At 61.1% G+C, this 115343-nt stretch carries 92 protein-coding genes and 3 pseudogenes (2 of these 95 cut by a window edge); 46 read left to right on the top strand and 49 right to left on the bottom strand.

Annotation, left to right across the window (positions count from 1 at the left end; all coding sequences use genetic code 11):
• From P9292_RS05730 to tssB, 17 genes are all read right to left on the bottom strand, one after another.
• Positions 1-1657, bottom strand: partial view of a glycosyl transferase family protein gene (locus P9292_RS05730; protein WP_244829944.1) — the 5' portion only. The gene continues 524 nt to the left of window position 1, outside the view; only the first 1657 of its 2181 coding nucleotides appear in the window; it begins with the start codon at positions 1655-1657; the stop codon falls past the left edge of the window.
• On the bottom strand, positions 1654-3879 hold the full coding sequence (locus P9292_RS05725; RefSeq protein ID WP_309958301.1) for a cellulose biosynthesis cyclic di-GMP-binding regulatory protein BcsB: 2226 nt from the start codon (positions 3877-3879) through the stop codon (positions 1654-1656). Before P9292_RS05725 ends, P9292_RS05730 begins: the two co-directional genes overlap by 4 nt.
• Before the next feature lie 192 nt (positions 3880-4071).
• Positions 4072-5271 (bottom strand): non-hydrolyzing UDP-N-acetylglucosamine 2-epimerase, encoded by a 1200-nt coding sequence (wecB, locus tag P9292_RS05720; RefSeq protein WP_244829942.1) that lies wholly within the window; start codon positions 5269-5271, stop codon positions 4072-4074.
• 466 nt (positions 5272-5737) lie between these two features.
• Positions 5738-6268, bottom strand: coding sequence for a type VI secretion system lipoprotein TssJ (gene tssJ, locus P9292_RS05715; RefSeq protein ID WP_250494245.1), 531 nt, complete (start codon positions 6266-6268; stop codon positions 5738-5740).
• A gap of 24 nt (positions 6269-6292) precedes the next feature.
• The gene (gene tssG, locus P9292_RS05710) at positions 6293-7435 is read right to left on the bottom strand and encodes a type VI secretion system baseplate subunit TssG (RefSeq protein ID WP_309958300.1); all 1143 of its coding nucleotides are present in this window, start codon (positions 7433-7435) and stop codon (positions 6293-6295) included.
• A complete protein-coding gene (gene tssF, locus P9292_RS05705) occupies positions 7399-9246 on the bottom strand; it encodes a type VI secretion system baseplate subunit TssF (protein ID WP_250468755.1) in 1848 nt (615 codons plus the stop codon). Before tssF ends, tssG begins: the two co-directional genes overlap by 37 nt.
• 8 nt (positions 9247-9254) lie before the next feature.
• The gene (tssA, locus tag P9292_RS05700) at positions 9255-10835 is read right to left on the bottom strand and encodes a type VI secretion system protein TssA (protein ID WP_250528007.1); all 1581 of its coding nucleotides are present in this window, start codon (positions 10833-10835) and stop codon (positions 9255-9257) included.
• Positions 10835-13171 (bottom strand): ImcF-related family protein, encoded by a 2337-nt coding sequence (locus tag P9292_RS05695; RefSeq protein ID WP_409015126.1) that lies wholly within the window; start codon positions 13169-13171, stop codon positions 10835-10837. Before P9292_RS05695 ends, tssA begins: the two co-directional genes overlap by 1 nt.
• Positions 13172-14351: 1180 nt before the next feature.
• Entirely contained in the window at positions 14352-15587 is a 1236-nt protein-coding gene (locus P9292_RS05690; RefSeq protein WP_309958298.1) for a hypothetical protein, read from the bottom strand.
• Between the two features lie 3 nt (positions 15588-15590).
• Positions 15591-15848 carry a PAAR domain-containing protein gene (locus tag P9292_RS05685; RefSeq protein ID WP_309958297.1) on the bottom strand — a complete coding sequence of 86 codons (258 nt, stop codon included), beginning with the start codon at positions 15846-15848 and terminating at the stop codon, positions 15591-15593.
• A gap of 319 nt (positions 15849-16167) precedes the next feature.
• Complete coding sequence (locus tag P9292_RS05680) at positions 16168-17130, bottom strand: hypothetical protein (RefSeq protein WP_309958296.1); 963 nt, start codon at positions 17128-17130, stop codon at positions 16168-16170.
• 219 nt (positions 17131-17349) lie between these two features.
• Positions 17350-17661 (bottom strand): hypothetical protein, encoded by a 312-nt coding sequence (locus tag P9292_RS05675; RefSeq protein WP_309958295.1) that lies wholly within the window; start codon positions 17659-17661, stop codon positions 17350-17352.
• A gap of 355 nt (positions 17662-18016) precedes the next feature.
• The gene (locus tag P9292_RS05670; RefSeq protein WP_309958294.1) at positions 18017-18682 is read right to left on the bottom strand and encodes a hypothetical protein; all 666 of its coding nucleotides are present in this window, start codon (positions 18680-18682) and stop codon (positions 18017-18019) included.
• Between the two features lie 241 nt (positions 18683-18923).
• A complete protein-coding gene (locus P9292_RS05665; RefSeq protein ID WP_309958293.1) occupies positions 18924-21602 on the bottom strand; it encodes a chitinase in 2679 nt (892 codons plus the stop codon).
• Positions 21603-21733: 131 nt separating this feature from the next.
• Entirely contained in the window at positions 21734-24076 is a 2343-nt protein-coding gene (locus tag P9292_RS05660) for a type VI secretion system tip protein VgrG (RefSeq protein ID WP_309958292.1), read from the bottom strand.
• Between the two features lie 109 nt (positions 24077-24185).
• Complete coding sequence (tssC, locus tag P9292_RS05655) at positions 24186-25739, bottom strand: type VI secretion system contractile sheath large subunit (protein WP_309958291.1); 1554 nt, start codon at positions 25737-25739, stop codon at positions 24186-24188.
• A gap of 46 nt (positions 25740-25785) precedes the next feature.
• The gene (gene tssB / locus P9292_RS05650) at positions 25786-26298 is read right to left on the bottom strand and encodes a type VI secretion system contractile sheath small subunit (protein ID WP_244829930.1); all 513 of its coding nucleotides are present in this window, start codon (positions 26296-26298) and stop codon (positions 25786-25788) included.
• Positions 26299-26826: 528 nt separating this feature from the next.
• Between tssB and tssK the strand changes: the two genes are divergently transcribed.
• The 6 genes from tssK to tssE all read left to right on the top strand — a co-directional run bounded on the left by tssK (position 26827) and on the right by tssE (position 34393).
• Positions 26827-28179, top strand: coding sequence for a type VI secretion system baseplate subunit TssK (gene tssK / locus P9292_RS05645; protein ID WP_250468806.1), 1353 nt, complete (start codon positions 26827-26829; stop codon positions 28177-28179).
• On the top strand, positions 28176-28904 hold the full coding sequence (locus P9292_RS05640; protein WP_309958290.1) for a DotU/TssL family secretion system protein: 729 nt from the start codon (positions 28176-28178) through the stop codon (positions 28902-28904). Before tssK ends, P9292_RS05640 begins: the two co-directional genes overlap by 4 nt.
• Before the next feature lie 5 nt (positions 28905-28909).
• Positions 28910-30583, top strand: a complete 1674-nt coding sequence (locus P9292_RS05635; protein WP_309958741.1) for an OmpA family protein — start codon at positions 28910-28912, stop codon at positions 30581-30583.
• Positions 30584-30676: 93 nt separating this feature from the next.
• On the top strand, positions 30677-31162 hold the full coding sequence (locus P9292_RS05630; RefSeq protein ID WP_244829927.1) for an Hcp family type VI secretion system effector: 486 nt from the start codon (positions 30677-30679) through the stop codon (positions 31160-31162).
• 119 nt (positions 31163-31281) lie between these two features.
• A complete protein-coding gene (tssH, locus tag P9292_RS05625; RefSeq protein WP_309958289.1) occupies positions 31282-33957 on the top strand; it encodes a type VI secretion system ATPase TssH in 2676 nt (891 codons plus the stop codon).
• Positions 33958-33967: 10 nt separating this feature from the next.
• Entirely contained in the window at positions 33968-34393 is a 426-nt protein-coding gene (gene tssE, locus P9292_RS05620) for a type VI secretion system baseplate subunit TssE (protein WP_309958740.1), read from the top strand.
• A 56-nt stretch (positions 34394-34449) separates the two neighbouring features.
• Here tssE and P9292_RS05615 read toward each other — a convergent pair whose 3' ends face one another.
• Positions 34450-35508: an NAD(P)-dependent alcohol dehydrogenase gene (locus tag P9292_RS05615; protein WP_244829925.1), complete on the bottom strand. Its 1059-nt coding sequence runs from the start codon at positions 35506-35508 to the stop codon at positions 34450-34452.
• A gap of 413 nt (positions 35509-35921) precedes the next feature.
• On the opposite strand from P9292_RS05615, the gene P9292_RS05610 reads away from it, so the two are divergent.
• On the top strand, positions 35922-36200 hold the full coding sequence (locus P9292_RS05610) for a hypothetical protein (RefSeq protein ID WP_244829924.1): 279 nt from the start codon (positions 35922-35924) through the stop codon (positions 36198-36200).
• Between the two features lie 17 nt (positions 36201-36217).
• Here P9292_RS05610 and P9292_RS05605 read toward each other — a convergent pair whose 3' ends face one another.
• Complete coding sequence (locus P9292_RS05605) at positions 36218-36538, bottom strand: HNH endonuclease (protein ID WP_244829923.1); 321 nt, start codon at positions 36536-36538, stop codon at positions 36218-36220.
• A 140-nt stretch (positions 36539-36678) separates the two neighbouring features.
• On the opposite strand from P9292_RS05605, the gene P9292_RS05600 reads away from it, so the two are divergent.
• The gene (locus tag P9292_RS05600; RefSeq protein WP_244829922.1) at positions 36679-36981 is read left to right on the top strand and encodes a hypothetical protein; all 303 of its coding nucleotides are present in this window, start codon (positions 36679-36681) and stop codon (positions 36979-36981) included.
• 30 nt (positions 36982-37011) lie between these two features.
• Here P9292_RS05600 and P9292_RS05595 read toward each other — a convergent pair whose 3' ends face one another.
• From P9292_RS05595 to P9292_RS05585, 3 genes are all read right to left on the bottom strand, one after another.
• Positions 37012-37443, bottom strand: coding sequence for a hypothetical protein (locus tag P9292_RS05595; RefSeq protein WP_244829921.1), 432 nt, complete (start codon positions 37441-37443; stop codon positions 37012-37014).
• Between the two features lie 117 nt (positions 37444-37560).
• Complete coding sequence (locus P9292_RS05590) at positions 37561-37773, bottom strand: DUF3079 domain-containing protein (RefSeq protein ID WP_309958288.1); 213 nt, start codon at positions 37771-37773, stop codon at positions 37561-37563.
• 116 nt (positions 37774-37889) lie between these two features.
• Positions 37890-39095 carry a nitronate monooxygenase family protein gene (locus tag P9292_RS05585; RefSeq protein ID WP_309958287.1) on the bottom strand — a complete coding sequence of 402 codons (1206 nt, stop codon included), beginning with the start codon at positions 39093-39095 and terminating at the stop codon, positions 37890-37892.
• Between the two features lie 556 nt (positions 39096-39651).
• Here P9292_RS05585 and cyoA point away from each other — a divergent pair.
• The 8 genes from cyoA (at position 39652) to P9292_RS05545 (ending at position 47245) form a co-directional block, all read left to right on the top strand.
• Complete coding sequence (gene cyoA / locus P9292_RS05580; RefSeq protein ID WP_244829918.1) at positions 39652-40536, top strand: ubiquinol oxidase subunit II; 885 nt, start codon at positions 39652-39654, stop codon at positions 40534-40536.
• A gap of 3 nt (positions 40537-40539) precedes the next feature.
• The gene (gene cyoB / locus P9292_RS05575) at positions 40540-42555 is read left to right on the top strand and encodes a cytochrome o ubiquinol oxidase subunit I (RefSeq protein WP_250510822.1); all 2016 of its coding nucleotides are present in this window, start codon (positions 40540-40542) and stop codon (positions 42553-42555) included.
• The gene (gene cyoC / locus P9292_RS05570; protein WP_244829916.1) at positions 42556-43164 is read left to right on the top strand and encodes a cytochrome o ubiquinol oxidase subunit III; all 609 of its coding nucleotides are present in this window, start codon (positions 42556-42558) and stop codon (positions 43162-43164) included.
• A complete protein-coding gene (gene cyoD / locus P9292_RS05565) occupies positions 43164-43496 on the top strand; it encodes a cytochrome o ubiquinol oxidase subunit IV (RefSeq protein ID WP_250510824.1) in 333 nt (110 codons plus the stop codon). The genes cyoC and cyoD overlap by 1 nt, the downstream gene beginning before the upstream one ends.
• 189 nt (positions 43497-43685) lie before the next feature.
• Positions 43686-44213, top strand: a complete 528-nt coding sequence (locus P9292_RS05560; protein WP_244829914.1) for a 2,4'-dihydroxyacetophenone dioxygenase family protein — start codon at positions 43686-43688, stop codon at positions 44211-44213.
• 109 nt (positions 44214-44322) lie between these two features.
• Positions 44323-45624, top strand: coding sequence for an MFS transporter (locus tag P9292_RS05555; RefSeq protein WP_250528023.1), 1302 nt, complete (start codon positions 44323-44325; stop codon positions 45622-45624).
• 15 nt (positions 45625-45639) lie between these two features.
• Positions 45640-46368 carry an SDR family NAD(P)-dependent oxidoreductase gene (locus P9292_RS05550; protein ID WP_250510826.1) on the top strand — a complete coding sequence of 243 codons (729 nt, stop codon included), beginning with the start codon at positions 45640-45642 and terminating at the stop codon, positions 46366-46368.
• Between the two features lie 67 nt (positions 46369-46435).
• Entirely contained in the window at positions 46436-47245 is an 810-nt protein-coding gene (locus P9292_RS05545) for an IclR family transcriptional regulator (protein WP_244829911.1), read from the top strand.
• An 11-nt stretch (positions 47246-47256) separates the two neighbouring features.
• On the opposite strand, the gene P9292_RS05540 is transcribed toward P9292_RS05545, so the two are convergent.
• Together P9292_RS05540 and P9292_RS05535 are read right to left on the bottom strand one after the other, a co-directional pair.
• The gene (locus P9292_RS05540) at positions 47257-52344 is read right to left on the bottom strand and encodes an autotransporter outer membrane beta-barrel domain-containing protein (RefSeq protein WP_309958286.1); all 5088 of its coding nucleotides are present in this window, start codon (positions 52342-52344) and stop codon (positions 47257-47259) included.
• A gap of 357 nt (positions 52345-52701) precedes the next feature.
• Positions 52702-54039: an AarF/UbiB family protein gene (locus P9292_RS05535; RefSeq protein ID WP_250494359.1), complete on the bottom strand. Its 1338-nt coding sequence runs from the start codon at positions 54037-54039 to the stop codon at positions 52702-52704.
• Between the two features lie 493 nt (positions 54040-54532).
• Between P9292_RS05535 and P9292_RS05530 the strand changes: the two genes are divergently transcribed.
• From P9292_RS05530 to P9292_RS05520, 3 genes are all read left to right on the top strand, one after another.
• Positions 54533-54925, top strand: coding sequence for a hypothetical protein (locus P9292_RS05530; RefSeq protein WP_250494360.1), 393 nt, complete (start codon positions 54533-54535; stop codon positions 54923-54925).
• A 543-nt stretch (positions 54926-55468) separates the two neighbouring features.
• Positions 55469-55777, top strand: a complete 309-nt coding sequence (locus tag P9292_RS05525; protein ID WP_309958285.1) for a hypothetical protein — start codon at positions 55469-55471, stop codon at positions 55775-55777.
• 281 nt (positions 55778-56058) lie between these two features.
• The gene (locus P9292_RS05520) at positions 56059-56469 is read left to right on the top strand and encodes a hypothetical protein (RefSeq protein WP_244829906.1); all 411 of its coding nucleotides are present in this window, start codon (positions 56059-56061) and stop codon (positions 56467-56469) included.
• A gap of 6 nt (positions 56470-56475) precedes the next feature.
• Here the strand turns inward: P9292_RS05520 and P9292_RS05515 are convergent, their stop codons facing one another.
• Positions 56476-56913, bottom strand: a complete 438-nt coding sequence (locus P9292_RS05515; protein WP_244829905.1) for a response regulator — start codon at positions 56911-56913, stop codon at positions 56476-56478.
• Positions 56914-57140: 227 nt separating this feature from the next.
• Between P9292_RS05515 and P9292_RS05510 the strand changes: the two genes are divergently transcribed.
• Positions 57141-57383 carry a hypothetical protein gene (locus P9292_RS05510; protein WP_250510831.1) on the top strand — a complete coding sequence of 81 codons (243 nt, stop codon included), beginning with the start codon at positions 57141-57143 and terminating at the stop codon, positions 57381-57383.
• Between the two features lie 10 nt (positions 57384-57393).
• On the opposite strand, the gene P9292_RS05505 is transcribed toward P9292_RS05510, so the two are convergent.
• From P9292_RS05505 to P9292_RS05495, 3 genes are read right to left on the bottom strand one after another with little or no spacing between them, the layout of a single operon-like run.
• Complete coding sequence (locus P9292_RS05505) at positions 57394-58950, bottom strand: efflux transporter outer membrane subunit (protein ID WP_409015125.1); 1557 nt, start codon at positions 58948-58950, stop codon at positions 57394-57396.
• Position 58951: 1 nt separating this feature from the next.
• Positions 58952-60535 carry a DHA2 family efflux MFS transporter permease subunit gene (locus tag P9292_RS05500; RefSeq protein WP_244829902.1) on the bottom strand — a complete coding sequence of 528 codons (1584 nt, stop codon included), beginning with the start codon at positions 60533-60535 and terminating at the stop codon, positions 58952-58954.
• Positions 60536-60545: 10 nt separating this feature from the next.
• Positions 60546-61715 carry an HlyD family secretion protein gene (locus P9292_RS05495; RefSeq protein ID WP_309958283.1) on the bottom strand — a complete coding sequence of 390 codons (1170 nt, stop codon included), beginning with the start codon at positions 61713-61715 and terminating at the stop codon, positions 60546-60548.
• Positions 61716-62055: 340 nt separating this feature from the next.
• Between P9292_RS05495 and P9292_RS05490 the strand changes: the two genes are divergently transcribed.
• Complete coding sequence (locus P9292_RS05490; protein WP_309958282.1) at positions 62056-62589, top strand: universal stress protein; 534 nt, start codon at positions 62056-62058, stop codon at positions 62587-62589.
• Here P9292_RS05490 and P9292_RS05485 read toward each other — a convergent pair.
• Positions 62556-63302: an IclR family transcriptional regulator gene (locus tag P9292_RS05485; RefSeq protein WP_309848231.1), complete on the bottom strand. Its 747-nt coding sequence runs from the start codon at positions 63300-63302 to the stop codon at positions 62556-62558. The two genes, P9292_RS05490 and P9292_RS05485, sit on opposite strands and share 34 nt — an antisense overlap.
• A gap of 147 nt (positions 63303-63449) precedes the next feature.
• On the opposite strand from P9292_RS05485, the gene P9292_RS05480 reads away from it, so the two are divergent.
• Positions 63450-64637: a fumarylacetoacetate hydrolase family protein gene (locus tag P9292_RS05480; RefSeq protein WP_309958281.1), complete on the top strand. Its 1188-nt coding sequence runs from the start codon at positions 63450-63452 to the stop codon at positions 64635-64637.
• Between the two features lie 79 nt (positions 64638-64716).
• On the opposite strand, the gene P9292_RS05475 is transcribed toward P9292_RS05480, so the two are convergent.
• Together P9292_RS05475 and P9292_RS05470 are read right to left on the bottom strand one after the other, a co-directional pair.
• Positions 64717-65700: a substrate-binding domain-containing protein gene (locus tag P9292_RS05475; RefSeq protein WP_309958280.1), complete on the bottom strand. Its 984-nt coding sequence runs from the start codon at positions 65698-65700 to the stop codon at positions 64717-64719.
• A gap of 309 nt (positions 65701-66009) precedes the next feature.
• A complete protein-coding gene (locus P9292_RS05470) occupies positions 66010-66516 on the bottom strand; it encodes a GAF domain-containing protein (protein ID WP_250510838.1) in 507 nt (168 codons plus the stop codon).
• 329 nt (positions 66517-66845) lie between these two features.
• Between P9292_RS05470 and P9292_RS05465 the strand changes: the two genes are divergently transcribed.
• The 4 genes from P9292_RS05465 (at position 66846) to P9292_RS05450 (ending at position 71703) form a co-directional block, all read left to right on the top strand.
• Complete coding sequence (locus P9292_RS05465) at positions 66846-68087, top strand: ROK family transcriptional regulator (protein ID WP_250494370.1); 1242 nt, start codon at positions 66846-66848, stop codon at positions 68085-68087.
• Positions 68077-69636 carry a sugar ABC transporter ATP-binding protein gene (locus P9292_RS05460; protein WP_244829894.1) on the top strand — a complete coding sequence of 520 codons (1560 nt, stop codon included), beginning with the start codon at positions 68077-68079 and terminating at the stop codon, positions 69634-69636. The genes P9292_RS05465 and P9292_RS05460 overlap by 11 nt, the downstream gene beginning before the upstream one ends.
• Positions 69637-69655: 19 nt before the next feature.
• Positions 69656-70672: an ABC transporter permease subunit gene (locus tag P9292_RS05455; RefSeq protein WP_244829893.1), complete on the top strand. Its 1017-nt coding sequence runs from the start codon at positions 69656-69658 to the stop codon at positions 70670-70672.
• 80 nt (positions 70673-70752) lie between these two features.
• Positions 70753-71703 carry an ABC transporter substrate-binding protein gene (locus P9292_RS05450; protein ID WP_244829892.1) on the top strand — a complete coding sequence of 317 codons (951 nt, stop codon included), beginning with the start codon at positions 70753-70755 and terminating at the stop codon, positions 71701-71703.
• 75 nt (positions 71704-71778) lie between these two features.
• On the opposite strand, the gene P9292_RS05445 is transcribed toward P9292_RS05450, so the two are convergent.
• Positions 71779-72696 (bottom strand): hypothetical protein, encoded by a 918-nt coding sequence (locus tag P9292_RS05445; RefSeq protein WP_309958279.1) that lies wholly within the window; start codon positions 72694-72696, stop codon positions 71779-71781.
• Between the two features lie 136 nt (positions 72697-72832).
• On the opposite strand from P9292_RS05445, the gene P9292_RS05440 reads away from it, so the two are divergent.
• Genes P9292_RS05440 through P9292_RS05430 form a run of 3 tightly spaced genes read left to right on the top strand, consistent with a single transcriptional unit; the run spans position 72833 to position 74288 of the window.
• On the top strand, positions 72833-73318 hold the full coding sequence (locus P9292_RS05440; RefSeq protein ID WP_250468894.1) for a molybdopterin-dependent oxidoreductase: 486 nt from the start codon (positions 72833-72835) through the stop codon (positions 73316-73318).
• Positions 73315-73863, top strand: coding sequence for a nitrogen fixation protein NifQ (locus P9292_RS05435; protein ID WP_309958278.1), 549 nt, complete (start codon positions 73315-73317; stop codon positions 73861-73863). Before P9292_RS05440 ends, P9292_RS05435 begins: the two co-directional genes overlap by 4 nt.
• Positions 73864-73898: 35 nt before the next feature.
• Positions 73899-74288, top strand: coding sequence for a winged helix-turn-helix domain-containing protein (locus P9292_RS05430; RefSeq protein ID WP_244829888.1), 390 nt, complete (start codon positions 73899-73901; stop codon positions 74286-74288).
• Here P9292_RS05430 and P9292_RS05425 read toward each other — a convergent pair.
• Positions 74285-75622, bottom strand: a complete 1338-nt coding sequence (locus P9292_RS05425; RefSeq protein WP_309958277.1) for a DUF2325 domain-containing protein — start codon at positions 75620-75622, stop codon at positions 74285-74287. The genes P9292_RS05430 and P9292_RS05425 overlap by 4 nt on opposite strands.
• A gap of 248 nt (positions 75623-75870) precedes the next feature.
• On the opposite strand from P9292_RS05425, the pseudogene P9292_RS05420 reads away from it, so the two are divergent.
• Positions 75871-76089 (top strand): annotated as a pseudogene (locus P9292_RS05420) (biotin/lipoyl-containing protein); the annotation flags it as partial.
• Positions 76090-76272: 183 nt separating this feature from the next.
• On the top strand, positions 76273-77682 hold the full coding sequence (gene lpdA, locus P9292_RS05415) for a dihydrolipoyl dehydrogenase (RefSeq protein ID WP_309958739.1): 1410 nt from the start codon (positions 76273-76275) through the stop codon (positions 77680-77682).
• A gap of 6 nt (positions 77683-77688) precedes the next feature.
• Here the strand turns inward: lpdA and P9292_RS05410 are convergent, their stop codons facing one another.
• The 3 genes and pseudogenes from P9292_RS05410 to P9292_RS05400 all read right to left on the bottom strand — a co-directional run.
• Positions 77689-78219 carry a response regulator gene (locus tag P9292_RS05410; protein WP_309958738.1) on the bottom strand — a complete coding sequence of 177 codons (531 nt, stop codon included), beginning with the start codon at positions 78217-78219 and terminating at the stop codon, positions 77689-77691.
• A gap of 3 nt (positions 78220-78222) precedes the next feature.
• Positions 78223-78822, bottom strand: a pseudogene (locus tag P9292_RS05405) (response regulator); the annotation flags it as partial.
• 277 nt (positions 78823-79099) lie between these two features.
• Positions 79100-81172 (bottom strand): annotated as a pseudogene (locus P9292_RS05400) (CHASE3 domain-containing protein); the annotation flags it as partial.
• Positions 81173-81588: 416 nt separating this feature from the next.
• Here P9292_RS05400 and P9292_RS05395 point away from each other — a divergent pair.
• Positions 81589-81888 carry a DUF4148 domain-containing protein gene (locus P9292_RS05395; RefSeq protein ID WP_244829885.1) on the top strand — a complete coding sequence of 100 codons (300 nt, stop codon included), beginning with the start codon at positions 81589-81591 and terminating at the stop codon, positions 81886-81888.
• 37 nt (positions 81889-81925) lie between these two features.
• On the opposite strand, the gene P9292_RS05390 is transcribed toward P9292_RS05395, so the two are convergent.
• The 6 genes from P9292_RS05390 to P9292_RS05365 all read right to left on the bottom strand — a co-directional run bounded on the left by P9292_RS05390 (position 81926) and on the right by P9292_RS05365 (position 91952).
• Positions 81926-82252, bottom strand: a complete 327-nt coding sequence (locus tag P9292_RS05390; RefSeq protein WP_309848240.1) for a hypothetical protein — start codon at positions 82250-82252, stop codon at positions 81926-81928.
• 93 nt (positions 82253-82345) lie between these two features.
• A complete protein-coding gene (locus tag P9292_RS05385; RefSeq protein ID WP_309848241.1) occupies positions 82346-82564 on the bottom strand; it encodes a hypothetical protein in 219 nt (72 codons plus the stop codon).
• 79 nt (positions 82565-82643) lie between these two features.
• Positions 82644-83387: an acetoacetyl-CoA reductase gene (phbB, locus tag P9292_RS05380; RefSeq protein WP_244829882.1), complete on the bottom strand. Its 744-nt coding sequence runs from the start codon at positions 83385-83387 to the stop codon at positions 82644-82646.
• An 844-nt stretch (positions 83388-84231) separates the two neighbouring features.
• Positions 84232-86547: a cytochrome P450/oxidoreductase gene (locus P9292_RS05375; RefSeq protein WP_309958276.1), complete on the bottom strand. Its 2316-nt coding sequence runs from the start codon at positions 86545-86547 to the stop codon at positions 84232-84234.
• 80 nt (positions 86548-86627) lie between these two features.
• Positions 86628-90335 (bottom strand): autotransporter outer membrane beta-barrel domain-containing protein, encoded by a 3708-nt coding sequence (locus tag P9292_RS05370; RefSeq protein WP_309958275.1) that lies wholly within the window; start codon positions 90333-90335, stop codon positions 86628-86630.
• A 273-nt stretch (positions 90336-90608) separates the two neighbouring features.
• On the bottom strand, positions 90609-91952 hold the full coding sequence (locus tag P9292_RS05365; RefSeq protein ID WP_244829879.1) for an Nramp family divalent metal transporter: 1344 nt from the start codon (positions 91950-91952) through the stop codon (positions 90609-90611).
• Positions 91953-92163: 211 nt separating this feature from the next.
• On the opposite strand from P9292_RS05365, the gene P9292_RS05360 reads away from it, so the two are divergent.
• From P9292_RS05360 to rpoD, 5 genes are all read left to right on the top strand, one after another.
• On the top strand, positions 92164-94140 hold the full coding sequence (locus P9292_RS05360; protein WP_309958274.1) for a phage integrase family protein: 1977 nt from the start codon (positions 92164-92166) through the stop codon (positions 94138-94140).
• 155 nt (positions 94141-94295) lie between these two features.
• The gene (locus P9292_RS05355) at positions 94296-95474 is read left to right on the top strand and encodes an AAA family ATPase (RefSeq protein WP_309848244.1); all 1179 of its coding nucleotides are present in this window, start codon (positions 94296-94298) and stop codon (positions 95472-95474) included.
• On the top strand, positions 95475-96446 hold the full coding sequence (locus P9292_RS05350) for a ParB/RepB/Spo0J family partition protein (protein ID WP_309846605.1): 972 nt from the start codon (positions 95475-95477) through the stop codon (positions 96444-96446). It begins immediately after the preceding gene.
• A gap of 316 nt (positions 96447-96762) precedes the next feature.
• Complete coding sequence (locus P9292_RS05345; RefSeq protein WP_309958273.1) at positions 96763-98109, top strand: replication protein O; 1347 nt, start codon at positions 96763-96765, stop codon at positions 98107-98109.
• Positions 98110-98338: 229 nt separating this feature from the next.
• Entirely contained in the window at positions 98339-100342 is a 2004-nt protein-coding gene (gene rpoD / locus P9292_RS05340; RefSeq protein ID WP_250510867.1) for an RNA polymerase sigma factor RpoD, read from the top strand.
• Positions 100343-100416: 74 nt separating this feature from the next.
• Here the strand turns inward: rpoD and P9292_RS05335 are convergent, their stop codons facing one another.
• The 3 genes from P9292_RS05335 to P9292_RS05325 all read right to left on the bottom strand — a co-directional run bounded on the left by P9292_RS05335 (position 100417) and on the right by P9292_RS05325 (position 103031).
• On the bottom strand, positions 100417-100770 hold the full coding sequence (locus P9292_RS05335) for a hypothetical protein (RefSeq protein ID WP_250468939.1): 354 nt from the start codon (positions 100768-100770) through the stop codon (positions 100417-100419).
• 289 nt (positions 100771-101059) lie between these two features.
• Complete coding sequence (locus P9292_RS05330) at positions 101060-101704, bottom strand: glutathione S-transferase N-terminal domain-containing protein (RefSeq protein ID WP_309958737.1); 645 nt, start codon at positions 101702-101704, stop codon at positions 101060-101062.
• Positions 101705-101759: 55 nt separating this feature from the next.
• Positions 101760-103031: an IS256 family transposase gene (locus tag P9292_RS05325; protein WP_409015145.1), complete on the bottom strand. Its 1272-nt coding sequence runs from the start codon at positions 103029-103031 to the stop codon at positions 101760-101762.
• A gap of 509 nt (positions 103032-103540) precedes the next feature.
• Here P9292_RS05325 and P9292_RS05320 point away from each other — a divergent pair.
• Together P9292_RS05320 and P9292_RS05315 are read left to right on the top strand one after the other, a co-directional pair.
• Entirely contained in the window at positions 103541-104038 is a 498-nt protein-coding gene (locus P9292_RS05320) for a hypothetical protein (RefSeq protein WP_250468942.1), read from the top strand.
• A gap of 122 nt (positions 104039-104160) precedes the next feature.
• Entirely contained in the window at positions 104161-104928 is a 768-nt protein-coding gene (locus tag P9292_RS05315; protein ID WP_309958271.1) for an SDR family oxidoreductase, read from the top strand.
• A gap of 18 nt (positions 104929-104946) precedes the next feature.
• On the opposite strand, the gene P9292_RS05310 is transcribed toward P9292_RS05315, so the two are convergent.
• A complete protein-coding gene (locus tag P9292_RS05310; RefSeq protein ID WP_244829870.1) occupies positions 104947-105177 on the bottom strand; it encodes a hypothetical protein in 231 nt (76 codons plus the stop codon).
• A 198-nt stretch (positions 105178-105375) separates the two neighbouring features.
• On the opposite strand from P9292_RS05310, the gene P9292_RS05305 reads away from it, so the two are divergent.
• The 7 genes from P9292_RS05305 (at position 105376) to P9292_RS05275 (ending at position 113598) form a co-directional block, all read left to right on the top strand.
• On the top strand, positions 105376-107379 hold the full coding sequence (locus P9292_RS05305; RefSeq protein WP_309958270.1) for a sigma-54-dependent Fis family transcriptional regulator: 2004 nt from the start codon (positions 105376-105378) through the stop codon (positions 107377-107379).
• Between the two features lie 226 nt (positions 107380-107605).
• Positions 107606-108670 (top strand): NAD(+)/NADH kinase, encoded by a 1065-nt coding sequence (locus tag P9292_RS05300; RefSeq protein ID WP_309958269.1) that lies wholly within the window; start codon positions 107606-107608, stop codon positions 108668-108670.
• A 20-nt stretch (positions 108671-108690) separates the two neighbouring features.
• Positions 108691-109695, top strand: a complete 1005-nt coding sequence (locus P9292_RS05295; protein WP_244829867.1) for a thiamine pyrophosphate-dependent dehydrogenase E1 component subunit alpha — start codon at positions 108691-108693, stop codon at positions 109693-109695.
• Positions 109696-109730: 35 nt separating this feature from the next.
• On the top strand, positions 109731-110747 hold the full coding sequence (locus tag P9292_RS05290) for an alpha-ketoacid dehydrogenase subunit beta (RefSeq protein ID WP_244829866.1): 1017 nt from the start codon (positions 109731-109733) through the stop codon (positions 110745-110747).
• The gene (locus P9292_RS05285; RefSeq protein ID WP_250528050.1) at positions 110747-111874 is read left to right on the top strand and encodes an acetoin dehydrogenase dihydrolipoyllysine-residue acetyltransferase subunit; all 1128 of its coding nucleotides are present in this window, start codon (positions 110747-110749) and stop codon (positions 111872-111874) included. Before P9292_RS05290 ends, P9292_RS05285 begins: the two co-directional genes overlap by 1 nt.
• Before the next feature lie 114 nt (positions 111875-111988).
• On the top strand, positions 111989-112738 hold the full coding sequence (locus P9292_RS05280; RefSeq protein ID WP_309958268.1) for a lipoyl protein ligase domain-containing protein: 750 nt from the start codon (positions 111989-111991) through the stop codon (positions 112736-112738).
• 29 nt (positions 112739-112767) lie between these two features.
• A complete protein-coding gene (locus P9292_RS05275; RefSeq protein WP_244829863.1) occupies positions 112768-113598 on the top strand; it encodes a hypothetical protein in 831 nt (276 codons plus the stop codon).
• Positions 113599-113658: 60 nt separating this feature from the next.
• On the opposite strand, the gene P9292_RS05270 is transcribed toward P9292_RS05275, so the two are convergent.
• The 3 genes from P9292_RS05270 to P9292_RS05260 form a co-directional block, all read right to left on the bottom strand.
• Positions 113659-114183, bottom strand: a complete 525-nt coding sequence (locus P9292_RS05270; RefSeq protein ID WP_244829862.1) for a YMGG-like glycine zipper-containing protein — start codon at positions 114181-114183, stop codon at positions 113659-113661.
• Positions 114184-114199: 16 nt separating this feature from the next.
• Positions 114200-114550, bottom strand: a complete 351-nt coding sequence (locus P9292_RS05265; RefSeq protein ID WP_244829861.1) for a hypothetical protein — start codon at positions 114548-114550, stop codon at positions 114200-114202.
• Positions 114551-114722: 172 nt separating this feature from the next.
• On the bottom strand, positions 114723-115343 hold the 3' portion of the coding sequence (locus P9292_RS05260; RefSeq protein WP_309958267.1) for a DeoR/GlpR family DNA-binding transcription regulator. 135 nt of this gene lie beyond the right edge of the window; only the last 621 of its 756 coding nucleotides appear in the window; the start codon falls outside the window, past its right edge — the gene reads right to left on this strand; the stop codon is at positions 114723-114725.

Below are 115343 nucleotides of genomic sequence, written 5' to 3'. Positions count from 1 at the left end.
AGTCCGCCTGAAACGCGATCGCTTCCGCGAGCGTCTCCTCGTCGAGCCAGCCGCGCGTGACGAGCACGCGTCCAAGCGGCGCTTCGCGCGCATGGTCCGTCTGCTTCGCCTGTTCGAGCCGTTCGGGGTCGATCGCCTGCCACGACACCAGCAAGTCGCCGAGGTCCTGGCGCGTGCTGCGCAAGCCATCCACGCTCGGGAAATCGTGCATCGTCTTGTCCCACGCGAGCCGCCTTCCCGTCACCACATGCACGATAAAAAGGCGCCACGCGCGCGACACCGCCATGAAGTTGACCACGTTGCCGATCACCATGCGCGGCACCGCCAGAATGCCGTGCTCCCAGCCGTAAAGCCGCGTCGTGAAGATGATGCGCTGCGTGACGCGCAGCAAGAGCGCGACGAAGTTCGCGGCGAGCAGCGCCTGCAGCCAGCCGGAATCGATGAACGGTGACGGAAAGAAATCATTCGTGAAGCCGAAGTACGAAGCGCTCGCGAACAGCATGAACTGCACGGCAAGCAGATAGGCCAGCATGCCGACGAACGCCGTCACCACGCCCTTGCGGTCGCGCAGCAAGAGATAGCGGTTGGCGAGCGTGCCGCTCCAGCCTGTCAGCGCCCAACCTTGCAAGCCGATGCCGAGCGTCCAGCGCGCCCGCTGCCGGTACGCGGTGCGAAACGTGTCGGGGAAAAATTCGCGCACGCATAGCGGCATGGTGGTCGTGATCTCGCGTTCGGGACCCAGGCCGAACCACACCTTGCGGCGCGACGTGAACTGCACCGGAAACAGCGGAAAGATGGACTGCATGCCCATCTTGAGAATGCGCGCGCCGATATCGTAGTCTTCGGTGAGGCTCTCGGTATTGAACGGCTGACTCTCGGTCTGCCGAACGAGCGCGAGCATCGCGCGGCGCGAGAAGCACGTGCCCACGCCGGCGGAGGGCACCGCACCCGCGAGACTTTCGCGCACGACCAGATCCTTTGCGTGCCATTCCGCGAACTCGTCCATGTACGTGCCCGCGACCAGTTCGAACCAGTTGCGTTCGAGCGATGCCACCGGCAACTGAATCATGTCTTTACGCGGCAGCAGATAGTTGAAGAACTTGAGTTCGATGGGATGCAGCACGTCTTCGCTATCGTGCATGACGATCCCCGCGAACTCCACGCCCGCCTCGAACTCATAGCGCAGAATCGCCTGCACGAGCCAGTTGAGACAGTCGGCCTTGCAGGTCGGCCCGTCGTGCGGCACTTCCACGCGATGCAAATGCTTGTAGCGATGCCGCATGCGCTCCACTTCGCGGATCGTCGCCGGATCGTTCTGATAGGTGCCGACGAAAATCGTATAGCTGCGGTAATCGAGCACGCGCACGAGGTCTTCGATCATCGGCGCGATGACATCGTGCTCCTGCCAGGCGGGCACCATGATGGCGATCGGCTGCTCGTCGCGCGCGTAAAGCTGCTCGACGGTGAGCGGCGCGTAACGGCGTTCCACCGTCACGCGCCGCCAGAACTTGCGGGTCCAGAACCAGATATCGATGAAGAGATCATCGAGACTCGACAGCAGGATGATCGTCGCCACCACCGCCGCGACGTATTCAAGTGTCTGGTAGTACTCGGCGACGAGTATCTGGCCGTACCACCTGATCGTTTCCAGGATCACGCGCCGTTGTCCTTCTTCTGCCGGCGCAGATGCCTGCGGCGCGCCTGACCCGCCAGCGCGATCAGCACCAGCAACAACACCACGAGCACGGCCGGAATGCCCCAGCGCGCCCAGTGCCGCGTGATCCAGTCGGAGCTGCCCGCCGGTTCATCGACGAGTTCGTCGGGATTCACGGTATCGAACTGCTTGAGGACGCCGCTGCCGTCCACCACGGCAATGTCGCCGCGCGAGAGTTGCAGCTTGTCGCTGAGGACGGGCATGGCGCCCGCCGAGCGATACACCACGCCGCTTTGTCCGTTTGAGCTCGCCACGCTCACCACCGCGACACGCGAAAGGCCCGACATGTCGAGCAGCATGTCGCCCGAAGCGGACTTCAGCGAAAGCCTGTCGGCCGAATAAACGGCGGGATTGTGCTCGTCGGCAAGCGGGACATCGGCGGCGAGGAACGCGCCATCCGGATGCACGGTCGCGCCCGACTCGCTCACGGCGAACTTCGCCTGCACGGGAGCGACGCCCGCCGCGCCTGTCAGATAAGCGAGACGCGGCACGCTGTTCAACGCATCGTCGAGCCAGGCGTGCGGCACGTAAACCGTCGCCGCCGATGCAAAGCGCGCCGCCATGCCCGCGAAGGTGTTGTCGAGCGTGGAGTTGCCGAGTTGCAGATGGCTCGTCGGCAACACGGCGACCGGATAGGCCTGGCGCGCCTGACAGCCCGCATCCGGTTGACGGCGAAAGCTCACGCGCAATTCGTTGGTGCGTGCAAGCGCATAGCGCGGAATCGGCACGATGATGCGTTGACGCACGCCATCCACGTTCAGGAGCCGCGCGCCGATCATCACGTCGTTGAAATACACCGTGGCGGTCGCGCCGCCGTTGGAGAGTGTCGGCGATGCCGCGAGGTCGAGCACCACGTTCTGCGGCAGACGGCCGTTGCCCGAAGCCGCGGCGAGGTCGAAGCGCGCGGACCACGACGCGTTGGTCTGCACGTCGATGCTGCGCGGATCGCCGCCGAGCTCCGAAAGCGCGATGTTGTCGCCGCGCACGCGCTGGTCGGCATCGATCGAATGCACGATCAGCCGGTTCGATACATCGATGGGCCGCCAGCTTGCCGCCAGCGCGCCGATGCCGCGCGTGTCGCCGACTACGATCACCGCGCGTCCGCCGACATGCGCAATGCGCACCTCGCCCGGCGCGAGCGGCGCTGTCAGCGTGTTCATCGTGCGGGCGCGCCATTCGTCGAAGGCGGGCACGGCATCGGCGGAAGCGGTGGCGACTTGCGCGCGCAACGCATCGAGCGCGTCGACGATGCGCTTTCTCATGCCGTCATCCGCCACGATCACGTCCGGACCGAACGCCGCGCGCGCTCCGAGCGCGACGAGCGCGCCGAGTTCGGCGTCATCGCTTATTGCATGCTTGCCGCCCGAGGCCAGCGCGCTGAACGCGGGAATCGCGCGCAAAGCCGCGGGCACGTCGATGCCGGTCAGGTCGGCCGTATCGCCCACGGCTGGCAGCGCCTGCACGAGCGGGCGCTTGCCGTCGCGTTGCAGGAGCGCATCGGTGCGCCAGGCCGTGTCGTAGGCGTCGCTGGCGAGTTTTGGCGACGACACCGCGAGCACCGGCGCGTAAGGCAGCGCGCTCCACGCCGTGCGCAGATCGCGAATATCGGCGGGATCGAAGCTGAAGGTCAGACGCGTTTCCGGACGCACGCGCAGCACGTTGCCGATCGCGGTCTGGTCCGTGCACACGTTCTGGTTGATTACCGAGGCGAAGCCGAGCCCGAGCCGCACGAAACCGGCCGAACGCGGCGCGCCGTCCACGCCGATGTTCACCGCGACGTTTCCCGCGTCCTGCGTGAAGGCGCGCGAGAGCACGGGCGAGCCGTCGAGCGAGAGCAGCATCGTCACGCGTCCGCCGTCGCCGCGTACGTAACCGCCGTCGAGTTGCAGCGTGGCGTCGCTGAGCGGGACATCGGCGGGAACGGGGAGATAGAACTCCTGGCGCGTGTCGGGTGCGCTCAGCGTGACGTCTTGCAAGAGCCCTAGCTCGCGCAGTGTCACCGTGCGCGATTCGCGGCCGTTGAGCCCGAGATGCGCGAACGTGCTTGCAAGATCGCCGGCGGCGGCGAGCGCCGCGCACGGAAGCGCCATGAAAAAGGCCGCCCATGCGGCGGTCAAAGCGAGTGCGACGCGCAATCGGCGCGGTTTGATGATGTCGTTGATCAAGGCGAATGGCTCGAATTTTGGCGCATTCTCACGCACAGCCGCTCAGTCGCCCGAAGAGGCTCGAGAGCGCGAACGCGCGAGATTGCGATGGTCTTTTTGGTGCAACGCCCAAGCTGGCAGTTATTTCGTTCGATATCCGCATCGTTCGCTTCGCGGCCTTGCGGCGCTTCGCGCGATGCGCGCACTGCCGCACTACGCAACCGCCGCGCGCATCAGACGATGCTGCTCCTCGGACACGCGCAAGTCGGGGCGAAACTCCTCGAAAGGACGGTCCAGCAACGCCGAGACGATGCGCGACGAGGCATGGCCGTCGCCATAAGGGTTCACGCTGCGGGCGAAGGCGGCGCGGGCGCTTTCATCGTCGAGAAGCAGCGACACAGCGCAAACGATTGCATGGCGATCCGTGCCGACGAGCCGCGCGGTGCCGGCCTGCACGGCTTCGGGGCGCTCGGTGACATCGCGCATCACGAGCACCGGCTTGCCGAGCGCGGGCGCTTCTTCCTGCACGCCGCCCGAGTCAGTCAATACGATGGACGCGCGCTGCAGGAGACGCACGAAGCCCATGTAGTTCTGCGGCTGGATAAGGAACACGTTCGGCGAGGCGCCGAGCGCGCTGATCACTGTGGCCTGCACGTTCGGATTCAGATGCACCGGATAGACGATCTGAACATCGTCACGCCGGGCGATCTCGCCGAGCGCCGCGCAGATGTCGCGCAGACCCTGGCCGAAGCTTTCGCGCCGATGACCGGTCACGAGCACGAGTTGCTTCGAATCGTCGAGATACGGGAAGCGAGCATCGAGCGAGGCTCGCAGCGTGGCGTTCGAGTCGATGCGCTTCGTCACTGACAGAAGCGCGTCGATTACCGTGTTGCCCGTGATGATCGAGCGGCCTTGCAGCGTCTCGCGCGCGATGTTCTGTTCCGAGCGCTGCGTCGGCACGAACATGAGGTCGCTCATGACATCGACCACGCGGCGGTTCATTTCTTCCGGCCAAGGCCGCGTCATGTCGCCGGTACGCAAGCCTGCTTCGACGTGCGCCACCGGCACGCGCCGATGAAACGCCGCGAGCGCGCCTGCCGTTGCCGTGGTGGTGTCGCCGTGCACGAGAATGCGGCACGGTTTTTCTTCTTCGATGACGTTATCGATCGCGCCGATCAGCCGCGCGGCCAGCCCGTTCAAACTCTGGTTCTCGGACATGACCGCGAGGTCGTATTGCGGAGCGATATCGAAGAGATCCAGCGCCTGTTGCAGCATCGAGCGATGCTGACCGGTTACACACACGATGGACCGAACGCCCGGCTCTGCTTCCAGCGCCTTGACGAGCGGCGCCATCTTGATGGCTTCGGGGCGCGTCCCAAAAATGGACAGTATCGTTGTTCGCTTCGTTGTCATTGGTCCCGACGGCTACACAATCTTTAACAATTTCGATTGTATTCAGACGTTTAGAAACCTTCTGCCAACTAAAGTGTAAAAAAGTCTAACCAGAGCTTTCTGCCCTTGCGTGGCCATGTTTTGTCAAGGCATGGACGGTGGTTTTTACCGGAACGGTTAGTTTTTTCCCACACTTCGAAGCGCGCAGCCGCCTCATGCGCACGGCCGTTTTATACGATCAATCGAAGTCGATATCCAGTAGTACCGAACTCATGGATTTCCCATGAGCGTCGAGAGCGAGGGACGTCGGGCCCTTGCCTGGGAGCGAATGCCATTGCCGCGACACAGCCGTCTTCTATCATTCGCTGCGCAGCCCGCCATGCAGACTCCCGTGTGCATGGATAGCGGGCGGACGTTGCCCGTAGTGAGGAACGCGGTTCGCGAGCGAAATGTCCGTCGAACTGAATCAGTGCCCCGGTGCGCAAGTCTATTTCTTGCCGCTTGCCTTAGTATCGGTGAGCTCCGTTACTTGCCGATCGGATAGCTCGAGTTTGAGCGGAGCATCGGCGGACAGCTTCTTCGCCTCGACGACCTGCTTCCAGCTTCCGTTCGCAGGCGGATCGCGATAGAAAGCGGCGATCGCTATGTATGCCGTTTCCTTTTCCAATGGCTGTGAAAGACTCACCGATGCAGCTGGGTTGACCACCACGCCTAGGCTTGCCTGGAGATCCTGCGCGAGCATGGTTTTGTCGTCACGAATGAGATCGCCATAGGCCGCGCTGTCGAATAGCTTGCGGTCCTTCAGTTGATAAATGCGTACCGCCACTGAAGTCGAACGACCCGCCGCGTCCTGATTCAGCCCGGCGCGCGCGGTCAGATCCACGTCGAGCACTTTCACCCGCTTGTGGAAGACTGCGTTATAAGCGTCGACCGAGGTATCGGAAACGGTTTGCCAAGCGCCGCATCCGGAAAGCAGCAGCGTCGCGGCGACGCTTGCTGCGCTAAATCGTTTCAACATGATTGCCCTCTGCTTGATTCGAAGTCACGCCGCGTGCGGGCTGACATATGGCTTGAGATAAGGATTGATGCCGGGAGCAGGAAGCGCCTCGCACACACCGAGCGATATCTCGATGTCGCGTTCCGCCTCGGAGGGCAGCACCACGGTCCAGCCGAGCCGCGGGGCGCGCGCCCCCAGCAGGACGCCAACCGCCGGTGTCGGAACGAAACGCGAGGACATCTGCACGCGCAAATGCACATCGGCCTTGACGCCGATATAGAGACGCACCAGTGCCATCAGATCGCGATGCAGCCACCCACCGGGCAGGAGATCGTTGGCCTGCTCGGCGTCGCGCGGACGCATCGTCACACGCACCGCACGGCTTCGATAGGTAATCCGCTTGCCGAGCACATACCCTCCGCCGAGGCCACGTCGCTTGCTGCCGGCGCTTGCGGCACCCACGTCTTTCGCGCTTAGCGGCGAACCCTGTTCCGTGCGCTTCGCAACCGGCCAGAACTCATCGACCCTGACCTCCACGCCGGGCGCACCAAGCGCAATGACGCCAGCCAGACCCTCCGGCGTGCGAGTACGTTGGACCATCAGACTTAGCAAGGCGAGCATGCGCGAATCTGGCAAACCGGCGCGCGCGGGCTTGTTGCCCCAGCCGAAACCAGCAAGACACAAAAGCTTTTGCGAGTGCTGGTCCGTACCGCCGTGGCAAAAACTTTCCGGATAGCGATACTTCTTCCACGTCCGATAAAGCAGCGTCGCCAGCCGATGATTGAATTGGTCGAGAAACGCTTCGACTGCTTCGTGCCCCTCCTCGCGCTGGACGATATCGTCGAGATAATGCGTCGGCATCGTCGCATCGACGCCGTACAGACCCATGAACGTAGTGCGCACGGTAGGCGCAAGCAGGGCATCGCCCTCGTCCGCGAATTCGACACTCGCCATTTCGCCTGCGGGAAAGCCCATGCGCGGGCGCGGCCTGAAGCGCACGGGTTCGTGTTCGGGCGTGTCACGCTCGCCGAAACCCGGCCTGTTCGGCTCGCTCGCCTCAAAAAGACGGCACAGTTGCATGAAGCTCATTCGTGGCGCGCGCGCGAGCAACGCGGCGACGAACGGTTCGACCCCCGATAGATCGCGCGCCGTCATAGCGGAGCACGCCGCGTCTTGCTGCGCGGCCATTCGATGCGAGCCTGCGACGGCAGACTCACGATGGCGAGCTTCGTGAAGAGATTGATTTCGGCATACAGTTCGAAGAAGCGATGCAGCAGTTCGGCGAACAGCATCACGTCGCCTTCGCCCGAGAACGCCTGCGAGTCGAGCGTCACTTCGATCAGCACGCCGCGCTCCACAGCGCCGCCGGAAATCTCCTCCAGCAGTTGCTCCGAGACGTGCAGAATGCCGGCGAGCCGCCGCCGATTGAGTTCGTCGTTGGTCCAGTCATAAAGTGCGAGCGCGCCGCGCAAGACCTCGGCGTTGAGCATCGATAGAAAATTTGGCGCGAGATGTGACAACACGCGCCACTGAAACCGGTCGCCGGTGGGCGGATAAAGCGGCAGCGTCGGCGCGACGAGATTACGCACGCCGCCCACGTTTGGCGTGCTGAGCGCGAGCTCGTCGATGCGCGCTTCGCGCAAACCCTTACGCGGCAACATTCCGTTGGTGCCGGTCACGCGTAGCGATATGCTTTCCTCTGGCAGCGTCTGCATCGAATCCCATGCATGTCCGCCAAGAATCACCCACGTCTCGTGTAGACCGTCCATACCCGGCCGCACGCGTGTATGGAAGTATCGTTCGGGCGACTCGTGCCGCAACATGCCTCCGCGATGTCGAAACGTCGCGAAGGGAACATATTCGAAGCGCTCGGCGGTTTCGTGATCGAAAGATTCGGCGGCATCGACCGAATAGGTTTCGACGTGCCCGCCCTGATGCCCCGCCGGCACCACGCGATACTCCGTCTCGTGATGATTGATTACCACCGGCTCGGCGTCGAGGCTGAACAGGTTGATGACCGGCGTGCAGAAGAGGCGCAAATTGTCTTTGTTAAAACGCTGATCCGACGGATATGCATGCTTCAACACAATTTCGAACTCGAAGCGCGTCGCGCCCACCGGAAGCATGTCGATGTCGAGCCCGCAAAGATCGACGAACAGAAACTTCTCGCGGAACGTGAAATATTCGAGCAGCAGCTGATAGCCCGAAAATGCAGCATCCGACTTAGGCCACAACCGTTCTTCAGGAGAGAACCCTGCTGGTTCGATGCTCACGCCTTTGCACGGCAGGGCCTCGCCGTTACGAACCTCGGGGATGCGCCATTCGATGACGTCGACCTGACGGGTCAGCGCAAGGTGCATGGCAAACGCCGTCGGCTGATCCGCGCTCAGGTGTAGTCGCAGGCGCGAGAGATCGGTTTCCGTGCGGCGCGCCGAGTTATCCAGTTCAAAGGCTATCCGAATGACCGAACGGCCGTCGTGCCGCACCGCGGGGCCTGCCTGCAAGAGGCGCAACGGTTGCATGGCGACGGGCTGCGTCGTGCGGTAGAGGCATTGCACCGTCCGAGGCGCAGCGGTTGTGCCTGAATCCGTCGGCACAGAAATCGGCGCGGAGCGCACCGCGACGCCTGCCGGCACGTATGCGGTTTTCTGCATCCGCTCGCCTTGCGGCAAGAGTTCCACGACGGACAGCGATGGGATCATCCGCAAGTAGTGCGGCCAGAGCAGGCTTACGATGCCTTCTGTCAGCTCCGGCAGTTCGTCGTCGAGTTTCTGCCGAAGCCGGCCCGTGAGAAACGCAAAACCTTCATAAAGACGTTCGACGTAGGGGTCGCGATCACCCACGCGATCGAGATTGAGCATGCGCGCGCGATCAGGATGCGCCCGTGCGAACTCGCGCCCAGACTCGCGCAGATAACGCATTTCTGCTTCGTAGTAGCGCAGGACCGGATCGCCGCGCGAGAGGTCCTGATTGGGGTCTTGTGTCGATTCGTCGTTCATCTATGTTTTCATGACAGCGTGAGCGCACGCGCCGGGTCCAGCACGATCAGTTCACTACGCAGTTCGCCGATACGGTTGGTCAGCGTTGTCTTGTCGGCGTCCTTGCGGACGCTCATCGTCTTCAATGCACGCATCAATTGCTGCTTGACCTCAAAAGCGAGCGCCGGCTCCCAGCGTGCGAGAGGCAAGGTGCGCGTGGCGGCATCGAGTTCCGCGAGAAGTGAGAGTGCGGTATCCGCGCGGCCGGCCTGCTCGGCCAGACGCGCCATCATCAGGCGCTGCAGATAGCGATGCTTGTCTGTCTTCATGCCCGGCAGCGCATCGAGCCAGATAAATGCAGCTTCAATACCATCGCGCGCGGACAAATCACGCGCCTGTGCTTCGATCTCGGGCCAGTCTCCGGCCGCACCTTCCGCGGCATTTGCCGACACCGGCAACGCCGCGATACTCTCGCCTGCGTCAAGATCGCGCACGACGGCGTGACGCGCGATCCACTCGAGCGTGACATCATCGGCGAAAGGTGTACCGTCAGTGAAGGCAAGCCGCTCGATGCCGGGAAGACGTTCGAGAAAGAGCGCGAAATCCGCGCGCAGCAAATCGCGCCATGCATCATAAGGCGTGCCTACGTTATCGAGCGCAACGTGCTGAAAATGTTGCAGATCGAACCAGAGGTGATTGACCCCTTCCATGAACGCCGCTTCGACGCGTTCCAGCAACTCGTTCCACTGCTTTTGCAGCACGAGGCGCTTGAACTGCTGACGCAATTCGCCGCGTGGCGCGGCGAGGCGGGTTCGAGCGCCGGCATCCGCGGGCGGGACTTCGTGAAGCGTATCCCAACGGATACTGCGCACGAGTCGCGCAGAAGGCAGATAGCCGTTTTCCTGATCGCGCAACCATGCTGCCATGGTGCGAGCCTGATCGAGCAGTTCGCGCTGCGATGCGATCGGGGCGCTACCGGCAAGCGCCGGAGCCGATGGAATCGGCGCGGTCGTGCTCGGCTCGGCGCTTTGTATGCCGTCGTCCTTGCGTTGGAAGCGAGAGGCAAGCATCTGCAAGTTGGGCCGCGCCGCTTCCGGCCATGTGAGTGTCTTTCCGACGATCGCATCGAGCGCGGCGACCGCGCGTTCCACATCACCAGGATCGAAAGCGTCCCGGCTGTCGAGCAAGTCCAGCGTGCGTGTCGTAGCGAGCATTTCGAGCGCGCCCTTCCTGGCTTCGGGACGCAAAGGCAAGATGGCATCGCCGAAGCGGTCGATCATGGCAGCAGCGAGTTCGAGACCATCGACGAAGCCTTCAGGTCCGTCCTGACGCAATCGCGCAAAAGCGTAATGGCCCGCGACACGCAGATCCTTGCCGACTTCTTTCGTGATTTGCTCGCACGAGCGGACAATCAACGAATCGTCGATGCCCGAAAGTTTCCCTGCTTCATCCTTCAAGCTGAAAAAGGCGTCTTCGTAACCGGGATCTCGACCGACGCCTGCATCTCCGGGAAGCGGCGCGAGCCAAGCCTCCCAAGTGTCGAGGCGAGCGCGAGCAAATTGGGCAGCATCGCGCGAAGGGAAAAGCGTTTTAAAAAGACCAGCAAACATCAATGCATCTCTGTGGTTGCGCCTTGCGGCAAGGGAATGCCCAACTGATTCGCCGCAGTGAACGCTCCGGGAGGCAGCGGCGGAGGGTTCGAGGCCGCCGATGTCGCCTTCGTCTTCGCGGGGTTATTAACCAGGAAGACGCGCTCCGGCAAGGCGAAATGTCGTAACACAAGCACATCGAGCGGACCCGCGCCGCCTTCCGCGCGCATCTGCACCGAAAGCGGTAGCGCCTGACTTTGATCGGGTGTCCAGGAAAGCAAGTAGCGCGCGCTGTCCTGTTGCGTAACCTTCGCACGCTCGAGCAGGCGTATCACGCCGAAACGGCCTTGGGCATCGAGGGCCGAGCGCAGGCCGCCTTGCGCCGTTTCCCATTCCAGATGCGTGACGTTCTCCAGCGACTGGCCCGGCCATTCGAAGGGCATCCATTCTTCTTGCTGATTGAAGTACTTGAACGTGCGGCCCGCAAGCACGAACGTCATCTCGGTGACGCCGGGAGTTGGCACACCACGGAGATCGAAGCGGACGTGTGCATCGCCGGATGGAAACATCACGGTCGAGACGCGCGTGAGCTTGTTGAGCGCGATAAGGAACGCGGGATCGAGCGTAAGCGCGCCCTGATTCGCGCCCTGCGCCGCGACCCAGTGATCGCCCTGCCGTTCGATGATGCCTGCAAGTTGCGTCGCGACGAACTGCGCAATCACGCCATTGTCGAGCCGCAGGAAGCGCGCAAGATCGGGCAACGATGCATCGTTGTCGGAATCCGCGAACGGATAGCGGGATGCGAAGTTGCGATTCCAGTCCGCGAGAATGGCCGTGCGCCAGATGTCATTCAGACTTGCGGACGCGGGGCGCACGACAACCTGCCACGTCTGGTCGAAGGGAGCTTCAAAGAGTTTGCCGAAACCGGCCCAGCGCTCGCCGAGGCTCGCGGACACACGGCTTGCGTAGTCGCGGCTGTCAGCAATATCCGAAGTCTTTCCTTGCAGCATCGCTTGCGCCGCGGCGCGCGACATGGCGTCCGGGTCGGGACTGGACATCATCTGCTGCGTTCTCAGGCGCATGGCGGTGACGCGTTCGAGATAGCGCGGCAGACTGAGGTCGCCGACAGGTTGCGGCACGCCTTTCCCATTCGCGGATGCAGCGGCCCCAAGATCGCTTCCGGTCAGGCGCAGGACGGGGCCGAATGCTTCGGCGAGCGGGGTGTTTCTAGCTTGAGCGCGCTTCGATGGGTCTTTCTCGTCGGCGCCCACGAGTTGCTGCGCCTTCGTGATCAGACTGTCCGACAACGTTTGCGTCGATGCGCCGGCGCTGGCCTGATAGACGATTGCGTCCATCAACGCGACGAGCGGCGAGCGTTGCGGGTCGCCGAGCAGTGTCAGTTGATCGACCGTGCCGGAAAGCGACGATGCATCCTGCCAGCGAATACCGTTGAGAAATTGCGCCCAGGCGCGGAAGTAGTCGTCGAAGTAGCGTTGGCGAAGTTCGGCCTTCAGCGCCGACGGCGATGTATTGTCGGCTTTCGCGTCTGAGAGCACCCAATCGCCTGCGACGGTGTGATGTTCGCTCGCCTCGTCGATCGCTTTGGGAATGCGTTCTTCCCAAGCGGCGCGCGTGAAAACGCCCGGGACCGTGGCGCTCGTGCCGAAGAGGCCGCGACTAGGATGATCCCCGAGGATGCCGGCCAATGTCAGCGGCGGATATTTGGGCTTGGTTTCATCGATGATCTGCTGGTAGATCGCATCCGTCGAATTCTGGATTCCGCGCACGCCGATGATCGTCTGACGCGCCGACGCTATCAGTGCCGCGTCGGGCGTCAAGGCCGGCGACGCCCCGTGCTTTAAGTGGCTTGCATAGAATGCAATTGCGTGCTGGCGCAGGTCCTCCCACGCGCCTTGCGTGAGCGTCGCATTTTGCTGGCGCGCGGGTTCGTTGGTGGCGAGTAGCTGCGTCGTAAGGAAGGTTGCGTCGGCGTGCTCGGGGTTGGCGAGCATGAGATATGTTCTGAGCGTGTCATAGGCTGCCTGAACTTGTGCGTTGCCGCCACTGGCGATTTCGGCATCCGATAGCGAGGCAAGTTGGCTCAGGCGGTTTTCGAGTTTGGCTTTGATGGGAACGATCAGGACGCGTGAGGCGGCGTTGAGGTAAGCCGGCCAGAGGCGCTGGTATAGGGCGGCGTCGTGGTTCAGACCGAAGCGGGTGTAAAGCGGCGCGCCTTCCTTGCTGCGGATTTCGAGCGTGTCGAGTTGTTTGTCGAGCGCGTTTAACGCCTGCAGTCGTTGCGCGGGATCTTTCGCGGATGACAGACTTTCCAGCGTGCCTGCATCAGTTCGGACCATTGAGCGATTGACGAAGCCTGAAAGCAACGTGCCAGCGACAAATATGCCCAGGACAACGATGACGCCATATGCCGCCGCGCTCGATAACGACACGCCCACACGGCGGCCATGGATAGCGCGACTGTGCGTTAAGACGGATTTCCAAAGAGCGTCATAAGACGGCAATGCAAAAGCTTGTTCGCTCACTTCGCGATCTGCGTCCTCGACCTGTTCAACACAAATCGGGGCAAACAGCAAACCGTGTACATCACTGCGCCAGAATCCCGACGTTCCAACCGTTTCGAGGAGGACACGTAACGCGGCACGAAACCGCTCTATGTGTTGCGACATCTCCGCCGCAGCCCGATCGAGCGGGTCGCGAGCAAGGCGTGCAACCCCGTTGCCTGCAAGACTGCCGGCGAGATTCGTTAGAGTGGTTTCAAGTTCTGCCGAGTTCGAGCGACGATCCGACCACGTCACGCCAATCGATGCGTCGTAAGCGGAAATATTCCCGGTACACCTGACGGCATCGACAAGATAGACAGGCGCCGACCAGCACAACGTTCGAGCCTGAAGCACGAGGCGCTGCGCCATGCCCTCTGCATCGAAGGGCGTCCTTGCCGGGCCGAGCACTTCGGTGCAAGCAACCACTGCGTCCACAGGGCGGTGACGACGTAACCGCCGAAGTTTTTTTAACCATTCCACGTCGGGTTGACCGTCGTCATGGCATCCATGGAGCAACACGGCGCCTTGAATCATTTGCCAACCGCTGATGGAAAGTCCTGGCGCGATGCGATCCACGACCGAGCGCTCGCCGGCTACGAGTATCCACCGAGCCCGGTGTCTCCACCTCAACCCGAAGCGATGAACGAGCGCGGTCTTTAATGCCTTCGCGCGGCCGGCCGAGTCTTGCGAGCGTAAGTTGTCAGCCGTGCCACCGGGTGGACTACCTTTTTCCGCGTCGTACCGCATGAACCATCGTGTGGCCCTTAGCGATGCAATCAAGAGCAAGATTGCCTCGAAGAACTTGCTCAGCAAAGTCAATATCAAGAGCACACAAAACAACGAAAGTTCAACGATGAGCAGCTTGTCTCCTGACAAACCAATGCTTGGGCCCTTTACCGCCAAGCCAACCGCCAATGCCAGATAGACGATGAAAATAGCGATAGCAATTAAGAGCGCCAGCGGTCTTTCTCTTTGTTTAGTCACGTTCTTTCCTGCAAATCAGAGCGGTCATTTCGTCCTCTTCCCGTGCCAAGATCAATTGAGGGCTGGGGCTCGCGCTTGCGCTAGCGGCAGCGAGCGCAAGCGCGAGCCAACCGCTGGCAGCCGAGCAGTCGCCGATCGACGACTCGATCGAGATCAATTGGGTTTGCTCATCGAGCTTCGCTGACCGACGAACAAGGCCCACATCATCTTCTTGCAAGCCAGCAATCCAGACAGTGCTCAATTCCTGCACACTTGCCCCGGACCAACGGCTTGCAAGGCCAATCGCGTCCGCGATCTTATCGACGCCTGACTTGACCGGCCGGTGCAGGTGCACTGCCGGCTGACCGCCAGCCTCAGGCTTGGAGACATAGCCAAGCAACACGGCAACCCCTACTTCGGCGACTCCCCCGCCAAGCGCGTTGCTTATGGCATTGCGAAGTTCGATTGCAATGACGAGATGAAAGGTATTTTCGTCTTTCTGATCCAGCCACGCGTCGGTGGTGAAGAGCGCAAAAACGTCTTCGCAACTGATCCGGAGATCGAACTTTCCAAGCTTTTTCAGCAACGCGCAAATTCGATCAATCACAGGCTGCGTCTTGAGATTGGAGTGCAAGCAGAGATGTACGTGAAGCGTGCTTTTTCCCGGTAGAGCTGACAACGGCAACTCTAGATCGCTGAGCATTTGGTCGATCAGCCATTCGCACACAGCCAGATGACGAGTGTGCTCCCCCAGTTCGTTGCTCGGATAAAAAGGCTCGCCGGGCACGTCTATCCAGCGCGCCAAGACTTCTCTATCTCTCTCGGCAGCGCTCAGACGCAACTCTGAACGAACTTTTCCATCGACGATGCTCTGGAGACTGTTTTCCTTCTTGTCCGAAGAGTAGTGCCAGGAATAGCCATAAACGGTCAATGGCTTACTGGCGGCAGCGTGACATGCTGCTTCTGCATCTTCGCTGACTCGATTATTGGCAAGCGCTGATGCTCGCGCCGCGGAACTGTATGCCAAAGTTGAAAAGAGCGAGAAGGCCCAAATCAGAACGGGGTATCCGACGGCGCAGAGCCAGAACCAGGCCGTATCTGTCTTATGGCTCTCTCGCCAAAGAGAAATCACCATGGTTGCGCCAATGCACAGTGCAAGCACCAACAACGAACCCCAAAGGACGAGCGACGCTCTAGGTGCAAGCGGAACCGCCGCTTTCGGTGGAATTCTTTCGAAATCGATTGGCATCGTCTACTCGACGGAAGCACCGAGCGGGGATGCAATCAAGTACGCGCCACATTCCGTGTGGTCTCCATCACGGGAGAGTGAGGCGATGCCATCTTTTATCCGCTTGCTTCCTTCGACGATCCGGTTGTCGCCATGGATTGGGCAAGAGACAAAGTCTCCGATGCGGGCAGCACGTCGACCTTTGACTTTAATGCGGTTGGAGCCGCTGAGGATCTTGCCGCCGTGGCTGGTTACATCGCCTTCGTATGCTAGGTTTTTCATGATGGTTTTGTTTTGCTTCGCGCCAACGGAAATCGGTTTAACTCTGGAAGCCTGGGTTTTGGGTTGCCTAAGCGCTTGCCTGCTGGGACCACGTCACTCTTGGTTTTGCAGATAAGCAATCACCGGGTTCGGTTATCACTCATTGCGGTCCAGCTTCGCCTTGCAGGCGAATAGAATTCGCCGTTCGGGTTGGTTTTGATCTTCCAATTAGCTGTCCTTTCGCAATTTGGAGAATTGGAATTCCGCTACGAGCTCCAAAAATTAAGAGAAAAAGATATACGCGAATTTACCATCCTTAAGAACACTTCCCTCCAAATTCTCACTCGTCGAGAGTCGACTTAATTATCCATTTTTTAATTTTTTTGCCCTTCGCCTGCGTGTATTCTGTCTTAACCCATCCGTCTTTGCTAACCCCGAGCACTTTTACCCTATCGCCCGGAACTAGGTACGCGGTTGTCCTTGCTAATGCGTCAGGAGAATCATACAGCCAAGATTTGATCCGGACCCTGGTATCAAGAGCTAACTTACTTTCTCTTTCATTCGATACTTTAGCAAGCTTACTCTCAATGTACCTTGCATCAGACGCTGCACCCTCGCGTCTGAGTGCCGCGGCTATCTGCGTGTAAGTGTGTCGATTCTCATTACTGGGGGAGTCACACGAAATTAAATTCTCGATACCCAACGCATCGACCACGCGACCGCGCAATGTTCCTGATTTTGCGGATTTTCGAAAATCGTTCCATAGTTGATTAGCAAGATCTTCCTGCCCCTGCAACATCTCGCCCGAACGGTCGCGCCCCTGCTCAATCCAAGCATCTTTTTGCTGCGACCAGGCTCCCGAGCAGATAGCTCCAGTTTCGAAGCTAATCATGCACCCTGTAGACGTGTCTACGACGGGGCAATATTGATTTCCTACTATACGCGGCTCCTTGCCCGCACTTTCGAGCATTCCCTGTCTAACTAGTGGGAGCACCAAATAACGCCCGCTAAAAGATGAGCTTCGACCGCTTACGCCATTGAAGACAACGCCGCCATTGATGCTTAATGATTCCTCTGGAAGGAACCGCAGCCAGTCGCCTGTTCTCAGTTTGAGCCGAGCGCGCGCCCACCCTGATCCAAAACGTAGCTCATTAGTACCAGATAGATGATCGCTAAATTGCAACACTTGACCACCTGGCAATTGTGCGGTGACGTCTGCGTTATCCTTTGCAAAACTCCGTGTCACAAATAATGCGCATGAAACGAACAATAAGGCCAAAAAAGAGTGAGTAATTAATTTCATCGGAACAGCGCTCCACCTAATGATGCATAACGAGTACTGTTGTCATTCATTCGCGTTCGTCCGGCGTAAGCCGCAGTCAATGCTGCCTCGTGTGCCGAATGCTGCGCCCCACTTCGCGAGATCCTTCGCAACGATGGATTAGCATGAAGGAAGTCAGTGAGAGCTTTTCCGAAATCCCCGGCAACATTGCCAGGCCGGTTCGCAGGTCGCTTCTCAACTTCACGGATTTCGATTTTTTGCGCTCTCTATTTTAGGAATGACGATCACATATCCTATCGGTTCTGTCAAATTATCGCACTGACATGCACGCAAACAAAAGATGAAATCTATGGCGCGTCGTGCCGTCTTCAAATAACCGATTACCGATTTACAAGGATCCGTGAATGGCTTACATCTTCTACCGCGTTTAATAACTTCGCCGGCCAACATGCCACCATCTTGTAGTTCTAAAATTGCAAAAAAACTGCGTGGTAGGTTTATCTGCCCTAGCTGATATGCCGCCATAGCACTGTTTTTTGCAGTATTATCCAAAGTCTTCCGTTAGTCGATGCCATCAATCGGCGCCACCGTCCCGATGCCTCTGAAAACTCGCGAACTTAAGTTTGGAACAGGCGCGTACAATTCGCCGTTCGGGTTGTTCTTGATCTTGCAATTAGCGGCCCTTTTTTGTAGTTCGGAGGACCGGGGTCGCGCTACGAGTTCAAAAAAAGACATACGCGGAATTACCATCCTCAAAACACTTCCTTTCAGGCTCTCATTCGATATATCGGCGCAGTCGGTACGATTCCCGTCTTGAGTTATAGCGCACTACTGGCCGCGCAGCGCCGTTCAGTGCTGACGGTCCTAGGTTACTTTACGATGAGCGACGCTATCGGAAGCACAAAAACTACTTGCCTATTAAACTTCGGTTCGCGGCCTGTCGATCCTTGACACGAGAGGGAATTTTCTTAAGTAAGCCGAGTGATTTCATTTTAGCTTCGTAGGCGACGTATAGGGGTATGGCGCTATCGTTGAATCCATTGCTCCAATAGGCGTCAGCCAAATTAAGCTTGGCGACATATCGTTCCGGGAACTTATTCACTATGGGTTCTAGCAACACGATCGCGTCGTAAGATCGATTATACTTTGAGAGAAAAAAAGCAATATCATTAATATCTTCAGCAGTTGTTGCGTCGATATACGGCACTAGCTCTGCAACGCTGTAAGCCGGCAACGATTTGATGAAATCTTCCGTTGCCGCTCCATCTTTTTTAATGCGCTGAAAATGACGGAGCTGCCCAATTACTGCTTCCTTAGATTGGGCAGGCGGCATGTACTGATGAGCCTTGAGATCGCCTGGCTCAGAGCAGCCTTCGACACGCACAACGTCTTCTTTCGGAGCTACCTCGCCAGAGTTCAAATAAGGTTTCTCCCCTGTTACCTCGCGTCGTAAGCACCAATTTTTAAACGAGTTATCCCATTCGTACACATTTGTGTAAATTTGCCCTCCTTGGCTTGCGCAACTACCATCGATGACTATTTGACGAGTGTTGGGAATTCTATAAAGCGACATTGAACTGCATTCGTCGAATTTCTCTATCCTGTATGAGTATAGTCGATCGCTAGTTGCGCGATATTGGATTTGCAACGCTTCGTGGTCGAGCCGGTAAGTTAATGTGCTCGCGCGGTTCGAATTTTCGAAATTCTCACGGAGCACATAATCGCGAGCAAGTACTGACGTGCTTAATGTCAGCCAGGCTATACATATGATTAGTCGATGGGTTAAGCGTTTATGCTTCATTTTCGAGTCAGAATCAATGATTCGGTTGTAGTGAGTTTATGCGTGTTTCAGCTACATCGCGCACGCAAATGTTTTTGCCGATCCCGTACCAGCCCTGGTCACGAAATTTTCCATGCTTGTCTAATGGCTTGCCAGCCCGGTTATCGAGTTCTAGATAGCGTGAATATCCCTTTATTGCCTCATTGGCGTCTTTTTTTGCGATTCCCGGTTTGTTTTTGGCCGGGTCATGCCAGAGACCCCAAGCAAAAGAGGCTCGCTTTTCGTTGTAAGCCTTACTTTCTTCAAAGAGATACTTTCCGTCTCGATTTAACTTCGCGCAGTTTTGAAGACCCAGGACTTCGATCGCACGATTTAGGAAATTAAGACGGTCGTCGTAGCCAATAAAGGCCCCGTTAATTGATCTTGTTACCCAGATGAAGTCATCATTATCACCTGTCTCAGCTAACGCTGCGTGAATAGAATAATACCAAGCGGCGGAGAGCATCGCATGAGGAGCGGTTTCTAACTTCGCCATTGCCGCAGCGCTTGAAGTAAAGTCTTCATGCACGTAATTGCCATACAGGTCATAGTTTTCTTTGTGCGTTAGCTGAATGAGACCCCGACCCCGCCACGGATCGTAGATTTTTCTCTCCGTTCCCAGCTCTTTGGTATATCTAAACTGCCCACTTTCGGTCAGCATTTGTGCAATGAAGTGCGCGCGGGTTATACACGTGTCGAGGCTGAAATCAGCGAATGCTTTATTCAGAGCAGGCAAATACTCCTGCAGTTTCGCTGCACCGGCTTGCGGCGCTATTCGCCCTAATGCTTCGATATGCAGCTCCGCGCCCTTACAAGCGCATGCGCCTTCAAAAAAATTCGCCACCAACCCAATCGGATTGATATGAAACACATCTGACCCAGGAAAGCCTGGGACTTTTGCCTTCACCTCATCCCACCAAACGAGCTTCTCAATTCGCTTCTGTTCTTCGTCATACTGCGGTGTCCGTCCCGCGACCCTTTCGATCTCCGCATAGAGCTGCTTCCACTTATCCGGATTCGCCCACTCACTCTCGTGCTTCACAATTAACCGCGAGGCCCGCTGCATCAACCACGGATAGTGCCCCGACTCCCCCGCATAAGACACGCACATATCGTCCGCAGCGCCACTCCCATCTCCCTGTGGAAACAACACACGGTAGATGGTCCTCATCATTGGACTCAGCTTAGTCAGGGATTTCGCGTCTGGCACGTTCGCATGACCGGCATAATCCACCCAAGCTTGCGTAGTCGCAAACATTGAGTGCGCGGGGTCGTGCGCATCGTCGATGCAAGAAAAGTCCACCCACGTCTGAGCAAATTCACGCGTCACCCTACCGCCCGCGAACGCCTCCTCCCGCACCCATCCTTCTATGGCTTGCCCCCGTGGATCCGCACTTCCGACACGCCACCAATTCACCTTGCGTCCGGTGCGATCAGCGTTCTGTTCCACATGCTGCTTATTTCTGTCACGTGCGAGTTCCCCGAGCGACCAACGCTGCACAACTCCGGTCATGGGCGCGCTCGCACCTTCGCGCTCGGCATCGTGGAATAGCTTAGTTTGGGTGTCGATACGCAAGATCGTCGGTTCTACAGACAAGCCCAGCGGAGTCCAGTCGTCCTTATGCGCGCCATGCGCTCCGATCCACGTTCGGGACTGGTCGATAAACGTCTGCACGCTGTCGTCGCAAAACGCCTCGATGTGTGCCATGCGCGTGGCCGACGAACCTGCGTTTAGCGAGTCGTAACGTCCCAGATGGCCAATCAAGTCACCAGCCTTGATGGGAGTACCTTGAGCACTCGAGTCGCCCGCGCTATCCAAGGTCGACGCAGTAACCACGACGCGATCGAAGGTGTCGTCGGGCATGAACGCTTGTACCAGCGGACCGCCGTTTTCGTTGCCAAGAAAAATCCATCCGCCCACGGCTGTTGACGGCGGAACCCCACCCGCTTGCGGTGCATACAACTGCGCGCCATGTACGTCGGTGATCTTTCCCCAGCCGTGCTGTTGTTCTCCGATACTGACGCATGCGCCCTGCGGGAGTATGGCCATAGCATGACCTCCTCGTTGGCCTCCTCGCGGCGTCGCGCGTACTGTCAAACCCTGCTGACCCGGGTCAGCAGCCGACCCAGTTCTACTGACCTCAGGTTTATCCCGAGCGTGCTCGGTCACCTTGAATTGCGTGGACCAGTACAACGGTTTGCTTTTCCCCACATCCCGTTCGTAGTCGTCGTAAGCCTGAAGGTGCATGTACACGCTATAGAACGTGAAAATCTTTCCCTTTGGGAACTCCATCGTATGCCGCACCAAGGCAAACCCGGTGCTGTATAAGGCCTGAGAGGCCGGCTGATTGCTGGAAGCCGGAACCTGGCTGACCGGATAAGCGCGATTGACGCGGTAGGCGATGACATGGCCATCCGCGATGCATCGAACCCCTTGGTTGAGATCCAGCTGCGTACCCGCCCCCGTATCCGTGATGTGTATCCCGCCATGCCACATTCCGCTCTTGCTTACGAGATAGCTCCCTGACGGTTCCTTATTGGCGAGCATTTGATAGACCTCGTGCTCATCAGTGAACTTTGCCGCCGCGTCTGCAGGGCGTTGTCCCTTCTTCAAAAAAGGGAACCCAAACGATATTTGTTTGACCTTGGTATCAGGCGGCGCGGAGCGTGGCACGCTCGGCGCTCTTGCAGCAGGAGCGTTCGCCGGAGCGCTTGAGGCGGCGCGAGGTGCAGAAGCAGGTGCGGACGCAGGCGCAGGCGCAGAGGCCGGTTGTGCCGCTCTTGATGAATTTGCCATATCGATGCTTACTCAGAAAAGCCGAAAGAGATCGGGTTCTTAACGTCTTGCACAGGCGTGCCAGACCACGCCGGAAAAGTGAAGCTTCCCCCGTCAGCGTCGCCAACGAGAAGATTCCCTTTCAACTCGATCTCGCCAGAAGGACTGCCCAATGTGATCTTTCCACCAGACAGCTTGATATAAGCACCGGAGCCATCACCAATGGTCACGCCTCTCTTTCCGGTGATAGTCACATCTGCATCCGACGAACTGATTAACATTCCTTTCAACGCGAGCAATTCCATCGCGTCACCCTGTGCCTGAATCTGCACCTTGCCGCTCGCAGCGAAGAAGCGAATGCCAAGTTTTGCCGCAAAAAGCGAGATCGCCTCTCCAGCCGATGCTGTGATCCGCTTCAGCGCGCCAAAGTCGATCCCTTCGCCCGATGTCACAAACATTTGTTTGCGCGATGCGACCTGCAATTGCTGTCCGCTCGCAATGCCAAGCCCGTCCGGCGCGGTCGCAACGAGCACTGGTTTCCCTAGCTTCGTCAGCTTCTCTTCGACGAGCGTGCGCTGCTGATCGACTTCGGCGAGCCACGCCTTAGCCGCTGCGGCCGAATCGTTGAGCGAGCGCAAGAGAGTCTTCGCTTGGTCCAGAGTAGTGTCAGCATCCTGCATGGCTAGCTGCTGACCCGTCGCATTGGGCTGAGCCTCTGCGGACAACAAGACGCCCTTCCCGCCTCTTATGGCCACATGCTCATCCGTGCGCACCTCCGCACCTTTACCTCGCTCCTTGCGATCCTGATCGACCATATGCCCCAGATTCAGCTCGGAAGTCTGAAGCGGCGTGGTCAAGTGGATATGTTCGATACCCTCGCGATCCTCCATGCGCATTTCATTGTTCGCTGCCGTGCGAATCAAGTTGCGCGTGTGATTGAGGTTATTGACTAAGTCAGGATGCAGGCTGTCGTGCATCGCGCCAATGATGACCGGCCGATTCGGATCGCCAGCAGTGAAATCCAGCGCTATTTCTGTCCCGTCGATCAACGGAAAGTGATGACCGTAATCTCCACCGCTATATGGCTTGGCCATGCGCACCGGCCTGCTCGCTCCGCCTGGACTCCATGCATCCAAGTCGAACGGCATCTTGACGACGTACTCGCCCTTCTCTGTCAGATACGCATATTTATATTTTCCCGGGGAATCGACTCGGGCTGGAAGAATGCCCTCGATCTTCGGTCTCTTGACGGAGTCGACACTCGTTCGCCAAACTCGATCCGACGGAATCGCCGTGAATGCATTCCAGTACGACGCACCGCGACCACCGCCACAACGCACCGACGTAATAAACAAACCGTGTTGCGCATCTTGGGGATTTACGTCGAGCCGCATTACCTCGCCTACTTCGAGAGAAAACGGATTTCCCCTCCCTCGATAGCTGACCTGCGTGGCAAGATGCGCCTCGTGTCGCAGTTTCGCAATCTGCTGCCCCTCATCCAGCGTCTCGTAATGCTCGCCCCAACGACTGTCCACCGCGTTCGTCGTCTCGTCACCGCGCGCGGCGTTCTCTTGAATCAGCAGATTCACATCCGCCTGACGATGGTTGTAATCGTTAAGCTGCACCGCTTCCGGAACTCGCTGCGTGATGAGCCTGAGCGTGCGGATGGATTCGGAACCCGCGCTCTCCAGCCCCGCATGCGTCCGGTATGGAACGACGCGCTGCTTGCGCGCATAGGCGTCCAGATCGTCGCCGAAGATGATGACCGACCTATCCCGTTTTTGTTCAAAACGAAACCACATTCCGGCTTCCGCACAGAGGCGCTGAATGAACGCAAAAGTTGTCTCGTAATACTGCGTGATGTATTCGTGACGCTTGTACGTACTGCGTAGCCTGAAAAAATCGAAGTCGACACCCAGACGGTAGCCATAATGGCGAAGGGTATCCGTTATGACTTCCACGACGGACTGCTTCTGAAAGAGCCGACTCTTAAGCCCGCGAGCAAGGTCCGAAATCTTCGGTTCAAGTACGACGCGATAGCGCGTTTCATCCGCCGATGTGCCAAGCTGTTCAAAGCGCGTGATAATGCCGTGCGTCGTATAGGCCGGCGCCATGGTGCTGAATTCCTTCGCACGGTCGCCGAACATTCGCTGAAGGCGCGCCATATCCGGATCGATCGGTTCGATCGAGAATCGGGCAGGTCGCCCCACGACTTGATTCATCCGTATTTCGGCCGAAGGACTCGTGAATTCAATCTGGCAGCGGTATAGCTCGCTGATAGCGCTTTGAGCGCTAAATTTAAGGACGGAAATCGGCGCAGGGTGCGGCGCTATCGTCAACACGTACGCCTGAGACGGCAAGACCATCGACATTCTTAAACCTCTACGGAACGAACGCCACGTCGTTAAACGACGCCGAGGCAATTAAAATCAAAACCGCCTCGGCAATTCACGCTAAAAACTACCGCGTAAGCACGTCAAATCAACTCTTCGCCTTAGGCATCTGCGAAACCAGCGACAACCCAATATCCATGCCCTCCACCTGGAAGTGCGGCACGATAAAGAGCTTGATGCGGAAGAAGCCGGGATTGTCTTCGATATCCTCGACCATCACCTTCGCCTCGCGCAACGGATGCGACGCTTGCAACTCGTCGCCGGGGTCCTTCATTTCGGTGACGAGACTCTTGATCCAGTTGTTCAGCTCGAGCTCAAGAAGACGACGATCCTTGGTCGTACCGATGTTTTCGCGCTGAATCAGCTTCAGATAATGCGCAATCCGCGAGAGCAGGAAGATGTATGGCAGACGCGAGTTAATGCGACTATTCGCGGTGGCTTCCTTTGTTTCGTACAGCGCCGGCTTCTGTGCCGAGTTAGCCGAGAAGAAGCACGCAGAGTCGTGGTTCTTATAGAACGACAAGGGAATGAACCCGAGGTTGGCAAATTCGAATTCGCGCGTTTCGGGAATCAGCACTTCGGTCGGAATCTTCGGCTGCACACCGGTGCCAAGGTCATACAGATGAACCGGCAGATCTTCCACCTTTCCGCCAGCTTGCGGACCACGAATCTGCACACACCAACCGTTGTTCACGAAGCTACGCGTCATGTTCGCCGCAAACGCAAACGACGCATTCACCCACAGATAACGGTCATGATCAGGACCCTTGACCTGCTCTTCATAGTTGAATGCGCGGACGGGCGTGGTGTCCTTGCCGTACGGCAAACGGCCAAGCACGCGCGGCATGACCAGACCCACATAGCGCGAGTCATCGGTGTCGCGGAAGCTCTTCCATTTCACGTATTCAGCGCGATCAAAGAAGTTTCCGATGTCCTGGATAGCCGCGACTTCTTCCATCGACTTCTTGCCGAAGAACTGCGCGCCAACCGAGCCGATGAAAGGCATATGAGCCGCTGCCGCGACCTTCGAGATATTGCGCAGAAGCGCAACGTCCACCGGCGAGTTGGCGAATTCGAAGTCGCTGACCATCGCGCTGATAGGCTGGCCACCCGGCGTGTCGTATTCTTCGATGTACGTCAGTCGATACAGGCCGCTCTGGATCAGCTCCGGCGCGTCCTCGAAGTCGCGGCTAAGCGCGTCCTTCGACACGTCCAGCACCTCGATACGGGCATTCTTCCGAAAGTCCGTTCGGCTCACGAGCATCTTCAGACCGCGCCAGCGGCCTTCGAGCGCCTGGAACTCGGGGTTGTGCATCACTGCGTCGAGCTGCTTGCTGATCTGACGGTCGAGCTGACCGATGAAGAAATCTAGCAGCGACTTGTCCAGGCGATCCACCGGCTTGCTACTTTGCGCCACGAGTTCGAGGAACGCGCCCATGCCGCGTGCGAGACGTTCGTCGGCAGACGCTTCCGACAATGTGTCGTTGTCACGAAACGCTTCCAGCGGCCGAGCCTGCGCAACCGGCGTAAGATTGATCTTGTCGCAAAGCGATGCATAGACGCTCTCGCCTTGCGCATCACGAGGTGCGTCAAGCACGACGGTCTCTGCCGCGGCGCTCTGGCGTGCGGGATTCTTGCTCATTTTCTTGTCCTGTCTACGGTGCTTTTCGAGAGGTGTCGAGGGCGCGTTAAGCGTTGCCTTCGGGCTGCGTGGCAGCCGTGGCGATTTGCGATAGCTCGCCGCGCAGCTTGTCCGACATTTCCTTGTTCTTCAGAATCTTTTCGAACTCGCGGCGGAAGGTGCTGTTGTCCAACAAATTCGACTTCAGATCGCGCAGCAGATTGCGCACGGCCAGAAGTGCCTGAAGTTCCGGAATCTGACGCGCCACCTGTTCCGGCTCGAAGTCCTTCATCGAACGGAACGACAGGTTCACCGGCAACTCAGAGCCGTCGTTCGCGAGCGTATTGTCCGCACCGAACTTGAGGTCTGGCGCGTAATCAGCAAGCACCGCGTCGAAGTTGTTCTTGTCGATGTTGACTTTCTTTCGTTCGGCGAGCGGCGCTTGCTCTCGTCCCGCGCTGAAATCGCCTGCAACGAGTAGCTTCAGCGGCAACTCAATTTTCTTTTGCGCGCCGCCGGTATGCAGGTCGAGGGTAATCGAAACCCGGCTCTTCGGGATTTCGCGCTGGAAGCTGTCCATAAATAGTCCTTATTGATTAGCCATAAGCGCCACTCGATCTGCGAACACGCAGGAACCTCTCGAAGAAGATTCGTTGCGACAACGAGCCGCACTACTTGAAGGCGCGACTCTCGAGCACGCTCATGGATCTGTTCACTTGATTGTGATTTTCATTGGGGCACTATTAGAACAGGTTCCACATCAACTGCCAATGATCGTACGGCGTGACTAATAGTTAGGCAACGAAGGTTTATGCAAGGCCTTAATCTTTGTCCCTTCAAAGACTTAGTACTACTCGTGTAAATCGACGGAAGCTGAGATTCGTCGGTCCCTCAACTCAAATGCAACACCATTTGACAATTTCCACGTCGCGCACTGGACGCGCTTCATATCTCGAAATAAATGTTTCGCGTCTCCGGCGAAACGGTACACAGAATGTCCTCGTTAGCAGATATGATTCTTCGCTTCGTTTTAGTTATCAGCTATACGAACTAAGTGGTGAGAGATAGAATTCTCAACTGATGGCAACAATAGCTAGAGAAGAAAGACATGCGGATCGAAAAACCGCTTTGGCATGAAGGCCTGATCCTCACGCAACAGCATTTTCAGCAACAGGACCGTTGGAACGAGTTCGCCTTGAGGCAAGTCGCGACGGCCGCGCTGGCTCAACCATGGGGCACCCTGGCCGTCGAGGTAGATGAAGACGCGCTCGCGTCCGGGCGATTCAAACTGACTCGACTCAAGTTGCGTTTTCCGGATGGCACTCCCATCGACACGACGCTTGCTCAGGCGCTGCCTCCGGCGCGCGATCTGCTCGAAGGCGTCGGTGCTAATCGGCAAAGCGTTACTGTGCTAGCCGCGCTCGCGCTTCCCGATGCAAACGGCAGCAACTGCCGCATGGATGAGACAGCGTTGACTCGTCCGCGCCGCTCCTATCGTGAGTTCGTGAAAGTCGTCGATCTCAATGGCTCGGATGAAGCGGAGATCGCGGCCGAACGCCATGCCCTTAGGCTGCTGTTCGACTTCGAACCACACGCCGACGACACGGTATGCGCCATCGCACGCCTGTCGCGTTCAACCAGCGGACAGTTTCAGCTAGTCTCGCAATACGTGCCACCGTGTCTGACGTTGGGCGCTCATGCTCTGCACATGGAGCGCATCAATCGCCTGACCGACATTCTGCTGGCAAAAAGTCTCGCGCTCGGTGCGCGTCGTAGTGAGCGGGTCGATCAGGTGACGGAATACGGCGTGGCCGACGTACAGCTGTTCTGGCTGCTGCATTGCATACATGCAGCGTGGCCGAAGCTGCGCTTTCTTGCATCGAATCCAAATCAGCCTCCTGAGCGGCTGTACGCGATCATCGCCGAACTAGCGAGCGCGCTGATGACGTTTTCGACCGGATCTCAGCTTACCGACATCCCTCTCTACGATCACGCACGCGCCGATGAAGTCTTCACGGAGCTGGAAGCGTTGATTCGCCAATTGCTCGATGCAATCATCCCGTCGCGCGTGGTGTCGATCGGGCTGTCTCGTGACAATGCGACGACATGGTCAGGCAAGATTATGGACGAACGTATCGCGTCGGATGCAGCGGACTGGTATCTGTCCGTGAACTCATCACTCCCGGCGTTCGAACTCGTCGAACGCATCCCGCGCTTGTGCAAGATCGGCGCGCCCGACGATGTCGAACACATCGTCAATTCCGCGCTTGCGGGCATCGCACTCAAGCCTGTGCAACGGGTGCCGTCGGCTATTCCGGTCCGTCTCGACAATCACTATTTCGCGCTGGACGCCGCGAGCCCCGCGCACGCCCGATTGCTGGCTGCCCGCGCGTGCCAGATCTACTTGCCCTCATCCGTGCCGGATGCGGCGCTTGAACTCTACGCGGTGCTACGCGCATGACGACGCTTACTTTTTCGCCGGCGCGCGGCGACACGTTGCTTCGGTCGACGAAGCCGACCATCGAGCCGGCTGCGGGTCTGACAGGCTTGCTACGCGCGTCAGCTCTTCTCGTTACCACACTATCGGCCGGTGGCAAAGCCAGTGACTTCGAACTGCTCCGCCACCGTTGCAAGGAACTTGTCGAAGCGTTTGAGACGGCGCTTACGCAGCATGGGTATTCGCACGACGTAGGCGACGACGCAATCGTCGCGCTTTGCGCACTGCTTGACGAAACCGCCTTGCGTCATCTCGATCCCGTGAATAAGAACAAGTGGATCGCGGAACCCATTCAAGTCGAGCGTCTACAGCACCATAACGCTGGCGAATACGTATTCGAGCGAATGGCAATTCGCATGCGCGAAGCGGCGCCGAGTATCGACTTGCTTGAATGCTATGCAGCAATCCTTGGTCTCGGCTTTCGGGGTCGTTATGCGTTAGAGGACGAGACAAAACGCAACGCGCTCATTACTAGCCTCAATGCGCAAGTTGAGCAGTTGCGCCCGTCGCAACAGCCTGTGTTTCTTATCGAACATGGCGGACGCCGCCTCGGTAGCTGGTTTCAGCGCCTGTCGCCTTGGGGTATCGCCGGATTGTGCGCCGTAGTCGCGTTGGCTGTCTGGTTTGCGTGGCACGTGGCGCTCGATGCGCAACTGGTTAGCACGATTCCGTCGGGCATCAAGCGGTGAATTCAATGCAACGGCTGGGGTATCCCTTTCGCACAGTAGTCGGTATCGCCGCAGCGCTGATGCTCGCCGTGCTTTGGCTCGTCATGCCGGTGACGACGACGCTCGCCTGGTCATTGACTGCCGTCGTCGTGCTGGCGGCATTACTCGCCATCGGTTTGAGCACGCATCAACAGACACGAGCGCGTCAGGCCAGTGAACACGTTTTGACGGCGCTCGGCTCCGCCACGGCGGAGGTACCAGTCAGGCTTCGCACGCGCATGCCGCTCGTCCTGGTGACGGGTGACGCCCTGCCATCGATCTTCAATCATGAGAGCAGCAGGGAACGTCTTGTTCATGTCGGAGAGGGAGCCATCTGGGTACGTGCGGATCGTATCCAGGATCTGCCGCGCCTCGCGCTCGCCATGCGGCAATGGCGCGACGGTCACGCACCTGATGGCGTCGTGCTAAGCGTGGCGCCTGCGCTGCATGCCGACGCTGACGCGCTGTCACAGTCGCTGCGGATCGTCCGTCAGGCAGTCGCCGATGCCTCTCGCATGATCGGTGCACCGTTGCCCGGCTATGTCGCCGTGTATCAACGGCTGGTCAGAAACGCGCCGACCGATGCGCTCGCCGCCGCGCAGTGGCACGGGATCTCAAGCGGATCGCCGCTCACCGACATGAAGCGCTTCGATGCGGTAATCGAGAGTTCCGAAACGGATGCACGCCGGCACGCAACAGACCCATATGCTGCCGCAAGCGTTGCCGGACTGGCTTCGATTATCGGATGGACCCAGCGCGTGATTTTCGACACACTAGCCGATTCCCGTCAGCCGGCAGCCCCGTGGGCGCTTCACGGCGCCGGGTGGATCGACTGCGGTCCCGCAAGCAATGCCGATAAACCGTGGGAGCGCGACGTCCAGATGCAGACGCGCGTTATACCGGCGGTCGTCGCGGGCTCGCCTGCGCCGTGGCCTCTGCCACAGCCGTTGATCGCGGCTATGTCGCAGCGCGTGAGAGCGTCGCCGCGGCACGTAGCACTCGCGCATGTCGGCGCAATGTGCGCGCTCGCGCTGGCCACCGCATTCTGGGGCGCAGGCCGGAACAACGCCGCGTTGCTGACACGTATCGGCGGACATATGGAGCGCTATGCGGGCATCGCGCCCGAGCACGATGCCGGTCGCCGCGACGCGCTGCACGCGCTTATCGCCGATCGCGACGAACTCGATCGTTACGGGCGTTCGGGTGTCCCATTGCGGCTGTCGCTCGGCGAATATCATGGTGCGCCGCTCATGCCTTCGCTCAATACCGCGATCGCCGCATATCAGCCACCTGAACCGCCGCCTGCGGTCGTGACACTCGACAGTATGTCGTTGTTCGATAGCGGCAAGGCAATGCTTAAGCCTGGTTCGAATCGGGCATTGGTCGACGCCGTGGAGATGATCAAGGCGCATCCGGACAAGCGTATTCTGGTCGCGGGACACACGGATAACGCAGGCAATCCGCGTAGCAACCTGACACTTTCCATGGCGCGTGCAGCGGCGTTACGTGACTGGTTAATCGACGCGTCGGGTATCTCCGCCACGCAGTTCGCTACGCAAGGATACGGCGACACGCGCCCAATTGCCGATAACAACACGCCAGAAGGGCGTGCGAAGAATCGACGCGTGGAAATTACGCTTGTGCCTGATACGAACAAGTAGGTTTTAGAATCCCCGGGGCTACGGCCTTGGGATCTTGAGGCCCGGGAGAATGCTTTCCTGGGCACGTTTTGTTGTACTAAGAAGGAGCAGTAAATGGCAATTCCCGCATACATGTGGCTCAAGGATGACGGTGGCGCCGACATCAAGGGTTCCGTTACCGTGCAAGATCGTGAAGGCAGCGTCGAAGTCGTCGCTTTCGATCACGGCATCCACATTCCGACCGACGGCAACACCGGCAAGCTGACCGGCACGCGCGTGCACGCGCCGATCACCTTCACGAAGGAAACGGACGCGTCGACGCCTTATCTGTACAAGGCTGTGACGAGCGGTCAGACGCTGAAGTCGGTCGAGATGAAGTGGTACAAGATCGACGACGCGGGCAAGGAGAAGGAATACTTCAACACCAAGCTCGAGAACGTCAAGGTCGTCGCTGTGCGACCGAAGATGCACGACATCAAGGTTCCCGACTACGAAAAGCACAACCACCTCGAACAGGTGGAACTGCGCTACGAGAAAATTACGTGGGCGTACAAGGACGGCAACATCATTCACGCTGACACGTGGAACGAGCGCTCGTAATTCAGGCGCTTGAGTTGCAAACGGATCTGATCCGCTGATCGGGTCCGTCGCCGGTCCATATCGAATGGGCCGGCGATTTTTCATATTTCGCCTCCTTCGGTTTTCTTCGCTTTCCCGTTATGACATCCCGAGATTCCACGCAATTGCTTCGCCGGCTCAACCCGCACTGCTCACGTACGCTTGAAGCGGCCGCGAGCCTTTGCCAAACGCGTCTATCCGACGAAATCACGGTCGAGCACTGGCTTTTGAAGCTGATCGAGGCCGATGACGGGGACATTCCGGCGATCCTCAAACACTACGATATCGATATCGATGCGGTGTGGAACGCACTACTCGCGGCCATCGATCGGCTGCCACGCAATCTGCGGGGCATGCCTTCGATTTCAATTCAGCTCGCGAGCGTGCTGCAAGACGCGTGGACCTTGGCATCACGCGAGGATATCGACGGCAAGATTCGCTCGGCGCACTTGCTGCGGGCGATCATCGACGCGCCGCACGTGCTGCGTACGAAAGACGCTTGGCCGCTGCTGTCGCTGTCCAGCATGCAGATCGAGCGGTTGCTGCCGCGTCTTGGCCGTCTGTCGTGCGAAAACCGCGTCGACGAACCGGAAGCGGAAGACGAGGCGCGCGAACAGGCAGCATCGGCATCCGAAGAAAATACGCCATCTGCTACACCCGCGCCGCCACGCTCGACCGAAGGCGAAGCCCTTGCGCGCTTTGCTATCGATCTGACAGAAAAGGCCCGCCGTGGCGACATCGACCCCGTGTTCGGACGGGATCGCGAGATTCAACAAATGATCGACGTGCTCGTGCGCCGTCGCAAGAACAACCCGATCCTCGTCGGCGATCCGGGCGTAGGCAAGACCGCGATCGTCGAAGGGCTGGCCCTGCGTGTCATCGACGGCAGCTTGCCCGCAATCCTGCGCGACGTACGCATTCTCACGCTCGACCTCGGCCTGCTGCAGGCGGGCGCTGGCGTGAAGGGCGAATTCGAGCAGCGTCTGAAGAACGTGATCGACGAAGTGCGCGCATCGAGCACGCCGGTTCTACTGTTCATCGACGAAGCGCATACATTGATCGGCGCGGGCAATTCAGCAGGCGGATCGGACGCCGCGAACCTGCTCAAGCCGGCGCTCGCGCGTGGCGAACTGCGCACGATTGCAGCAACGACCTGGGCCGAATACAAGGAGTATTTCGAACGCGATGCAGCGCTCGAAAGGCGCTTCCAGCTCGTCAAGGTTCAAGAACCCGGCGACGATGCCGCATGTCTCATGTTGCGCGGCCTTGCCACGCGTTACGCACGGCATCACCACGTGCATATTCGCGACGAGGCACTCGTCGCCGCCGTCAAGCTGTCGCGCCGTTACATTCCGTCGCGGCAGTTGCCGGACAAGGCCGTCGATCTCATCGACACCGCAGCCGCACGAGTTCGCATGGGACTCGATTCGCCGCCAGCCGAACTGCAACGCGCGCGAGCGGCAGTGGCTGCGCTGGAACTCGAGTGCGCGACGCTCGATGCCGACGAGCGCGCCGGTGTTGCCGACGTGGCGGCCCGTCGCGCGGCACTCGATGTATCGATCATGCACGCGAAGCAAGAAGCGAGTGACCTGCAAGCGCGTTATGAACGAGAACTGACGCTCGTGCAGAGTCTGCTGGAACAGCGGGGCGACGGCAGCACTAAGCCGCATGCCGATGTCTTGTCGCAAGCCCGCCACGCGCTCGCCGACGCGCAAGGCAAGACTCCGCTCATCTTCGCCGATGTCGACGCCCAAGCCATTGCCCGCGTCGTCGCGGAGTGGACAGGCGTGCCGGTGGGCAGTCTGGTCGAAGACGAACTTCTGAGCCTGCTCGCGCTGGAGGAGCGCATGGCCGCACGCGTGGTTGCGCAAAACGACGCGCTCGGCACACTCGCGCAAAGCCTGCGCACGGCGAAGGCGGGACTCAAGAGCGAGCACGCGCCGCTCGGCGTGTTCCTGCTGACAGGACCTTCGGGTGTCGGCAAGACCGAAACCGCGCTCGCGCTTGCCGATGTCCTCTTTGGCGGCGAGGCCGCCCTTACGACGATCAATATGTCGGAGTATCAGGAGGCGCACACGGTCTCGCAGCTGAAGGGTTCGCCACCAGGTTACGTCGGTTACGGACGCGGCGGTATTCTCACCGAAGCGGTGCGGCAACGCCCTTATAGCGTCGTATTGCTCGATGAAGTGGAGAAGGCGCATCGCGACGTGCTCGATATCTTCTATCAGGTGTTCGACCGCGGCACCATGCGCGATGGCGAAGGTCGCGAAATCGACTTCCGCAACTGCGTGATTTTGATGACGTCGAATCTTGGCAGCGCGCAGATCGACGAAGTGACGACGGACAATCCGGACATTGCCCAGGCGGCGCTCCTCGATGCGATCCACGAGCCGCTCGTCAAGCATTTTCAACCTGCGTTGCTCGCGCGCTTCCAGACGCTCGTCTACCGGCCATTGGCCGCCGACGCTCTGGCGCAGATCGTTCGGCTGAAACTCGGCAAGATTTCGGACCGCTTGCAAAAGCAGCATGACGTCAATCTCGTTTGCGACGACACGCTCATCGCCTCGCTCGCAGAACTGTGCCTCGCCCGCGAATCCGGCGCGCGCAATGTCGACACGTTCCTCGATCAGCGCATCCTGCCGACCGTTTCGCGCGAACTTCTGACACGCATGGCCACCGGCACGACGCCGGCCGAGGTTCGCCTTGCAAGTTCGGAAGAAGGCAATCTGACGATTGAATTCGTCGATCGCGGCGAAGTTGTCGCTGCACACGGCTGAGCGCTGCGTCATGGCGGCCGGCCCATCGCTCTACGACATGCTCCTCGGTCAGATTGACGGGGAGTCGATCGACCATTTCGACGACCGCACGCTCGAAGCCTTGAGCGTGCAGCAAAACGTGCGGCGTATTCTCAATACGCGTGCGGGCGCACTGAAGCATCTACCAGACTACGGTCTGCCGGATCTGACCAATGTTTATAAGGAGTTGCCCGGCTCGTCACACGCGCTCAAGCAGCAAATGGAAGCAACGCTTTTGAAGTATGAGCCGCGGATTCGCTCTATCGATATCGGCATCTTGCAAAACGACGACCCCGGCTTGCAGGTAAGCTTCGAAATGACCTGTCATTTGAAAAAGACAGGGCTCATGCGCTTTGGCACGTACTTCGTTCCGCCGGGCGTATTCCGCCTGGAACGTCGCGTTCGCGAAGGTCGCTAAACACCACGGAACAAGCCCGCTCACGCGGGCTCTCCTTCACTCACCAAATAACTCCCCTACTGCGCCAACGTCCCCATATCCACCACGAACCGATACTTCACATCGCTCTTCAACATACGCTCGTAAGCGTCGTTGATCTGATCCATGCGAATCATCTCGATGTCGGACGTGATCCCGTGCTTGCCGCAGAAATCCAGCATCTCCTGCGTCTCCGCAATACCGCCGATCAGCGAACCCGCAATCGACCGGCGCTTGAAGATCAGGTTGAACACAGCCGGCGAAGGATGCGGATGCTCCGGCACGCCAACCAGCGTCATCGTGCCATCACGCTTGAGCAAGACCATGAACTGGTCGAGATCGTGCGATGCCGCCACCGTGTTCAAAATGAAATCGAAGCTGTTGGCGTGCGCCGCCATCTGCTCCGGGTCTTTCGAGATCACCACCTCGTTCGCGCCGAGACGCTTCGCATCCTCGATCTTGCCCGGTGATGTCGTGAACAAGACGACATGCGCGCCCATCGCCGCCGCCAGCTTCACGCCCATATGGCCCAAGCCGCCCAGTCCGACGACGCCCACCTTGTCGCCCGGCTGCACGTTCCAGTGACGTAACGGCGAGTACGTGGTGATGCCCGCACACAGCAAAGGTGCGACGGCCGCCGGGTCGAGGTTGTCAGGCACCTTCAACGTGAAGGCTTCGTCGACGACCATCGAGGTCGAATAGCCGCCGTACGTCACGCCGCCCGACTTCTTGTCGGGCGAGTTGTACGTCTGCACGAAGCTTTCCGGGCTCTCGCAGAACTGCTCCTCGCCTTCCTTGCAAGACGGGCACACGCGGCAAGAATCGACCATGCAGCCGACGCCCGCCAGATCGCCCACCTTGAACTTCGTCACCTCGGCGCCGACTTCCGCCACGCGCCCGACAATCTCATGGCCCGGCACGACCGGATAGTTCGTGCCGCCCCACTCGTTGCGCGCCATGTGCAGGTCCGAGTGGCAGACGCCGCAAAACAGCACGTCGATGCGGACATCGTTCGGGCCGACATCGCGACGCTCGATTTCAAGCGGGCCGAGCGGTTTGTCGGCGGCGGATGCTGCATAGGAATACGCCTTGCGCATGATTGTTTTCCCTCTTGAGTTTCAGGCTTATGACAGGAACCGCGTCCTTGCGACACCTCAGGGACACGGTCGAAACGGAAGTGCGCGCGAGAGCGCGCATCGTTTTTTTATGTGCGACAGCGAACGTTCGCCGCGCTGTCGCACACGTGTTGCGGTGATCTTGCCGATCGCGCCGATGTTTCGGCGGCAAATCGCAACTTCAGTACTGTATGCCTATAAGCATCTTTCTGCACGACCGATGGGGACCTCCCACGTCCGTCTCCCCGCGCAAGCGGGACTATGCGTGCAAAAGTTGCAGATCTAAGGTTTGGGTAAGCGCGGAAGCCAAGGAACGTTCGGGGCGCTTCCGAACGCAACGGAGTAGCTGGCGTCGGGGCGTCGGCATCGAATCGATATCACACGAGAGCGAGACCATGAATTCGAAGGCGGTAACAGCGAGCATCGACACGCAGAGCGGTACGATAAGCGCCGAGTTTCACGTCGACACGGGGCGGTTGAGAATACTGGAGCGCGGGCTATTGCGCGTGGAACTATTTCCGCCGCATTCGTGGTTCACCATCGCATCGGTGGCGGGGAACAGCCGCTGGGGCACGCGGCCGCGCGAGCGCGACCTGCAACTGGTCGTCGAGAGTTACATCATGCAGCGCTTCGGGATGTCGGCGCTGCGCGCGGATGTCTCGATGGCGCAATGACGCAGACGCGGTCCGCGTCACCGCTTGCGCGCCGAGCGTCGGGTGCGCTGATAAAAACTATTCGGCTTGGTGCGCACCCAGTCGACGAAGCTGCGCACTGCTTCGTCCTGCATGAGCGCGTCGATGGTGGCGAATCGTTGCGCGAGTTCCTTCTCGGTAAAGAGCGCATGCAGTTGCCGATGACAGATGCGATGCAGCACCGCCGTCTGCCGTCCGCCCTGAGACTTCGGCACGAGATGATGCAGGTCGCGCTCGGACGCGGGCACGGGTCGCCCGCATAGCGCGCACGTTTCTTCCGGTAACGGCCGATACCACGGTTCGGGCGCGGGCTTTGCCATTCGGCTCCTTTTCTGGCGCTGCGTCGTTGCGTTGGAACTGATCGTTTCGAGTGTACGCCGAGGCTGTTTTGTTTTCTGGCCGGACGTGGCACCATGGAACTGCTAGCTCACCGCTCACGCAAGTCGACGTCGGAGAAGCCATGGAAGTGACCATCAACGAATTGGCCGGCCTGCTCGAAGAACTGGAACAAGAAGATCCGGTCGATTACGGCGACCTGCCGTTCGGCGAACCGGAACTGCGCCGTCTCGTGTTGACTTCGCTTCTGGAACGGCATCGCGGTCTGCAAGACAGCGGCCTTAATCCCGGCGATGTCAGCCTCACCTACATGCTCACCACCGCGCTGCTCGTGCTCGAAAACCTCGTGCTGCATGCGCGCATCATGCTGCTGCAAGGTCAGCGCATCGACGTGAATGCGCTGTTGCGGAAGTATTCAGGCAGTTGAGTTCCGCGACAGACTTTCGATAAGATCGGCTCAGCCGCGCGGTCCCGAGGGCGGACGATAGCCGGGAATACGCATCAGCGCTTCGTGGCACGAGACGGCGAGCGCCGCGAGACGGTCCACGCTTGCACGCATGTCCACCTGCGTCTGCGCGATCGTTTGACGCAATGCGTCGAGCCGCGGCGTGATGGTGTCGTCTATCGTCTCGCCCTGGCTTCCCAGCAGAAGGATGGCTTCCGCGTCCTCGCGCATCTCGCGCAATTCCATGATCGTCACCTTGCTCTGCGCCTGCACGCGTGCATGTGCTTCGGCAATTGCGCCAAGCCCCATGCGGCGCATGCGTTCGACGAGCTCGCGCATCGAGCGCATGGCGAGTTCACCGGCACCGTAAGCCATGAATTCGACATCGTCGATAGACAGGGAAAGACGGCCTTCGGGAGATTCGAATTCGAGCTTCGTGGACATGTCGGGCATCGCTGTGTTTATGAGATGCCCGAATTCTAGGGATGCAGCCTGCGCCTGAGGTTCGGATTAGTTCTAAAGCGCTGGTCGCCGCGTCGATTGATCTATTTCGAGAACGCGTTACTTGGCGGATGGCGCCACGGAAGTAGCGTTTTCGAGCACGCCGAGATCCCAATCGCTGAACTCGTACCAGTCTTCTCCGAGCAATTCGGCCGGATGCTGCGTGCGGTTCGAGCCATTGCCGCAGCGCATCGCTTTCTCGGAGCAGTAATGGTCGCAGCCCCAGCAGTTACGCTCCGGGTGGCTGGGGTGAAGGGGAAATCGCTTCGCCATGGTCGACATGCTCCTGTTGCAATGGTCACGCAGGTTAGGTCGAAAGCCCCGCGCGCATCAATAGGAGCAGGGCCGAGCTTTGTTGCGCGGCGCGAAGAACATCGTTTCGGCGGAATTCATCGGAGGCTCAGTAACGGCTTCGTCGCTCCGGTCAGAAGAAGCTCGATCAAGTCGCGCACGCTGCGAATGGCCGGACCGAATGGCAAGGTTTCACGTCCACGGAAGAAGAGGCCGTTGTTGACATCGCCACGCAAAGCCGCCGCGAGCCGGGTATCGATACAGAAGTGCCCGAACTTCTCGATGCCATCACGCAAACCGCATGCGCTCAAACATTCGAGCGCCGACGGACACGTCTGCTCGCGCGCGCCGATCTTCATGCGGATGCGTTCCTCGTTGCGCAAATAGCGCATGAGCCACGGCGTCTTGACCGCACGCGCGGGCAAACCCGTCACGCTGATGAACTCCACGATGTCTTCCGGCGTCGCTTCGGTGAGCACGCGCTTGAACTCGGGATGCGCGTCGCCTTCCTTGGTGACGGCAAAGGGCGTTCCGATCTGCACGCCATTCGCGCCCGCCGCCAGCCACTTGCTCACCGCTTCATGACTGTTGATGCCGCCCGCGACGATCACCGGCACGTCGCCTCGGTTTAGCCCGAGCGATTCGAACACGGTCTGCAATTCGCCGAGTACACGTTCGAAGCCGAAGCGCTCGTTATGCATGTCGGCGACGTCGTTGACGCCGAGATGTCCGCCCGCATGCGCGGGATGTTCGATCACGATTGCGTCGGGCAGGCGGCCTTTCTTCATCCACTTCTTCAGCACGAGCGCGACGCCGCGACTGTCCGAAAGTATGGGAATGAGCGCAATGTCGTGGCCTTGCGTGAGATCGGGCAGGTCGAGCGGCAAGCCCGCGCCCATGACGATTGCGCCCGCGCCTTGCTCGCACGCGACGCGCACGTAGTCGGCGTGCGCGCGCACGGCTTTCATGACGTTGACCGCGATCATGCCGCGCCCTTGCGACAGTTCACGCGCGGCCTGAATCTCGCGTTCCAGCGCGATGAGGTTGACGCGTTCGAGCGTATCGCGCGACGGATCGGTGCGGCACATGGCGAGAAGATCCTCATGATGATGCCGCAGGTCGATGCTCGCAATCGTGCCGAGCGCGCCCTCTCTCGCGACGCTGCCCGCCAGCCGATGCGCCGACACCCCAACGCCCATGCCGCCCTGCACGATAGGCAAGAGCGTGCGACCGCGAATGACTAACGGTGCAAACAAATTTGAGGAAGCGCGCGACGCGCCGATTTCAGCTTGATGTCGATTCATGATTGGACTGCCCGAATGAAATGCGCTGCGTGATTCGATTCCACCTGCGCTTGCACCCGATGGTATGGGCAGCTTTCTCGCTCGACAATCGCATGTCACGCGCTGATATTGACGAATGTCACACGAGGCCTTTCTTTGGATCGGGTATGCGCGAGGTTGCGCGTCTTGCGAGACCGCTTTTCTACTCATCCCAACCGGTACCATCACCTCTTGCAACATGATTTGACACACGATTGCCAGTTGTCTGTCAGCATGGCACACCGTCTGGTTAATTCGTTTTGCTTAGGCCTTGGACAAGACCGATCCAAAACAATAAAAGCCGCTAAAACAAGCGCTTCGCTTGCGAAAAATCAAGCCTTCAAAACATATAAATTCGTCACAAATTGAGCGGGTAATAAGCGTTCGCGTGACACAGCGTCGCACGCACTTCAAATGAAACGCTTTTCCATAGATTAGCGTTTTCGTGCTCAATGCTGCATGGCATCATCGTGGCGCGGCGCAACGCCGTGCACGGCGTTCTTCCAGAACGCTTCGATCAAAGAAACCAGCGAATGCAATGAATGAGAAAACCAAACGTTTAGCAGCGCCACTGTTAGCGGGGGTGGCCAGTCTCTGTCTCTCGGGATGCAAGCTGGAAGTGTTGGACTCGAAGGGCAGCATCGGCAAAGCGGAAGCTTCGTTGATCGCTCTTTCGACTTACACCATGCTTCTCGTCGTCATCCCGGTCATTTTGATGACCCTGTTCTTCGCGTGGCGCTATCGCGCGTCGAATAAGAACGCTACCTACGCGCCCAAATGGACGCACTCCACGGCAATCGAAATCGTCGTCTGGGCGATTCCCGCTGTCATCATCCTGTACCTCGGCATTTTGACGTGGAAAACCACGCATGAACTCGATCCGTACAAGCCGCTTCAATCGGATGTCAAGCCGATCAACGTAGAAGTCGTCGCGCTCGACTGGAAGTGGCTCTTCATCTATCCGGATCTCGGCATTGCGTCGGTGAACCAGTTGGCCATTCCCGTTGGCACGCCGGTGAACTTCCGCATCACGTCGGATTCGGTGATGAACTCGTTCTTCATCCCGCAACTCGGCGGCCAGATCTACGCAATGGCCGGCATGCAGACGAAGCTGCATCTGCAAGCGGATCACGTGGGCGACTATGCGGGCATCTCCGCGAACTACAGCGGCCAGGGCTTCTCCGACATGAAGTTCCGCGCGCTCGCCATGTCTTCCGCCGATTTCGATGCATGGCAGAAGAAGGTCAAGACCGCGCCCGCGCGTCTGGACATGGACGTCTACGCCGGCGTCGCGAAACCGAGCGAGAAAGATCCGGTGAAGTACTTCTCCACCGTCGATCCCAAGCTCTTCAACAACATCGTCGGCAAGTACAACAACGGCCGTTTCGATGTCAACGGCGAAAACTGCGTAACCAAGGGGTAAGCCATGTTTGGCAAATTAACGCTCGAGGCGATCCCGTACCACGAACCCATCATCATGGGGGCGACGGTCCTCATGGCGATCATGGTGATCGGTGCGGCCGCCCTTCTCACTAAGTTCGGCAAATGGGCCTGGCTCTGGAACGAGTACCTGACGTCGACGGATCACAAGCGCATTGGCGTCATGTATCTCGTCGTGGCGGGTCTCATGCTGGTGCGCGGCTTCGCGGACGCCATCATGATGCGCGTGCAGCAAGCCATCGCGCTGAATAATCCCGGCATCTTCCCGCCGCATCACTACGACCAGATTTTCTCGGCCCACGGCACCATCATGATCTTCTTCATGGCCATGGCGCTGCTGGTCGCATTCTTCAACCTCGTGGTGCCTTTGCAGATCGGCGCGCGCGACGTGGCGTTTCCGTTCATCAACTCGCTGTCGTTCTGGATGACGGCCGTGGCCGCCGTCCTGATCAATCTCTCGCTCTTCATCGGCGAGTTTTCGAAGACGGGCTGGCTCGCGTATCCGCCGCTCTCCGAGACGCAATTCAGTCCGGGCGTCGGGGTCGATTACTACATCTGGGCCTTGCAGATTTCCGGCGTCGGCACGTTGCTGACGGGCGTGAACTTCTTCGTCACCATCGTGAAGATGCGCGCACCCGGCATGACGTGGATGAAGCTGCCGGTGTTCACATGGACGGCGTTCTGCTCGAACGTGCTGATCATGGCGACGTTCCCGATCCTGACCGTCGCGCTCGCGCTGCTCGGTCTCGACCGCTACCTCGGCATGCACTTCTTCACGAACGACGGCGGCGGCAACCCGATGGTGTATCTGAACCTGATCTGGGCTTGGGGTCACCCCGAGGTCTACATTCTGATTCTGCCGGCTTTCGGCATTTATTCGGAAGTGGTCTCGACGTTCTCGAAGAAGCCGCTGTTCGGCTACAAGACGATGGTCTACGCGACGTGCTGCATCATGGTGCTGTCGTTCCTTGTGTGGCTGCACCACTTCTTCACCATGGGTTCGGGCGCCAACGTCAATGCCTTCTTCGGCATCATGACGATGATCATCTCCATCCCGACCGGCGTGAAGATCTTCAACTGGCTGTTCACGATGTACCGTGGCCGCATCCAGTTCACGACGCCGGTGTTGTGGACCATCGGCTTCATCATCACGTTCACGCTCGGCGGCATGACGGGCGTCATGCTAGCCATTCCCGGCGCGGACTTCGTGCTGCACAACAGCCTCTTCCTGATCGCGCACTTCCATAACGCTATCATCGGCGGCGTGGTGTTCGGCTACTTTGCCGGCGTGCAGTACTGGTGGCCGAAAGTGTTCGGCTTCAAGCTGGACGAAAAGCTCGGCCGCAACGCCTTCATTTGCTGGTTCGTGGGCTTCTTCGTGGCGTTCGTGCCCATCTACATCCTCGGCTTCATGGGCATGACGCGCCGTATCAACCATTACGACAACCCCGCATGGCAGCCGTATCTGATGGTCGCGGCTGCGGGCGTCGGCATCATCGCGTTGGGCGTGGCCTTCCAGGTCGCGCAGATCGTAGTCAGCGTGATTCGCCGCAACCAGCCGGCGTATCGCGATGTCACGGGCGACCCGTGGAACGGCCGCACGCTCGAATGGGCGATCAGCTCGCCGCCGCCGGTCTACAACTTCGCGCATATTCCAGCCGTGCGTGAACTCGACGAGTTCGCCGACATGAAGGAAACCGGCCGCAGCATGGCCGATCAGGGACCGTACCGCGCCATCCACATGCCGTCGAACACGAGCGCGGGTCTTGTCGTCGGCGTGTTCGCGCTGGTGCTCGGCTTTGCCGCCATTTGGCATATCTGGTGGATGGCTATCGTCGGTCTGGTCGGCATTGCCGCGACCGTCATCGGCTACAGCTTCCGTGCGAACGCTGGCTACATGATCCCCGCCGCGACCGTCAAGGCGACCGAAGAGCGGAACCGTCCGCCGAAGTCGCCTGCAAAGACCGGCGTCGCGCGCGACCTGGAACTGGAGGTGCTGTAAATGTCGCAATCGACACTATCCGCGCATCACGCGCATGACCATGAGCACGAACACTCGTCGCATTCCGTGTTCGGCTTCTGGGCCTACCTGATGACCGACTGCGTGCTGTTCGCCTCCCTTTTCGCGACCTTCGCGATGATGGGGCATCAGTTCGCGGGCGGCCCGACGGCAAAGGATCTCTTCAATCTCAACGATGTCGCGATCGAAACCGCGCTGCTGCTCACGAGCAGTCTGACGTTCGGCTTTGCGATGATTTTTGCGCAACGCAAGAAGACGGGTGCCGTGCTCGCGTGGCTCATCGTCACGTTTCTGCTGGGCGCGGGCTTCCTGTGGCTGGAACTGCACGAGTTCGCGCATCTGATCGCCGAAGGCGCCAGCCCTCAGCGCAGCGCGTTCTGGTCGTCGTTCTTCACGCTCGTCGGCACGCATGGTCTGCACGTCACCCTCGGCATGATCTGGCTGATCGTGCTTGCGGTGCAGATGATCGCCAAGCCGGGCATGGGCGAACGCGAACTGCGCCGGCTCGCCTGTCTGAGCCTTTTCTGGCACTTCCTGGACATCGTCTGGATTTGCGTGTTCTCCTTCGTCTACCTTGCGAGCCTCGTCTAATGGCACATACGCATTCAACACACGGCGATATCCCGCATGTCAGCGTGCGTGGCTATCTGATCGGCTTCGTGCTGGCGGTCGTGCTGACCTTGGCGTCGTTCTGGCTCGTGATGTCGGGCACGTTCAGCGGCGAGCGCGCGATCACGGCGCTTGCAGTGCTGGCCGCCGTGCAGATGGTCGTCCACGTGGTTTTCTTCCTGCACGTGAACGCATCGAAGGGGCAGCGCTGGCACGCCTTGTCGTTCGCCTATACGATTCTGATGTCACTCGTCGTTGTCGTCGGAACGGTATGGGTCATGCATAACGTCCACATGCTGATGATGGCGCGTTAAGCCCATCGGTCCTTCCCAAGGAACCGAATTGCTGCGTCAAAGCGGACCTGCCTCGCAGGTCCGCTTTTTTTTCGTCGGTGCGAATCCCTATTTTTAAGCGCGTGATGAATCTTGACAATTTGTCGCAGCCGCGTGAATATCTGTCCATAATTTGGTTTAATCATCCACAATATGGACAAGGAGACGCGAATGCCCGCGCCCAAGAATTCGGCGGATGCCCTCACGCCGTATCAGTATCCCAATCCCAAGGAAGCGCAGAAGGAAATCGTCGTGAGTCACGCGATTCCAACCGACGAGCGCGAGTGGGTCCCGCAAGCCGAGAACGTCTGGTTTCGTCCGCTGTGCCTCAATGTGTCGACCGGTTACTGGATGAACCTGCTGCGCGTGCGCAAGTCGGGCGTGCTGTCGCGTCACCGTCATCCGCAAGCCGTGCATGGCATGGTGCTCAAGGGGCGCTGGCGCTATCTGGAGCATGACTGGGTTGCAACAGAAGGCAGCTACGTGTTCGAGCCGCCCGGCGAAACGCACACGCTTTACGTGCCCGAAGACGTCGAGGAAATGATCACCTACTTCCAGGTGAACGGCGTGATGTTCTATTGCGATCCATACGGCAACTACACCGGTTATGAAGACGTGTTCACGAAGGTGGACATGTGCCGCAAGCATTACGAAGCCGTTGGACTGGGCGCGGATTTCGCCGATCAGTTCATTCGCTGAATAACGCTTGAAGCAACGGCTTGAAGCACGGTCTGAAGCAACGCAATTCCCGCAGCACCTTTCGCCAACCGAACCGAAGCATAAAAACAAGGCTTTCGGAGGAGACAACATGCAGAGTAAATCGCCGCGCCTGAAGCGCATACAGTGGGTCGCGCTCACGTTCCTGACGCTTGCCGGGATCGTGAACTATCTCGACCGCAGCACGCTTTCCATCGCGAATCATTCGGTCACACAGGAGCTGGGCCTGTCCGCTTCGCAGATGGGCTTGCTGCTCTCAGCATTCTCGTTCGCGTACGCGTTTTCGCAGTTGCCCATCGGGGTGATGCTCGATCGCTTCGGCGCGCGCATCATGCTCGGGCTCGGCATGTTCGTGTGGTCGGTGGCGCAGTTGTTCGGCGGCCTCGTCACGACGCTGCATCAGTTTCTCGCGGCCCGCATCGCGCTCGGCATCGGCGAGGCGCCTCAATTTCCGGCGGGCGCCAAGGTCGTCAGCGAATGGTTCGCGCAGCGCGAACGCGGCAAGCCGACCGGCATCTTCGTGACGTCGTCGACCATTGGCCCGGCGCTCGCTCCGCCCATTCTCACCGTGTTGCTGCTCAACTTCGGCTGGCGCAACATGTTCGTCATCATGGGCGTACTCGGCATCATGGTGTCGGTGGGCTGGTATGTGGTGTATCGGAACCGCAAGGACATCACGCTCGATGCGCAGGAAGTCGCGCATCTGACCGAAGGCGAACCCGCACAGCGCGCCGAACGCAATATGACCTTCGCGGAATGGCGCGGTCTCTTCGGCAAGGCGACGACCTGGGGCATGATCTTCGGCTTCATGGGCGTGATCTACATGGTGTGGCTATATCTCACGTGGCTGCCGGCGTATCTCGAACACGAGCGTCATCTGACGATTGCGAAGACCGGCTGGGTCGTGACCATCCCCTATCTTGCCGGCACGCTCGGCATGCTGTCGTCGGGCTTTATCGCCGATGGTCTGATGGCGCGCGGCGTTGCGCCCATTCGCAGCCGCAAGTGGCCGATCTGCTCGGGTCTCATCGGCGGCGCGCTTTTCACGGTGCCGGCCGCGTTCACGCCGAATCTCACGCTTGCCATCGTGTATTTGTCGGCGGCAATGTTCTTCGTCAACATGGCGAGCGGCGCGGCGTGGGCGCTCGTCTCGGTCGCGGCTCCGCGTCATATGGTGGCCTCGCTCGGGAGCATCCAGAACTTCGGCGGTTACTTCGGCGGTTCGTTCGCGCCGTTCATTACCGGGCTCGTGGTCGACAAGACGCATTCGTTCGTCAACGCGTTCCTGATCAGCGCGGGCGTGGCGTTCGCCGCCGCGCTCGTGTACATGTTCGTCGTGCGCTCGCCGATTCAGGATTCCGAGGCGAAAGCCGCCGCCGTTCCCGTCGTCTGACCATTCAAGCTACTCATGACCTTTCAACCTGATCTGTACAAAGGCAAGACCGTCGTCGTGACGGGCGGCACGCAAGGTATCGGCGCGGGCATCGCGCAGGAATTCGCGACGCTCGGCGCGCGCGTCATCGCGGCGGGTATCGCGCCGACGGCAGCGCAGAAGGACGCGCTCGGCGCGGGAATCGAAGTCGCCGCGCTCGATGTCGCCGATGCCGCCAGCACCGCCGATCTTTTCGCGCGTCTCGATTCGCTCTACGTGCTCGTCAACTGCGCAGGCATGATCAAGCGTGGCGACGAGCACGACATCGAAACCTTCGAGCGCGTGATCGCCGTGAATCTCAACGGCACCATGCGGATGTGCTCGGCGGCGCGACCGTTACTCGCGAAAAGCCGGGGATCGATCGTCAACACGGCGTCGATGCTGACGTTCTTCGGCGGCGGTCTCGTGCCCGCGTACAGCGCGAGCAAGGGCGGCGTCGCGCAGTTGACGAAGTCGCTCGCGATTGCTTACGCGGCGGAAGGCATTCGCGTGAACGCGGTCGCGCCCGGCTGGATTGCCACGCCGCTTACGCAGGCGCTGCAGGAGGACGACGGCCGCTCGCAAGCCATTCTCGAGCGCACGCCCATGAAGCGCTGGGGCTTGCCGGAGGATGTCGCGCGCGTGGTGGCGTTTCTGGCGTCGCCGGCGGCGTCGTTCATGACGGGAACGGTCGTGCCGGTTGATGGCGGCTATCTGATCGCCTGACGCGCCAATCGACGGATCACGCGGCGTGCCGATATACTCGGCGCGCCGTCGCACTCAGGTTTCCAAAATGTCCGCAGCTTCCGACTCCTCTTCCTCCTCCTTCGACGCGGCGAAAGCCAACGGCACCGCCGCGTTCTCGAAGTTCATGGTGGTGCTGCAACTCATCGCCGATGCCGATGAACCGCCGACCGTCGCCAGCCTCACGGCGGGATCGGGTTATCCGCGTCCGACGGTGTATCGCATCGTCGGCGCGCTAATTGCCGAAGGGCTCGCGGTCGAGAGCGCACGTGGTGGAAGTTATGCGCTCGGCCCGCGTCTGATGTCGCTTGCGAGCCGAAGCTGGGAGCGCTCCGATCTGCGCATCGCCGCCACCGACGCGTTGCAGGCTCTGCGCGACAGTACGCAGGAAACCGTGCATCTCGCCGTGCGCAGCGGCGCGGAGATGGTGTATATCGAAAAGCTCGAAAGTCCTCATGCGGTGCGCATGGCTTCGCGCATCGGCACGCGTGTCACGCTCTATTCGAGTTCGGTGGGCAAGGCGTATCTGTCGACGCTCGGTCGTGCCGAGCGCGATGCGTTGTTGCAAGGCATGGCGTTCGAGCGCTTTACGTCGAATACGATCACCGAGCGTCGCGCGCTCGATGCGGAACTCGATGCCTGCCACGCCCGCGGCTATGCGGAAGACCGCGAGGAAAACGAAGCGCAGATTTTTTGTTATGGCAGCGCGATCGTCGGGGCGAACGGCACGACGCTCGGCTGCGTAAGCGTGAGCATTCCGCTGTTCAGAAAGAGCGCGACGCCTGTCGAAACTTATATCGAACCGCTCAAGGCCGCGTGCCGCGCGATCGGGGAACGCATGAGTCCGGGTACGCGCTGACGCGCGCGTGCTCACCAGATGTACCGCGCGCCCAGCAAACCTTGATAGCTGCGATAACCGCCGTCGCCTTGCTGGTAGCCGAGGTTGCCCCACAGACGCCAGTTCCGCGCGAGTTGCGCCTGCGCGCCGACCTTTACTTCGAGGCGATTTCTCGGGCCGTCCTGCGACACCACGATCTGATTGAAGGCGATGGAATTGCCGCTCGTGTCGTGCCACCAGTTGACTTCCAGATACGGCAGCCAGCCCGGCGCCGCGGCCGATCCCGGCGCGTGAAAAACGCGCATGCCCACGCGCGTCGTCAGTGCATTGATATTGCCGCCATGGACGATCGTGCCGCCAGACTCCACGTGATCGTCGGCGGCATAGTTCGAATAGATGACTTGCGCTTGCGGCTCGATCAGCACCGGGCCGCTCGACGTCTGACCTACCGCGAACGCCCATCCGCCTTCGACCGATCCGCCCCACGTATGGCTCGCGTAGCTCTCGCCATTCAGTTGCGCGCCCTTGACCGTGTTGTCGAAGTGCGCATATTGCAGCCACGTATCCACGTAAGGTCCGACAGGCGAAAGCGCATTCGCGCGCCAGGTCGCGTAGACGCCGGCGCTCGCGCCGTTCACATTGCCTCGCGCGGTGGCGGGATTGTTACGTGCAGTGGCATCGGTCGTCGACGAACCATAACCCGCCATGATGCCCGCCTGCCAATGCTGCGCGTTCGACACGCGATGCAGCAAGTCGATGCCCGCCTGAAAGAGCGCGGTGTCGGTGGATTCGGCAAGCCGCCCGCCGGCCGCGTTGCCGTCGGTGTGCGCGGCGCGAGTGCGCACCCAGGCCGTCGATTCGTTGCCGCTCATGCCGTCCACGGCGAAGGGATCGGGGAAGCCCGCGCGGTCGTGCAAGGTCATGACGAACATGTCGCGCGCCGCTGCCTGATTGCCAAGATAGCCGCCCGGTTCGGGTCGTGGCGCGGGTGTCGGTGTAGGCGACGGTCCGTCCGTCAAGGTTCGCAAATACCAGTTGCCATCGACGGGTGTGCTCGCGCCGCCTTTGTACAGGTTGTATTCGTATGGACCCGCGACGACGCGGCCATCGAGCGTGAACTGGCCGTTCGACTGACCATCCACCTGAACGATGCGGATTCCGTTGCTCGTTATCGCCCCCGCGCCGCCTGCGTTCCGCACTTTCACGGCGGTCTGACCGGCACTGTCGCCATGCACGATAAGGCGATCTGTCGCGGAATCGTCGCTGCCCAGCGCCGTGCTCAACGTCAGCAATCCATTGTTGCCGATGTAGTTGCGCGCGACCGTCAACGTACTCGTGGGCGTCGGGCTGCTCATGCGGATTTCGCCGTTGTTCGTCAACGTGCCGCCGATACTGAACGCGCCAGCCGCGGCATTCGCGAAACCGGGCGCTGCATCCGCGACCGCGAGCAATCCGTTGTTCACCACCGCGCCGCCCACGCCGCCATAACCGCCGAATGTCGCGCCCTGCGCCACCGATACTTGCGGCGTGTTCGGCAATTGCGCGTTGTCGGTCAGGATGAGCGCGCCCGAATTCACTTGAGTGGTCCCGCTGTATGTCTGGCTGCCCGGCAGCAATAGCGCGCCAGAACCTTGCTGCGTCAACGCGCCGGTTCCGCTGATCGAGTGGCCATAGACGTAGCGATCGCTGCGATTGAACACCAGCGCGCCGTTGTTGACGATATCGCCCGCGACGCTGCCCGACGCGCCGCCCGTGCCGAGCTGCAGCACGCCTGCGTCAATGGTGGTCGGCGCCGTGTAAGTGTGGTCCGCGCTCAGAATCAACCGGCCGGCGCCGGTTTTCGTAAAGCCGCCCGAGCCGCTGATGACACCGTCGAACACAGTGTTCGTACTGTAATTTGCCGTGAGCGTTGCCGTGCCGAGCGAGACGTTGCCCGCGCCTGCGAGGCTCGTGACCTGCTGATTGAAACCGTTCAAATCGAATGTCGTGCCCGGCGACAACATCACGCGCGAACTCGGCGCGATGACATTCTCCGCTCCGGCTTGCAGCGTCCCGCCTTCGATCAGCGTCGCGCCGGTGTACGTGTTCGCCTTTGACAATTGCAACGTGCCCGCGCCTGCCTTGGTGAGCGTCTTGCCATCCCAGCCCGTCGTCTGATTGGCCGTCTCATTGGCAAGAACGACGTCCATGTCGAACGAATCGCCGGGTTGCACGAGCGTGAAGACGCCGTTCGCCGTCGCGGGCGTCGTCCCGTGCGCGGCATACCACGTGAGCCCGACGCCCACGTTGTAGGTCTGGGCGGTATAAGCGGACGAGAGCGTCAGGAAATCGACGGAACTGGCCGTGCCGCCGATGCGCGTCGATGCGAACGTTCCACTAAGCCCGCCGGGCGTGGTCGCGTGGATTTCCGTGAATGCGCCCGCTGCCAGTTGCGCGGCGCTCGTCGCGGGCGCTGCCGTGTAACCCGCGAGGTTGAAGATCGCGCCAGGACCGATCGATGCCGTGCTGGCCGAGATCACCGGTTCGGCAACCCCCGCGATGCTGGACAGTGTGCCGGTCATGGTGAAGGCGCGGCCGACTTCGAGCTGGCTGCGGCTCGACAGCGCGGTGGTCGCGCCGGACGCGGTCGTCCAGTCGGCCGCAGTCGTGAACGCGCCAGTTTGCAAAAGCCGTAATGTGCCGGCTTCGACGCTGACCGCGCCTTGCGTCGAACCGGAGGCGGCGAGATTCGCCGCGCCGACGCCCGTCTTCAAGAGCGCGCCTGAGCCGCTCAGTGTGTTGAGCATCAGGGCGTCGTTGGCGAAATCCAGTTGCAGGATGGCGTTATTCGTCACCGCGCCTGCGCCGAGCGCGGTCCCGGTTGCCGCAATCAGCTTGCCCGTAGCGATGGTCGTGCCGCCGCTATACGTGCTCGCGCCACTTAGGCTCAGGGTCGCCGGGCCGGTTTTTACCACGCTTCCGCTACCGCCGATCGTGCCGCTGAAAGCGGTATCGGCGAGATTGACGGCGGTGAGTGCCGCACCGCCGAGCGCGACTGCGCCCGCGCCGCTCAACTGGTTGATTTGCTGCGCGAAGCCGTTCATGTCGAGCGTGGCGCCGCTCGCGATGTTGACATTGCTGCTGGTCGCGAGCGAGTCCGTCACATCGGTTCTCAGCGTGCCGCCGTCGATCAGCGTGCCGCCGGTGTGGATTAGCGGCGCCGATACGATCAACAGGCCCGGACCTGTCTTCGTCAAGGTGCGGCCGTCCCAGCCGCTCGCGAAGACACCGACCCGGTCAGCCAGCGGCACGTCGAGGTTGAAGGTACTCGCGGCATCGGCGAGAGTGAAGGTGCCGTTGGCGATAGCGGCCGGTGCGCGCCACGTCAGGCCGAAGCCAACGTTATAGTTCAGGCCATCGGGGCTTTTCGCGCCGGTGAGCGTCAGGTAATCGGCGGGGCCTTGCGTGCCCGAGAAGCCGACGCTGGCGAAATCGCCCGAGATCCCGCCTGTCGTCCGAATGATGTTGAATTGCGTGCTCGTAAGCGCGCTGGCCGTATTGGGCGCGTCGGCTCCGAAACCGCTCACGGTCAGCGCGCCCCTGAGTGTCGCCGTGCTGGCCGTGATGATCGGCTGCACCTTTCCTATGCCCACGTTCAGCGCCGAGCCTACTTCCTGCGTGAAGTTCGTGGCGATTTGCAGACTCGACTTGTCCGAGATGCTTGTCGTCCCACCGACGCGCGTGGTGTATACGCCGGCGTTGAAGGCACCCGGATGGTCGAAGCCGAGCGTGCCCGCTTCGACAACCACCGTGCCTTGGCTAGAGCCGGCTTTCGTCAGGTGAGTGGCGCCACTGCCAGCCTGAATAAGCGTGCCGTTGCCGACGATCTGCCCCGCGAATGTCGCCACGGTATTGCGATTGAAGCGCAGCATGCCGTTGTTCACCACGTCGCCGTCGAGCGAGCCGCCCGCGCTGCCAGTACCGATCGTGAGGCTGCCGCTGTTCTGCACCGTGCTTGCCCCGCCATGCTGCGTGAGCGTGCCGCCGAGCGTCAGATCTCCGATCACGTTGAGCGCGTCCGGCGTCGTGCCACCTATCGCGATGTTGCCGGTCAGCGTCCAGACGCTCTTCACGCCGGAGGTGAGCTGGCTCAATCCCGGCCCGCGGCCCGTCGCGATGTTCCCGGACTGCACGGCCGAGCCGGTCAACGCGAGCGTGTTTCCCAATCCTTCGATGTCGAGGATATTGTCATTCGCGCCTTGCAGCGACGACCCCGTTCCCAGCGTCACGCGATTGTTCGAACCGACGAGAAGAATCGCCGCCGATCCCGCACTTGCGATTTTGCCGTTATTGACGAGTGTGCTGTCCTGTTGAAGTTGAACACCTGCGCCAACGGTGCTCTGGATGCTTCCGGTCGAGCTGTTCACGACCGACATTGGAAGCGTTCCGGTGTTGACCACGCCAGCCTGATAACCGGTTATCGATCCGTCGTTGTTGATGACGACCGAGCCTGTCTCGACGAATATTCCGTCGCCATAGGTCGCATCGCCCACGCCGGAAGCAATCGATGCCTTCGCGTGATTGTCGATGATCACCGTTCCGGTCGAGCCGATATAGACGCCATTGGGCGTTTGCTTGATGGGCCCGGCGACCGCGCCATTGATCGTGCCGAAGTTGTCGAACGTCCCACCCGACGCGTCGATATACGCGACACCGTGACTGGTTCGTGCGCTTATGTCGCCCCGGTTGATCAGATCGTTGGAATTTCCGCCGCCGTCGAAAAGCACGCCGAACGTATTGCCGAGCAGCGCGCCGCCCGCGTTATTGGTGAGCGTTGCGGGCACATAGAATTTGATCGCGGCCGCCTGGTTGTCGACCGCACTGACGATGACTCCCGCGTTGTTGAACGTGACAGGCGCGATGGCCGTGACATCGATTGCGTTCTCGGACTGCGTTGTGATAGTCGTGCCCGGAGGAACCACATAAGAGCTGTCATCCGATAAGACAGCGCCCGTCGTGCTCGACGCAACCTGTCCCGCTTGGGAGGGCGCCGCGAACCCAATCAGGACGGCGGCCGCCAATGGACGCAGTCCCGTGTTGAACGATGCGCAATGACGTGTTCGAGCGCGACGTGTTTTCATGCGAATCGGCCTCGCCCCGGTGCGTCGTATTCATGCCGGCGTTTGTTCAAGTAATACTTCGGCTTATCGTTACGAATCTCCGGTGCTTTACCGGGGTGTAAGCGACACGTGTCATTCTAGGACACAGTTCCCCATAAAATTCTCGTTACCTAGGATCACTTATGAAATTAGCTTCGCTTATTTTGTTAACGATCGCAGACGTCTTACCGTTCGATGTCATGTCTGCCATGCAGACTCGGAACGCCTGTAGATCGAATCACTCCGCCCGTTTCGATGAAAAGCGACACCGTGCCGATGCGCGCGAGCCTGCGCATGACCGTCAGCGTGGCCCGCGCATCGCCACGCGGATTGCTTCGCTCACCGCTGCTCCGCACCCGCCCGCTGCGCGATAAGCCGGGGCAAACGCGGCAGCATATGCGGCCAATGAGTGGCTTCGTGCGCGAGCCGCGTCGCGAGACTATGGCAGCCGAACTGATCGCGCGCCAGCCGAGCGATGACCTTGCGCGCGATCTTCCACACGTCGATGTCGGGCGCAACGTCATGCGCCATGTGCTCGACCGCTTCCATCGTGCGCGACAGCAGCATCGCCCGCGACGCGATGCGCCCGTGCGCCGCGCTGTACATGTGCTCGACGGGCGCCTTGCCGATGGCATCGAATAAATGTGCCACGCCCACACCATGCCGCGTGTGCTTCGTGGAGAAACGTTCCGCCTCGCGCCGATACGTGGCCTCGACACGTACTTCGTGATGGATGGAGTGCGTGTCCGGCCGTCCGTGCTCCAGATGCACGCGCGCAGCCGCCTTGTGATCGCCCTGCAATAGCGCATCCGACACGCCGACGATGAACTCGCGTTCGTGCGCGGCGAAAAACATCGTCGGATTGTCGGCTTCGAGGACGATCTGGCCGAATGTGTCGGTGTCGATGCTCACCCGTGCGCCGGCGGCATCGAGTCCGGCGTGATAGAGGCCCGCGCCGAGCGCCATTTCGAAGAACGCTTCGATGAGGGTCGCAATGAGATCGGCCTGATCCAGTCCGTGACGCGCGAGCGCTTGCGCGTCCGAAAGAGAAATGGTCGCGATGGAACGCGTGGTCAGAACGGCGTCGTTGCAAAAGTCCCAGAGCACTTCCGGCACGGCGAGCCGGTTATCGTCACGCAACCGGTAGCGCAAAAAGCTCTGGTCGGCGGCGCGCTGGCGTAGGTCGATCATTGCGTCGACGGTTTCGGTGACGCGACGCACCCATTCGGACGGATGCATGTCGCGCGCCTTGGCCGAACGGCGTTCCGCAAAACGCGCGGCGGCGAGCGCGAGATCGAGATCATCCGCGAGTTCCTGGCGTGCATCCGGACGCAGGAGCGTGACGCGCACCGCCATTTCGCCGATGCGCGCCGCATGCGTCTGCTCCGCGATGCCCGAGCGCAGCGGCGCGGCGCTCACCTGCGTCAGCGCAACACCTTGCGCGCGAAGAGCGGCGGCGGACACATCGCGGAACTGCGTGGCATCGTACGGCGTGAAAAGCCCGTCCATTTCAGTCAGCGCAACGCGCACCGCCGTTTCCGCCAGCGCCGGATGACGTGCGAGCGCGCCGGACGTCGCGTTCAGGACGCGCGGCAACTGCCGCAGCACGGGCAAGCTCGACGCGAGCGGCGCGGCACGCGCTCCATGTAGCGCGAAGAAGCGGGCGACGCGCTGCATCGAGGCACCATCCTCGCTATGGTGACTTTCCCGTATGAATGCACGGCCTAGGCGCCAAAGGGTGGCGAGTCGTCGCATGGCAGAGTCGGGCTCGCTGAGTAAGGTTTAAGTTCGCAAACGTGCAATAGACATGCCTCGGTGCAGGCTTTTGAAACGCGTTTTGTCTTCCATGTGTAACACGTTTCAGCCAGCCGTGCGTGTGCTTGGCTTTGTTGCTAGTCGCCTCGAAAGTCGATGGCCAGCTTCTTACCGTCCCGTTTTTCATGTGCTAATTTTATTTAGTACGAGGGATTCGCGAACCTCGTCGAACGCGTCGAAGCGACGGCGACATCATGAGCAGTCCGTTGGTCGAAGCCGGATCGCGCATGTTTCACCCGCTCTTTCGACAATTCGCTCCGTTGCATCGAGCGATTCGAATACTCGGATGTGTCTCATTAGATTCTTAAGCCCGATCGAGTTTAATGACACTCATCCCAAGCAAACAAGGTCAGCGATGAAAGCCCCTCAAGTCACGGTAGATGCGCAAGGCAACACGATTGTTTCCCATTCGACACCTATCAGCGAGCACTGCAAGAGCCGCGTGCGTTTGCTTGCATCGCTGGTCGAGATGATTGCCGCGCCCGGTGCCTACGAGCAATTCGCAATGTTTTCGGACGTCATGCAGCGCGATCTTCTGCATCTCATGCACTCGCTTGCGGAAGAACAAATGCCGCTCGTCGAGGCGCTCGAAAAACACACGGCGCAGGTTTATTACGAGAAGGGCGTGAATGCGGCGCTCGAGCATCGCAGTCGTCAGCAACAAGCGGAAATCGCTGAACCGCCGCCGGTCGAATCAGCGGACTACCCGCACATTTCAATGCCGGCTTTTGAAGAAGTTCGGCATTAATAAGGCAGTGTTGTCGTAGTTGCAAATGGAAGGATGGATCATTGAAGCAGTTGAGGTTGGCATCGGATGTGAACCGGTACTAGCATTTTGAAGCACCGGTCGCATCCGCAGTACGCGGTAGTCGAGTAGTGTCGGAAGTAAAGCAGCAGCAGTACGAGAAGTGAGCAGTAACTGTAGCAACGCAGTACCAGTAGCATCTGAAGCACCCGCAGTATCCGCAGTACGAGAAAGTGAAGCAGTATCAGAAGCAAAGCAGCACCCGTAGCAAAACGCAGTACGAGAAAGTCAGCAGTACCCGAGCCCCTGCCCTAAGCCAGCAGGGGCTTTTTTCATTTTCGCGTCCGTTTTCAGCGCACCGTTACTTTGTATTATTTTGTCGGCACATGCTGTACATAAATTTCGATACGGTATCGTAATCCCTGCTAGCAACACGTTAGCAATATAAAGAACGACGAAGCCGCGTACTTCATCGAAAAATCATGCTGAGAGGCACTTTTGAGCGCCAGCAATATCATTCCCATCCGCACAAAAGACAGAGGCGCCATGCAGAACCAGGCCGAACAACCAGTCGAGCAAGCCATGTATATCCTCGGGCAGATCGGTGCCGTAATCTGTCACGACCATGGGCCGCGTCCCAACACATCCATCCTCACCAAGATGGCCTCGCGTCCCGCCGAAGGTCTTTGGTTCGCGGTGGCGCGCATGGACGAATTGTGTCCGCCGCAACGCGGTGCGAGACGCACGCTGCTTCGCTGGAAGCACGAGGAAATCGGACGTCTGAGCCGTCTGTTACCGCATCCGCTACCGGCGGATGCCTGCGCCAAAACCCAGATGCCCTTCTGGGCCGGCTGATTGTCAGTACTGGGAAGACGTGCTCAAGCAGCACGTGCAGCGCGACATCGACAGACTGAGCATCGAACTCGATGGATTGCAGCGCAAGAGCGCAAACCTGTGAGTCGCCGCGAGCCTCGACAGCGTCAGGTTGCGGCGCAGGGGCAACTCGGGCACACTCGCGCGCTCGCCCGCGGCAGTCGATCACCCTTGAGGAATGCTTCCTTGCCGTGCTCGAACGGCATGCCGCGTCGCACTGCATCGGCGTGCTCAGCCCGAGTTTCAAGGTAAAGGAACAAACGATGGATGAAGTAAAGGTCACGGTCGACAATGACGGGCATCCCGTCATCGGCCATTCGGAATCGATAGAACAGCGCTGCAACCATATCGCGCAGGCCATTGCCGCGCTCGCCGATAGCGTCGCGGCCGCCGACAGTTCCACACAGCGGTCGCTCATGGCGCTTTTGCGCACGCTCACGCACGAGCAACTCGCGCTGACCGCTGCGCTCGGCGACCACGCAGGCGAGTTTTCATCCGATGAAGCGTATCGCAGGACGTACCGCCGTGCCTTCAGAAAAGGGTATAGCGCGGGATTGCAGCGGACCTTGCCGGCGCGTCAGACCGAGACCGTGGAACGGCCGATCAAATCTTCGGGCATTGCAACGAAGCGCCTGCGGCAGGACGCTCTGCGCAACACGGTTCTGGAGCATTGAAGAGGCTCATGCCTGGCGCATCGAATAATACTCATGCAGCACGGCGATCAGCCGGTCGAGTTCGGTCGGCTTGACGAAGTATCCATTGAAGCCCTTCAGCCGCGCGCGCGTTTGATCTTCCAGGCTCGTGCGGCTCGTGTGCGCAATCAGCAGCATGGCGGGATCGGCGGCGCGGATGACTTCGGCGACTTCCCAGCCATCGCCGAGCGGCATCATCAGATCGAGCAGCACCACGCCAGGACGCCACTTGCGCACGGCCGTTACGGCGTCGAGCCCGGTATGGGCGGCGCGCACGGTCAAATCGGCGTCCTCGAGCGCGAGACAAATGGCGCGTGTCGCGTTCATGTCGTCGTCGGCAATCAGCACGCGTGGTTCGCCGCTGTCGGCCGAGCGTTCGGGCATCTGCCAAACGGCTTCATCGGTGAGACGGTCAAGTCGTTGCATGTCGTTGCCCTCAGGGAAGCAAGGACGAAAGCAACCTGCGTTCCCTGTTTGGAGCAATGGGCTGTCCTCAGGCAGCATATGGCTCACGGCGATTACACTCGGGAATTACCCGATGCTAATGACACGCGCCGTCAGGCGACACGTCGAGCGTTTTTTGCACCGCCGTGACGCCTTCGCTCCCGACATTGGCGCGTCAATGACGTCGCCGCACAACCCGAGGTCACACGATGTTCGTCGTCTACTGGCTGAGCGGCACATTGAACGAGGCAACGCCCCAGGCCGAACACCGAAGGTTCGATCCCACCGCGCTCGCGGATGCGCTGCAATACGCCGAAGCACTTCGCCGCCGACAGGCGCAAGGCGAGGACATCGCGTTCGTTACTTTGTGCAGCGAGAATCCGCAGTCCGTTGGCAAAGCCGGAGTCGCCGATCCACCCGCCGATTACGCATGGAAGAAACGTCGACGCTAAGCCTTGCGCGTTACGAACGTGCGTCCTTCTGCGCCTGGGCCACGTTCGGATCGTCGTCCTGCCATCCGCCGCCCAGTGACTTATAGACCGCGATGAGATCGGTCGTCACATTCACCGTCGATTGCGCAAGCTGCTCACGGGTCTGCGCAAGCTGACGCTCCGCGTCGAGCACCGTAACGAATGCGGTGATGCCCTTGCGATAAGCATCGGTCGCGAGTTGCAGGCTGATCTGATTGGCATCGACAGTCCGCACGAGCGCCGCACGCCGGTCCTGCTCCGTGCGATACGAAATCAGCGCGTTATCCACGTCCTGCAACGCATTGAGCACGGTCTGCCGATAAGCCAGCCCCGCTTGCGCGGCCTCGGCTTTCGAAATGCGTATGTTGGCGCGCAGCGCCCCGCCTTCGAAGATCGGCAGCGAGATACTCGGCCCGACCGACCAGAACAGACTCGACCAGCGTGCAAGATAGTTCGCCTTCAACGCGCGCGTGCCGACCTGACCCGTCAGCGAGATATCCGGATACAACTGCGCGACGGCCACGCCCACTTCCGCGGTCGCGGCATGCAACTGCGCTTCAGCGCGACGGATGTCGGGGCGACGCCGCGCGAGCGTCGAGGGAAGCCCGATCGGCACCATCGGTGGAACGGGCGGCACGGCGCGCGCATCGGACAACTCGGCGTCGAGCGTACCGGGCGGACTGCCTATCAGCACGGCGAGCCCATTCAGCGCCTGTGCGATTTGCGCGTCGAGCGTCGGCAGTTGCGCCTGCAGCGTGCCGACTTGCGCACTCGCGCTTTGCACGTCCTGCTGGCTCGTCAGGCCCACGCGCGCCTGCTCGCGCGTGAGATCGAGAATTTGCTGCTCCGCGTCGATCTCGGCGAGCGTGATCTGCTTGATGGACTGTGCGCCGCGCAACTGCGCATACGTGCGCGCCACTTCCGATTCGAGCGAGACGAGCGCGTCGTTGCGGCTTTCCATCTCTGCCTCGGCCTGCGCATTGGCGGACTCCACCGAACGCCGCACGCGCCCGAACAGATCGAGTTCCCACAATGCATCGAAGCCATCTTGATAGATCGTCGCCGGCCCGGTGGCCGAATCGAGACCCTGACGCAGCGTCGCGCCTTGCGCGCCAAGCTGATCGATCTGGTTATAGACGCCTTGCGACTGGAGGATGCCCTTGAGCCCGAGCTGCTCGCGCATCACGCTGGCGCTCGCGCTGATTTGCGGCAAACCCTGCGCCGCTGCTGACACGCTCTGTTCGCGCGCCTGCGCTATCCGCAACACGGCTTGCTGCAAGTTCAGGTTGCCCGCCGCCGCGCGGTCGATCAGCGAGTCGAGCATCGGATCGTCGAACTGCTTCCACCAGCGCGGATCGGGATCGGCGGCAGTCTGCACGACCGATGGCGCATCCGCATGCGGCACGCGCGCATCGTTCTGCGGATTCTGCGAGCGCTGCGTGTCGCTCCAGACCTCGGGGACATCGGCGCTCGGCGCCTTGTAATCGGGTCCGACGGTACACGCGCTCGTCAGCAAGGCGAGCATCAGAATGGAAAGACGCGGCTTCATCTCAATGGCCTCCCGCACCGCCGGCGGCTTTCACCGGCGAGAAGAAAAACGTGAGCGGAATGAACATGAACGAAAAGATCGCGCATGCGGCGAAGACATCGAGATAGGCGAGGATCGTCGCTTGCGAAACGAGCGTCTTGTACATCTGACCCGTGGCGGCCGTCATCGCCTGCGACATGGTCTGGCCCGTGTCCATCAGCGTGCGCGCAATGCGCTGCACCGCGTCGTTGTACGGCTGGTTGAGCGGCGTCAGATGCTCGACCATATGCGCCATGTTCGCCTGCGTGCGCTCGCGGATCATCGCGGTCGCAAGCGAGATGCCGATGGAACCCGCCACGTTTCGAAACATGGTGAAGAGCGCGGAGGCGTCGTTGTTCATCGACTTCGGCAGCGAGAGATAGGCGAGCGTCGTCACCGGCACGAACAGAAAACCGATGGCGGCCGACTGCGCGCTGCGCATCATCGTCAACGTTCTATAGTCGATGTTCGGCACCAGTCGATGCGAGTAGAGCAGCGCGACGCCCATCAGAAAGAAGCCGAAGCCGACCAGATAACGCGTCTGCACGTAGCTCATCAGCTTGCTGACGACTGGTATCAGGAACACGATCAGCAACGCGCCCGGCGACAGCACGAGACCGGCAAGCGTGGCCGTGTAACCGAGCTGCTGCTGCGCGAGTTGCGGTATCAGCACCGCGCTGCCATACAGCACCGACGCGAAGCCGACGATGGCCGCCGACCCCAGCGCGAAGTTGCGGTCTTTGAGCACGCGCAGATCGACCACGGGTCGCTTCGCGTACAACAGCCAGAATGTCGCGCCGACGATGCCGACCGCCGCCAGCACCGCGAACGTGATGATGAAGTTCGAATGGAACCAGTCGTCGTCCTCGCCGCGATCGAGAAACACTTGCAGACAGCCGAGTCCGAGCGCGATCAGGCCGATGCCCACGCCGTCGATACCCACGTCCTTGTGGCTCTGCTTCTTTTCCCACGGCGGATCTTCGACGAACTGCATGACCGCGATGGTCGTCAGCACGCCAACCGGCACGTTGAGCAGAAAGACCCAGCGCCAGGTGAAGTTGTCGGTGATCCAGCCGCCGAGCGTCGGCCCGAGAACGGGCGCCACGACGATCGCCACCGCCGAGATCGAAAACGCGCGGCCGCGCTGCTCGGGCGGGAAGGTATCGAGAATGATCGACTGCTGGCTCGGCTGCAAACCGCCGCCGAAAAAGCCCTGCAGAATGCGGAAGATGATGAGCTGCCCGAGATTCGTCGCGATGCCGCACAGAAACGAACACACGGTAAACGCCGCGATGCAGATCAGGAAGTAGCGCTTGCGCCCGAGGATCTTCGAGAAGTAGGCGGACAGCGGCAGCACGATGCCGTTCGCGACGAGATAGGACGTGAGCGTCCACGTGGCTTCGTCGTAGCTCGCGGACATGGTGCCGGAGATGTGCGGCAGCGCGACGTTGACGATGGTCGTATCGAGCACTTCCATGAATGCCGCGAGCGTCACCACGACGGCGATCAGCCACGGGTTCGACTTCGGCTTCCAGTTGCTGTGATCGTGCGCGGCGGTATCGCTCATGGCTCGGTTCTCAGTGCGTGAGCATCACGGTCGGCACGACCGACAGACCGAGCGGCAGCGACGTGCCCGGCTTCATGCCATCGTCGATGACGATTTTCACGGGCACGCGCTGCACGATCTTCACGAAGTTGCCCGTGGCGTTCTCCGCCGGGAACGCGGAGAAACGCGAGCCGCTGCCGAGTTGAACGCTGTCGACGTGACCGTGCAGGTCGAGGCCCGGATAGGCATCGACTTCGAGCTTCACCTTGTCGCCGGGACGCATGCGGTCGAGTTGCGACTCCTTGAAGTTCGCCGTGACCCAGACGCGCGTGGTGACGAGCGTGAGAATCGACGTTCCAGCTTGCAGGAAGGTGCCGTATTGCACGTTGCGCCGCGTGATCCAGCCGTCGGCGGGCGCGCGCAATTCCGTGTACGAGAGATTCAGTTGCGCGGCTTCGACTTGCGCCTGTGCCTGACGCACTTGCTGGCGCTTCTCTTCGACGGCCGCGATCACGGTGGCTATTTGTTGCGGCACGAGGCTCGCCGTGCGCACTTGCGCACGCGCTTGCGCGACGTTCGCCGCAGCGCTCTTTTGCTGCGCGGTCGCGGTATCGATGTTTTGCTGCGACGTCGCGCGGATATCGACTGATTGCTGACGCTGATACGCCGCGCTCGCCTGCGCGAGATTCGCCCGCGCGTTCTGCTCCTGCGCCTGTGCCTGCGCGAGCTGCGCCGGATACTGCACACGCGCCACTTCGAGCTGCGTTTCCTGCGCATGCAACTGCGCTTGGGCAAGCCCGAGCTGCGCGTTGGCTTGATCGAGTTGCGCCTGATAGTCGCGCGGATCGATCTTGATGAGCAGATCGTCCTTATGCACGAAGCGGTTGTCGTCGATGTTCATCGTCACGACATAGCCCGATACCTTCGGCGCGATGGTCACGGCGTCGCCATCGGTGTAGGCGTCGTCCGTGCTGATCTCGTTGCGCGTCATGAACCACCAGATGAAGGCGCCGATAGCCAGCACGACCACGACGACGCCAAGGATGATCAGGGGTTTCTTGCCAGGCCCCTTCTTTTCGCCCTTATCGTCCTTACCGTCTTTACTGTCCTTGCTGTCTTTTTCTTTCTCGCCGTCGTCGTCGCGCTTGCGGTCGTCGTCGCGGTCGTCGTCTTGGGCTTCGGAGTCGTGTTGATCTGGCATCGCCGCTCACTTGTCAGGTTGAAACCCGGACGATGCGCCGGGTGGAACCTCGGGTTCTGGACCTGCGGATGGACAACGCGCAATCGGACGCCGCGTATGCGGGGCGCCCGTGCGGAATCATCCGAGGGCAGGCAACAAGCAAATCGTGTTCCGCGATGGCATTTGTCGGCCTGGCGCGAACGTGCGGGCGGGTTGGCATGAATTTGCGCTTGCCGCGTAAGTGCGACGGCCGGAAGCTTTTAAATGCGCGTTGTAGAAGTTTCCACGCCGCTCATTCGCTCCTAACTTTGTGCGCCGATCATGCGTTTCATCGAATCGAAACCCTGCAACGGAGGCCATCATGTACAAGCACATTCTCGTCGCGGTCAGCACGAGTCTCAGCGAAAGCGCCCTGACCACTGCCATCTCGCGCGCCCGCGACTGCAACGCGCGCCTCACCGCGCTGCATGTGGTCGATCAGACGCCGTGGTGGGCCGTCGTCACCGCCGAGTGCAATTTCGCGGAGACCGCCGCGGTCATCGACGATCACGCGCGCGCCGTCACGCGCTATAGCGCCCGGATGATCGAGCGCGCGGGCATCGATGGCGTCGCGCGTAGCATCACGCTGCCGCCGCATGGCGTGAGCATCGGCGAGGCAGTTGCCGATGTCGCAAGCGAGATCGGCGCAGACCTCATCGTTTTAGGCGGCGAAGCGGAAACCGGCTGGAGATTTGGCGAAGCGCGCATGCGCGACGTGATCTGCACGCATACGGCATGCGACGTTCTGATTGCATCGCATGGCGTGAGGCACGTGTTCGATACGGGCGAAATGCAGGCGATCGAAGCCCGCTTCACACAAGCTCACAGCGCCCCGCGCAACAACGCCGCAAGCTGAACGATGCCCATCGAAATCTGCTTTTCGCGCTTTGCATCGAGCCTTCCGATGGGCACGCTCGTCGATACCGCCACGCGCTTGCCCGCCGGCGTCATGCCGACATAAGCCGCGAAACACGCAAGCCCTTCCGTCACTTCCTCGCGTTCGAGCGCGAGACCGCTCGTGCGAATGGACGCGAGCTCGCGCAACAGCGCCGCGCGCCGCGTGATGGTGCGCGGCGTTACCGCTTCGAGACGCTCGGGCAGGCGTTCGCTGATGGCATCGTCTGTGAGACCGGCCAGCAGCGCCTTGCCGAGCGCGCAGCAATGCGCGGGCAGCCGCGAACCGAGATCCGATACGAGCCGCACCGGCCGATGCGCGTCCTCGCGCGCGACATACACAACCTGCACGCCATCCAGCACGGCAAGCTGCACGACCTCGTTATGCGTGTTGATGAACGCGCCCGCGCCCTCGCGAAACGCCGCCTGCAGCTTGTCGTGACGCACGTACGCGTTGCCGAGCTCGAACAGGCCGACGCCGACCACGTAGCCATCGTCGCGCTTTTCGACCCACTGCATGCGCGCAAGCGTCTCCAGCAGCAGATAGAGCGTGCTGCGCGACAACCCGGTGGTTTCGGCGAGCGTGGCGGCGCGCACGGGCTTGGAGGCGTCGGCGAGCGTCTGAAGAATGTCGCTCGCGCGGCGCAGGGCGGGCACGTCGTAGGCTTTATCCATGTCGATGGTCGCGGTTATTACTAAATCGGAAGCGAGATTGAGACCGCGCATATTCCAACAGGTTGGATAAACATGCAACCCAATGGACACTAACGCACCTGCGGGCTACGATCGTTTTCCCTTTTCCCGTGCACGGTGATCCCACTCATGCAGCCCGTTTCCCTTTCCGCGTATCTGCCCGAAGACTTTGCCGATGCCTTGCTGATCGGCCGCGTATGGCGTCCCGCGCCGGTGAACGGCCCAGCGGTCGTTGCCGTGCGCCGGGGCGAAGTGTTCGACATTACGCGCGCCGCGCCGACCACAGCCGATCTCTTCGACAATCCCGACGCCGTGAACATCGCGCGCACGGCTGAAGGCGAACGCCTCGGCACCGTGGAAGATTTGCTGCAAGCCACGCTCGATGCCGCAACCGACAGTCCACGCCTGCTCGCGCCCTGCGACGTGCAGGCGGTGAAGGCGTGCGGCGTCACCTTTGCGGTGAGCTTGCTGGAACGCGTGATCGAGGAACAGGCGGGCGGCGATGCGACGAAGGCGAAGGAAGTTCGCGAGACCATCAACAAGTTGATCGGCGCGGATCTTTCGAAGATCAAGCCCGGTTCGGAGAGCGCGGGCAAGTTGAAGGCGGAGCTGGAGCGGCGCGGCGCGTGGTCGCAATACATGGAAGTCGGCATTGGGCCGGACGCGGAAGTGTTTTCGAAGTCGCAGCCGATGTCGTCGGTGGGCTTTGGCGCGGACGTGGGGCTTTATCCGACATCGCAATGGAACAACCCGGAGCCGGAGATCGTGCTGGCGGTGAACGCGCGCGGAGAGATCGTTGGCGCCACGCTTGGCAACGACGTGAATCTGCGCGATATCGAAGGCCGTAGCGCGTTGTTGCTCGGCAAGGCGAAGGACAATAACGCTTCGTGCGCGATCGGCCCGTTCGTGCGCCTGTTCGACGAGCGCTTCACGTTGGACACGGTGCGCGGCACGACTTTGTCGCTGCGCATCGAAGGCGCGGACGACGATTTCGTGCTCGAAGGCGTGAGCCATATGAGCGAGATCAGCCGCGATCCCGCCGACCTCGTCAAGCAGACGCATGGCGCGCATCACCAATACCCAGACGGCTTCATGCTGTTCCTCGGGACGATGTTTTCGCCGATCAAGGACCGCGACACGCCGGGCGGCGGCTTTACGCATCATCTCGGCGACGTGGTGACGATTGCCACGCCGAGTCTGGGCGCACTCGTGAACACGGTGCAGCTTTCGACGGAAGTCGAGCCCTGGACGTTTGGGGTGCGCGCGTTGTATCGGAGTCTGGCGGCGCGTGGGTTGTTGGGTGGGGCGGCGGGTTGAGCGTTAGAGGATCGGCTGAACTTCAGCCTGCGCGCATGGCCCATCTGGCGACGCGCAGGTCATCGAGCGACAGCAGGCATTACGAAGACGCGCCCAGCCTCGGCGGGCGCTTCATCCCCTTCGCCACCACCTGCACCGGCGTCTCCATGTACGGCGACAAATCCCGCTGTCGCCGTTTCTCCAGTAGCGCCTTCACCGCGACATCCACGCCGAATACCGCCTGACGCGCACCGAACTGCTCGACCGTCGCAAGCAGGCGCCCGTCTTCCAGCATCGGTTGCACGGCGTCGATGTTGTTATAGCCCGTGACCAGCACGCGGCCTTTTTTCCCGGCGATGCGAATGGCATCGATCGCGCCCATCGCGAGGGTATCGTTCGCGCACAACATGCCGCGCAAGGTCGGGCGCGTGTAGAGCATCTGCAGCGCAATGGACTTGCCGCTTGCGAGACTCCAGTCGCCCGCGTCGGCGGCCGCGACGCGCACGTTCGCCGCGTTCATCGCATCCCTGAAGCCGATGGCGCGCTGCTGCGCGTTGCGGTCGTTCGCCGGTCCTCCGATGATGCCGACTTCATCGCCTGCTTTCAGCTTCGAGCCGAGATAATTGCCGACGAGCCGCGCGCCCCGGCGGCTGTCCGGACCAACGAAGGGAATGGTGAACGCCGGGTCGTCGGCGTCGTCGTCGAATGCGTTGTCGATGGCGATCACGATGATGCCCGCGCGTATCGCTTTCGTGGCCGAGGGAAGCAGCGCTTTCGAATCCGTCGGCGCGATCACGATGGCCTGGACCTTCGCATCGATCAAAGACTCGACGATTTGAATTTGCGCGGCGACGTCGTTGTCGCCCTGCGTGCCGCGCGCGATCAAATCCAGTTGCGACGCGAAATGGCGCTGGTAGTTGTTTGCGCCGTCGATCATTGACACGACGAAAGGATCGTTCACCGACTTCATCACGAGCGCGATGGTAGCGCGGCCATCGGCGGCGCGCGCATCGCGAGCACGTACCAGGCCGCTCGCGCTCAGGGCGCACGCGGCAAGCAGACGGCGGCGGGCAAGGCTCGGCATCGGAATGGAGGGCGTTAGGGTCGCCCCATTGTAGCCGCAGGCGGGGAAGACGCTTGCCGAACCGCAGCGAACTACCGCGTGGCCACGTTCGACGGATGGATTGCGTTGAGCGAAGTGATGACGCGCACGGCCAGCGAACTATTGCGTGATCGCTCCCACTGCTTGAGATGCGTTGAGCGGAGTAGAGCCGCAAGCGTCCAGCGAGCTACCGCGTGATCTCGACCGGAGCGTGTCTCGCGTCGAGCTAAACGGAAACTGCGAGCGCATACCGCGCCGATTGCAAAACCGCGCGCTTCAAAGAAACGGCCATCAACCCTTCGCGCGCTTGCTCCACGCAATCGCTACGAACGCCGTGCACAGCGCTTCCATGCCCGTGGCGTCTTCATCGTCGAAGCGGCCGGGAATCGGGCTATCCACATCCCATACGCCGATCAGAGCGCCAGCGGCATCGACGAGCGGCACGACGATCTCCGAACGCGACGCCGAGTCGCACGCGATATGACCCGGAAACGCCTCGACGTCCGGCACGACCTGCGTGCGCCGGTCGCGTGCCGCCGTGCCGCACACGCCGCGTCCAAGCGCAATTCGCACGCACGCCGGCTTGCCTTGAAACGGCCCGACGACGAGCTCGGCGCCGTCGAAAAGATAAAAGCCCGCCCAGTTCAGATCAGGCAGCGAGTGAAAAACCAGCGCCGAAAAGTTCGCCGCGTTGGCGATGAAATCGCTTTCGTCCGCCAGCAGCGAGCGCACCTGTTGAAGCAGATCGTCGTACTGGGCAGTTTTACTCGCGTGGGCCGACTGAGAGATCGAAAACATGATGGCGCAACCGCAATGTCGAAAAGTGTCGCCGACGATAGCACAACGCTCATCGCCACGCAGGCAAAGGCACGGACGCCCGAAACTTGGAACTGAAGGGTCTATCGCCTAGTGTGAAAGGCGCACATTTGTCGGGAGCGTTGCTTGCATTGCATGCCACGGATGGTTTTCATTCGCTGCTTAAAAGCAGGCTTGGGGAATTCCCTCTCTTTACAAGAACGCGCCGCCAACTTTAAATAAATCAACTTGATTTAATTAATGCCCCGCCATGAGAGCGACACGAGACAACGAGCAGCGCTTCATGCGCTTACTCGACAGGAGACAGGCGCGTGAAACCAGCAAGCGGCAGAGGCAGCAACTCCGCGAACGTCCGGCGCTACAACGAACGCCTGCTGTTGCAGGCGCTGCGGCGCACCGAGCCCGCATCGAAGGCCGATCTCGCGCGTCACGCGAATCTGACGAGCACGGCGGTTGGCAGCATCATCGAATCGCTCGGCAAGGCCGGGCTCATCGAGTACACCGGACGCCGGATCGAAGGCCAGCGCGGTCAGCCGGCCGCGCTGATCCGGCTCGATCCGCGCGGCGCGTTCGGTATCGGCGTGCGGCTGGACCGCACCGGCATCGAGACGGTGCTCGTCAATTTCGCGGGCGACGTGCTCGGGCGCAGCGCCATCGACATGGTGCTGCCGCATCCGTCGGTCGTGCTCGAAATCGTGCGGCGCGATGTCGAACGGATGCTCGCGCTGCTTAGCGCGTCCGAACGTGAACGGCTCGCGGGCATCGGCATCGCGCAGCCGTTCAATCTCGGCAGCTGGCTGCGCGAACTCGGCCTGCCCGCCGAAAACTTCCGCGCCTGGGACGAAACCGATTTCCCCGACGCCCTCTCGCGCGCGCTCAACCTGCCCGTCTTCAGCGAAAACGACGGCAACGCCGCCGCCACCGCCGAACTGTTCTACGGTCACGGCCGCACGTGCGACGACTTCATCTACCTGTTCCTGGGCTCGGCGATCGGCGGCGGCATTGCCATCGACGGCGATTGTCTGCGCGGCGCATCCGGCAACGCGGGCGATATCGGCGTGATTCCCGTGCCGCCAAGCCGCCTGCCCTCCGCCCCGCAACCCGCTGGGCAGTGGGACATTTTACTGTCGCGCGCCTCGCTCAATGCGCTCGTGCGGCATCTGCACTACAGCGGCGCGGCGGCGGACAACCGCGTCGACTTGCAGGCGTGCATCGAACAACGCCTGCCCGCCGTCGACGAATGGATCGAGGACTGCATCGAAGCCCTCGCGCCCGCGTTGCGCGCAACCTTGTGCGTGCTCGACGTGCCGATGGTCGTGATCGATTCCGACATCGACGGCGGCCTGCTCGACCGGCTCGTCGCGCGCCTCCGGACCACGATGACCGCCAACGCGCCCGAGGCACGCGGCACGCCCGCGCTCGTGCGCGGCACCTTCGGCCCGGATGCGGGCGCGATCGGCGCCGCCACGTTGCCCATGTTCTACAACTTCTCCCCGCGCGCCGGCTTTCGCCACGCGGGCATCAAAACGCAAGAGGTGAACCATGCCGCATGACACCGCAGACCCGCGTACGCCGCTTCTGGAAATGCGCGGCATCAGCAAGACGTTTCCGGGCGTGCGCGCGCTGAACGACGTGCGTCTTTCGGTCTTTCCGGGCGAAGTGCATTCGCTGATGGGCGAAAACGGCGCGGGCAAATCCACGCTCATGAAAATCCTGTCGGGCGCGTATCAGGCCGATGCAGGCGGGCAAATTCTCATCGATGGCAAGCCGGTCGTCATCGACGGTCCGCTCGCGGCGCGTGCGCTCGGCGTCGCCGTGATTTATCAGGAACTGAGTCTCGCGCCCAATCTTTCGGTGGCCGAGAACATCTACGCGGGCCGCGAACTGCGCAAGGGCCGAGGTCCGTGGTCCGTCGTGGATCGCGCCGGCATGGAGCGCGGCTGCGTGGACGTATTGAAGCGGCTGGGCGCGTCGTTCAAGCCGCACACGCTCGTCGGCGATCTTTCCATCGCGGAACGGCAGCTCGTGGAAATCGCGCGCGCCGTGCACGCCCACGCGCGCATCCTCGTGATGGACGAGCCGACCACGCCGCTCTCATCGCGCGAAACGGACCGGCTGTTCGAGCTCGTGCGCACGTTGCGCGCGGAAGGCATCGCGATCATCTACATCAGCCATCGCATGGCGGAGATTTACGAGCTGTCGGATCGCGTTTCCGTGCTGCGCGACGGCAGCTACGTCGGCACGCTCAAGCGCGACGAACTCTCCGCCGAGAGCCTCGTGAAGATGATGGTGGGCCGCGACATCTCCGGCTTCTACAAGAAGGAACACGCGCCTTACGATCCCGGCAAGATCGTGCTGTCGGTGCGCGATATCGCCGACGACCGCCGCGTGCGCGGCTGCAGTCTCGAACTGCACGCGGGCGAAGTGCTCGGCATCGCGGGACTCGTCGGCGCGGGACGCACGGAACTCGCGCGCCTCATCTTCGGCGCGGAGGAACGCACGCGCGGCGACATCCTGATGCACGGCAAGCCGCTCAAGGTGCGCACGCCGCGCGATGCCATCGACGCCGGCCTCGTCTATCTCACCGAAGACCGCAAGGGTCAGGGCTTGTTTCTCGACATGAGCGTGCGCGACAACATCAACGTCGCGGTCGCGGGACGCGATTCCAAGATGGGCGTGATGGACATCGCGCACGGCAACAACCGCGCGCGCGAGGCAATCGCCGCGCTCACCATCCGCGTGCCGAACATGCGGGTGAACGCGGGCGCGTTATCGGGCGGCAATCAGCAGAAGGTGCTGCTATCGCGTCTGCTCGAAACGCGGCCGCACGTGCTGATCCTCGATGAACCGACGCGCGGTGTCGACATCGGCGCGAAGTCGGAGATTTATCGAATCATCAACGAACTGGCGCGCTCGGGCGTCGGCCTCATCGTCATTTCGAGCGAGTTGCCGGAAGTGATCGGCGTGGCCGACCGCGTGCTCGTCATGCGCGAAGGCCTGATAGCGGGCGAACTCGGCGGACATTCCGGCAAGCCGATTTCGCAGGAAGGGATCATCGAACTGGCGACGGGCTCGAAGGTCAAGCTCGATCAGGCCGCATAAAAGCACATTGGAGAGAGACATGGCTAACACCACCAAGCAGGACAACGTCGGGCCAGGCGCGGCGGAACGGCAGACGCGCATCGAACATCGCGAGCGCATGCAGGTGCTGATGCGCACCGCCGGCATGTTGCCGGTGCTGATTCTGCTGTGCATCGGCTTCGGCATCGTCACCGATGGCTTCTTCAGCCTGCAGAACATGTCGATCGTCACGCAGCAGGCGTCGATCAACATCGTGCTCGCGGCGGGCATGACCTTCGTCATTCTCACGGGCGGCATCGACTTGTCGGTCGGCTCGATCCTGTCCGCGGCGGCTGTCACCGCGCTGCTTGCGTCGAACCTGCCGCATCTCGGCTGGCTCGGCATTCCGGCCGCGCTTGCCGTCGGTCTCGGCTTCGGCGTGGTCAACGGGCTGCTGATCTCGCTGCTCAAACTGCCGCCGTTCATCGTGACGCTCGGTTCGCTCACGGCGGTGCGCGGCATTGCGCGGCTCATCGGTAACGATACGACCATCTTCAACCCGCAACTTTCGTTCGCGTTCATCGGCAACGACACGGTGCTCGGCGTGCCGTGGCTCGTGATCATCGCACTTGCGGTCGTCGCCATTTCGTGGTTCATTCTGCGCCGCACGGTGCTCGGCCTGCGCATCTATTCGGTCGGCGGCAATCCGGAGGCGGCGCGGCTCTCGGGTATCAAGGTGTGGGGCATCCAGCTTTTCGTCTACGCGATGTCGGGACTGCTCGCCGGTCTCGGCGCGGTGATGTCGGCGGCGCGGCTCTATGCGGCGAACGGTCTGCAACTCGGCCAATCGTATGAACTCGATGCCATCGCCGCGGTCATTCTCGGCGGCACGAGTTTCGTGGGCGGCGTGGGGTCGATCGTCGGGACGCTGGTCGGGGCGCTGATCATCGCCGTGCTGTCGAATGGACTCGTGCTGCTCGGCGTGTCGGATATCTGGCAGTACATCATCAAGGGGCTCGTCATCATCGGCGCGGTGGCGCTCGACCGTTACCGCCAGCGCGGTTCGGCCCGAACCTGAAGTTTCGCTTTGAAAACACCGGGCGCATGCAGGTCCGCCTGCGCCCGTCCAACTCGAATGGACCCACTGGAGACAACAACATGCGCAAACACAACAAGCTTTTCGCCAGCGTCGCACTCGCAGTCGGTTTTTGCGCGGCGCTGCCCGCCGCGCAGGCCGCCGACAAGCAACTAAAGTCGGTCGGCATCACGGTCGGCTCGCTCGGCAATCCGTACTTCGTGACCATCTCGCGCGGCGCGGAAGCCAAGGCCAAGCAGATCAATCCGAGCGTCAAGGTCACGGCGGTATCGTCGGATTACGACATGAACAAGCAGTTCACGCAGATCGACAACTTCATCTCCGCGCACGTCGACATGATCCTGCTCAACGCGGTCGATCCGAAGGCGATCGAACCCGCCGTGAAGAAGGCGAAGGCGGCGGGCATCGTGGTGGTCGCGGTCGACGTGGCCGCTGCCGGAACGGACGCCACCGTGCAGACCAACAACGTGCAGGCGGGTGAACTCGCGTGCGATTTCCTCGCGAAGAAGCTCAACGGCAAGGGCAACGTGGTGATCGAGAACGGGCCGCAGGTTTCGGCCGTGACGGATCGCGTGAAGGGTTGCAAGGCGGAACTGGCGAAGAATCCGGGCATCAAGGTGCTATCCGACGACCAGGACGCGAAGGGTTCGCGCGAAGGCGGCATGAACGCGATGCAAGGTTATCTCACGCGGTTTCCGAAGCTCGACGGCCTCTTCGCGATTAACGATCCGCAAGCCATCGGCAGCGATCTCGCGGCGAAGCAACTGCGTCGCAACAATATCGTGATCACGTCGGTGGATGGCGCGCCGGATATCGAAAACGCGCTCAAGACCGATACGCAGATTCAGGCTTCCGCGAGTCAGGACCCGTGGTCGATGGCGCAGCAGGCGGTGAGCGTCGGTTACGACTTGATGAACGGCAAGAAGCCGAGCAGCACGATGATCCTCATGCCGTCGACGCTCGTCACGCGGGAAAACGTGGCGAATTACAAGGGCTGGTCGTCGCCGCGTTGAGGTTCGACGTGACGTAGGCGCGAAAGAAGGCGGCGAATGCGTCGCCTTCTTTTTTTGGGTCGACCTTGGGCTCGCTCATCTGATCGGCAACACGCGCAGCGCGCTCGTCTTGCCCGACGACGCACCCGCGCGATCCACCGCGATCAGCCGCTTGCGCGCGACATCGACGGCCACGCCGCGAGGCGCGTCGAAGTCGCTGGCGATGACCGCCGCCGTACCGCGCTTCGACACACTGCACAACGCGTGCGCGCCGCATTTCGTGTAGAGCGTGCCATCGGGCGATGCGGCCATGAGATCGGGCGCATCGACGGTGGCGAACACATTGGTGGCCTGCACCGGGCCGCCCGCCGTGCGCGCGTCCTGCAGATCGACCTTGAAGATGCGGTTCGCCGCCTGATCGCTGATGAACAGCGTGTCGCCGACGACCGCGAGGCCCACCGGCTTCTTCAGGCCGATGACGAGATCGCGCTCGGTCACGCTGCCCGGCGTCGCGCCGCGCGTGATCAGGCTAACGCCGCCCATCGACGGCGCATCGCCTTCCTTGCCGAACCAGCTCGACAAAAACGTGCCGCTGTCCAGCACGACGAGCCCGAGGCGGCGTCGCGACGGGTTTGCATCGGCGGCAAGTGCGACTTGTCCGCTCGCGGCGATGTCGAACACCGCGCTGTTCTTGCCGAAGCCGAAGCGCTCGACGAGCAGATGTCCATTCGGCGCAAACGCAATCTGACTGAGCGCGCCGCGCTCGCCTTCCTGCGCGGGAATGCGCGCGTAGAGCGAAAAGTCGGGCGATGCAGCGTCGAGATTCGAGGTCATCACGATGCTGTTGGTCTTGTCGTCGGTGACGAACACCGCGCCATCCGACGCGCGCACCGCGACGCCGTTCGGCGAGCCGGAAAGCTGGACCGTCTGCGGCGCGCTGACCGAGCCTCCGCCCGAAGTGCATGCGGCGGTGACGAACGCCAAAATCGCGATCCACGCAGAACGACGGCTCATGAAGGCTCTCCCGTTGGCCGGAAAACGATAGTTGTGAATAATGCCGCATCCATGATCATCATGCCGCGAAAGGCATGGCATCGTACAATCTGCCGTAATATATTCAGCGATACATCGCATCCGCCCGGTCATCGCCATGAATCACGCGCATTCGCTCAGCCTTTCACCTGTCGTTCAGATTGGCGGCGCGGTCGAACGTCCGCTCGTGCTCGATGTCGCCGCCTTGCGCGAGTTTGCGAGCGCGAGCATCGATCCCTTCGATCTCGTCTGCTTTTCGACCGGACGTTATATTCGACCAGTGGAACGATATCAGGGCGTGCAGTTGCGCGTGCTGCTCGACGCCGCTGGCGTGCGCCGTCCCGGCAGCACGGATTTCAAGCGCACCGTGTTTCTCGCGCATGCGCACGATGGCTATGCGGTGACGTTTTCCTGGCATGAGCTTTTCAACACGCCCGTGGGCGAGCAAGTGATCGTGGCGTATGCGTGTGCGGACCGCGAACTCGGCGTCGAAGATGGCCTGCCGGTGCTGGTGTCCGGCGCGGATACGGTGCACGCGCCGCGCCACCTGAAGCGGCTGGTACGCGTGGATGCCCACGTGCTCGGCAGCGGCCACTCGCCATGAACGTGAACGCGGCGGCGCGCGCCCTTCTCGCCCGCGCGGCCCATGCAGCCGTGCCCGACACGGTGTTGTTCGCGCGGTTGATCGGCGCGCGCATGGAAGCCGGCGATGTATCGCTGCTCGGTCTTAACAAGCCGGAACTCGATGCCCTGACCACGCGCCATTTCACGCAGACGATCGACGGCGATCATACGCCGCCGTCGACGCCGCATCGGGTCTTCGTACACGATCTTCATGCGCTTCTGATGCACCATGACGTGACGCTGACACATTCTCCCGACGACGCGCATTGTCTCGCGATGATCATCGCCACGGCGTGCCTGCGTCCCGACCATTTATGGCGCGATCTCGGACTCGATGGCCGCGCCGATGTCAGCGCCATGCTCGAACGCCATTACCCCGCGCTCGCCGCGCGCAACGTCGACGAAATGCGCTGGAAGAAGTTCCTGGCGTACGAGGTGGCGAGCGCAAACGGCGTCGCGCCGACCTGCGCGCCGGGCTGTCCGGGTTGCGAGGATTACCGCTTCTGCTATCCGTTTCGCCAGTAGCGTTCGGAGGGTCTCGTTCGTGTATTCTCTCGGGCATGGCCACATCCCTCAAAACGAAACCTGCGGCGACGGCCCAAGAAGCTGTCGAAGTGCGCTTTCGCATGCGCATCCGCAAAGGTGAAGCAATCGCGCTCGGGCCGGGCAAAGTGGTGCTTCTCGAAGCCGTGCGCGAACACGGTTCGATCTCGGCGGCGGCGCGTAGTCTCGGCATGTCGTATCGGCGCGCGTGGCTGCTCATCGACGAATTGAACCGCTCGCTGAAGTCGCCCGCGACCGTCTCGGAGCAAGGCGGCCAGAGCGGCGGCGGCTGCGTGTTGACGCCCGTGGGCGAACGCATCGTGCAGCTTTACCGCGATATCGAAACCGAAGCGCACGCCGCGTGCGCCGGACACATCGGCGCACTGACGAAGCTCCTCAAGTCCTAACCGTGGCGCAGGCAGAACGCCGAACGCGGCGGCGCGCTCGTGCGGGTCACGCGCTCGTCGACATCCAGCCGCGCGACGAATTCCACGAAACTCGCCACGCTCGCCGTGCGCAACGGCGCGTAGTCCACGCCGTGACGGTCGCAGACGCGCTTCAACGTGTTCATCGAATCATGGTCGATGCAGTCCACCGGAAACAGCACCACGTCCGCGTTCGGCAGCGCGGCGGCGAGCAATCCCTTGCGATCCTCGATACCGCCATCGTGCACGGTGAGCGCGCCGCCTGCCGTTTCGACGAGCGACTTCAACACGGCGTTCGAGTTCGGTCTGCCGCCCACATAGACGATGCGTTTGCCGTTCACCCAGTCGAAGGCGCGCTGACGCGTGTCGGACGCTTCGGCGTTATCGAGCGTCGCGCGTTCCAGCGCCGCGCATTCCGCCTGCACGACTTTCAATAGCGCTTGTGCCTCGGCGAGCCGCGCGCGCAGCGTCTCGGCTTCGTCCTCTTCCTGCTGCGCGCGCCGTTCCGCGGCTTCGCGACGGCTCGTATGCAGCGCGAGACGGCGTTCGCCTTCCTCGGCCTTTTCGCGCAGGCGTCGCACTTCTTCCTCGAGTTCGCTCGGGTCCGTCTCCGGCTTGCGTTCGCCTTGCGCCGCCAACTCGCTCAACTGGCGCAGCGACGCGTCGCGCTCGCCGCTCACTTCCAGCAGACGCGCCTGCTGCCGTTCGATCTTGTCGCGCAGCTCCGCGTTCTCTTTTTCGAGCGCCACGAGACGCCGGATATCCGCGCGATTCGCCGCGCCCACGAGATGCGAGAGCATGTGCAGCTCGCCAAACGCCGACTGCCGCACTTCGATATTCGCGTGCGGATGCGTCATCAGCGCCCAGTAGGCGGGCGGGATGTCGCCGGACTTGAGCGCATCGGACCAAAGGTCGAGGAGTGCGTCGCTGCTGCGCGCGGCATCGAAACGGCGGAGCGCGCCTGAATAACGTTCGTCGAGCGCCTTGTTGAGCGCCTTCGCGCCCGCGCCGCCCGCAATCGCCAGTTCGACCGCCGCGTGGTGAATGTCGAGATCGCTCGCGTGATGACGATCCAGGTTCGTGAACTTCGGCACCAGCTTGCGCAACTCGTTGGTGGAGAGACAAGTACCGATAATCGAGCAATGCAGATGCGAATCCAGCTCGGAGAGCCGCACGCGCTTCCTCGCGCCGCGCGCGTCGGCAGCCACGGCCGCGACTCGTTGCGGCTGCGGCTGCGGCTCGCAACATGCGTCGGACGTGTGCGCGTGCATGCCGGTGCGAGTCGGGCGGGCAAGTGGAAACGGAGGGGCCTGCATGATCACCTCATGTTCGATCGGGCGGGAATGGTCGGTCCGCGTCTGTTTTCGCAATATACCACCGAATATAGCGAGGGCCGTCCGGCAAGCGGCAGTGCGGCGAGCGTGCCGCACACGGCGTATCCTGTGGCTTCTGCGCGGCCGGGACGGACAAAACGGATGCAAACAGATGCAAACGGAGGCAAGCGCCCCGCCCTTCGCCGCCGCACGGTTTCCATCGCACAAGCATGCTCACAAGGAGAATCTGAATGGCAAGGGTTGAAGTCAAGGTTCCGCAGCTTTCCGAGTCCGTCACCGAGGCAACGCTGTTGCCCTGGAAAAAGAAAGCGGGCGACCCGGTGACGCAAGACGAAATCCTCGTCGAACTGGAAACCGACAAAGTCGTGCTGGAAGTTCCCGCGCCGTCGTCCGGTGTGCTGGGCGAGCTTCTCAAGAAGGAAGGCGATATCGTCCACGCGGATGAAATCCTCGCCGCCATCGATACGGAAGGAAAAGCCGCGGCAGCGCCCGCTCCGGCGCCGGCTCCGGCTGCCGAGAAGCCGGCCGCCGCGCCTGAAAAGCCCGCTGCCGAACAACCGGCCGCTGCCGCGGCGCCCGCGCCCGCGCCCGCGCCTCAAGCGGAATCCAGCGAGAAAGCCGACTACGACGTCATCGTGATTGGCTCCGGTCCCGGCGGCTATATCGCCGCGATCCGCGCCGCGCAACTCGGCTATTCGGTCGCGTGCGTCGAAGAGTGGATCAACCCGGCCGGCAAGCCGAAGCTCGGCGGCACGTGCCTGAACGTCGGCTGCATTCCGTCGAAGGCGCTGCTCGCATCGTCGGAAGAATTCGAGAATGCGCGACTGCATCTGGCCGATCACGGCGTGAACGTCGAGAACGTGAGTTTGGATCTGACCAAGCTGATCGGCCGCAAGGAAGCGATCGTCGAGAAGATCACGGGCGGCGTCGAGTTCCTTTTCCGCAAGAACAAGGTCACCTGGCTCAAGGGCCACGGCAAGCTCGCGGGCAAGGCTGGCGGCAACTTCACTATTGAAGTGAGCGGCGGCGACAAGGACGGCAGCCATACGGCGAAATACGTGATCATCGCGACGGGGTCGAAGGCGCGTAATTTGCCGAACGTGCCCGTGGATAACCGCATCGTCTCCGACAACGAAGGCGCGCTCGCCTTCGATTCCGTGCCGAAAAAGCTCGCCGTGATCGGCGCAGGCGTGATCGGTCTGGAACTTGGTTCGGTGTGGCGGCGGCTCGGCGCGGAAGTGACCATACTCGAAGCGCTGCCGGACTTTCTAGGCTCGACCGACACCGCGCTGCAAAAGGAAGCCGCCAAGCAATTCAAGAAACAGGGATTGACGATCCACCTCGGCGTGAAGATCGACAGCGTGAAGACGAGCGACGCGGGCGTCTCCGTGTCTTACAAGGACAAGGACGGCAACGCGGCGACGCTGGATGCGGACCGTCTGATCGTCTCCATCGGCCGCGTGCCGAATACGGCGAATCTCGGTCTCGACTCGATCGGGCTCGCCGCCGATGAGCGCGGCTTCATCCCCGTCGATGGCCATTGCGCGACCAAGGTGCCGAACGTCTATGCCATTGGCGACGTCGTGCGCGGTCCCATGCTTGCGCACAAGGCCGAGGACGAAGGCGTGCTGGTGGCGGAGATCATCAACGGTCAGAAGCCGCACATCGATTACAACTGCATTCCTTGGGTGATCTACACGCATCCGGAGATTGCATGGGTCGGTCAGACCGAGCAGGCGCTGAAGGCCGAGGGCCGCGAGTTCAAGGCCGGCCAGTTCCCGATGATGGCCAACGGCCGCGCGATGGGCATTGGTGAAACGGACGGCTTCATCAAGGTGATCGCCGATGCGAAAACCGACGAGATTCTCGGCGTGCATATCGTCTCGGCAAACGCGTCGGATCTGATTGCCGAAGCCGTGGTGGCGATGGAGTTCAAGGCGGCGTCGGAAGACATCGGCATGATCTCGCACCCGCATCCGTCGCTGTCGGAGGTGATGCGGGAAGCGGCGCTTGCGGTGAACAAGCGCGCGCTCAACATCTAAAGCCGCTCAGACTCGCCGCGGCATCCACACCCGCAACAGCGAATACAGCCGATCCACATCGATCGGCTTCGCCAGATAATCGCTCGCGCCCGCGGCGAGGCATTGCTCCTGATCGTCCTTCATCGCCTTCGCGGTGATCGCGATGATCGGGAGCTTCTTGAAACGCGCATCTTCGCGGATGCGTCGCGTCGCTTCCAGTCCATCCATGCCGGGCATCATCACGTCCATCAGTACGACGTCGATGTCCGCGTGCCGGTCGAGCGCCTCGATGGCTTCGAAACCATTGCGGCCGATCGCCACTTTCAAACCCTGATGCTCCAGCGCGCTCGATAACGAAAAGATGTTGCGGATGTCGTCGTCCACCAGCAGCACTCGGCGTCCGTCGAGCACGCGGTCGCGCGAACGCGAGACGTGCAGCATCGCCTGGCGATCCGCCGACAGGTCGGATTCGACCTTGTGCAGGAAGAGCGTGACTTCATCGAGCAGACGTTCCGGCGAACGCGCACCCTTGATGATGATCGACTGCGAATAACGCATGAGTTCCGCTTCTTCGTCGTGAGTCAGATTGCGGCCCGTGTAGACGATCACCGGCGGAAACGACAAGGCATCCGTCGACGCCATCTGCCGCAGCAGATCGCCACCCTGCATGTCGGGCAGCTTCAGGTCGATGATCATGCAGTCGAAGATGGTCGTCTTCAGCAACTCCAGCGCGTCCTTGCCGAACTCGACAGGCGTGATTTCCACGTCCTGATCGCTGATGAGTTCGACGATGCTTTGCCGCTGCCGCGCATCGTCCTCGACCAGCAGCACGCGCTTGATCTTCTGACTGCTCTTGTCGGCGAGCCGCTGGAAGATGCCCATGAGTTGTTCGCGCGTGGTCGGCTTGACCGCGTGGCCGATCGCGCCGAGGTGCAGCGCGGCCTCGCTTCTGTCCGACGCCGACACGACATGCACGGGAATATGCCGCGTCTTCGGGTTCGCCTTCAACTCTTGCAGAACGACGAGCCCCGAGCGATCCGGCAAGCCGATATCGAGCAGAATCGCGCTCGGCGAACGTTCTTGCGCCAGCCGCAGCGCTTCGCCCGCCGTGCCGCTCACGATGCAGCGATAACCCAGCTCGTGGGCCAGATCGAGCAGCACTTGGGCGAAGCTCGCTTCGTCTTCGATGACGAGCACCAGGCGCACGTGCGGCTGCGGCGTCGAGCCGGTCGTCGTCGATCACGGGCGTCGGTGTGACCAACGCGGCCACGTCATCGAGTGGCGCACTGGGCGTCTCCACCGGAACGGGCGCGGGTGCAGGCACAGGCGCCACGAGTTCGAGCGCGTTTTGCACGGGCGGCGTGAGGGCGTCATAGATGACCGGCATCGTAAGCGTAAAGGTGCTGCCCACGCCCGGCGTGCTCTGCAACGCAATCGACCCGCCGAGCAGATGCGCGAGACTGCGCGAGATCGACAAGCCCAGACCCGTGCCGCCGTAGTGACGGCTCGTGGTGCCATCGGCTTGCTGGAACGCTTCGAAAATCGCTTCCTGCTGATCCGGCGCAATGCCGATGCCCGTATCCGTCACGACGAACTGCACCCCGTCCTTGCCCGCGTTCTTCAGCGTGAGCGAGACCGTGCCCGAGTCGGTGAACTTCACCGCGTTGGCGAGCAGGTTCTTGAGTATCTGCTCGAGCCGGCGGAAGTCGGTCGTGAGCGTCGGATATTGCTCGATGTCGTTGCGCAGTTCGAGCTTCAGCTTCTTCTGACGGGCGAGCGGCTCGAAGGTGCGCGAAAGCGTATCCACGATGCGCTGCACGGGCACATGCTCGATGTGCAGATCGAGCTTGCCTGCTTCCACCTTCGACAAGTCGAGAATGTCGTTGATCAGATTGAGCAGATCGTTGCCCGCCGAATAGATCGTCTGCGCGTACTTGATCTGATCCTGCGTGAGATTGCCGTGCTTGTTCTCCGAGAGCAGTCTCGCGAGAATCAGCGAGCTATTGAGCGGCGTGCGCAACTCGTGCGACATGTTCGCCAGGAACTCGGACTTGTAGCGGCTTGCGCGCTGCAAGGCCTCGGCGCGCTGCTCCAGCACTTCCTGCGCCGAGTTCAGCGCCGCGTTGCGTTCGTCGAGCACGCGCGCCTGTTCCGCGAGCTGATCGTTGGTCTGTTCGAGCTCGGCCTTCTGGTTCGCGAGATACACCTGCGCCTGCGACAGCGCGTTGGTCTGTTGCTCCAGTTCCTCGTTGGTCGTGCGCAGTTCTTCCTGTTGCGTCTGCAACTCTTCGTTCAACTGCTGCGTCTCTTCGAGCACTTGCTGCAAGCGCTCGCGATACTGCGCCGCCTCCACGAAGTCGCCGATATTCCCCGCCACCGACAACATGAACTGGCGCTCGCGTTCCGTGAGCGCGTGCATCGCGCCGAGTTCGATGGCGCCGTTTGCCTCGCCCTCGTTTTCGATCGGGACGACGACGAGGCTCGTCGGCGTGGCCGAGCCGAGCGAAGAGGTGACCTTCCAATAGCCGGCCGGCACTTCGTCCACGTTCGTCAGGCGCTTCGAGTGCACGGCCTGCCCGACGAGACTCTTCACGCCCGCGAGCGTCTGCGGCGACGTCTCGCTGTCCGGATCGAAGCCGAAGCTCGCGGTGCGCCGGAGCGCGCCGTCGACATCGACGACGTAGAACGCGCCTATCGATACCTTGAGGTAGTCGGCCAGAAAGTCGAGCACCGTCTGGCACAACTGGTCGAGCGACTGCCTGCCGATCACCTGCGCCGCGAGCAGCGTCTGTCCCTCGCGCAGCCACGCCTGCTCCTGCAACGCGCGCGTCTGCTTCTCGTGTTCGCTGAGTGCCAGGCCATACGCGTTCGAAAGCTGCAAGAGTTCGCGGCGGCCGAAGACCGCCAGAATCACTGAAAGCGACAGGCTCAGCACGAGAAACACGATGACGGTGATGGTCGTCAGTTCCTTCGCCGACTCCACGCGCTGAATCCGCAGCGTCTGCTCGATGTTGAGAAACGCGTCCAGCTCGCGCACCGTCTCGGCGCGTTCCGCCGCACCGCCTCCGGCACGCATCTGCGCGAGCGCATTGCCGTTGGCGCGACGCTCGGCGATCACGGCATCGGCGACCTTGTCCCATTGTGTCTGCAACGCGCGGATGCGGATCATGCGGTCCACTTGCGGCGTGTTGTCCGAGACGAGCGCGGCGAGCGTATCGATATCGGCGGTGAGCTTGGGTTTGGCGGTCTCGTAAGGCGCGAGGAAGCTCTCGTCGCCGGTGAGCAGATAGCCGCGTACCGCGCTTTCCTTCTCGCCGACGAGCCGCCCGATTTCCTGCGTATTGCCGATCACGCGTTCCGAGTGCTCGACCCAGTCGATGCCTGAGAGCAGATACAACACGAGAGCGACGAACGCGACCGCGGTGACGATGCCCGTCCCCAACGGCAGCGCGATATTTCGCAAGAGAATGCGACGAAACGTGGTTTCATCGACACCGGACCGCAATGGCATGGACAACTCCGATGGATATGGTTTCGTGAATGACGCTCGGTACGCGGCGCACGTATTTGCGCGCTTCGGCCGACGCGCATGTGAAGATTTTTTTCAAATCAGGCCGGTGCGAATCATAACCGGTCGGCGCGTGGAAACGCTTGACGGCGCTTGATCGCATCGCCCAATACGAACACGCCTTTCGACCCGCGACGTTGCCCAAACCGGCACGTCCGTTCGCGCTCTTTCACTTTGCTGAACAATTGCGCGGACCACCTTACAATGCACGGCAGCGGCGGGCGGCGCAATCCAAATGGTGAGCGCACGCCGGTCGCTTGGCTTTGGCTGTTCGCTGGTGCTTCTGATTGTGACTGTGCTTATAACCGACCTCGGCGGCCGGTCCCGGCCGCACGAATCAATCGACTTTTGGAGAGGATATGAAAGCAACGCTTGCCAGTAAGCTCGTCGTTTCCGTCATCGTGGCTGCATTCGGTGTTTCCGTCGCGCCGCTGTCTTTCGCTCAGACCAGCAGCACGACGGACGCGACTCAAGCCGCACCGTCGACCAAGGCGCAACGTAAAGCCGCCCGCAAGCAGGCACGCGCGAAGAAGAATGCCGAGCTGAAGAAGCTCGAAGACGCGGGCTACAACCCCGCGAAGCGCGATGATTCCACGTATCCGCAAGACGTCCAGAACGCTCAGAAGAAAGCGGGCATCGGACAAGGCGCGAGCCAGTAAGTCGCTGTGAAGCTCCCGCGCCTTCGGGTGCGGGAGTTTAATCGCGCGCCGCTTGCTCCACGCGCGCCACGCAACTGAACGATACCGTCGAAGTCTGTTCTTCGAGCGAGCGTATGCCGCTCGTCGCTTCGGATCGGATCGACACGCGTTGATCGCGTTGCTTGCAGTAGTCGTTGGCGGCGTCCATTGCGGCACTGCGCGCGGTCGACCAGGACATGCGAGTGCCGGTCGCCTTGCCGGTCACGGTGTAGACATCTGGCTGCGAGCCGGCCGTGACTTCGCTCGTGGTCCCGCACGCGGTGAGTGAAAGAGCGAACGCGAGCGCGCCGCACAGACGCGCGAGTGTGAAGAATGGTAAAGACATACGCTTGAAATGAGCCGTGATTGATGTACGGCCCGCATATTACAAGCGCCCGCGATTTTCTTCACGGGTCAGAGGAAACACAGCGCCTGCGCTTCAGGATTGCGCGATGCGATCGAGCAGCCGCTGAAGCCGCGTATGCTGACTCGGCGCGAGTCCCGGCGTCGATAGCGCCTGCACGACGCGATTGCGCCAGTAAGTCTTCGAAAAAAGCGAATTCGCGCCTTCGAGATTCAGCACCTGGTCGAGATGCTCGATCGCGGAATCGAGATGACCGATGTTGTAGACGGCGGCATCCGCGCTGAGTTGGTTCATGGACTCACCCGTATCGACATGTCGGACGTCATCGACGCGCCACGCGCGATTGAACGCATGACGCGTCGCTCCTTGCTCATCAATGCATGTGCTGGCCGCCGTTGATGGCGATATTCGAGCCGGTCACGAAGCCTGCGTCTTCAGAGCACAGGAACGCGACGAGCGCCGCGACTTCTTCCGGCTTGCCAAGTCGCCCGGCTGGAATCTGCGGAAGGATCTTCGAGTCGAGAATGTCTTGCGGAATCGCGGTCACCATCTTGGTGGCGAGATAGCCCGGCGAGATCGTGTTGACCGTCACGCCCTTTTTCGCCACTTCGAGCGCGAGCGACTTGGTGAAGCCATGCATGCCCGCCTTCGCCGCCGAATAATTGGTCTGCCCGACTTGCCCCTTCGATCCATTGACCGACGAAATATTGACGATGCGGCCCCAGCCGCGCGAGACCATCTCCTCGCAAACCGGCTTCGTCATATTGAAGACGGAATCGAGGTTCGTGCGCAGGACGGAATCCCAGTTCACCTTGCTCATCTTCTTGAAAGTCGTGTCCTGCGTGATGCCCGCATTGTTCACGAGGATATCGACGGGACCGACTTCATGCTGGATTTTCGCGACGCAGTGCTGGCTGGAATCGTAATCGGCGACATCCACTTCGTAGGCGCGAAAGGCGCGGCCCTGACGATCCATGTTCGCGAGCCACTCGGACGCCGACGCGTTTCCCGGCGAATGCGTCACGACGACAGCGAAACCCGCATCGTGCAGTTTGATACTGATGGCTTCGCCCAGTCCGCCCATGCCGCCCGTTACCACTGCAATTCGCTTGGTCATTGATGATAGCCCTCGTTACGTTTCTCTCAGATCGATGATGTTCAACTGCTTCTCGCGCCGCACTTTTGGTTTGCAGTCTCGCGGCGCGAAGATGTCATGCAAAAGCATGCTTGCCCGAAATGTTCGGAAAGCGTCCTCCAGTTGGCGGCGTAGCAGCCTTTAGCACGCCGCGCCTATGCATTCAGTCGACGCAACGACAAATTCAGTAATGTCGATTAAGGAAGTTTTGCACCAAACGGTGCACCAACTAGCTTGCAAAAATCGAGTGGTCCATTTAATGGGCCTTATTGAAAATCTCTCAGGCTCAGCGTTTGCCCTCGCGTACCTCCGGCTGTGCAAGAATCGCGAGCGAGCGACTCCGTCGCACGGATATCGTGCGAATGCGCAAACGGAGACTTGAAGTTGTTCGATGAATGGTGCTTGTGCGTCGCACCAATTGAGACTGATTTTAAACGACAAAGGTGGATAATAAATTACATATTACTAGGTAATAACCCTAGTTGGAGTAAAAAGTCCCTTGAATTGCAGCAGATGTTTTGTCTAAAGGACCGCACGGCCGTTCATTAATCATCTTATTCAGCCGAAATTTTGGACGACATTAATCCGTCCGTATATGGAAGGGCATCTGCAGATAAGATGTGTGATCACAATTCACTCTTTGGATCGTTACAAATATGCTTTGGTTATCACAAAACATTCCGAAAACTTATACGAACGATGACGGAGCGGAATATCAACATTTCACCTTCGGGTTAATCGACTTTACGATTGATAAAGATCGGGCGTATGAACGACCTTTTAAATGCGCTCGAGCGCCGCACAGAAAGTTCGCCCCAGCCGATTATCAAAGCTCCAAAACGAGCCGCGGTCCTTTCGCGCGTGAGCAGCACGTCATCATGCGGCGATTCGATTGCCGCTCTGCTCTAGTCAGGACCACATCGCGATGATCGATTTCTCCGTCGAGCACGCGCACTTCGCAAGAGCCGCATAAACCTTCTTCGCAATCGCTTTGCACATCGACGTTTGCGCGCCTCAGTGTCGCAAGCAAAGTTTCCCCCGCTCCAACCGTCAGCGTGAAACCGGAGTCCTTCAGTTCCACTTCGAACGCGTGCTCGCTGCCAGGATCGAGTGCACTGAGTGTCGATTCGAAATGTTCCGTGGTGAGCGCGTCTTCCGGCCACGCGTCGCTGACTGCGGCGAGCGCATCGAGCATGCGCGCGGGACCGCATGCGTAGACTTGCGTGCCGCCATCGACGTGCAGCGACGCGAAGTCGATGCGCTCGCCTTCCGCCGACACATACACACGCAGACGGTCGCCATGAAGCGCGGTGAGTTCATCGACGAACGCCATCGACGCGCGCGAGCGGCCGCTGTAGTGCACTTCGTATTCGATGCCAACGGCGCGCGCGCGCCGCGCCATCGCACCGATCGGCGTAATGCCGATACCGCCCGCTATCAGCACGAGCCTGTCAGCGGTCTCGTCGAGCCGGAAGTGATTGCGCGGCCCGCGAATGCGCCAATGCGCGCCGGGCTTCACATTGCCGTGCACCCATGCCGAGCCGCCGCGACTCTCCGTCTCGCGCAGCACGGCGATCTCGAACACGCCGCGCTCGTCCGGGTCGCCGCACAGCGAATACTGCCGCGATAGTCCCGTGTCGCCGCAGACGACATCGATATGCGAACCCGCCGTCCAGCGCGGCAGCGCGCGGCCATCGGCGGAAGCGAGACGCACGCGCACGACGCGATCCGCGCACGCCTCCACGCTTTCGACGACCACCGGCCGGCTCACCGCATGCGCCGACGGCTCGCCGATCCGCACCACTTCGCGCGCCTCGCGCACCGACGCGTCCGCGCGCTCCGGGTTCATCGCCGGGTCCCATTCCACGAACACGTGTTCGGGTCCGCGAAACGAAGTGTTCGGCACATAGGTAAAGCGCTGCTTCGCGAGCTTCATGTGCGGCAAACGGCGCGTGAGTTCGTCGAGGAAAATCTGCATCTCCATGCGCGCGAGATTCTTGCCCATGCATTGATGCGCGCCGTAGCCGAAAGTCAGTTGATCGCTGGCGTTTTCGCGGCGGATGTCGAAGAGGTCGGCGTCGGCGAACTGATGCTGATCGTGATTCGCCGATGAGGTCACGATCAACAGCTTCGAGCCCGCCGGAATCGCGATGCCGCCGATGACCACGTCCTTCGTCGCGCGCCGCCGCCACGCCGCGACCGAACCGTTGTGGCGCAAGCATTCCTCGACCGCGTTCGGAATGAGGCTCGGGTCGTCGCAGATGTCGCACCACGCGTCGGGATGTTGCAGCAGCAGCTTCATGGCGTTGGCGGTCGCGTTTGCGGTGGTTTCGTGCGCGGCGACGATACCCGCCATCATCATCGAATGCAGATAGGAGTCGGTGACGACTTCGGGCTGCTCCTTTTGCTTGCGGATGCCGTACTGCATCCAGCCGGGACCGGACGGATCTTCGCGCATCTTGTCGAGCACCTTGCCCGCGTACTGCCAGAAATTGCCGACCGCGTGCGCCACGGCGACCTGCTCTTCGGGCTTCGGACGACCCCATGTATTGACCGTATGCGCGATCGAGTAGCGGCGCAACGTGTCCATGTCTTCCTCGGGCACGCCGAGAAAATGCAGCGCGACGGTGAGCGGCACTTCCCAGAGCATCTGATCGACGAGATCGGCGCGGCCATCGTCGATAAAGCGATCGACGTAGCTGCGCGTGAGCGCGCGGACCATAGGCGCGTGATGCGCGAGCTCGTCGGGCGTGAAGGGCTCCATCAGCGCGCGGCGGCGCGGCATGTGCGCGGGCTCGTCTTCGTTGACGAGCGTGCGGTTGAGCGCAAACCCGTAGGACGCGAGGACGGCGTTGGCTTCGGGACCCGTGGGCGTGATCTTTTCGAGCGCGATCGACGGACTGAACGTGAGGTTGTCGCGGAAGATCGCCTTGATGTCGTCGTAGCGCGTGACGACCCAGTAGCCGAGCTTCGGACTATAAAAGACGGGCTCCTGCTCGCGCGCCCAGCGAACATATTCGGGCGGATCTTGCTGATAGCCGTCGCCGAAGGGATCGAAACTGGCCGCGCGCGAGCTGACAGGGCAGCCGTTCGGGGCGAGAGAGGCATCGTCGTGCAGGGGGCATTGCGGCGCGCTGCTCATCTTCGTCTCCTGTGTTCGTGCTCTTTTAGTCTCCAATAGTATGCATGGAGTCACGCGAGCGAACAGGTTTCAACGAGCGCTCACCACTTCCACCGCACGCCGAGACCGCCTTCGATCGCGCTGCGACGCGCGCCGCCGATATTCGTCGTGTAATTCACGTTGGCGAACGCGCTGCCGCGTGCGCTCACCTTCGCGACGATACCCGCACCGAGTTGCGCGGTCGTGGCGGATACGCTCGTCGGAATCACGGTCGATGCGGCGAAGGTCACGGTATCGGTGGCGCCGAAGTAGCGCCAGAGGTTCGCGCGCAAATAAGGCTGCCACGAAGTCCCGGCCGCATCGAAGTTGCCGAACAAACGTAGGCCGAGCCGCCCGATCAGACCGCTCGCTTCATCGAACGATACGTGCGAGATGCCGTCATCGATATCGTCGAGACTCGCGTGCTGCCAGATCAGTTGCACTTGCGGCTCGATGCCGAGGCCCGCGGGCAGCGCGATGGGCAGCCCTGCTTCGAACGATGCGGCGAATGTCGTGCCGTGTGTGCTGGCGCCGACGCCGCGGTTCGATACCGGATCGGCGGTGAGCGTGCTGCCGAGCACGACGGCATCCGTGTACCAGCCGCCGGGGCCGATGTGCGTCCAGTAGAGGCCGGCGCTGTAGGCATCGACCGAGAGATGGCCCACGGCTGAGTTGGGGAAGCCGAGCGCGAAGCCGCTAACGTCGCCGCTTGCGCGCGCGAAGCCGAGGAAAAAGCCATAGTGATTGCGATGACCGGTGGAGCTGGCATCGGCGTACACATCGTGTCCAACTTGCGCGCCACCGATTCCACCGCTGAATTCCGGGTCCGCCGCGCCGCTGTTGCGCAGCGTCGCGTGGCCGCCCCAGACGCGCGCCCATGCGGCGGGCAGCGCGCCGGTTTCGCCTAGCAATGACTGCTCGCCCTGACGTTCGTGGAATGTGCCGATTTGCTGGATCGCCAGTTCGCGCATGATGATCGGCACTTCGGTGTAGACGGGCACTTCGGTTCGATAAAGCGGCGTCGGAGCCGCGCCTGGCGGTGGCGGCGGCGGAAGCGGTGGTGTTCCGGCGGCGGCGGTTGGAGTCGGTGGGTTTGGTGTCGGTGTCGGTGTCGGTGTCGGTGTCGGCGTTGGCGTTGGCGTTGGTGTTGGCGTTGGTGTTGGCGTTGGTGTTGGCGTTGGTGTTGGCGTTGGCGTTGGCGATGGCGATGGCGATGGCGCTGGCGTTGGCGTTGGCGTTGGCGTTGGCGTCGGCGTCGGCGTCGGCGTCGGCGTCGGGGTCGGCGTTGGCGTTGGCGTTGGCGTTGGCGTTGGCGTTGGCGTTGGCGTTGGCGTTGGCGTCGGCGTCGGCGTCGGCGTCGGCGTCGGCGTTGGCGTTGGCGTTGGCGTTGGCGTTGGCGTTGGCGTTGGTGTCGGTGTCGGTGTCGGTGTCGGTGTCGGTGTCGGTGTCGGTGCCGGTGCCGGTGCCGGTGTCGGTGTCGGTGTCGCGGGCGTAACCGGAGCCGGAGGCACGCTCGACCGCAGATACCAGTTGTCGGCCGTTCCGTCACTGACACCGCCCTTGAACAGGTAATACTGGAAAGCGCCCGCCGCTACCGGATGCGCCAGCGTGAACGCGCCCGCCGATGTCGTCGCGCCGTTGGTTGCCTGCACGACCTGAATCCCGTCGTTCGCCGTGAGCCCGCCAGCGCCGCCGACGTTAGTTACGCCAATCGAAGTCGTCCCGGCGCTCACGCCTTGCGCAACCACGAGTCTGTCGCTCGGCGCGCCGTCCGCGCCTACGACGCTCTGCACCAGCAGCCGGCCGTTGTTGCCCGTGTAGTTGCCATTCACGACGAACGCATCGCTCGTACTCGCGCCGCCGTTCGTCAGGTCGATCGTTCCCGCGTTGTTCAGCGTAACGAGTTGTCCGGCGACGGCGGGCTGGAGCGCCACGCGCCCGATCCCGCCCGCCAAAATCGTGCTCGTCGCATCGAGATCGAGTAATCCGGCGCCGGTCGTGGTATCGCCGAGCGTCAGGCCGTTTTCATCGAACGTGAGTTGCGTTGCATTCGATGCAGTAATCGTCTCCCAACCGACGAAGCGGTTCAGCCCGCTCACTTGCGAATTGTCGAATGTCAAAGCGTCGATGCCCGCGCCGCCGTCGATGCGCGTCGTCGCGGCGAATGTCGCATCGGTCAGATTGCGAATCGTGGCAGTGTCGTTGCCCGCGCCGAGCGACACCGGCCCGCTAATCGCGCCGCCGCTCCAGGCGAGCGTGTCCGCTCCGCTTGTCGTCGTCACGCCCTGACCGATCGTGCCGCCCGTGTTGGTCAGCTTGTTCGTGCCGCTGCCGAGATCGACCCGTCCGCCAATCGTCCCGCCCGAAAGCGAGAAAGTGTCGTCGTTCTGGGCGGCGGTGACGTTGCCATCGATTTGTCCGCCGGACATCGTGAAGACGTTGTTGCCGATGTTCAAGTCCGCTGTGCCGATGCGCCCGCCCGTGATTTGCGCAACATCGCCATTCGCGAACACGCCGACGATGCGTCCTCCGGACATCGTGAGCGTGTCGCGTCCATCGCCTTGATCGAGCGAATCGAGCTGGCCCGCCGTCATCGTGAAGGCGTCGATGCCATCGCCCTGGCGAACCTGTCCCGTGACCGTTCCGCCATGCATGTTGAACGTGTCGCTTCCGGTATCGGTGCGCACGGCAACGCCCGCGCTTCCGGCAATCACGCCCGTATTGCTGATCGACACGTTGATGCGCCCGTTCGCCACGACGGCCTCACCGGTGTCGCCGCGAATCGTCCCGGAGTTGCTGATCGTCTCGGCTCCGTTGGCAATCGTCACGCCGGTCGCGCCTTGAATCGAGCCGGCGTTGTCGAGCGTGCCGCCGCCGTTCGCTGCGATCCCGCTTGCCTGCTGACTCACGATGCTCGCGCCCGCCGCATTCACGAAGGACACGCGCCCGGTGATGGAGGCGCCCGTTCCGCCAGCGCCGCGCGCGGTGATCGTGCCGGTGTTGGCGATTGCGCCTGGCGAGGCATCGAGCGAAGCGATGCCATGCGCGCCATCGCCCGACACGTCGATCGCGCCATTGTTCGTGATGACGTTGCCGCCCGCACTGGCGTTGACAAAGACGCCGTGCGCCAATGCACCGGTCGTCGTGATCGTGCCGTTGTTCACGAGGGAATCGCCATGCGTCACGGCGGCCATGCCGTACGAGTTCGCGCCGCTCGTCGCGACGCCTCCGTCATTGATCAGCGTGCCGCTGCCCGAACTTTGAGAGTCGATCATCGCTGCGGCGTTCGCACCGTTCGTGCGGATGACGCCCGTCGATTCGTTGTGGATCGTGACCGCGGCAGCAGAGTTGAAGATGCCCGCTGCGCCCGAGCCGGTGGTGACGGCGCCGCGGTTCAGCAGCGTATTGCGACCGGCGCCAATGCCTTGACTGGTCATGGCATTGGCGCCGCCAGCATTGATCCGCAGCGTGCCGCTGTTGCTTGCGAGGCTCGTGTCGCGGATGAGGATGCCGCTGTTGCTACCGACATCGAGTTCGGCGCCGGGCAACACTTCGATCGTTACGTTGACGCTGCCTGAAACCGCGATGACCGGCAAGGTCGAGGGATTGGGCACGCGGGTATCGCACGTAGCTGTCTCGCCGGATTGCGGTGCGTTGTTTTCACATGCGCCCAGAGCCGGCAGCGCGCGCGAAAGACAAAAGACACCGAACGCGAGCGATAACCCTCGAACGAGCGGCGTCAGGTGAACAGCGGGCCTCAAGCAGTTCATGTTTTTTCCGACGCCCCGACTGTTTCGTTTTTCCTGGCGTGGATGCGGAGAGTTGCACGCACGCCAACGACCGACTCACCTGCTACCACGGTGCAAAGGTCAGGTTAGTGCACGGGTTTCATTTAAGCAAAGCATGCTGAAGAATCTATCGCGTCGGCGTTTTCAGGGACTTCGTCTTTGATGGATGGTCGTTGGAAGGCTTTGTGCCATCACTCCGTCCTTAAGCCATTTCGACTACTCGGCCGTTCTATCTATATAGAGGACGTGGCGCGTTCAAACGAAGAAGGTATCGACGAGCAGTTTCACGTTGAGCACGACGATCACCGCCGCAACCAGCCACGCCAGCGCGGCGGTCCAGCGCGAAACGACGAAAACACCTAATTTGCGTCGGTCCGAAACGAATCGGACGAGCGGGATGACGGCAAAAGGCAATTGCATCGACAGGATCACCTGACTCAGGACGAGCAGATGCGTCGTGCCCTTCTCTCCATACAGCGCGGTAACGACAATGACCGGCACGATAGCAAGACCTCGCGTGATGAGCCGTCGCGCCCAGTTCGGAATGCGCAGTCGCAGAAAACCTTCCATGACGATTTGGCCGGCGAGCGTCGCGGTGACGGTCGAGTTCAGGCCCGACGCGAGCAGCGCGACCGCGAACAAGGTCGATGCAATGCCGAAACCCAAAAGCGGCGACAAAAGCCGGAACGCTTCCTCGATCTCGACGACTTCGAAATGGCCCTTCGCGTGGAACACGGCGGCGGCCACGATCAGGATCGCCGCGTTGACGAAGAGCGCGAGGGTCAGCGCGATCGTGCTGTCGATGGTCGCGAAACGGATCGCCTCGCGGCGGGCGGGAATCGAATCGCCGAACGCGCGCGTCTGCACCACCGAAGAATGCAGATACAGGTTGTGCGGCATGACCGTCGCGCCGAGGATGCCAATGGCCACGTACAGCATTTCGCGATTCGTCACGATTTCCGTCGATGGCACGAAGCCGCGCATGACCTCGCCCCAAGGTGGCGCGGCTGCGGCGATCTGCAAGGCAAAGCAGCCTGCTATCACGACGAGCAACACGATGACGAACGCTTCGAGCAGGCGAAAACCCTTGTTGATCAGGAAGAGCAGCAGGAAAGCATCGAGCGCGGTGACGAGCGCGCCGGCGATCAACGGAATACCGAACAGCAACTTCAGCGCGATGGCCGTGCCGATGACTTCGGCCAGGTCGCACGCGATGATCGCCGCCTCGCAGGCGAGCCAAAGTGCGAGATTCACCGGTTTCGAATAATGATCGCGGCACGCCTGCGCCAGATCGCGGCCGGTCGCCACGCCGAGCCGCACGGCAAGCGATTGCAGAAGAATCGCCATCAGATTGGAAAGAAGGATGACGGCGAGCAGTGTATAGCCGAAGCGCGATCCCCCCGCGATGTCCGTCGCCCAGTTGCCCGGATCCATATAGCCGACGGAGATCATGTAGCCCGGCCCGGCAAAAGCGAGAAAGCGCCTGAACCACCATCCGCCCACCGGCACGCGCACCGACGCGAAGACCTCCGGAAGACTCGGGCGGGGAGCGTCGTCCTCTCCCGATTGCTTCAACTCGGGGCGTCTGGGTTCGCGCATCGGCACGTCTCTCCTGAAAGTCCGATATGAACGTGCTGGAAATATGCGCTTTGCGAATTGAACATTCAAGCTGACGGTACACTCGACGCTGGTCTTCGAATCGCACAGTCTGATAAATCTACTTATCAGACTGTGCGATTTTCCTTGTCAAATTCGAAGCTGGTTGATAACCTTCCCGCAAATTGTTGAATACAAAGGGAAATCAAGCAGGATGGCAACAGCTAACCCGGCGAGTATAACCAATCCGGCTGCCGACGCGCCCCGCTTTTCGCCCACGCGCCGCCTGACTCGCCAACACTTTGCGCTGTATCGCGGCTATTTAGATGGCGTCTCCGAGGCGAAACTTCACGCGTCTTATGGCGATGCCGGTACGGATGTCCGTACCACACGTCGGCTTATCGTCACGTTGCGCGACACGCTTTCGGTGCTGGCCCGACGCGCGCACGACACCGACGCCGCTTACCTCTTACGGTTGCGGCCGGGCAGTATCCCGCTTTTCGAGCCGCCACAAACGCAGGACACGCCATCGCTCGATGAATACCGTGAGCGGATCGACCCCGACGGCGTCTATAGCGAAGCCGAATTACTAGCGCTCTACGAGGAAGAATATCCGCCCGGAGCCACACCGGCGCTGGATCGGCGGGCTTCTCGCAATCTCCGGCTGCGACGGCGGCAGACCGACGCGCTATCGCGAATGGAGGCAAGTCTCGCGCAAGAGCCACGGCAGGATCATCCACTGGATGGCTGGTTCGAACCGGCTGTGACCGCGCGGCTCGCAGCGGCTGGGCTTTCTACCGTCGGCGATGTCGTTTCGCTAATCGAAACCCGGCGCCAGCGCTGGTACACGGTGGTTCCGCGACTCGGGCCGAAAGGAGCGCAGCGAATCGTGGACTGGTTGCAGCTTCACGCGTACGCGCTTCGTCATACTTTTTCACCGTTGGCTCTCGTGCCGCGGCGCGATTGGCCGAGTGACGCATTGGCACGAGGTTCGGAATGGACTGGGTCGCGGGACGAGACGCTTCGGATTGTCCCGCTCGAAGCGCTGCGAGTTCCTGCGGCGCTCGATGGATCGAAGGGGACGAATCGGCGGCCGTCAGAATTTGGCACGGATCTGCAGGCAATCCACGCGTGGCTCGCCGCGCGAACGGCCAGCGCGCACACGCAAAGGGCTTATCGCCGGGAAGCAGAACGGTTGCTGCTCTGGGCCTTGGTGGAAAAACACAAGCCGATGTCGTCTTTAGACGAGGCCGACTGCAACGAGTACATCACGGCTTTTTTACCGAATCCGCAGCCTTCCGCGCGCTGGGTGGCAAAAGGTCGCGTCGATCGATGCCTTTCGAGCTGGCGGCCTTTTGCCGGGCCACTTTCTGATCGAAGCCGGGAATCCGCGCGCGCAATTTTAAGCGCGATGGGCGCGTGGCTAGAGGCGCAGGGGTATCTGGCGACAAACCCGTTTATTGGACAGACGCGTGTGGCCGAGCCGCCGGTCTTCGACGCCGTGGACCGCTCACTCGATACGGATCAGTGGCAGATTGTGCTGCAGTCGGTATCGCGCGATGTCTATGGTTTCGCCGAGCATCGTGACCGCCTGGCGCTGCTTTTGGCGTATGCCACCGGCATGCGTCGGGGAGAACTAGCCGCAGCGACCACGGACGCGCTGTCGGTCGGACGGCTTTCCGGCGTTGCCGGTCCGATCTGGCGAGTAAGCGTCGCGCGTCAGCGCGGCGAACCAAGAACTGTGTTTTTGCCGCCGGCCGTTGCGGAAGCGCTGATTGAAAATCTGGCGCTTCGCGGTTTGTCTGATCCCTTGGCCTGTCCAGAAGGCACGCCAATTCTCGCGCAGATTCGCGGCGGCAGTGCGCTTGGGCCGGATGGCATCGGCAAACTGTTCAAGCGGGTGTTCGCAAATGCGGCCGCTCTCGCCGACGGTCATGTTCCCGGCTCCGGGAAGCGCCTCGCACAGGCCAGCACTCATTGGATTCGACACACGCACTCCGTTCATGCGCTCGCACACGGCGCAGCGTTACCGGAGGTTAGCGCTAACTTGGGTCATTCGAAACTTTCGACGACGAAGGTTTACCTGGAAAATCAGGATTCGTCCAAACTACTAGGCGTCGAACGATTGATTCGGAGGGCAACATTCGCCGCTCAAGGGCCCTTGTCGACTGATTCGCTGCCCGTCAAGTAAACGTCGTGTTGTAAAAACGCCCGATTTCGGGATAAAACAACTTCAGAGTTTACTTGAGGTTTACCGGTTGGCCGTTTATTCTTCGGTTTGCAGCATGTTTTCCACAAACCGAAGAATCTATAGCCTACTCAGGCCCGCCAGTGACCGCGAATTCAATGCTAAGCGCTCGGCTTCCCGAAGTCGATCAATCCGTCTCAATCGAGACGCTCTTGGGAGTGGCCGCCCAAGCCACTGACATTCTTAATCAGATCCGCGACGCAATGCTGGAGCCGTATCCCCGCAAAAGCGCGCCGACTTTCACGAGTGCTCAGGTGGCCTCGCTTTGCGGAGTCGATAAGCAGCGGTTTCAGTACCTCACGACCAAGGGTGAACTTCCCGCTGGAACGTCGAAAGGCGCCGGCCGGAGCAAGGAGTTCACGCTTGAAGAAACGTTGACGTGGATTCGGGCGACCAAGGAGCGAGCGCGAAGACCCGAGGGTAAACGCGGACGTATCGTCACTGTCGCGAACTTCAAAGGTGGTGTTGCGAAAACCACCACTGCAGTATCCGCCGCCCAAGCGCTCACTTTGCTCGGGCGGCGCGTGCTGGTAATCGATTGCGACCCGCAAGGCACGACTACGCAGCTTTGCGGCTGGGCACCGGATGCGGAGATCTCCGACGATCAGACGCTTCTTCCACTTATATACGGCGATCAGCAAACGCTGCACTACGCGGTGCAGGAAACCTATTGGCACAACCTGGATCTCGTCCCGGCGTCATCGTCCTTGTTTGACGCCGAGTTCGAGATTCCGGCCAAGGTTCTCAACGACAGCACGTTCGAGTTTTGGGAGATTTTGCGCAAAGGCCTGTTGCCGCTGACGGCGGAGTATGACGCCGTTGTCATCGACACGCCGCCTGCGCTTAGTTACCTCACGATCAACGCCCTGCTCGCCTCCGACGCAATCTTGCTGCCCTGCCCGCCCGAAGCACTCGACTTTGCGAGCTCTACACAATTCTGGCATCTGTTCGCGGACATCGCGAAGAAACTGCCCGGCGTGCTCGAACAGAAGCGCTTCGACTTCGTCAATGTGATTCTGACCAAGGCAAAGTCCGACGATGTGTCGCGCGTCGTGCGCGGCTGGCTTCAGAAAGCTTATGGCGATCGCGTCCTTCCGTTTGAGATTCCCGAGTCGACGGTACCGAAGGGCGCTTCTGCTCAGCTGTCCACGGTCTATGACTTGTCGAAGCCCGACGGAAGCACTGCCGCGTACAACCGGTTCAAAGAGCCGCTCGATCGGCTCGCCGAACATCTCGACGCGCAGTTCGTCCGCGCCTGGAATCAATCGGAGGCTTAAATGGGTATCGGCGACAGACTGCTGGCAAAGACCGCAAACATTGGAACCAAGCCGGCCGAGCCAAATCAGCCGCGTGTCACGAGCACGGAGGCGCGGACGTCACCCGGAAGGTTGATGGACGCGCAGCATCGCATCAACACGGCGCAGGCGCGTATCAAGGAATTGGAAACGCAACTCGAAGAGCGGGCCGCTTTGGAAGTACCGCTCGACGCGCTGATCGAGGTTAGCGGGCGTCGGCGGAAGCTGACCAGCGAACAGTTCCAGGAATTGAAGAGCAACCTTTCCCAGCACGCTCTAGCGACGCCAATTTTGGTGCGCACGCTGACCGATGGGCGTTATGAGATCGTGGCCGGTCACAATCGTGTGGCCGCATATCGCGAGCTTGGTCGCAACACTATCCGCGCTAACGTGGCGTCGATCGAAGAAGGTGAAATTGAATTTGCGGCGTTCTTCTCGAACCTGCTTTCACCTTCTCTGACCGACTTCGAGAAGTATTGGAATTTCAAACGCCTGCAGGAGCTGAGCGGGCTTTCGCGCACCGAAATTTCGGAGAGCGCGGGACTTAGCAAAAGCCACGTTACCCGCATTTTTTCGTTCGACGCTCTGCCAGAGGCTGCGAAAGCGGCGCTTGCGGAAAAGCCGGAAAGACTCGGCAGCAATGCTGCGCAAAAGCTCGCCGCTTTAACTGAGGCAGGCAAAGCGGAAAAAGTCGTTGAAGCAATTCGCCGATTGATTGATGACGAAAATTTTACGCAAGACAAAGCAGTGGCGCTGGCGGCGGAGAAGCCTAAGGCGATCGCACCTAGTACTACTGTCGTTCGTGCGGGACGGAGAAAGGTCTGCGAGGTCTCAACGAGGAACGGCGTAGTCGGAGTTCGATTCTTCGAGAACGACGCAGGTGACGCCGAGCAATGGGGGCAACGAATTGCAGACTTCATCAACAAGACGTTGACCGAAACCGAAAGAAGCTGAGGCTCTACTAGATTTTATTTTTAAATCAACGAGTTACTTGTAGCTCAGATGGCGCCAACCGATGAGCCTACTAGAAACTCGTTAATAATCAATCACTTGAAAAATATAAACGCGAGGCAACGATGTAAGTAATTTGCGTTAGAAAGACAAAAGCCTTCGGCGCCAACCGAAGGCTTTTGAATTCGGGCTCAACTGCTGCTCGCCCGGTCCGCTTCCCGACGCCAATCGGGTCACGAAGTACACAGATCGAAGTTTAGCGGATCGCGATCGGCAGTCAAGCGTTTGCCCTCCATTTCCAAAAATGGATGTACTTGACATGCATATCGCGCAACTTTCCGTTGCAGGCGAGGACTTTTCTCGCCTCGAAAAACACGAACCATCCGAGAACTTTGCGGACCAACAAGCGCTCGATGATTACGCTTGCGATCGGTCCAATCTTCCCTGGGTCATCTTTCGAGCCGCTTACCGAGCGAATCATCTCGCCGCACTGCCTGCCCGCGCTCGAGCCTTACTCGCCGCTCTGGCTCGCACTGTCGACGCACGTCGTCCCTACGCGGCAATCTTCGCTCGCCGTGAATTGCTAACCGGCCGCGCAATGCAGTCCATGCGTACGTTCTATCGAAGCCTTGAGGATTTGGAGAAGGAGGCCTTAATTACACGTCCTCCGCAGACTCGCTACGGCGCCGCTGGGCTGTTCGGACGTGCCTACCTACATCTCACACCAAAGGTCGTTACCCTTCTAGGTCTTGTTGAGTCAGGTAGCGATACGACAACTAATGCTCAAAATCCAAACGAACGGAAATCAAACCGCGAGCAACCTTCTTCTTTGGTTTCGCCGTCTGCCACCGTGGCAGACGGCGCTATATATAAGGATCTATACCCTACTAGTCAAAAGAGACAACCAGGAAAGCTCCCCGCGGACCTCGAACGCCTGCGCGGTCTGGGCTTTCGTCATTTCCTGATCTTCCGGCTCATGCGCGAAGCGTCCGAACACGCCAAGCGTCTGTCCGATGTGGTCGAAGCCTCCTGGAAACACCTCCAACGGGCGAAGCATCCGATCAGCTATCTTCGGGCACTCCTTCGTGCCCCCGTCGACTTTACTTACCGCGTGCGGACCATTCACGAAGGAAACGTTGAGAAGAAAACTCGAATAGCTCGCGACATCGAACTGCAAAGAGCTTCTGCCGAACTTGCCGGTCAATCTTTTGTGAGCCATGACGGAGCAAGAACATTCCTCGTTTCTGAGGACGCAAAATCCGTCACCACGCATCATCGCAACGAGCGACACCCCCGCACTAGGGCAGGCGCCTGGGCGACCGACTTCCTCGCGGCCATCAAAGCCGGGAAGATCGTTCCGCACAGATCTGATGCGCCGCCAGCGCAAGGTTCGCGCTCTAAATCTCAAATCGATGACACGCATGACCTAAAGACGTCGACTTGCTCGCACGCGGCGCAGTCGCGCTTGAAAGCGCTGAAGTTGCTCATACTTGCTAAACAGGCCGGAGGGCCAAATGGACTGCCAAGAGCGTTGAACAGTGCGTCCGTCATCGAAAAGGCGAGCATCGAACAAGTGCCAGCGCATACGCGAATCTCGAGTCTTGTCGCCGACACTGGCTATGTTAGGGCCCAAGCTGGCATATTGAAAAAACAGCCCACATCGTAACGAATGCTGATATAGTCTAAGGTTGCGCCCGCTAGGGCGAATGGAAGGTGCAGTACGTCGAACTAGACGGGACTGTGCATTTTGCTCGAAGCGATTTTCAGCCACCCGTCCATATAGAGTCAGCAGTCTCGGCAGCGAAAAGCGTGCGCCGAATGCCTACCAAAGTCAGCGAGCCTTTTCGCTCGCGCACGGACCTGTCATCGTCGAGCAAACCTGTCGAGGAGAAAGTATGGCAAGTTTTGATCGGGAAGATTCGGAGCTGGATATTGTCGCGCCGGCGCGCAGGTCCGCGGGTCGACGGGCAGGGAAGGGTAAGGGCCAGACCGGCACGATGCAGCCCGATGTCCCCACGACGGCGGAGCAGGAAGAGGAGCGTCAGCGCCAAATGCGCGCGCTCATTCAGTTGGGCAAGGAGCGGGGGTATTTGACCCACGCCGAAATCAATGACCACTTGCCGGACAACTTCGCGCAAACGGCGGCGATGGAAACCATTGTCAGCACGTTCAACGACATGGGCGTCGCGGTGTATGAGCAAGCGCCCGATGCTGAAACGCTGCTCTTGAGCGATAACGCGCCTGCTGTCGTCGCCGATGAACAGTCGGAAGAAGAAGCCGAGAACGCGCTGCAAACCGTCGATTCCGAGTTCGGCCGCACGACGGACCCCGTTCGCATGTATATGCGTGAAATGGGCGCAACCGAACTGTTGACGCGCGCTGGCGAAATCGCCATTGCGAAGCGCATTGAAGATGGCTTGCATGAAATGATTCAGGCCATCGCTGCGTGCCCGTCCACGGTCGCCACCATTCTGGCGGACGCGGCTCAGGTCGAATCGGGCGAGATCAAGATCGACGAACTCGTCGACGGTCTGAAGGAAGACGATACGGTAGAAGAAGATATTTCGGCATCCGATACATCGGACACGTCCGAGATTGATACGGACACCGAAGAATCCGGCGACGATGAAGATTCCGAAGACGACCTCGAAGGCGGCGATTCCGCTGCATCGAATGAAGCGCGTTTGAAGCAACTCAAAGCGGATTGCCTGGAAGTTTTCGCGCGCGTGAGCGACCTTGCCGAGCAAGCAAGCAGTCCGAAGAGTTCAGGCGCCGCGGCTTCGAAGGCCGTCGAACGGGCACGCGCGGAGATTCAACGCGAGCTCGGTTCCATTCGCTTCACGGCGAAGACCATCGACCGTTTGTGCGCGGACGTCCAGCAGCAGGTTGCGCAAGTTCGCGAGATCGAGCGTCGCGTGCTGCAAATCGCGGTAGATCGTTGCGGCATGCCGCGCGACAAGTTCGTCGAATCGTTCCCGGGCAACGAGACCGATCTCGAATGGACGGCGCGCACGGCGGCGGCTTCGCGTCAATACGGCGCGTCGCTCGAGCGCAGTTTGCCGGCCATTCAGGCTGAACAGCAAAAGCTCATCGACATCGAAGCGCGTGTTGCCTTGCCGCTCAAGCAGCTCAAGCAGATCAATCGTCAGATGACGGCTGCCGAGTTGAAAATGCGTCAGGCTAAGCGTGAAATGATCGAGGCAAATCTGCGTCTCGTGATTTCGATTGCGAAGAAGTACGTCAACCGCGGCATGCAGTTTCTCGACTTGATTCAGGAAGGCAATATCGGCTTGATGAAGGCAGTGGACAAGTTCGAATATCGTCGTGGCTGGAAGTTTTCGACGTATGCAACCTGGTGGGTTCGTCAGGCTGTGACGCGTTCGCTTGCCGATCAGGCCCGCACGATTCGCGTGCCGGTTCACATGATCGAAACGATCAACAAGCTGAACCGCATTTCGCGTGAAATCCTGCAGCAGACGGGACAGGAAGCGCATCCGTCGGTGCTCGCGGAACGCATGGAAATGCCGGAAGAGAAGATTCGCGGCATCCTGAAGATTGCGAAGCAACCTGTGTCGCTCGAAACGCCGGTCGGTGAAGATGCCGACGCGACGCTCGGTGACATGATCGAGGACCAAGGCGCGGCATCGCCGGCGGATGCGGCCGTGCACGCGAATATGCGCGCCGCAATCGACGATGCGCTCAACGCGCTTTCGCCGCGCGAAGCGAAGGTTCTGCGCATGCGCTTTGGTATCGATACGGCGTCCGACTACACGCTCGAAGAATTGGGCAAGCAGTTCGATGTGACGCGCGAGCGTATTCGCCAGATTGAAAGCAAGGCAATGCGCAAGCTCATGCATCCGAGCCGCGCGGACAAGCTGCGTCCTTTCCTGGATCGCTGATCGTTTTAAGGGCTGTTGAGGCATCGAAACGCGCCGCCAGTTTTGGCGGCGCGTTTTTTTCGTCCGCGATTTTCTCAACCGTGCGATGTGCCTTTCGGCGCCGACGTCGATGAACACGTCTGCAACGCGTCGATTGCCTTATGCGCAAGGTTGAGCGTTTCCTCACACGCACGAGTGTTGGCGAATATCGAGCAGCCGCCGCCCGCATCGATTTTCGATACCGCTTTGCGCACCCGATCCAGCGCAAGTTGCGGCGACCCGGTGTCCTTGATGATGCCAGCCAGATCGAACGCGCTGCCGGCGCCGGTTTCGACGTAACCCGGACACTGCGTTTCCGCATGAGCGACCACGCAAATCAACGCAAGCACGGCAACGGCGAATCGGCGGCCGGGCCGCGTCGCGGTTTGGGAACAGGAAATAACATTCATGGGTTGCCGGCTCCCGAAACGGTCGCATTGAAAAGGCGCGCTTCGCTTTTTATCCACATCCGCACTGGACAAGCTTGTGGATATCCTGAGCGCCGGGGCAAACTATTGATGCGAAAGGCTTTAAACCCGACGTCTGATTTTCGCGCGATGCCCCACATTGTGGACCTGTCCCAGCGAACGCGTCTAACGTGTCAAAAAGCTGCGACTGGCACGCGCGTTCGCCCTTAACCGTTTCCGCACGATTTCGGCAATATCGTCAGCGACGGTTGATCAAGCAAAAATCCAACGATCACACGCGCTTCGGAATCTCTAGTCCACGTTGAACCGCCGGGCGCGCGAGGAACACATCGAGCACGCGCTTTACGTTCGCGAAATCGTCGAAACCGACGAGATCGCGCGCTTCATAAAATCCGACTAGATTGCGAATCCACGGGAACGTCGCGATATCGGCGATGCTGTAATCATTCCCCGAAATCCAGTCGCGGCCGGCGAGGTGTTTGTCGAGGACTGCGAGCAGGCGTTTCGCTTCGGCGACGTAGCGATCGCGCGGACGCTTGTCCTCGTATTCCTTGCCGGCAAATTTATTGAAGAATCCGACCTGGCCGAACATCGGGCCGACACCGCCCATCTGGAACATCAGCCATTGAATGGCTTCGTAGCGTTGCGCCGGGTCTGCCGGAACGAATTGGCCGCTTTTATCGGCGAGATAAATCAGAATCGCCCCGGATTCGAAAAGCGGCAGCGGTTGACCGTTCGGACCGTTCGGATCGATGATCGCGGGAATCTTATTGTTCGGATTCAACGACAGGAATTCGGGCGACATTTGATCGTTGGTATCGAATCGCACGAGATGCGGCTCGTAAGGCAGCCCTGTCTCTTCCAGCATGATCGACACCTTCACGCCATTGGGCGTCGGTAGTGAGTAAAGCTGAATGCGTTCGGGGTGTTGGAACCTGTCCGCATTTTTGTGTGCGAGGCGGTTAGCGGAGTCACCCGCGTGCGTTGGTAAAACGCTCTCCAAACAGGATGGCAAACTGGTTCATCGCGGACGACCAGTCGAACGCCGCGCGTACTGACTTTGCCAGCACGTTGCGCAATGCCAGCCACAGCAGCTTGATGGCGGCCTCGTCATTGGGGAAGTGGCCGCGTGTCTTGATGATCTTGCGTAGTTGCATGTTCAGACTCTCAATGGCGTTTGTGGTGTAGACAACACGGCGTATGTCCGGCGGAAACACGAAGAACGGTGTGACGTTCTCCCACGCCCGTCGCCACGACTGCACGATAGTCGGGTACTTCGCACCCCACGGGCCTTCGGCAAAGGCCTCCAGGGCCTGCTGAGCGGCCTGTTCACTCGCGGCGGCATAGACCGGGCGCAGCGCTGCGGCCACGCTCTTGCGGTCCTTGTAGCTGACGTACTCCAGACTGTTGCGGATCAGATGCACGATGCAGGTCTGCACGGCCGTGCGCGGGTACGCCGTGCCAATCGCCTCAGCCAGTCCCTTCAGGCCGTCGACCACCGCGATCAGGATGTCCTGGCAGCCCCGGGTCTTCAGTTCGTTGAACACTTTCAGCCAGAACTTCGCCCCTTCGGTCTGTTCGATCCACAGGCCGAGCACATCGCGCTGGCCGTCGGCCTGAATGCCCAGCGCCAGATACACCGCCTTGTTGCTCACCACGCCGTCGCCACGGATCTTCACACGCAGCGCGTCGAAGAACACCACCGGGTACATCGGCTCAAGCGGACGGCTTTGCCAGGCGAGCGCTTCAGCCATGACTTCGTCGGTGACCGAGCTGATGAAATCGGGCGAAACCTCGGTGCCATAGGCTTCGGCCAGAAACGCCTGGATCTCGCGCACACTCATGCCGCGCGCGTACATGGCGATGATGCGCTCGTCGAAACCGGTAAAACGGCGCTCGTGTTTCGGAATCAGGATGGGTTCAAAACTGCCGTCACGATCACGCGGCAGATCGACCCTGAGCGGGCCATAATCGGTGATGAGCGTCTTGCCGCTGGCGCCGTTACGTTCGTTGTCCTGGCCGTCGGGTTTCGGCTGCCCCGCCAGGTAGCCCAGATGCATCTTCATCTCGGCGCCCATCGCGCGCTCGATGAGTGCCTTGTTGAACGCCAGCATCAGGTCCTGGACCTCGATGGGCGTCATCGGGCCTTTGACCAGGTCATCCAGCAGACCTTCCGGAAGGGCAGGCAGCGGCCCTCGGGCCGCTGCCTGAGAAGCGACGGTGCGTTTCTTCTTCATCGGCATATCCATGACTTTTACCTCTCATAATATGCCTCGCCCACAGAATTACGGATAGGTCCGGTGTTGTGCTGGCCACTTCTGGGTAATCGGAAAATCGGCTAAAGAAGTCATGCTGGTTCCAGAAGAAAAGAATTGCTCAATATAGCCGATGGAATTCAACAGATCGCATCATTAGCTGGCCAGGGCGCTTGCGATTACTTCTATCCAAAGGCCCCGTTTTTTCGCCGAAGCGCACTCGGGCCGACTGTCGTTGCACATGCAACTTTGTCGTCCAAACCCAAACACATCGGGTATCGAAGCAATTCAATCGCGCTTACAAAACCGCACGAATCAACTACACGCGCAATTGTAAAAACCACAGCGAAGACAAGCAGTTAGCGCACGCCACCGTCACGACTCACCGCCCAGGCAACCGCAAACAAAGACAAACTTAAAAATTGGCTTGCTTATTGCATTACACAAAACGTAGTCCATGCCGTATCGATCAACTCAACCGTTGAATTGCTGCTGCCATGAAAACCGTCCCTTTCGCCACGCTTACCGTCCTTGCCGCACTCGCCGGCGCGCTGATACCCGGCGTCTCGACTGCCCGTCCGCTCGAAAGCCAACTCGACTGCCAATCCAGCGCGCATCGCTTCATCGCGCCACTGCGCGACGACCGCTCGATCGACGCTGCGCCGATGCGCGTCGAAGCCAACTCGGTCAACGCGTTCAAGCCGACTCAAGGCAGCGAACTCACGGCCTACGGGTTTCGCGTATATGCCGTGCTCGGCTACGAACAGGGCGATGCCATGTTCAAGCAGGGCAACGGCCGTCCGATCAACGACTCGGCTTACGGCGTAGTCGTGCTCGGCGCGAAAGATACGGTCGAGGATCGCGTGCGCGAATCCGGCAGCAACGCAATCGTCCATGAAGTCGTGCCGATGATGATGACCGTCGTCTTCTGCGATGGCAGCAACATGCGCAACACCGCGCGCACGGTGGCGACGGAAGCATCGAGTAATCGTTGAAACGTCTTTGAAAGCGCTCGCTGAAAAGCGCCGCGCTTGTCTCCGCATTCGTCGATAATGTTCTTCCAATCGCGCGATGCACTCACAAGGGTGCGCGCGCACCACAACAGGAGAACGCCGACATGTCCGACGCAGTGAATAAGCAGAAGCGCATTGCCATCGTCACCGGAGCAGGGAGCGGCATCGGCCGTGCGGCGGCGCTTGCTCTACTCGGCGACGGCTGGTCGGTCGTGCTCGCGGGCCGACGCGCGGCGCCGCTCGAAGCGGTCATTGGCGAAGCCGACGCAAGCGAACGCGCGCTTGCCGTTCCGACGGACGTCTCCGATCCGCAATCGGTCGAAAAGCTCTTTGCGGCGGCGGTCGAGCGCTTCGGACGCGTCGATTTGCTGTTCAACAACGCGGGCATGAGCAATCCGCCGGGACCGTTCGAGGAATGGACGCCCGAGCAATGGCAAGGCGTGGTGAACGTCAATCTGAACGGCATGTTCTATTGCCTGCAACAGGCGTTCCGGACGATGCGCGCACAAACACCGCGAGGCGGCCGCATCATCAATAACGGTTCCATTTCGGCGAGCGCGCCGCGTCCGAATTCGGCCGCCTACACGGCGACCAAGCACGCGGTCGGTGGACTGACGAAATCCGCATCGCTCGATGGCCGCAAGTACGACATCGCGGTCGGTCAAGTGGATGTCGGCAACGCACTGACGGATCTGTCCGAGCGCATGTCGCGCGGCGTGCCGCAGGCGAACGGCGAGACCGCCATCGAACCGATGATGGACGTGAAGATTGTCGGCCAGTCGGTGCTTTACATGGCGAATCTGCCGCTCGAAGCCAACGTACTGTTCCATACCGTGATGGCGACCAAGATGCCGTTCGTCGGCCGCGGCTGATTCAGTCGAACGCGCCTTTCATGTGGTGCGATACCAGACGCGAATGCCCGAGTACCAATGGCTGACGCTGGTATCGTCGCCCGCGCCGAACGTCGAGAGGCTCTCGACGTTCAGTACATCCACACCGTTTTCCTCGATCCACCGGTTCGCGCGCTCGACCAGCGTCGCGCCGTTCTCATACACGTTGCCTTTGATCAGGTGATGCTGCACGACTTGCCGCTCGAAGTCTTCGTAGGCGATTTTTGCCATCGCTCGTCTCCTGTTTTTCCACGTTGATTGCTGCGGCGCAACCAGTGCGCCGCATGACGCGTCCTGCCGATTCGAGCATCATATGGCCTGAACGACGCCGCGCGCGGAGCGGTTTACCCGCGGTCGCACGACCGTGCGCGAGCGACAAAAGACGCCAGCCAACGAGCGTCCGGGCACGAGACACCCAGGAGAGCACGCATGGACATGCGGCAACGCGAGCACATCGAGGCAGTCGTCGCGGCGACGACGCGCGCGCAGGTTCTGGCGCCTGCGCGCACGCAGGAAAGCATTATTCAGACTTCATGGCGTCGTTGCGTTCATCAATACGGGCTCGATCCGTCGCGCATGCAGGAAGCGCGCATCCTGACGCAGACGCGCTTGCGCGAGCATCAGCAACGGATCGACGATTTCGCGCGCATCGCTCGACATGGACTGGAAACACTTCACGAGCAGGTCGCGGGAATGGGTTACGTCGTGCTGCTGACGGACGCGCTCGGCGTGACGGTCGATTACATTGGCGACGCCAACACCGATACGGCCTTGCGTCGCGCCGGGCTTTATCTCGGCGCGGAATGGAGCGAGGACGGCGCGGGCACGTGTGCGGTCGGCACTGCGCTCGCGACGGGGCAGGCACTGACCGTGCATCAGATCGATCACTTCGACGCCACGCATATTCCGCTCACTTGCACGGCCGCGCCGCTCTTCGATTCGCGCGGCGCGCTCACCGCGATCCTCGACATCTCCGCGCTGACTTCACCGCAAGCGCGCGACAGCCAGAACCTCGCGCTGCAACTCGTGCGCATCTACGTGCGGCATATCGAGAACGCGATTTTTCTGCGCACGCATCGGCAGGACTGGATTCTCAAGCTCAACACATCGCCCGAATTTGTCGATGTCGATCCTGAATATCTGATCGCGCTCGATGAGGGCGGGCGCATCGTCGGACATAACCGGCGCGCGCACGAAATGCTGGCGGCCGAGATCGGGAAGCCCATCGCGCCGGGAGAAACGGCGGCGTCGCTTATCGGCATGCGTTTCGATGCGCTCTTCGAAGCGCGTCTGGAAGATTTGAGCCGTTTCGTCTATTCGCGGCCGAGCGAACTGCGCGCGCTGCCGCTTGCGCGCAGCGGCGCGCTGCTATATCTGAGCGTGATGCCGCCCGCGCCATGTTTCGCGCCATCGACGCAAGAAAAATCCGCAGGCGCGCCCGGCATTCCCGCGCCGCTGGCCGCCCTCGGCGGCGGCGATCCCGCGCTTGCGCGGCAACTCGAACGCGCCGCCAAACTCGTCGATTCGCCGATCAATCTGCTCGTGAACGGCGAAACCGGCAGCGGCAAGGAATTCTTCGCGAAGGCGCTGCATCGCGCGAGTGCGCGGCGCGCGGGTCCGTTCGTCGCGGTGAACTGCGCGGCGATACCGGAGACGCTCATCGAAAGCGAATTGTTCGGGCATCTGCCGAACAGTTTTTCCGGCGCGGGTCCAAAAGCAAAGCGCGGCCTGATTCAGGAAGCCGATGGCGGCACGCTTTTCCTCGATGAAATCGGCGACATGCCGCGTGAGTTGCAATCCCGTCTCTTGCGCGTGCTGGCTGAAGGCGAAGTTCTGGCGATAGGCGCGTCGCGTCCGGTTTCCGTGGATGTGCGCGTGATTTCCGCGACGCATCATTCGCTCGACGCGCTGATGCAGGACGGCCGCTTTCGCGAAGACCTGTACTACCGTCTGAACGGCGCGCGCTTCGCGTTGCCGCCGCTGCGCGAACGATCCGATCTCGACTGGCTGATCCGCAAGTTCCTCGATGCCGATACCGCGCATGGTCCCGTCGCGTTGTCGCCGGCGGCGCGGGTTTGTTTGCATCGGCATAAGTGGCCGGGAAATTTGCGCGAGCTCAACAACGTGCTGCGCTACGCGCGAGCGGTGTGCGCGGATGGCGTGATCGAGGTGGCCGATCTGCCGGATGGATTTGTCGAATCCACCGCGCACGACGCCGCGCCGCAACCGCCGCATGCACATGTGGCCGACGAAGCGTTCGATACACATCGCCTGCCGCCCGAGGGCATGTTGCTGATGCAGTATCTGCGCGCGGCGAGCTGGAACCTGAGCGCCGTGGCGCGGCAGATCGGCGTGAGCCGCATGACGCTGTATCGGCGCATGGCGCGCTATGGCATTCGTTCGCCGAATCAACGTGACGCGGGCGAACGTTGAGCATCCGCATTTCGCGATACGCCTGTACTCCATGAGACACCTGCCGCTGTGACACCTGTCACGGCGGCACGCGTGCAACGTGCCCTTCCTCTCGTAAAACACCCGTTATTTCCGGGTAATCCCTCGCTATTCCAATTGGCATAGCGCTTGCCTTTACTCGCCTCACAACCATTCCAACGCCCGACGAAGCGTCTTTCTTTCGGCCAGGGTCAACGGAGACACCAGCATGCGTGACAGCGTCGAGCCGCTCGTCGGCATCATCGCCAATCCGGTTTCGGCGCGCGACATCCGGCGCGTGATCGCCAACGCGAACAGCCTGCAACTCGCGGATCGCGTGAATATCGTGCTGCGGCTCTTGTCGTCGCTTGCGGCGTGCGGCGTCGAGCGCGTCCTGATGATGCCGGATCGCGAAGGGCTCAAGGTCATGCTCGCGCGTCATCTCGCGCGCAAGCACGGGCACGACGCGGATCTCGCGAGCGTCAAATTTCTCGATATGCCCGTGACCGCGCGGGTCGACGACACCTTTCGCGCGGCGCGCATGATGCAGGACGAGGGCGCGGCGGCGCTCATCGTGCTGGGCGGCGACGGCACGCATCGCGCGGTGGTGCGCGAGTGCGGCGCGGTGCCGCTCGCGGGTTTATCGACGGGCACGAACAACGCCTACCCGGAAATGCGCGAGCCGACCATCTCCGGGCTCGCCACGGGTCTTTACGCCACCGGCCGCATTCCGGCCGCGCAGGCGCTCATGTCGAACAAGCGCCTCGACATCGACATACGCGATCAGAACGGCGCCGTGCGCCATGACATCGCGCTCGTCGATGCCGTCATCTCGCACGAAAAATTCGTCGGCGCACGCGCGCTCTGGAAGATCGACACGCTCGCGGCCGTCTACGTGTCTTATGCCGATCCGCAGGCCATCGGCATGTCGGCCATTGCGGGCTTGCTCGAACCAATCGGCCGTCACGAGCCGGGCGGCCTCGCCGTCGAACTGGCCGCAACGGGCAAGGGCGAGTTCGAACTTTGCGCGCCTATTGCGCCGGGCTTGATGGAGCGCGTGCCGATCGCAAGCTGGCAGCGCCTTGCCGATGGCGTGCCGCAACGCGTCAAGCAGCGCGCGGGCATCGTCGCGCTGGACGGCGAGCGCGAGCTTGCTTTCGGCCCCGGCGACGAAGTGACCATCACCTTGCGTGAGAACGCGTTTCGCAGCATCGATGTCGCCGCGTGCATGCGCTATGCCGCGCGCGCCGGACTCATGCGCTTATCCGGCAACACTGCCAGCACCGTCGTTTAACCCGATCGAAGGAGACAGACATGACATCGTCGCAAACCCCGCAGCATGCGGGAGGCTTGCCGTTATCGAAGGAAGAACTGCTGAGTGTCTACCGCAAGATGCGCACGATCCGCGATTTCGAAGAGCGTCTGCACGTCGATTTCGGTCGCGGCGACATCCCCGGTTTCGTCCATCTCTATGCGGGCGAAGAGGCGGCGGGCGTCGGCATCATGCATCACCTGAACGACGGCGACCGCATTGCGAGCACGCATCGCGGACATGGGCACTGCATCGCGAAAGGCGTCGATCCCGTCGCCATGATGAAAGAGATCTACGGCAGAAAGGGCGGCTCGTGCAACGGCAAGGGCGGCTCCATGCATATCGCCGACCTGTCCAAAGGGATGATGGGCGCGAACGGCATTCTCGGTGCGGGCGCGCCGTTGATCTGCGGCGCGGCGCTCGCGGCGAAGTTTCGCGGCAAGGGCGAAGTGGGCATCACCTTCGCGGGCGATGGCGCGTCGAACCAGGGCACCTTTCTCGAAAGCCTGAATCTCGCGGCGGTGTGGAATCTGCCGGTGATCTTCGTGATCGAGAACAACGGCTACGCGGAATCGACCGCGCGCGATTACGGCACGGCGGTGGATAGCTACGTGGATCGCGCGGCGGGCTTCGGCATTCCCGGCGTGACGGTGGATGGCACCGACTTTTTCGCGGTGCACGAAGCAGCGGGCGAAGTGATCCGCCGAGCGCGTGAAGGCGGCGGCCCGGCGCTGCTCGAATGCAAGATGATCCGCTTCTACGGCCACTTCGAAGGCGATGCGCAGACGTACCGCGCGCCCGGCGAACTCGACGATATCCGCTCGAACAAGGATTGCCTGAAGAAGTTCGCGCATGCCGTGACGCAAGCCGACGTGATCTCTCCCGGCGAACTCGATGCCATCGACCGCGAAGTCGCCGCGCTGATCGACCGCGCCGTGCAGGAAGCGAAGGACGCGCCACTGCCGGCCGCGGCCGACCTGCTCACCGACGTGTACGTGAAGTATTGATCGCCCATTCAAAACACTTAGCGAGACAAATCATCATGGCCCGAAAACTGAGCATGAAGATGGCGATCAACGAAGCCATCGACCAGGAAATGACCCGCGATCCGAGCGTGATTCTGCTTGGCGAGGATATCGTCGGCGGCGCCGGCGCGGACGGCGAGAAAGACGCGTGGGGCGGCGTGCTGGGCGTCACGAAAGGACTGTACGCCAAGCACGGCGACAGGCTGCTCGACACGCCGCTCTCCGAATCGGCTTACGTGGGCGCGGCAATCGGCGCGGCGGCGTGCGGCATGCGGCCGATCGCGGAATTGATGTTCATCGACTTCATGGGCGTGTGTTTCGACCAGATCTTCAATCAGGCCGCCAAGTTCCGCTACATGTTCGGCGGCAAGGCCGAAACGCCCGTCGTGATTCGCGCGATGGTCGGCGCGGGCTTTCGCGCGGCCGCTCAGCATAGCCAGATGCTGACGCCGCTTTTCACGCATATTCCCGGTCTCAAGGTCGTCTGTCCGTCCACGCCTTACGACACCAAGGGTCTCTTGATTCAGGCGATTCGCGACAACGACCCGGTCATCTTCTGCGAGCACAAGAACCTTTACGGTTTCGAAGGCGAAGTGCCCGAGAACTCATATGCCATTCCGTTCGGCGAGGCCAACATCGTGCGCGACGGCAAGGATGTGTCCATCGTCACTTACGGGTTGATGGTGCACCGCGCGCTGGAGGCGGCCGCGACGCTCGCGAAGGAAGGCATCGAAGCCGAGATCGTCGATCTGCGCTCGCTATCGCCGCTCGATATGGACACCGTGCTCGAAACGGTCGAGAACACGGGAAGACTCGTCGTCGTCGATGAAGCGAGTCCGCGCTGCAACATCGCCACGGATATTTCGGCGCAAGTCGCGCAGCGAGCGTTCGGCGCGCTGAAAGCGGCCATCGAAATGGTCGCGCCGCCGCACACCCCCGTGCCGTTCTCGCCGACGCTCGAAGATCTGTACATTCCGAGCGCCGCGCAAATCGCCGACGCCGCGCGTAAAACGATGAAAGGAGGAAAGCACTGATGCCCGCAATCACACCGATCGTCATGCCCAAATGGGGCTTGTCGATGAAAGAAGGCACGGTAAACGAGTGGCTCGTGGAAGAGGGCGCGCAGATCGCCGTCGGCATGCCGATTCTCGATGTCGAAACCGACAAGATCGCCAACGCGGTGGAAGCGCCCGACGCGGGTACCTTGCGCCGCAGGGTTGCGTCGGCGGGCGACACGCTGCCGGTGAAAGCGCTCCTCGGCGTGCTCGCGCCGGCCGAGGTCAGCGACGCCGATATCGACGCCTATGTGTCGTCCTACGAAACGCCGCCGGACGAGGAAGGCGAGGGCGACGAAGCGGCGTCGGCATATCACTTCGTCGATGTCGACGGCATTCGCGTGCGCTATGCCGCGCGCGGCGGCGACGATGCGGGCAAGTCCGCGGTGCTGTTCATCCACGGTTTTGGCGGCGATCTCGACAACTGGCTCTTCAATCTCGACGCGCTCGCCGAACACAATCGCGTGTTCGCGCTCGATTTGCCGGGCCACGGGCAATCGACGCCCAAGGTGCCGGGCACGACGCTCGCCGATCTCGCGCGCTTCGTCGCGCACTTCATGGACGCGGTGAATATCGAAAAGGCGCATCTCGTCGGGCACTCCATGGGCGGCGGCATCGCCGCGCAACTCGCCGTCGATGCGCCCGCGCGCGTGCAATCGGTCGCGCTCGTGTCGCCCTCCGGTTTCGGCGATGAAGTGAACAACGCGTACACCGAGGGTTTCGTGAGCGCGCAATCGCGTCGCGAACTGAAGCCAGTGGTCGAGCTGCTGTTCGCCAATCCGGAGCTCGTCAGCCGCCAAATGCTCGACGACTTGCTCAAGTACAAGCGTCTGGATGGCGTGAGCGAAGCACTGACTGCGCTCGGTGGCGCGCTCTTCGGCGGTGGCAGCCAGAGCGGTCAGCCCGGAAGAAAGCTTGCGGAAAGCGGCAAGCCGGTGCTCGTGATCTGGGGCGCGAAAGACCAGATCATCCCGGCGGCGCATGCCGAAAACGCGCCGAAGCATGCGACCGTGCGCGTATTCGACGATGCCGGGCACATGAGCCAGATGGAGAAAGCCAACGAGGTCAACGCGTTGTTGAAGGAGCATGTGGGCAAGGGCGTCTGATCGCGCGCAGGGTCGAGGCAACGCGCCGTCGCGGCGGCGCGTTCTCAGCCGCGCGCCCGCTTCTTCGCTACTATGTGCGATGTCGCTGTCACCGCGCGTCCTGACATCCACTCCATGCCCTTCGAATTGCTCGATTTCGAAACGCTGCCCGGGAATCCGCTGCAAGCCGAGGAAGCGCTGCTCGACCGCGCGAAAGCGGGCGATGCGGTGGCGCATCTGTGGGAAGCGCCGCGCTCGCTGATCGTGCCGCGCAGTTATCAGCGTTATGCGCCTTTGGCCGATGCTCGCGATGAATTCGCGCGACGCGGCTGTCCCGTCTGGCTGCGTTTGTCGGGCGGCGGGCTGGTTCCACAAGGTCCCGGCATTCTCAATCTGAGTCTCGCGTATCCCGTGCACGCGCCGATGGGCGCGCTTGCCGAGCCGGTCTATCTGCATCTGTGCGGCATCATCGCGGATGCGCTCAACACCCTCGGCGTGCTCACGCACTGGCAAACGGTCGAAGGCTCGTTCTGCGATGGCCGCTTCAATCTCGCCTGGGGTCCCGGCCACGATGCGCGCAAGATCGCTGGCACGGCGCAATACTGGCGGCGCGTGTCGTCGTCCCTCGACGAGCAACCGCGCCATGCCGTGCTGGCTCACGCCGTTCTGCTCGTGGATGCCGATCCCATCGAGATCAACGAGCGCGCCAATGCGTTCGAGGCGCTCATCGGCAGCGGGCGGCGCTATGAAGAGATGAAGGTCGTGACCGTGGCGCAAGCGCTCGCCTACGAAGGTTTCGGCATGCCGCCCGGGCTGCGCGAGCGCGTGCGAAATGCCATCGCGGCGCGCGTCGTGGCCGCCGATTTGCCGCAAGCTCCTCTCTAACGCAGCGCTCATCGACCATCGAGGTCATCATGCCGTTCAGACTCGCTTCGAACGGTTTCTTTTTTGCGCTGTGGGTGGCGGTGTGCGCCGCCGCGCCCGAGTTTCTCTGGCAAGGGCTGTTCTCGCTCTTCGGACATTTCTCCTTCAGGGATGCCGCCGCCGCGTTGCTCATCGGCGCGATTCTCGCGTTCTTCGTCGAGCCGCTGCTGGAGCGCTTGCGCGGGTTGCAGGGACACGTGCATCGCGCGGAGAAATCGCCCGCCTTCGCCGCGTGCGAAGCGTTGAGCTTCGCGGTCGTCGCGGTGTGCGTGCACGAAGCGATCACCGTGTATGTAGCGGCGAGCCATTCGAACGAACAGGCCAGCGAGAACCTCGCGAAGGCGGTGGGACAGGCGCTGCAATGGGCGGCGATCCCGTTCGTCATCACGATTGCGTGGATGTCGGCGCGCGGGGCAGTCTGGATGATGTGGACCGCAGCCGGGCTCGCCGTGATCTTCAGCTACCTGACCGGCGTGCTCTTCGAATGGCAGACGCACGTGCTGGTCACGAGCGTGATTCCGGCGATTCTCGTGCTGATCTCGGGATGCATCATCGTGCGCGAACAGTGGGATGCGGACACGTTTCGCCGCTGCGCACGGGCACTCGCGGTGATCGCGCTTGCGTGGCTCGTGCTCTCGGGCGCGGTGCAATGCGTGCTATGGCTCGCGCACGTGCAGTCGTTTCGCCTTTACGACACAGCCGAGTTCTTCAGCGATCTGCGGTTTTATATCGGCTGGGTGACCGGACTGCTCGTGGCGCCGGGAATCGTGGCGCCGGCACTGGCGCGCCCCGACGATGATCAATGGAAACCGCGTCTCTGAGATGCGATGCCTTCGTAAAAAAAGCGCCGCTGAGGAAGGCTCAAGCGGCGCGTGTCGATGTCAGCTCGAAGGCGGAGGAGGCGGTGGCATGCCCGGCGGAGGTGGCGGTGGCGGCGCGTAATACGCCGCGCCGTTCGGTGGCGCCGTGCGCAACGGACCTGCGACCGGAACACGATCGCCCGCTGCGTACATGCACTGCAGATACGCGTAGTCGTAGCGGCGCTGCACGCCGTAGCCCGACGTTTGCGCCGCGCCCATGCCGACCGCGCTGCCGGTCAACAATCCCGCGCCCGCGCCGATAGCCGCACCCGTGCCGCCGCCGAACGCCGCGCCCGCTGCCGCGCCGATGGCGGTCCCAACCACGGCGCTCCCCACCGCGCTGTTCGTCGCGGCCTGATCTGCGGTGACGCCGCCCGTTTGCTGAAACGCGAACTGACGGCACGATGCGTCGTCCGCGCGGAACTGGTCGAAGGTCTTGCCGGTGCCGGGCAGCGCCATCACGCTGGGTCCGGTCGGCATGACCGTGCACGCGGACAGACCCAAGCCTGAGAGCGCGAGAAAAATAACGAGCCTGCGAGTATTCATAAAAGCCAGCTTCGATTCAATTCGATGGCGGCGGGGGTTGCGCCGGAACTTCGCGCCATCCACCGGGACACTGCTTGACATACGGGTAGTACGTGCGCGATCCCTCGCAGTAATACCAGGTGCCGCCCGACTGAGCCTGAGCCTGTGATTGGTCGGGCTGGCCTTGCTCGACATAAGTGGTCGGCGCGGCGGGCGCCGGAACGATGACCTGCGGCGGCGCATAGTAGTACGGCACGGGCGCCACCGGATACGGGTAGTACAGCGGCCCGCCGATAAACACGCCGACGTGACCGCCCGCGTGCGCCGTGGCGGCGAAACCCGCCGCGGCAAGCGCCGACAACGCGATGAGAGCCTTCACGCGATTCACGACATTTCTCCAAAAATTATCGCCTGACCCGTTACCCGTACAGCATGGACAATTCCTGCCCGGACCGCGTTTGGCGTATTTTTCTACGCTATTCCAGTTGCGGAGGAAATTCAATTACGGCTCTCCCGATGAATCTTTCGGCGCGTTACCCCGTAACAAGTTGCGGCATCGATCAGGCGCGAAGGATGGTCACGCCTGCTTGTTCGATGGGATCGGTGAGACGTGCATCCGTCGCACTTTCGACGATGACCGTCTGTGCAAGCTCGATATCGCCGATACGGTATGGCGATGCCGCGTTGAGCTTGGCGGCAGACGCGAGCACGACGGTCTCCGCCGCGCGCGCCGCAAGCGCGCGCTTGATATGCGCTTCCTCGAAATCGCCGGTGGTCAGCCCGGCAGTGGGATGAACGCCCGTGACGCCCATGAAATACAGATCGGCGTGGATATGCGACATCGCTTCGACGGCCGCCGCGCCGACCGTGACGATGGAATGCTTGAAAAGCTTGCCGCCGATCAGCACGACTTCCACCGTCGCGTGTTCGGCGAGCGCGACGGCCACGCTCGGACTATGCGTGACGATCGTAACCGCGAGGCTCGCGGGAAGTTGCTGCACGAGCAAGGCCGAAGTCGTGCCGCCATCGACGATCACGATTTGCCCCGGTTCGATCATCTCAACGGCGCGCCGCGCGATACGGCGCTTCGCCTCCGATTCCATTTCCTGCCGACGCGCAAACGGCGCCACGGCCGGAGAAGCGGGCAGGGCGCCGCCGTGCACGCGTTGCAGCAGACCTTC

Source organism: Caballeronia sp. LZ001, assembly GCF_031450875.1.
GTDB lineage: Bacteria > Pseudomonadota > Gammaproteobacteria > Burkholderiales > Burkholderiaceae > Caballeronia.
This window is presented reverse-complemented; position numbering and strand designations above follow the sequence as displayed.

Bases quoted from the DNA above. Each gene is read 5' to 3' on its own strand.
- wecB (WP_244829942.1), bottom strand. From the start codon at position 5,271: ATGACAACGAAGCGAACAACGATACTGTCCATTTTTGGGACGCGCCCC.
- tssJ (WP_250494245.1), bottom strand. From the start codon at position 6,268: ATGTTGAAACGATTTAGCGCAGCAAGCGTCGCCGCGACGCTGCTGCTT.
- tssG (WP_309958300.1), bottom strand. From the start codon at position 7,435: ATGGCCGCGCAGCAAGACGCGGCGTGCTCCGCTATGACGGCGCGCGAT.
- tssF (WP_250468755.1), bottom strand. From the start codon at position 9,246: ATGAACGACGAATCGACACAAGACCCCAATCAGGACCTCTCGCGCGGC.
- tssA (WP_250528007.1), bottom strand. From the start codon at position 10,835: ATGTTTGCTGGTCTTTTTAAAACGCTTTTCCCTTCGCGCGATGCTGCC.
- P9292_RS05695 (WP_409015126.1), bottom strand. From the start codon at position 13,171: ATGGTCCGAACTGATGCAGGCACGCTGGAAAGTCTGTCATCCGCGAAA.
- P9292_RS05690 (WP_309958298.1), bottom strand. From the start codon at position 15,587: ATGCCAATCGATTTCGAAAGAATTCCACCGAAAGCGGCGGTTCCGCTT.
- P9292_RS05685 (WP_309958297.1), bottom strand. From the start codon at position 15,848: ATGAAAAACCTAGCATACGAAGGCGATGTAACCAGCCACGGCGGCAAG.
- P9292_RS05680 (WP_309958296.1), bottom strand. From the start codon at position 17,130: ATGAAATTAATTACTCACTCTTTTTTGGCCTTATTGTTCGTTTCATGC.
- P9292_RS05670 (WP_309958294.1), bottom strand. From the start codon at position 18,682: ATGTCGCTTTATAGAATTCCCAACACTCGTCAAATAGTCATCGATGGT.
- P9292_RS05660 (WP_309958292.1), bottom strand. From the start codon at position 24,076: ATGTCGATGGTCTTGCCGTCTCAGGCGTACGTGTTGACGATAGCGCCG.
- tssC (WP_309958291.1), bottom strand. From the start codon at position 25,739: ATGAGCAAGAATCCCGCACGCCAGAGCGCCGCGGCAGAGACCGTCGTG.
- tssB (WP_244829930.1), bottom strand. From the start codon at position 26,298: ATGGACAGCTTCCAGCGCGAAATCCCGAAGAGCCGGGTTTCGATTACC.
- tssK (WP_250468806.1), top strand. From the start codon at position 26,827: ATGCGGATCGAAAAACCGCTTTGGCATGAAGGCCTGATCCTCACGCAA.
- P9292_RS05640 (WP_309958290.1), top strand. From the start codon at position 28,176: ATGACGACGCTTACTTTTTCGCCGGCGCGCGGCGACACGTTGCTTCGG.
- P9292_RS05635 (WP_309958741.1), top strand. From the start codon at position 28,910: ATGCAACGGCTGGGGTATCCCTTTCGCACAGTAGTCGGTATCGCCGCA.
- P9292_RS05630 (WP_244829927.1), top strand. From the start codon at position 30,677: ATGGCAATTCCCGCATACATGTGGCTCAAGGATGACGGTGGCGCCGAC.
- tssH (WP_309958289.1), top strand. From the start codon at position 31,282: ATGACATCCCGAGATTCCACGCAATTGCTTCGCCGGCTCAACCCGCAC.
- tssE (WP_309958740.1), top strand. From the start codon at position 33,968: ATGGCGGCCGGCCCATCGCTCTACGACATGCTCCTCGGTCAGATTGAC.
- P9292_RS05615 (WP_244829925.1), bottom strand. From the start codon at position 35,508: ATGCGCAAGGCGTATTCCTATGCAGCATCCGCCGCCGACAAACCGCTC.
- P9292_RS05610 (WP_244829924.1), top strand. From the start codon at position 35,922: ATGAATTCGAAGGCGGTAACAGCGAGCATCGACACGCAGAGCGGTACG.
- P9292_RS05605 (WP_244829923.1), bottom strand. From the start codon at position 36,538: ATGGCAAAGCCCGCGCCCGAACCGTGGTATCGGCCGTTACCGGAAGAA.
- P9292_RS05600 (WP_244829922.1), top strand. From the start codon at position 36,679: ATGGAAGTGACCATCAACGAATTGGCCGGCCTGCTCGAAGAACTGGAA.
- P9292_RS05595 (WP_244829921.1), bottom strand. From the start codon at position 37,443: ATGTCCACGAAGCTCGAATTCGAATCTCCCGAAGGCCGTCTTTCCCTG.
- P9292_RS05590 (WP_309958288.1), bottom strand. From the start codon at position 37,773: ATGGCGAAGCGATTTCCCCTTCACCCCAGCCACCCGGAGCGTAACTGC.
- P9292_RS05585 (WP_309958287.1), bottom strand. From the start codon at position 39,095: ATGAATCGACATCAAGCTGAAATCGGCGCGTCGCGCGCTTCCTCAAAT.
- cyoA (WP_244829918.1), top strand. From the start codon at position 39,652: ATGAATGAGAAAACCAAACGTTTAGCAGCGCCACTGTTAGCGGGGGTG.
- cyoB (WP_250510822.1), top strand. From the start codon at position 40,540: ATGTTTGGCAAATTAACGCTCGAGGCGATCCCGTACCACGAACCCATC.
- cyoC (WP_244829916.1), top strand. From the start codon at position 42,556: ATGTCGCAATCGACACTATCCGCGCATCACGCGCATGACCATGAGCAC.
- cyoD (WP_250510824.1), top strand. From the start codon at position 43,164: ATGGCACATACGCATTCAACACACGGCGATATCCCGCATGTCAGCGTG.
- P9292_RS05560 (WP_244829914.1), top strand. From the start codon at position 43,686: ATGCCCGCGCCCAAGAATTCGGCGGATGCCCTCACGCCGTATCAGTAT.
- P9292_RS05555 (WP_250528023.1), top strand. From the start codon at position 44,323: ATGCAGAGTAAATCGCCGCGCCTGAAGCGCATACAGTGGGTCGCGCTC.
- P9292_RS05550 (WP_250510826.1), top strand. From the start codon at position 45,640: ATGACCTTTCAACCTGATCTGTACAAAGGCAAGACCGTCGTCGTGACG.
- P9292_RS05545 (WP_244829911.1), top strand. From the start codon at position 46,436: ATGTCCGCAGCTTCCGACTCCTCTTCCTCCTCCTTCGACGCGGCGAAA.
- P9292_RS05540 (WP_309958286.1), bottom strand. From the start codon at position 52,344: ATGAAAACACGTCGCGCTCGAACACGTCATTGCGCATCGTTCAACACG.
- P9292_RS05535 (WP_250494359.1), bottom strand. From the start codon at position 54,039: ATGCAGCGCGTCGCCCGCTTCTTCGCGCTACATGGAGCGCGTGCCGCG.
- P9292_RS05530 (WP_250494360.1), top strand. From the start codon at position 54,533: ATGAAAGCCCCTCAAGTCACGGTAGATGCGCAAGGCAACACGATTGTT.
- P9292_RS05525 (WP_309958285.1), top strand. From the start codon at position 55,469: ATGCAGAACCAGGCCGAACAACCAGTCGAGCAAGCCATGTATATCCTC.
- P9292_RS05520 (WP_244829906.1), top strand. From the start codon at position 56,059: ATGGATGAAGTAAAGGTCACGGTCGACAATGACGGGCATCCCGTCATC.
- P9292_RS05515 (WP_244829905.1), bottom strand. From the start codon at position 56,913: ATGCAACGACTTGACCGTCTCACCGATGAAGCCGTTTGGCAGATGCCC.
- P9292_RS05510 (WP_250510831.1), top strand. From the start codon at position 57,141: ATGTTCGTCGTCTACTGGCTGAGCGGCACATTGAACGAGGCAACGCCC.
- P9292_RS05505 (WP_409015125.1), bottom strand. From the start codon at position 58,950: ATGAAGCCGCGTCTTTCCATTCTGATGCTCGCCTTGCTGACGAGCGCG.
- P9292_RS05500 (WP_244829902.1), bottom strand. From the start codon at position 60,535: ATGAGCGATACCGCCGCGCACGATCACAGCAACTGGAAGCCGAAGTCG.
- P9292_RS05495 (WP_309958283.1), bottom strand. From the start codon at position 61,715: ATGCCAGATCAACACGACTCCGAAGCCCAAGACGACGACCGCGACGAC.
- P9292_RS05490 (WP_309958282.1), top strand. From the start codon at position 62,056: ATGTACAAGCACATTCTCGTCGCGGTCAGCACGAGTCTCAGCGAAAGC.
- P9292_RS05485 (WP_309848231.1), bottom strand. From the start codon at position 63,302: ATGGATAAAGCCTACGACGTGCCCGCCCTGCGCCGCGCGAGCGACATT.
- P9292_RS05480 (WP_309958281.1), top strand. From the start codon at position 63,450: ATGCAGCCCGTTTCCCTTTCCGCGTATCTGCCCGAAGACTTTGCCGAT.
- P9292_RS05475 (WP_309958280.1), bottom strand. From the start codon at position 65,700: ATGCCGAGCCTTGCCCGCCGCCGTCTGCTTGCCGCGTGCGCCCTGAGC.
- P9292_RS05470 (WP_250510838.1), bottom strand. From the start codon at position 66,516: ATGTTTTCGATCTCTCAGTCGGCCCACGCGAGTAAAACTGCCCAGTAC.
- P9292_RS05460 (WP_244829894.1), top strand. From the start codon at position 68,077: ATGCCGCATGACACCGCAGACCCGCGTACGCCGCTTCTGGAAATGCGC.
- P9292_RS05455 (WP_244829893.1), top strand. From the start codon at position 69,656: ATGGCTAACACCACCAAGCAGGACAACGTCGGGCCAGGCGCGGCGGAA.
- P9292_RS05450 (WP_244829892.1), top strand. From the start codon at position 70,753: ATGCGCAAACACAACAAGCTTTTCGCCAGCGTCGCACTCGCAGTCGGT.
- P9292_RS05445 (WP_309958279.1), bottom strand. From the start codon at position 72,696: ATGAGCCGTCGTTCTGCGTGGATCGCGATTTTGGCGTTCGTCACCGCC.
- P9292_RS05440 (WP_250468894.1), top strand. From the start codon at position 72,833: ATGAATCACGCGCATTCGCTCAGCCTTTCACCTGTCGTTCAGATTGGC.
- P9292_RS05435 (WP_309958278.1), top strand. From the start codon at position 73,315: ATGAACGTGAACGCGGCGGCGCGCGCCCTTCTCGCCCGCGCGGCCCAT.
- P9292_RS05430 (WP_244829888.1), top strand. From the start codon at position 73,899: ATGGCCACATCCCTCAAAACGAAACCTGCGGCGACGGCCCAAGAAGCT.
- P9292_RS05425 (WP_309958277.1), bottom strand. From the start codon at position 75,622: ATGCAGGCCCCTCCGTTTCCACTTGCCCGCCCGACTCGCACCGGCATG.
- P9292_RS05410 (WP_309958738.1), bottom strand. From the start codon at position 78,219: ATGCGTTATTCGCAGTCGATCATCATCAAGGGTGCGCGTTCGCCGGAA.
- P9292_RS05395 (WP_244829885.1), top strand. From the start codon at position 81,589: ATGAAAGCAACGCTTGCCAGTAAGCTCGTCGTTTCCGTCATCGTGGCT.
- P9292_RS05390 (WP_309848240.1), bottom strand. From the start codon at position 82,252: ATGTCTTTACCATTCTTCACACTCGCGCGTCTGTGCGGCGCGCTCGCG.
- P9292_RS05385 (WP_309848241.1), bottom strand. From the start codon at position 82,564: ATGAACCAACTCAGCGCGGATGCCGCCGTCTACAACATCGGTCATCTC.
- phbB (WP_244829882.1), bottom strand. From the start codon at position 83,387: ATGACCAAGCGAATTGCAGTGGTAACGGGCGGCATGGGCGGACTGGGC.
- P9292_RS05375 (WP_309958276.1), bottom strand. From the start codon at position 86,547: ATGAGCAGCGCGCCGCAATGCCCCCTGCACGACGATGCCTCTCTCGCC.
- P9292_RS05370 (WP_309958275.1), bottom strand. From the start codon at position 90,335: ATGAACTGCTTGAGGCCCGCTGTTCACCTGACGCCGCTCGTTCGAGGG.
- P9292_RS05365 (WP_244829879.1), bottom strand. From the start codon at position 91,952: ATGCGCGAACCCAGACGCCCCGAGTTGAAGCAATCGGGAGAGGACGAC.
- P9292_RS05360 (WP_309958274.1), top strand. From the start codon at position 92,164: ATGGCAACAGCTAACCCGGCGAGTATAACCAATCCGGCTGCCGACGCG.
- P9292_RS05355 (WP_309848244.1), top strand. From the start codon at position 94,296: ATGCTAAGCGCTCGGCTTCCCGAAGTCGATCAATCCGTCTCAATCGAG.
- P9292_RS05350 (WP_309846605.1), top strand. From the start codon at position 95,475: ATGGGTATCGGCGACAGACTGCTGGCAAAGACCGCAAACATTGGAACC.
- P9292_RS05345 (WP_309958273.1), top strand. From the start codon at position 96,763: ATGCATATCGCGCAACTTTCCGTTGCAGGCGAGGACTTTTCTCGCCTC.
- rpoD (WP_250510867.1), top strand. From the start codon at position 98,339: ATGGCAAGTTTTGATCGGGAAGATTCGGAGCTGGATATTGTCGCGCCG.
- P9292_RS05335 (WP_250468939.1), bottom strand. From the start codon at position 100,770: ATGAATGTTATTTCCTGTTCCCAAACCGCGACGCGGCCCGGCCGCCGA.
- P9292_RS05325 (WP_409015145.1), bottom strand. From the start codon at position 103,031: ATGCCGATGAAGAAGAAACGCACCGTCGCTTCTCAGGCAGCGGCCCGA.
- P9292_RS05320 (WP_250468942.1), top strand. From the start codon at position 103,541: ATGAAAACCGTCCCTTTCGCCACGCTTACCGTCCTTGCCGCACTCGCC.
- P9292_RS05315 (WP_309958271.1), top strand. From the start codon at position 104,161: ATGTCCGACGCAGTGAATAAGCAGAAGCGCATTGCCATCGTCACCGGA.
- P9292_RS05310 (WP_244829870.1), bottom strand. From the start codon at position 105,177: ATGGCAAAAATCGCCTACGAAGACTTCGAGCGGCAAGTCGTGCAGCAT.
- P9292_RS05305 (WP_309958270.1), top strand. From the start codon at position 105,376: ATGGACATGCGGCAACGCGAGCACATCGAGGCAGTCGTCGCGGCGACG.
- P9292_RS05300 (WP_309958269.1), top strand. From the start codon at position 107,606: ATGCGTGACAGCGTCGAGCCGCTCGTCGGCATCATCGCCAATCCGGTT.
- P9292_RS05295 (WP_244829867.1), top strand. From the start codon at position 108,691: ATGACATCGTCGCAAACCCCGCAGCATGCGGGAGGCTTGCCGTTATCG.
- P9292_RS05290 (WP_244829866.1), top strand. From the start codon at position 109,731: ATGGCCCGAAAACTGAGCATGAAGATGGCGATCAACGAAGCCATCGAC.
- P9292_RS05285 (WP_250528050.1), top strand. From the start codon at position 110,747: ATGCCCGCAATCACACCGATCGTCATGCCCAAATGGGGCTTGTCGATG.
- P9292_RS05280 (WP_309958268.1), top strand. From the start codon at position 111,989: ATGCCCTTCGAATTGCTCGATTTCGAAACGCTGCCCGGGAATCCGCTG.
- P9292_RS05275 (WP_244829863.1), top strand. From the start codon at position 112,768: ATGCCGTTCAGACTCGCTTCGAACGGTTTCTTTTTTGCGCTGTGGGTG.
- P9292_RS05270 (WP_244829862.1), bottom strand. From the start codon at position 114,183: ATGAATACTCGCAGGCTCGTTATTTTTCTCGCGCTCTCAGGCTTGGGT.